This is a genomic window from Exiguobacterium sp. s64, assembly GCF_018618035.1.
Taxonomy (GTDB): Bacteria; Bacillota; Bacilli; order Exiguobacteriales; family Exiguobacteriaceae; genus Exiguobacterium; species Exiguobacterium mexicanum_A.
In genome coordinates, this window is the sequence record NZ_JACSLH010000001.1 from 576,717 (window position 1) to 690,130 (window position 113,414).

General features: G+C 51.5%; 115 protein-coding genes and 1 tRNA gene (1 of these 116 only partly in view). 79 read left to right on the top strand and 37 right to left on the bottom strand.

Annotation, left to right across the window (positions count from 1 at the left end):
• The 7 genes from KNP64_RS02985 to nhaC form a co-directional block, all read left to right on the top strand.
• A protein-coding gene (locus tag KNP64_RS02985) for an anaerobic ribonucleoside triphosphate reductase (protein WP_214791442.1) crosses the window boundary here: on the top strand, nucleotides 1-1,325 show its 3' portion. 520 nt of this gene lie to the left of the window's left edge; 1,325 of the gene's 1,845 nt are visible here — the last part of the coding sequence; the start codon falls outside the window, past its left edge; the stop codon is at nucleotides 1,323-1,325.
• Nucleotides 1,303-1,758 (top strand): anaerobic ribonucleoside-triphosphate reductase activating protein, encoded by a 456-nt coding sequence (gene nrdG, locus KNP64_RS02990; protein ID WP_214763954.1) that lies wholly within the window; start codon nucleotides 1,303-1,305, stop codon nucleotides 1,756-1,758. Before KNP64_RS02985 ends, nrdG begins: the two co-directional genes overlap by 23 nt.
• Nucleotides 1,759-1,812: 54 nt before the next feature.
• Complete coding sequence (locus tag KNP64_RS02995; RefSeq protein ID WP_214791439.1) at nucleotides 1,813-2,631, top strand: fumarylacetoacetate hydrolase family protein; 819 nt, start codon at nucleotides 1,813-1,815, stop codon at nucleotides 2,629-2,631.
• A gap of 121 nt (nucleotides 2,632-2,752) precedes the next feature.
• Complete coding sequence (locus KNP64_RS03000) at nucleotides 2,753-4,015, top strand: S1C family serine protease (RefSeq protein ID WP_214763956.1); 1,263 nt, start codon at nucleotides 2,753-2,755, stop codon at nucleotides 4,013-4,015.
• A 55-nt stretch (nucleotides 4,016-4,070) separates the two neighbouring features.
• On the top strand, nucleotides 4,071-4,415 hold the full coding sequence (locus KNP64_RS03005) for a DoxX family protein (RefSeq protein ID WP_034777412.1): 345 nt from the start codon (nucleotides 4,071-4,073) through the stop codon (nucleotides 4,413-4,415).
• A 21-nt stretch (nucleotides 4,416-4,436) separates the two neighbouring features.
• Complete coding sequence (locus KNP64_RS03010) at nucleotides 4,437-5,534, top strand: amidohydrolase (protein ID WP_214711005.1); 1,098 nt, start codon at nucleotides 4,437-4,439, stop codon at nucleotides 5,532-5,534.
• A gap of 164 nt (nucleotides 5,535-5,698) precedes the next feature.
• Nucleotides 5,699-7,099, top strand: a complete 1,401-nt coding sequence (gene nhaC / locus KNP64_RS03015; RefSeq protein ID WP_214764025.1) for a Na+/H+ antiporter NhaC — start codon at nucleotides 5,699-5,701, stop codon at nucleotides 7,097-7,099.
• A 17-nt stretch (nucleotides 7,100-7,116) separates the two neighbouring features.
• Here the strand turns inward: nhaC and KNP64_RS03020 are convergent, their stop codons facing one another.
• The gene (locus tag KNP64_RS03020) at nucleotides 7,117-8,307 is read right to left on the bottom strand and encodes an HTH domain-containing protein (RefSeq protein WP_214763957.1); all 1,191 of its coding nucleotides are present in this window, start codon (nucleotides 8,305-8,307) and stop codon (nucleotides 7,117-7,119) included.
• Between the two features lie 78 nt (nucleotides 8,308-8,385).
• Here KNP64_RS03020 and KNP64_RS03025 point away from each other — a divergent pair, with 78 nt between their 5' ends.
• Nucleotides 8,386-9,516: a mandelate racemase/muconate lactonizing enzyme family protein gene (locus KNP64_RS03025; RefSeq protein ID WP_214763958.1), complete on the top strand. Its 1,131-nt coding sequence runs from the start codon at nucleotides 8,386-8,388 to the stop codon at nucleotides 9,514-9,516.
• Nucleotides 9,503-10,174 (top strand): GNAT family N-acetyltransferase, encoded by a 672-nt coding sequence (locus tag KNP64_RS03030; protein ID WP_214763959.1) that lies wholly within the window; start codon nucleotides 9,503-9,505, stop codon nucleotides 10,172-10,174. The genes KNP64_RS03025 and KNP64_RS03030 overlap by 14 nt, the downstream gene beginning before the upstream one ends.
• Nucleotides 10,175-10,210: 36 nt before the next feature.
• Here KNP64_RS03030 and KNP64_RS03035 read toward each other — a convergent pair whose 3' ends face one another.
• Nucleotides 10,211-10,960 (bottom strand): GDSL-type esterase/lipase family protein, encoded by a 750-nt coding sequence (locus KNP64_RS03035; RefSeq protein ID WP_214763960.1) that lies wholly within the window; start codon nucleotides 10,958-10,960, stop codon nucleotides 10,211-10,213.
• 117 nt (nucleotides 10,961-11,077) lie between these two features.
• On the opposite strand from KNP64_RS03035, the gene KNP64_RS03040 reads away from it, so the two are divergent.
• From KNP64_RS03040 to hfq, 7 genes are all read left to right on the top strand, one after another.
• On the top strand, nucleotides 11,078-11,998 hold the full coding sequence (locus tag KNP64_RS03040; protein WP_214791790.1) for an ABC transporter ATP-binding protein: 921 nt from the start codon (nucleotides 11,078-11,080) through the stop codon (nucleotides 11,996-11,998).
• A complete protein-coding gene (locus KNP64_RS03045) occupies nucleotides 11,991-12,989 on the top strand; it encodes an ABC transporter permease (RefSeq protein ID WP_214763961.1) in 999 nt (332 codons plus the stop codon). The genes KNP64_RS03040 and KNP64_RS03045 overlap by 8 nt, the downstream gene beginning before the upstream one ends.
• A 179-nt stretch (nucleotides 12,990-13,168) precedes the next feature.
• Complete coding sequence (locus KNP64_RS03050) at nucleotides 13,169-14,698, top strand: M4 family metallopeptidase (RefSeq protein WP_214791437.1); 1,530 nt, start codon at nucleotides 13,169-13,171, stop codon at nucleotides 14,696-14,698.
• Between the two features lie 118 nt (nucleotides 14,699-14,816).
• Nucleotides 14,817-15,677, top strand: coding sequence for a PPK2 family polyphosphate kinase (locus KNP64_RS03055; protein ID WP_214791435.1), 861 nt, complete (start codon nucleotides 14,817-14,819; stop codon nucleotides 15,675-15,677).
• A 111-nt stretch (nucleotides 15,678-15,788) separates the two neighbouring features.
• Nucleotides 15,789-16,382, top strand: coding sequence for an AmiS/UreI family transporter (locus KNP64_RS03060; protein ID WP_214791433.1), 594 nt, complete (start codon nucleotides 15,789-15,791; stop codon nucleotides 16,380-16,382).
• 237 nt (nucleotides 16,383-16,619) lie between these two features.
• On the top strand, nucleotides 16,620-17,570 hold the full coding sequence (gene miaA / locus KNP64_RS03065) for a tRNA (adenosine(37)-N6)-dimethylallyltransferase MiaA (protein WP_214791431.1): 951 nt from the start codon (nucleotides 16,620-16,622) through the stop codon (nucleotides 17,568-17,570).
• A 12-nt stretch (nucleotides 17,571-17,582) separates the two neighbouring features.
• Entirely contained in the window at nucleotides 17,583-17,831 is a 249-nt protein-coding gene (gene hfq, locus KNP64_RS03070; protein WP_021067304.1) for an RNA chaperone Hfq, read from the top strand.
• A 42-nt stretch (nucleotides 17,832-17,873) separates the two neighbouring features.
• On the opposite strand, the gene KNP64_RS03075 is transcribed toward hfq, so the two are convergent.
• A complete protein-coding gene (locus tag KNP64_RS03075; protein WP_138859499.1) occupies nucleotides 17,874-18,386 on the bottom strand; it encodes a hypothetical protein in 513 nt (170 codons plus the stop codon).
• Between the two features lie 156 nt (nucleotides 18,387-18,542).
• Here KNP64_RS03075 and KNP64_RS03080 point away from each other — a divergent pair, with 156 nt between their 5' ends.
• The 6 genes from KNP64_RS03080 to KNP64_RS03105 all read left to right on the top strand — a co-directional run bounded on the left by KNP64_RS03080 (nucleotide 18,543) and on the right by KNP64_RS03105 (nucleotide 24,985).
• On the top strand, nucleotides 18,543-19,721 hold the full coding sequence (locus tag KNP64_RS03080) for a DNA-binding protein (RefSeq protein WP_214791429.1): 1,179 nt from the start codon (nucleotides 18,543-18,545) through the stop codon (nucleotides 19,719-19,721).
• A 15-nt stretch (nucleotides 19,722-19,736) separates the two neighbouring features.
• Nucleotides 19,737-20,666, top strand: coding sequence for a CobW family GTP-binding protein (locus tag KNP64_RS03085; RefSeq protein ID WP_214791427.1), 930 nt, complete (start codon nucleotides 19,737-19,739; stop codon nucleotides 20,664-20,666).
• Entirely contained in the window at nucleotides 20,666-21,448 is a 783-nt protein-coding gene (locus tag KNP64_RS03090; RefSeq protein ID WP_214791425.1) for a 5'-3' exonuclease, read from the top strand. The genes KNP64_RS03085 and KNP64_RS03090 overlap by 1 nt, the downstream gene beginning before the upstream one ends.
• Nucleotides 21,429-21,818 carry a reverse transcriptase-like protein gene (locus tag KNP64_RS03095; RefSeq protein WP_214763966.1) on the top strand — a complete coding sequence of 130 codons (390 nt, stop codon included), beginning with the start codon at nucleotides 21,429-21,431 and terminating at the stop codon, nucleotides 21,816-21,818. The genes KNP64_RS03090 and KNP64_RS03095 overlap by 20 nt, the downstream gene beginning before the upstream one ends.
• Nucleotides 21,819-21,924: 106 nt before the next feature.
• On the top strand, nucleotides 21,925-23,325 hold the full coding sequence (gene fumC / locus KNP64_RS03100; protein WP_034777433.1) for a class II fumarate hydratase: 1,401 nt from the start codon (nucleotides 21,925-21,927) through the stop codon (nucleotides 23,323-23,325).
• 169 nt (nucleotides 23,326-23,494) lie between these two features.
• On the top strand, nucleotides 23,495-24,985 hold the full coding sequence (locus KNP64_RS03105; protein WP_214791423.1) for a GGDEF domain-containing protein: 1,491 nt from the start codon (nucleotides 23,495-23,497) through the stop codon (nucleotides 24,983-24,985).
• 15 nt (nucleotides 24,986-25,000) lie between these two features.
• Here the strand turns inward: KNP64_RS03105 and KNP64_RS03110 are convergent, their stop codons facing one another.
• From KNP64_RS03110 to KNP64_RS03120, 3 genes are all read right to left on the bottom strand, one after another.
• A complete protein-coding gene (locus KNP64_RS03110; protein WP_214791421.1) occupies nucleotides 25,001-25,480 on the bottom strand; it encodes a dihydrofolate reductase in 480 nt (159 codons plus the stop codon).
• Nucleotides 25,477-26,271 carry a thymidylate synthase gene (locus tag KNP64_RS03115; protein WP_034777438.1) on the bottom strand — a complete coding sequence of 265 codons (795 nt, stop codon included), beginning with the start codon at nucleotides 26,269-26,271 and terminating at the stop codon, nucleotides 25,477-25,479. Before KNP64_RS03115 ends, KNP64_RS03110 begins: the two co-directional genes overlap by 4 nt.
• 154 nt (nucleotides 26,272-26,425) lie before the next feature.
• Nucleotides 26,426-27,097, bottom strand: a complete 672-nt coding sequence (locus tag KNP64_RS03120; RefSeq protein ID WP_214791419.1) for a Type 1 glutamine amidotransferase-like domain-containing protein — start codon at nucleotides 27,095-27,097, stop codon at nucleotides 26,426-26,428.
• Between the two features lie 172 nt (nucleotides 27,098-27,269).
• On the opposite strand from KNP64_RS03120, the gene KNP64_RS03125 reads away from it, so the two are divergent.
• From KNP64_RS03125 to KNP64_RS03145, 5 genes are all read left to right on the top strand, one after another.
• Nucleotides 27,270-27,551 carry a hypothetical protein gene (locus tag KNP64_RS03125; RefSeq protein WP_138859493.1) on the top strand — a complete coding sequence of 94 codons (282 nt, stop codon included), beginning with the start codon at nucleotides 27,270-27,272 and terminating at the stop codon, nucleotides 27,549-27,551.
• Nucleotides 27,552-27,655: 104 nt separating this feature from the next.
• Nucleotides 27,656-28,567: an NAD(P)-dependent alcohol dehydrogenase gene (locus tag KNP64_RS03130; RefSeq protein ID WP_214791417.1), complete on the top strand. Its 912-nt coding sequence runs from the start codon at nucleotides 27,656-27,658 to the stop codon at nucleotides 28,565-28,567.
• Nucleotides 28,568-28,672: 105 nt separating this feature from the next.
• On the top strand, nucleotides 28,673-29,197 hold the full coding sequence (locus KNP64_RS03135) for a type 1 glutamine amidotransferase domain-containing protein (protein ID WP_214763969.1): 525 nt from the start codon (nucleotides 28,673-28,675) through the stop codon (nucleotides 29,195-29,197).
• 26 nt (nucleotides 29,198-29,223) lie between these two features.
• Complete coding sequence (locus KNP64_RS03140) at nucleotides 29,224-29,958, top strand: Bax inhibitor-1/YccA family protein (RefSeq protein ID WP_214752847.1); 735 nt, start codon at nucleotides 29,224-29,226, stop codon at nucleotides 29,956-29,958.
• An 80-nt stretch (nucleotides 29,959-30,038) separates the two neighbouring features.
• Entirely contained in the window at nucleotides 30,039-31,148 is a 1,110-nt protein-coding gene (locus KNP64_RS03145; RefSeq protein ID WP_214791415.1) for an NAD(P)/FAD-dependent oxidoreductase, read from the top strand.
• Nucleotides 31,149-31,190: 42 nt separating this feature from the next.
• Here the strand turns inward: KNP64_RS03145 and KNP64_RS03150 are convergent, their stop codons facing one another.
• Nucleotides 31,191-31,754, bottom strand: a complete 564-nt coding sequence (locus KNP64_RS03150; protein WP_214708614.1) for a TetR/AcrR family transcriptional regulator — start codon at nucleotides 31,752-31,754, stop codon at nucleotides 31,191-31,193.
• 121 nt (nucleotides 31,755-31,875) lie between these two features.
• Between KNP64_RS03150 and KNP64_RS03155 the strand changes: the two genes are divergently transcribed.
• From KNP64_RS03155 to KNP64_RS03180, 6 genes are all read left to right on the top strand, one after another.
• Complete coding sequence (locus KNP64_RS03155) at nucleotides 31,876-32,748, top strand: ABC transporter ATP-binding protein (protein WP_214791413.1); 873 nt, start codon at nucleotides 31,876-31,878, stop codon at nucleotides 32,746-32,748.
• On the top strand, nucleotides 32,749-33,546 hold the full coding sequence (locus tag KNP64_RS03160) for an ABC transporter permease subunit (protein WP_214791411.1): 798 nt from the start codon (nucleotides 32,749-32,751) through the stop codon (nucleotides 33,544-33,546).
• A gap of 66 nt (nucleotides 33,547-33,612) precedes the next feature.
• Nucleotides 33,613-34,425 (top strand): aldo/keto reductase, encoded by an 813-nt coding sequence (locus tag KNP64_RS03165; RefSeq protein WP_214791409.1) that lies wholly within the window; start codon nucleotides 33,613-33,615, stop codon nucleotides 34,423-34,425.
• Nucleotides 34,426-34,642: 217 nt separating this feature from the next.
• Nucleotides 34,643-35,392, top strand: coding sequence for a TspO/MBR family protein (locus KNP64_RS03170; RefSeq protein ID WP_138859487.1), 750 nt, complete (start codon nucleotides 34,643-34,645; stop codon nucleotides 35,390-35,392).
• A 278-nt stretch (nucleotides 35,393-35,670) separates the two neighbouring features.
• On the top strand, nucleotides 35,671-40,110 hold the full coding sequence (gene gltB / locus KNP64_RS03175) for a glutamate synthase large subunit (protein WP_214791407.1): 4,440 nt from the start codon (nucleotides 35,671-35,673) through the stop codon (nucleotides 40,108-40,110).
• Nucleotides 40,107-41,558, top strand: coding sequence for a glutamate synthase subunit beta (locus tag KNP64_RS03180; protein WP_138859485.1), 1,452 nt, complete (start codon nucleotides 40,107-40,109; stop codon nucleotides 41,556-41,558). The genes gltB and KNP64_RS03180 overlap by 4 nt, the downstream gene beginning before the upstream one ends.
• Before the next feature lie 148 nt (nucleotides 41,559-41,706).
• Here KNP64_RS03180 and KNP64_RS03185 read toward each other — a convergent pair whose 3' ends face one another.
• The 3 genes from KNP64_RS03185 to KNP64_RS03195 form a co-directional block, all read right to left on the bottom strand.
• The gene (locus KNP64_RS03185; RefSeq protein ID WP_214791404.1) at nucleotides 41,707-43,026 is read right to left on the bottom strand and encodes a Na+/H+ antiporter family protein; all 1,320 of its coding nucleotides are present in this window, start codon (nucleotides 43,024-43,026) and stop codon (nucleotides 41,707-41,709) included.
• A 145-nt stretch (nucleotides 43,027-43,171) separates the two neighbouring features.
• Nucleotides 43,172-43,885, bottom strand: coding sequence for a YebC/PmpR family DNA-binding transcriptional regulator (locus KNP64_RS03190; protein WP_138859483.1), 714 nt, complete (start codon nucleotides 43,883-43,885; stop codon nucleotides 43,172-43,174).
• A gap of 79 nt (nucleotides 43,886-43,964) precedes the next feature.
• Nucleotides 43,965-44,411 (bottom strand): MarR family winged helix-turn-helix transcriptional regulator, encoded by a 447-nt coding sequence (locus KNP64_RS03195; protein ID WP_214791402.1) that lies wholly within the window; start codon nucleotides 44,409-44,411, stop codon nucleotides 43,965-43,967.
• A gap of 386 nt (nucleotides 44,412-44,797) precedes the next feature.
• On the opposite strand from KNP64_RS03195, the gene adhE reads away from it, so the two are divergent.
• The 7 genes from adhE to KNP64_RS03230 all read left to right on the top strand — a co-directional run bounded on the left by adhE (nucleotide 44,798) and on the right by KNP64_RS03230 (nucleotide 54,100).
• Nucleotides 44,798-47,389, top strand: a complete 2,592-nt coding sequence (gene adhE, locus KNP64_RS03200) for a bifunctional acetaldehyde-CoA/alcohol dehydrogenase (protein ID WP_214791400.1) — start codon at nucleotides 44,798-44,800, stop codon at nucleotides 47,387-47,389.
• Between the two features lie 139 nt (nucleotides 47,390-47,528).
• Nucleotides 47,529-48,731 carry a zinc-binding metallopeptidase family protein gene (locus KNP64_RS03205; RefSeq protein WP_034777462.1) on the top strand — a complete coding sequence of 401 codons (1,203 nt, stop codon included), beginning with the start codon at nucleotides 47,529-47,531 and terminating at the stop codon, nucleotides 48,729-48,731.
• Nucleotides 48,732-48,818: 87 nt separating this feature from the next.
• Entirely contained in the window at nucleotides 48,819-49,730 is a 912-nt protein-coding gene (locus KNP64_RS03210) for an alpha/beta hydrolase (protein ID WP_214791398.1), read from the top strand.
• Nucleotides 49,731-49,868: 138 nt separating this feature from the next.
• Nucleotides 49,869-50,615 carry a DeoR/GlpR family DNA-binding transcription regulator gene (locus KNP64_RS03215; RefSeq protein ID WP_214791396.1) on the top strand — a complete coding sequence of 249 codons (747 nt, stop codon included), beginning with the start codon at nucleotides 49,869-49,871 and terminating at the stop codon, nucleotides 50,613-50,615.
• On the top strand, nucleotides 50,612-51,541 hold the full coding sequence (gene pfkB, locus KNP64_RS03220; RefSeq protein WP_214791395.1) for a 1-phosphofructokinase: 930 nt from the start codon (nucleotides 50,612-50,614) through the stop codon (nucleotides 51,539-51,541). The genes KNP64_RS03215 and pfkB overlap by 4 nt, the downstream gene beginning before the upstream one ends.
• Nucleotides 51,538-53,445 (top strand): PTS fructose transporter subunit IIABC, encoded by a 1,908-nt coding sequence (locus tag KNP64_RS03225; RefSeq protein WP_214791393.1) that lies wholly within the window; start codon nucleotides 51,538-51,540, stop codon nucleotides 53,443-53,445. Before pfkB ends, KNP64_RS03225 begins: the two co-directional genes overlap by 4 nt.
• Nucleotides 53,446-53,578: 133 nt before the next feature.
• A complete protein-coding gene (locus KNP64_RS03230; protein WP_114167413.1) occupies nucleotides 53,579-54,100 on the top strand; it encodes a GNAT family N-acetyltransferase in 522 nt (173 codons plus the stop codon).
• Nucleotides 54,101-54,519: 419 nt separating this feature from the next.
• On the opposite strand, the gene KNP64_RS03235 is transcribed toward KNP64_RS03230, so the two are convergent.
• A complete protein-coding gene (locus KNP64_RS03235; protein WP_214791391.1) occupies nucleotides 54,520-55,425 on the bottom strand; it encodes a sensor domain-containing diguanylate cyclase in 906 nt (301 codons plus the stop codon).
• Nucleotides 55,426-55,658: 233 nt separating this feature from the next.
• Entirely contained in the window at nucleotides 55,659-57,116 is a 1,458-nt protein-coding gene (gene cls, locus KNP64_RS03240; RefSeq protein ID WP_214791389.1) for a cardiolipin synthase, read from the bottom strand.
• A 94-nt stretch (nucleotides 57,117-57,210) separates the two neighbouring features.
• Between cls and KNP64_RS03245 the strand changes: the two genes are divergently transcribed.
• From KNP64_RS03245 to KNP64_RS03260, 4 genes are all read left to right on the top strand, one after another.
• Nucleotides 57,211-57,636 carry an OsmC family protein gene (locus KNP64_RS03245; protein ID WP_034777472.1) on the top strand — a complete coding sequence of 142 codons (426 nt, stop codon included), beginning with the start codon at nucleotides 57,211-57,213 and terminating at the stop codon, nucleotides 57,634-57,636.
• A 79-nt stretch (nucleotides 57,637-57,715) separates the two neighbouring features.
• Nucleotides 57,716-58,204, top strand: a complete 489-nt coding sequence (locus tag KNP64_RS03250; protein WP_214791387.1) for a GNAT family N-acetyltransferase — start codon at nucleotides 57,716-57,718, stop codon at nucleotides 58,202-58,204.
• A gap of 60 nt (nucleotides 58,205-58,264) precedes the next feature.
• The gene (locus tag KNP64_RS03255; protein ID WP_214791385.1) at nucleotides 58,265-59,263 is read left to right on the top strand and encodes a Gfo/Idh/MocA family oxidoreductase; all 999 of its coding nucleotides are present in this window, start codon (nucleotides 58,265-58,267) and stop codon (nucleotides 59,261-59,263) included.
• A gap of 231 nt (nucleotides 59,264-59,494) precedes the next feature.
• Nucleotides 59,495-60,538, top strand: coding sequence for a lipid II:glycine glycyltransferase FemX (locus KNP64_RS03260; RefSeq protein ID WP_214791383.1), 1,044 nt, complete (start codon nucleotides 59,495-59,497; stop codon nucleotides 60,536-60,538).
• A gap of 40 nt (nucleotides 60,539-60,578) precedes the next feature.
• Here KNP64_RS03260 and KNP64_RS03265 read toward each other — a convergent pair whose 3' ends face one another.
• Nucleotides 60,579-61,613, bottom strand: coding sequence for a PTS sugar transporter subunit IIC (locus KNP64_RS03265; protein ID WP_214791381.1), 1,035 nt, complete (start codon nucleotides 61,611-61,613; stop codon nucleotides 60,579-60,581).
• Nucleotides 61,614-61,864: 251 nt separating this feature from the next.
• Here KNP64_RS03265 and KNP64_RS03270 point away from each other — a divergent pair, with 251 nt between their 5' ends.
• Nucleotides 61,865-64,528, top strand: coding sequence for a cation-transporting P-type ATPase (locus KNP64_RS03270; protein ID WP_214791380.1), 2,664 nt, complete (start codon nucleotides 61,865-61,867; stop codon nucleotides 64,526-64,528).
• Nucleotides 64,529-64,584: 56 nt separating this feature from the next.
• Entirely contained in the window at nucleotides 64,585-64,719 is a 135-nt protein-coding gene (locus tag KNP64_RS14900; RefSeq protein ID WP_034777478.1) for a hypothetical protein, read from the top strand.
• Between the two features lie 70 nt (nucleotides 64,720-64,789).
• Here KNP64_RS14900 and KNP64_RS03275 read toward each other — a convergent pair whose 3' ends face one another.
• The 3 genes from KNP64_RS03275 to KNP64_RS03285 form a co-directional block, all read right to left on the bottom strand.
• Nucleotides 64,790-65,062 carry a hypothetical protein gene (locus KNP64_RS03275; protein ID WP_240731233.1) on the bottom strand — a complete coding sequence of 91 codons (273 nt, stop codon included), beginning with the start codon at nucleotides 65,060-65,062 and terminating at the stop codon, nucleotides 64,790-64,792.
• Nucleotides 65,063-65,182: 120 nt separating this feature from the next.
• A complete protein-coding gene (locus KNP64_RS03280; RefSeq protein WP_138859467.1) occupies nucleotides 65,183-65,815 on the bottom strand; it encodes a hypothetical protein in 633 nt (210 codons plus the stop codon).
• A gap of 87 nt (nucleotides 65,816-65,902) precedes the next feature.
• Nucleotides 65,903-66,259 carry a PilZ domain-containing protein gene (locus KNP64_RS03285; protein ID WP_034777480.1) on the bottom strand — a complete coding sequence of 119 codons (357 nt, stop codon included), beginning with the start codon at nucleotides 66,257-66,259 and terminating at the stop codon, nucleotides 65,903-65,905.
• Between the two features lie 146 nt (nucleotides 66,260-66,405).
• Between KNP64_RS03285 and KNP64_RS03290 the strand changes: the two genes are divergently transcribed.
• Nucleotides 66,406-66,654 (top strand): hypothetical protein, encoded by a 249-nt coding sequence (locus KNP64_RS03290; RefSeq protein WP_034777481.1) that lies wholly within the window; start codon nucleotides 66,406-66,408, stop codon nucleotides 66,652-66,654.
• A gap of 31 nt (nucleotides 66,655-66,685) precedes the next feature.
• On the opposite strand, the gene KNP64_RS03295 is transcribed toward KNP64_RS03290, so the two are convergent.
• The 6 genes from KNP64_RS03295 to KNP64_RS03320 form a co-directional block, all read right to left on the bottom strand.
• Nucleotides 66,686-67,381: a queuosine precursor transporter gene (locus KNP64_RS03295; protein ID WP_034777482.1), complete on the bottom strand. Its 696-nt coding sequence runs from the start codon at nucleotides 67,379-67,381 to the stop codon at nucleotides 66,686-66,688.
• Between the two features lie 148 nt (nucleotides 67,382-67,529).
• On the bottom strand, nucleotides 67,530-68,090 hold the full coding sequence (locus KNP64_RS03300) for a hypothetical protein (protein WP_214791378.1): 561 nt from the start codon (nucleotides 68,088-68,090) through the stop codon (nucleotides 67,530-67,532).
• A gap of 138 nt (nucleotides 68,091-68,228) precedes the next feature.
• Nucleotides 68,229-68,299 (bottom strand) — tRNA-Thr (locus tag KNP64_RS03305).
• Between the two features lie 110 nt (nucleotides 68,300-68,409).
• Entirely contained in the window at nucleotides 68,410-70,788 is a 2,379-nt protein-coding gene (locus KNP64_RS03310) for an immune inhibitor A domain-containing protein (RefSeq protein WP_214791376.1), read from the bottom strand.
• Nucleotides 70,789-70,932: 144 nt separating this feature from the next.
• On the bottom strand, nucleotides 70,933-71,718 hold the full coding sequence (locus tag KNP64_RS03315; RefSeq protein ID WP_214791374.1) for a class I SAM-dependent methyltransferase: 786 nt from the start codon (nucleotides 71,716-71,718) through the stop codon (nucleotides 70,933-70,935).
• 38 nt (nucleotides 71,719-71,756) lie between these two features.
• The gene (locus KNP64_RS03320; RefSeq protein ID WP_021067357.1) at nucleotides 71,757-72,068 is read right to left on the bottom strand and encodes a hypothetical protein; all 312 of its coding nucleotides are present in this window, start codon (nucleotides 72,066-72,068) and stop codon (nucleotides 71,757-71,759) included.
• Nucleotides 72,069-72,249: 181 nt separating this feature from the next.
• On the opposite strand from KNP64_RS03320, the gene KNP64_RS03325 reads away from it, so the two are divergent.
• From KNP64_RS03325 to KNP64_RS03365, 9 genes are all read left to right on the top strand, one after another.
• The gene (locus tag KNP64_RS03325; RefSeq protein WP_214763998.1) at nucleotides 72,250-73,113 is read left to right on the top strand and encodes a cation diffusion facilitator family transporter; all 864 of its coding nucleotides are present in this window, start codon (nucleotides 72,250-72,252) and stop codon (nucleotides 73,111-73,113) included.
• Nucleotides 73,114-73,199: 86 nt separating this feature from the next.
• Complete coding sequence (locus tag KNP64_RS03330) at nucleotides 73,200-73,676, top strand: GNAT family N-acetyltransferase (protein WP_138859460.1); 477 nt, start codon at nucleotides 73,200-73,202, stop codon at nucleotides 73,674-73,676.
• Between the two features lie 47 nt (nucleotides 73,677-73,723).
• Nucleotides 73,724-74,713, top strand: coding sequence for a LacI family DNA-binding transcriptional regulator (locus KNP64_RS03335; RefSeq protein ID WP_214791372.1), 990 nt, complete (start codon nucleotides 73,724-73,726; stop codon nucleotides 74,711-74,713).
• Between the two features lie 110 nt (nucleotides 74,714-74,823).
• Nucleotides 74,824-75,768: a carbohydrate kinase family protein gene (locus KNP64_RS03340; protein WP_214791370.1), complete on the top strand. Its 945-nt coding sequence runs from the start codon at nucleotides 74,824-74,826 to the stop codon at nucleotides 75,766-75,768.
• A complete protein-coding gene (locus KNP64_RS03345; protein ID WP_214791368.1) occupies nucleotides 75,765-77,195 on the top strand; it encodes a sucrose-specific PTS transporter subunit IIBC in 1,431 nt (476 codons plus the stop codon). The genes KNP64_RS03340 and KNP64_RS03345 overlap by 4 nt, the downstream gene beginning before the upstream one ends.
• Nucleotides 77,196-77,213: 18 nt before the next feature.
• Nucleotides 77,214-78,632 carry a sucrose-6-phosphate hydrolase gene (locus KNP64_RS03350; RefSeq protein WP_214791367.1) on the top strand — a complete coding sequence of 473 codons (1,419 nt, stop codon included), beginning with the start codon at nucleotides 77,214-77,216 and terminating at the stop codon, nucleotides 78,630-78,632.
• 107 nt (nucleotides 78,633-78,739) lie between these two features.
• Nucleotides 78,740-79,027 (top strand): hypothetical protein, encoded by a 288-nt coding sequence (locus KNP64_RS03355; protein WP_138859455.1) that lies wholly within the window; start codon nucleotides 78,740-78,742, stop codon nucleotides 79,025-79,027.
• Between the two features lie 81 nt (nucleotides 79,028-79,108).
• Nucleotides 79,109-79,525, top strand: a complete 417-nt coding sequence (locus tag KNP64_RS03360; RefSeq protein ID WP_138859454.1) for a YhfM domain-containing protein — start codon at nucleotides 79,109-79,111, stop codon at nucleotides 79,523-79,525.
• 73 nt (nucleotides 79,526-79,598) lie between these two features.
• Nucleotides 79,599-80,018, top strand: a complete 420-nt coding sequence (locus tag KNP64_RS03365; protein ID WP_138859453.1) for a YhfM domain-containing protein — start codon at nucleotides 79,599-79,601, stop codon at nucleotides 80,016-80,018.
• Between the two features lie 22 nt (nucleotides 80,019-80,040).
• Here the strand turns inward: KNP64_RS03365 and KNP64_RS03370 are convergent, their stop codons facing one another.
• A complete protein-coding gene (locus KNP64_RS03370; RefSeq protein ID WP_138859452.1) occupies nucleotides 80,041-80,886 on the bottom strand; it encodes an alpha/beta fold hydrolase in 846 nt (281 codons plus the stop codon).
• A 115-nt stretch (nucleotides 80,887-81,001) separates the two neighbouring features.
• On the opposite strand from KNP64_RS03370, the gene KNP64_RS03375 reads away from it, so the two are divergent.
• The 3 genes from KNP64_RS03375 (at nucleotide 81,002) to KNP64_RS03385 (ending at nucleotide 83,845) form a co-directional block, all read left to right on the top strand.
• Nucleotides 81,002-81,997, top strand: a complete 996-nt coding sequence (locus KNP64_RS03375) for a helix-turn-helix transcriptional regulator (protein WP_034777546.1) — start codon at nucleotides 81,002-81,004, stop codon at nucleotides 81,995-81,997.
• Nucleotides 81,998-82,216: 219 nt separating this feature from the next.
• On the top strand, nucleotides 82,217-83,077 hold the full coding sequence (locus KNP64_RS03380; protein WP_214791365.1) for a metal-dependent hydrolase: 861 nt from the start codon (nucleotides 82,217-82,219) through the stop codon (nucleotides 83,075-83,077).
• Nucleotides 83,078-83,086: 9 nt separating this feature from the next.
• Nucleotides 83,087-83,845 carry a DUF817 domain-containing protein gene (locus KNP64_RS03385; RefSeq protein WP_138859450.1) on the top strand — a complete coding sequence of 253 codons (759 nt, stop codon included), beginning with the start codon at nucleotides 83,087-83,089 and terminating at the stop codon, nucleotides 83,843-83,845.
• Nucleotides 83,846-83,886: 41 nt separating this feature from the next.
• Here KNP64_RS03385 and KNP64_RS03390 read toward each other — a convergent pair whose 3' ends face one another.
• On the bottom strand, nucleotides 83,887-84,294 hold the full coding sequence (locus KNP64_RS03390; RefSeq protein ID WP_214791363.1) for a hypothetical protein: 408 nt from the start codon (nucleotides 84,292-84,294) through the stop codon (nucleotides 83,887-83,889).
• 75 nt (nucleotides 84,295-84,369) lie between these two features.
• Here KNP64_RS03390 and KNP64_RS03395 point away from each other — a divergent pair, with 75 nt between their 5' ends.
• The 4 genes from KNP64_RS03395 to KNP64_RS03410 all read left to right on the top strand — a co-directional run bounded on the left by KNP64_RS03395 (nucleotide 84,370) and on the right by KNP64_RS03410 (nucleotide 87,383).
• Entirely contained in the window at nucleotides 84,370-84,786 is a 417-nt protein-coding gene (locus KNP64_RS03395) for a hypothetical protein (RefSeq protein WP_214791361.1), read from the top strand.
• Nucleotides 84,787-85,155: 369 nt separating this feature from the next.
• On the top strand, nucleotides 85,156-86,016 hold the full coding sequence (locus KNP64_RS03400; protein WP_034777554.1) for an ABC transporter permease subunit: 861 nt from the start codon (nucleotides 85,156-85,158) through the stop codon (nucleotides 86,014-86,016).
• Nucleotides 86,016-87,053, top strand: a complete 1,038-nt coding sequence (locus tag KNP64_RS03405) for an ABC transporter permease (protein WP_214791359.1) — start codon at nucleotides 86,016-86,018, stop codon at nucleotides 87,051-87,053. The genes KNP64_RS03400 and KNP64_RS03405 overlap by 1 nt, the downstream gene beginning before the upstream one ends.
• A gap of 87 nt (nucleotides 87,054-87,140) precedes the next feature.
• The gene (locus KNP64_RS03410; protein ID WP_214791357.1) at nucleotides 87,141-87,383 is read left to right on the top strand and encodes a hypothetical protein; all 243 of its coding nucleotides are present in this window, start codon (nucleotides 87,141-87,143) and stop codon (nucleotides 87,381-87,383) included.
• A 149-nt stretch (nucleotides 87,384-87,532) separates the two neighbouring features.
• On the opposite strand, the gene arr is transcribed toward KNP64_RS03410, so the two are convergent.
• A complete protein-coding gene (gene arr, locus KNP64_RS03415; RefSeq protein ID WP_214791349.1) occupies nucleotides 87,533-87,949 on the bottom strand; it encodes an NAD(+)--rifampin ADP-ribosyltransferase in 417 nt (138 codons plus the stop codon).
• Between the two features lie 140 nt (nucleotides 87,950-88,089).
• On the bottom strand, nucleotides 88,090-88,536 hold the full coding sequence (locus KNP64_RS03420) for a GNAT family N-acetyltransferase (RefSeq protein WP_251126256.1): 447 nt from the start codon (nucleotides 88,534-88,536) through the stop codon (nucleotides 88,090-88,092).
• A 92-nt stretch (nucleotides 88,537-88,628) separates the two neighbouring features.
• On the opposite strand from KNP64_RS03420, the gene KNP64_RS03425 reads away from it, so the two are divergent.
• Nucleotides 88,629-89,147 carry a Rossmann-fold NAD(P)-binding domain-containing protein gene (locus tag KNP64_RS03425; protein ID WP_214791347.1) on the top strand — a complete coding sequence of 173 codons (519 nt, stop codon included), beginning with the start codon at nucleotides 88,629-88,631 and terminating at the stop codon, nucleotides 89,145-89,147.
• Nucleotides 89,148-89,194: 47 nt separating this feature from the next.
• Nucleotides 89,195-89,863, top strand: coding sequence for a hypothetical protein (locus KNP64_RS03430; protein ID WP_138859447.1), 669 nt, complete (start codon nucleotides 89,195-89,197; stop codon nucleotides 89,861-89,863).
• 86 nt (nucleotides 89,864-89,949) lie between these two features.
• Here KNP64_RS03430 and KNP64_RS03435 read toward each other — a convergent pair whose 3' ends face one another.
• From KNP64_RS03435 to KNP64_RS03455, 5 genes are all read right to left on the bottom strand, one after another.
• The gene (locus KNP64_RS03435; RefSeq protein ID WP_214791345.1) at nucleotides 89,950-90,774 is read right to left on the bottom strand and encodes a GGDEF domain-containing protein; all 825 of its coding nucleotides are present in this window, start codon (nucleotides 90,772-90,774) and stop codon (nucleotides 89,950-89,952) included.
• Between the two features lie 211 nt (nucleotides 90,775-90,985).
• A complete protein-coding gene (gene pyrH, locus KNP64_RS03440) occupies nucleotides 90,986-91,723 on the bottom strand; it encodes a UMP kinase (RefSeq protein ID WP_138859445.1) in 738 nt (245 codons plus the stop codon).
• Between the two features lie 319 nt (nucleotides 91,724-92,042).
• Nucleotides 92,043-93,266 (bottom strand): MFS transporter, encoded by a 1,224-nt coding sequence (locus KNP64_RS03445; RefSeq protein ID WP_214791343.1) that lies wholly within the window; start codon nucleotides 93,264-93,266, stop codon nucleotides 92,043-92,045.
• Nucleotides 93,267-93,471: 205 nt separating this feature from the next.
• Nucleotides 93,472-93,873 (bottom strand): group-specific protein, encoded by a 402-nt coding sequence (locus KNP64_RS03450; RefSeq protein ID WP_214710154.1) that lies wholly within the window; start codon nucleotides 93,871-93,873, stop codon nucleotides 93,472-93,474.
• Nucleotides 93,874-94,195: 322 nt separating this feature from the next.
• Nucleotides 94,196-94,645 (bottom strand): hypothetical protein, encoded by a 450-nt coding sequence (locus tag KNP64_RS03455; RefSeq protein ID WP_214710156.1) that lies wholly within the window; start codon nucleotides 94,643-94,645, stop codon nucleotides 94,196-94,198.
• 124 nt (nucleotides 94,646-94,769) lie between these two features.
• On the opposite strand from KNP64_RS03455, the gene KNP64_RS03460 reads away from it, so the two are divergent.
• Nucleotides 94,770-95,072 (top strand): hypothetical protein, encoded by a 303-nt coding sequence (locus tag KNP64_RS03460; protein WP_214710158.1) that lies wholly within the window; start codon nucleotides 94,770-94,772, stop codon nucleotides 95,070-95,072.
• Between the two features lie 13 nt (nucleotides 95,073-95,085).
• Nucleotides 95,086-95,712, top strand: a complete 627-nt coding sequence (locus tag KNP64_RS03465; RefSeq protein ID WP_214711054.1) for a hypothetical protein — start codon at nucleotides 95,086-95,088, stop codon at nucleotides 95,710-95,712.
• Here the strand turns inward: KNP64_RS03465 and KNP64_RS03470 are convergent.
• Complete coding sequence (locus tag KNP64_RS03470) at nucleotides 95,709-96,035, bottom strand: hypothetical protein (RefSeq protein ID WP_214710163.1); 327 nt, start codon at nucleotides 96,033-96,035, stop codon at nucleotides 95,709-95,711. The genes KNP64_RS03465 and KNP64_RS03470 overlap by 4 nt on opposite strands.
• A 565-nt stretch (nucleotides 96,036-96,600) precedes the next feature.
• On the opposite strand from KNP64_RS03470, the gene istB reads away from it, so the two are divergent.
• On the top strand, nucleotides 96,601-97,362 hold the full coding sequence (gene istB / locus KNP64_RS03475; RefSeq protein WP_034782046.1) for an IS21-like element helper ATPase IstB: 762 nt from the start codon (nucleotides 96,601-96,603) through the stop codon (nucleotides 97,360-97,362).
• 101 nt (nucleotides 97,363-97,463) lie between these two features.
• On the opposite strand, the gene KNP64_RS03480 is transcribed toward istB, so the two are convergent.
• The 3 genes from KNP64_RS03480 to KNP64_RS03490 all read right to left on the bottom strand — a co-directional run bounded on the left by KNP64_RS03480 (nucleotide 97,464) and on the right by KNP64_RS03490 (nucleotide 100,946).
• Nucleotides 97,464-99,878 (bottom strand): heavy metal translocating P-type ATPase, encoded by a 2,415-nt coding sequence (locus KNP64_RS03480; RefSeq protein WP_214710165.1) that lies wholly within the window; start codon nucleotides 99,876-99,878, stop codon nucleotides 97,464-97,466.
• Nucleotides 99,871-100,236, bottom strand: a complete 366-nt coding sequence (locus tag KNP64_RS03485; RefSeq protein WP_029595499.1) for an ArsR/SmtB family transcription factor — start codon at nucleotides 100,234-100,236, stop codon at nucleotides 99,871-99,873. The genes KNP64_RS03480 and KNP64_RS03485 overlap by 8 nt, the downstream gene beginning before the upstream one ends.
• Before the next feature lie 95 nt (nucleotides 100,237-100,331).
• Nucleotides 100,332-100,946: a CadD family cadmium resistance transporter gene (locus KNP64_RS03490; RefSeq protein ID WP_214710171.1), complete on the bottom strand. Its 615-nt coding sequence runs from the start codon at nucleotides 100,944-100,946 to the stop codon at nucleotides 100,332-100,334.
• A gap of 317 nt (nucleotides 100,947-101,263) precedes the next feature.
• On the opposite strand from KNP64_RS03490, the gene KNP64_RS03495 reads away from it, so the two are divergent.
• The 7 genes from KNP64_RS03495 to KNP64_RS03525 all read left to right on the top strand — a co-directional run bounded on the left by KNP64_RS03495 (nucleotide 101,264) and on the right by KNP64_RS03525 (nucleotide 107,179).
• The gene (locus tag KNP64_RS03495) at nucleotides 101,264-101,950 is read left to right on the top strand and encodes a DsbA family protein (RefSeq protein ID WP_128124347.1); all 687 of its coding nucleotides are present in this window, start codon (nucleotides 101,264-101,266) and stop codon (nucleotides 101,948-101,950) included.
• On the top strand, nucleotides 101,950-102,390 hold the full coding sequence (locus tag KNP64_RS03500) for a disulfide oxidoreductase (protein ID WP_114167382.1): 441 nt from the start codon (nucleotides 101,950-101,952) through the stop codon (nucleotides 102,388-102,390). The genes KNP64_RS03495 and KNP64_RS03500 overlap by 1 nt, the downstream gene beginning before the upstream one ends.
• 104 nt (nucleotides 102,391-102,494) lie before the next feature.
• The gene (locus tag KNP64_RS03505) at nucleotides 102,495-103,202 is read left to right on the top strand and encodes a cytochrome c biogenesis CcdA family protein (protein ID WP_114167383.1); all 708 of its coding nucleotides are present in this window, start codon (nucleotides 102,495-102,497) and stop codon (nucleotides 103,200-103,202) included.
• Between the two features lie 39 nt (nucleotides 103,203-103,241).
• Nucleotides 103,242-103,787: a thiol-disulfide oxidoreductase ResA gene (gene resA / locus KNP64_RS03510; protein ID WP_214710167.1), complete on the top strand. Its 546-nt coding sequence runs from the start codon at nucleotides 103,242-103,244 to the stop codon at nucleotides 103,785-103,787.
• A 325-nt stretch (nucleotides 103,788-104,112) separates the two neighbouring features.
• Nucleotides 104,113-105,021, top strand: a complete 909-nt coding sequence (locus KNP64_RS03515; RefSeq protein WP_114167384.1) for a F510_1955 family glycosylhydrolase — start codon at nucleotides 104,113-104,115, stop codon at nucleotides 105,019-105,021.
• Between the two features lie 99 nt (nucleotides 105,022-105,120).
• A complete protein-coding gene (locus KNP64_RS03520; protein ID WP_214791340.1) occupies nucleotides 105,121-106,524 on the top strand; it encodes a sensor histidine kinase in 1,404 nt (467 codons plus the stop codon).
• A complete protein-coding gene (locus KNP64_RS03525) occupies nucleotides 106,502-107,179 on the top strand; it encodes a response regulator transcription factor (RefSeq protein ID WP_029595517.1) in 678 nt (225 codons plus the stop codon). The genes KNP64_RS03520 and KNP64_RS03525 overlap by 23 nt, the downstream gene beginning before the upstream one ends.
• A gap of 59 nt (nucleotides 107,180-107,238) precedes the next feature.
• Here KNP64_RS03525 and KNP64_RS03530 read toward each other — a convergent pair whose 3' ends face one another.
• On the bottom strand, nucleotides 107,239-107,571 hold the full coding sequence (locus KNP64_RS03530; RefSeq protein ID WP_084158420.1) for a four-helix bundle copper-binding protein: 333 nt from the start codon (nucleotides 107,569-107,571) through the stop codon (nucleotides 107,239-107,241).
• A gap of 272 nt (nucleotides 107,572-107,843) precedes the next feature.
• Between KNP64_RS03530 and copZ the strand changes: the two genes are divergently transcribed.
• From copZ to KNP64_RS03545, 3 genes are all read left to right on the top strand, one after another.
• A complete protein-coding gene (gene copZ / locus KNP64_RS03535; RefSeq protein ID WP_029336157.1) occupies nucleotides 107,844-108,047 on the top strand; it encodes a copper chaperone CopZ in 204 nt (67 codons plus the stop codon).
• A 137-nt stretch (nucleotides 108,048-108,184) separates the two neighbouring features.
• Complete coding sequence (locus tag KNP64_RS03540) at nucleotides 108,185-110,323, top strand: heavy metal translocating P-type ATPase (protein WP_029595516.1); 2,139 nt, start codon at nucleotides 108,185-108,187, stop codon at nucleotides 110,321-110,323.
• Nucleotides 110,324-110,671: 348 nt separating this feature from the next.
• Complete coding sequence (locus KNP64_RS03545; RefSeq protein WP_114167461.1) at nucleotides 110,672-111,631, top strand: IS30 family transposase; 960 nt, start codon at nucleotides 110,672-110,674, stop codon at nucleotides 111,629-111,631.
• A gap of 96 nt (nucleotides 111,632-111,727) precedes the next feature.
• Here KNP64_RS03545 and KNP64_RS03550 read toward each other — a convergent pair whose 3' ends face one another.
• On the bottom strand, nucleotides 111,728-112,069 hold the full coding sequence (locus KNP64_RS03550) for a YolD-like family protein (RefSeq protein WP_029595514.1): 342 nt from the start codon (nucleotides 112,067-112,069) through the stop codon (nucleotides 111,728-111,730).
• Between the two features lie 371 nt (nucleotides 112,070-112,440).
• Here KNP64_RS03550 and KNP64_RS03555 point away from each other — a divergent pair, with 371 nt between their 5' ends.
• Nucleotides 112,441-112,896: a JAB domain-containing protein gene (locus KNP64_RS03555; protein WP_035385670.1), complete on the top strand. Its 456-nt coding sequence runs from the start codon at nucleotides 112,441-112,443 to the stop codon at nucleotides 112,894-112,896.
• The last annotated feature ends 518 nt before the right edge of the window (nucleotides 112,897-113,414 follow it).

Below are 113,414 nucleotides of genomic sequence, written 5' to 3' on the forward strand. Positions count from 1 at the left end.
ATCAAGCGTGTGAGGCGTTCATCCACAACGCCAACTCGATGCACTCACGTGGTGGCGGACAAGTACCGTTCGTTTCCATCAATTACGGCACCGACACGAGCCGGTGGGGACGCATATTCATTCGAGAGTTGCTGCGCGCGACCGAGCGAGGGCTCGGTAACGGGGAGACGCCGATTTTCCCGATTCAAATCTTTAAAGTGAAAGAAGGGGTCAACTTCCATGAGGACGATCCGAACGTCGACTTGTTCCGTCTCGCCTGTCGTGTGACGGGCAAGCGGTTATTCCCGAACTTCTCGTTCGTCGATGCTCCGTTCAACCTTCAATACTACGACGGGACGCACGGCTCGGAAGTCGCCTACATGGGTTGTCGGACAAGGGTGATGGGGAATCGGCATGGTGCCGAGACGTCGATTGGACGCGGCAACTTATCGTTCTCGACGTTAAATTTGGTCAAGATGGCGCTTGTCGCTTCGAACATCCATTCGTTTTATGAGACGCTCGACGCCTATGTCGACGTCGCCATCGATCAATTGCTCGAACGATTCGACTATCAAGCGAAGCGGCACGCCGACGAATTTCGGTTTCTCTATGCCCAACACGTCTGGCGGGGTGGAGAGAGACTCGGTCCAGAAGACAATCTTCGCGAGGTACTGAAGCAAGGGACGCTCTCGGTTGGATTTATCGGTCTCGCCGAAGCGCTTCGTGTGCTCACAGGTGGCACGCATGCCGAGTCGCGAGAGGCGGAACGGCTTGGGCTCGATATCGTCACTCATTTACGTGATCGAATGAAGCAGGCATCGGAACGATACGATTTGAACTTTTCTCTTTTGGCGACCCCGGCCGAAGGATTGTCGGGTAAATTTGTGACGAGAGATCAGCAATCGTTTGGGATGATCGAAGGTGTGACCGACCGCGCCTTTTATACGAACTCGTTTCATGTGCCCGTGTATCAATCGGTCTCGATTCGCGATAAAGTCCGTCTCGAAGCGCCTTACCACGCGCTCTGTGATGCGGGTCATATCACGTATGTCGAAGTCGACGGATCGCTCGCCCATAATGCGGAAGCGGTCGAAGAGATCGTCCGGCTCATGCGGACCGAGAACGTTGGCTACGGGTCGATCAACCATCCGGTCGACCGTTGTGGCAACTGCGGCCTTGAAGGGATTATCGACGAAGCGTGCCCGACATGTGGCGAACATGAACGAATTGAACGGATTCGTCGCATTACCGGCTACTTGGTCGGGACGATGGACCGGTGGAATTCGGCAAAACGAGAAGAAGAACGAGCGAGGGTGAAGCATCATGCGCGTCCTATCCGTACTTGAAGAATCGGTCGTCGACGGTCCAGGCATTCGCACGGTCATCTTTACGGCGGGCTGCCCGCACCGTTGCCCTGGGTGTCATAATCCAGAATCTTGGAATCCACGTGGAGGACAAGACGTCTCGGTCGCGGACTTACTCGCTCAAATCGAACAATCAGGCTGGGACGGGGTGACGATTTCAGGCGGGGAACCATTTCTTCAACCGGAAGAATTGGCCCGGCTCGTCGACGGATGTAAGGCCCTTCAGAAAAACGTTTGGGTGTATACGGGCTATACGCTCGAACAGTTGCAAGCCATGAACGACGAATTCGTCACAAGCGTGCTCGACCGTGCCGATGTGCTCGTCGATGGGCGTTTCGAACAGCCGCTCATGGACCGGTCGCTCCGGTTTCGAGGATCGAGCAACCAGCGGATTATTTTCTTGAACAAAGCGTAATCGGGGCCGTCGTGTCCCGATTTTTTGTATACTAGCAAAAAAGGGGGAATTTTGATGAAATGGTGTAGTTTTCAAGTTGACGGAGAGCAAAGGGTCGGTGTCGTGGCAGGAGAGTTCGTCTATGACGTCAGTGACCAATTACATACGACTTCGCTGTTAGAAGTCATCGCGCGTGAGTTTGAACCGGATGTCGATCTAGATGTCGCGCCAAGGCTGGCGCTTCAAGACGTCACGTTCGTCGCACCGTATCGTCCGCTCAAAAATGTCATCTGTATCGGGAAAAATTACGAAGAGCATGTGAAAGAGATGGATACGGCGGGGGCCGGTAAGCTCGTCATCTTCACGAAAGCGCCAACCTCGGTCGTCGGCCCAGAGGCTGTCGTCGAACGTCACCCCGAATTGACCGACCAGCTCGACTATGAAGGCGAACTCGCCGTCATTATCGGGAAATCAGGGCGGGATATTGACGACGTCGATGCCCATATTTTTGGCTATACGATTTTGAACGATATCACGGCCAGGGATGTGCAAAAACAACACGTCCAGTTTTTCCGCGGCAAATCGTTCGATACGTTCTGTCCGATGGGGCCATATATCGTCACACCGGATGAGCTCTCGTTCCCACTCACGATTCAAACGGTCGTCAATGGCGAGACACGTCAAGATGGGTCGACGGCGGATATGATTTGCCCGATCGAAGAGTTAATTCGGACTTTGTCAAAGGGCATGACACTTGAAGCGGGAGACATCATCGCGACCGGCACACCGGCCGGCGTCGGCCACGGCATGAAGCCGCCCGTCTATCTCCAATCAGGAGACACGGTCGAAGTGAGCATCACGGGACTCGGGACGCTCCGTAACGTCATCGTCTGACCCAATTGACGCAAATTGTGAAGAATCTTGTAATCGATGCTTCATTTCCGCAAAACGATGACTATGCCTCTTATACTAAGGGTAGAACAAAGAGGAAACATCATATAGGAGATGATTACACATGGAACGCAATGATCGTCCAACAGAATCAAATGAACAGAATCACCGCGAGGATTGGCTCGATACCGAGCTCGGCTCGTCAGAACAACGACAAGAACCGTCGAGCGCAGAGCAACCGGCCCGACCATCGTTCGTCGGCCGGATGTTCCCTGGGTTTGTCGGCGGCGTGATTGGTGCCGTCTTGACTGGCGCCATCGCTTTTCCGTTCATCGATCAAGTGCCGACAAATGTGTCTGATACGAACGTGACGTCGGAAGGGTCGCCGATCCAGACGACGTCTACGACAACGGACAGCTCGGTCACCGATGCGGTCGCGACCGCACAGCCTGCTGTCGTGACGGTGAACAATTTCGCGTCAAACGGTTTTTCAAGTGAAGCTGTCGAAGCCGGGGTCGGCTCGGGTGTCATCTATAAGAAAGACGGCGACTCGGCTTACATCGTCACGAACCATCACGTCGTCAACGGTGCTGACCGTTTGACCGTGACATTCAATGACGGATCGACAGCGGACGCCAAATTGATGGGTAGCGACGCCACGTATGACTTGGCCGTGCTCGAAGTCGATGCGGACAAAGTCTCGTCCGTCATCTCGATTGGAAAGTCGAGCGAGTTGAAACCGGGGCAAACCGTCGTCGCCATCGGGAACCCGCTCGGCCAGTTTGAGAACTCGGTCACACGCGGCGTCGTCTCGTCGACGTCACGTCTCGTCCCGGTCGATACGGATGAGAACGGACAAGCCGACTTCAACGCCGAAGTCATTCAGACGGACGCGGCCATCAACCCTGGTAACTCCGGTGGCGCGTTAATCAACGAATCAGGACAATTGATTGGGATCAACTCGATGAAAATCGCGACCGACTCGGTCGAAGGGGTCGGCTTCTCCATCCCGGTCGATATCGCTTTGCCGCTCATCAATCAAATCGAGCAGACGGGCGAAGTGAATCATCCATCGCTCGGCGTCTCGCTTCGGGACGTGTCGGAGTTCCCACCGGGGTACTTGACCGAGCAAATCAATTTGCCGGAGTCGGTGACGTCGGGCACGATCATCGTTGAAGTGCAAGCGAACAGTTCGGCTGCACGGGCAGGACTTGAGGCACGCGATGTCATCGTGAAAATCAACGATCAGGCTGTCTCATCGTTCATCGACCTGCGGAGTGAACTGATTCGAGACGCGGACGGGACCGTGACAATCGAATACGTTCGTGACGGTAAGACCGAAACGGTCGATGTCGAGATTCAAAACGCAAATGGAGACGCACTGTAAAGATGGGCACGCAGCCCATCTTTATTGTTATGCTTAGAAAAAAGGAGGGGTTCAGTTGATTCGTAAACTATACGGGATTTTATTTCTAGGGGCCGGCATCATGCACTTCATTCAGGAACGGGCGTTCATGTCGATTATTCCGAAATCATGGCCGTTCAAACGATTCATGGTCCAGGCAAGCGGGGTCATCGAGGTCGTCTATGGTGTGTTGTTGCTCATGAACAAAGGGACGCGCTTCGTGAAAGGGACATTACCCGCTTTCTTAATCGCGGTGTTCCCAGCCAATATCAACATGGCGCTCAAACCGTCGAAACTAGGCAAGATACCGCTCCCAAAATGGGTCACGTGGGCCCGATTGCCACTGCAGTGGCTCTTAATCAAAGGGGTCAAAAAAATATAAGTACATATGGGGGAATTGATCATGACGACGAACGTATTGAACTGGTTTGAGCATTTTCATGCTCATCCGGAAGTGAGCTGGAAAGAGGTTGAGACGACGAAGACGATTGCCGACATCTTGACGTCATGGCAAGTCCGTCACGAGACGTTTGCGGACGTGACCGGGGTCATCGCAGAGATTGGGCAAGGTGATGACGTCATCGCTGTCCGGGCCGATATCGATGCCTTATGGCAACAAGTCGACGGGACGTTTCAAGCCAATCACTCATGCGGGCACGACGCCAACATCAGCATGGTGCTCGGCGCGCTCGACCTGTTGAAACATGAGATGCTATCGAAGCGGATTCGCTTCATTTTCCAACCGGCTGAAGAACAAGGGAACGGCTCGCTCGCGATGATTCAAAAAGGGGCACTCGAAGGAGTGAGTCAGCTGTATGGCATCCACTTGCGACCGCTCGAGGAATTGCAGCGCGGACAATATGCGGCTGCGATTCAACACGGAGCCGCATTCTTTCTAAGAGGAAGCGTTATCGGGGACGATGCCCATGGCGCGCGACCGCATCAAGGTCAAAACGCGTTAGATGTCATCTTTACGATTCAACAGATGCTCAAAAGCATCTACTTGTCGCCGTTCGAGCCCCATTCGATCAAGTTGACGGGCGTCCAGGCCGGTAGCGATAATTTGAATATCATCCCAGGGAACGCGACGTTCTCACTCGACGTCCGGGCTCAACAGAACAAGGAGCTGCTGGCGTTACGTGACCGCGTCGAGACGCTGTTGCAGCAAATCGCCGTCCTTCATGATGTCACCATCCACTGGGACTGGCAAGACTTCACACCGGGTGCGGAGATCGGCGAACGCTCGAGCCGACATGCGGCCGAAGCGATTGTCGACCGATTCGGGAAAAACGCGCTCGTCGACCGGATCATTACATCAGGTAGTGACGACTTTCATTTCTATACGGTCGAACAGCCGGGACTCGATGCGACGATGATTGGAATCGGCGCGAACTTGACACCGGGGCTCCATCATCCTCATATGTCGTTCGATCGGGACGTCTTACCAGAAGCGGCTGCCTTACTCGCCGATACGTTGCGCAGGGCCGCAAACGATAATTGAAGCGATTGACTAGATGGACGGGCGGGATGAGCTCGTTCATTTTTTTATTGCCAACTTTAAATGTAAGCGTTATCATCTACTTATTAGCGACAATATAACGACAATTCTGAATTTTTCGCTATCGGGGAGGAAGACACATGGAACAACAGGGGAACAAGGTAGACATGAAGCTTCGCTGGGCGGTATTGCCGCTACTTGTCATGATCGGGATCATGCTCGTAGCCATCGTCAAATTGGAACAAGGGCCGCACATCCCACTCATCGTCGGGACAGCGGTCGCGTCGCTCGTCGCATGGCGACACGGGTACAAGTGGAAAGAGATCGAGGAGATGATGTACAAAGGGATTCGGCTCGCACTACCGGCCGTCGTCATCATCATCTTGGTCGGTTTAACGATTGGTGCCTGGATCGGGGGAGGCGTCGTCGCTACGATGATTTATTACGGATTGACGATTATTTCACCGGCCTATTTTACGGTGACGATTTGTATCATCTGCTCGGTCGTCGCGCTCTCGATTGGCAGCTCATGGTCGACGATGGGAACGATTGGCGTCGCCGGGATGGGCATCGGGCTGAGTATGGGGATACCAGCACCGATGGTCGCCGGAGCTGTCATCTCAGGGGCATACTTCGGGGATAAGATGTCCCCGTTGTCGGATACGACGAACCTCGCGGCAGGTTTGACGCACACGAACTTGTTCGAACATATTCGGCATATGCTCTACACGACGATTCCAGGGCTCGTCATCGCGCTCGGCGCCTATTGGTGGCTTGGCAGACGGTTCAGTGAGACGACGACGGACTCTTCAGAAATCGTCCAAACACTCGGTATTTTACAGGACAGCTTCGTCATCTCGCCGTGGCTCCTATTGATTCCACTTGCTGTCATCGTCCTTGTCGCGAGGAAAGTACCGGCCATTCCGGCACTCGTCGTCGGGATTGCGCTCGGCTTTCTCGCCCAAGTCATCGTCCAAGGCGGTTCGCTCGCAGACAGCGTCGGGGCGTTGCAGAGCGGGTATGTGATCGACACCGGTAATGAACTCGTCGACAGCTTGTTCAGTCGGGGCGGTCTCGACGCGATGATGTACACCGTCTCGATGACGATCGTCGCGATGACGTTCGGAGGGATTTTAGAATACTCGGGGATGCTGCAATCGATTATGAATCAAATCGTCAAACTAGCGAAGACGGCCGGTTCGATGATTGCGTCGACGATTCTCGCCGGGGTAGCAACGAACGCCACGTGTTCCGAACAATACATCTCGATCGTCGTTCCATCTCGTATGTTTGCAGGTGCTTATGAGAAAATGGGGCTTCAGTCGAAAAACTTGTCCCGGGCACTCGAGGACGGCGGGACACTGACGTCGGTCTTCATCCCATGGAACACGTGCGGTGTGTTCATTCTCGGGACGCTCGGCGTCGGGGCGTTCGAATATGCGCCATACGCGATCTTGAACTTCATCGTTCCGGTCATCTCGATTATCTATGCGTTCACAGGCTTCACGATTGCACGGATTGCTGTGCAGAGTGTGGAACCGCCACTCGAAAAACAAGCAGCACAATGAAAAATTTCCCGGCCTATTCAGGTCGGGAAATTAAATTTATAGACGGCACGAGGTCGTCCTTGGTTGTAACTCATCTCTTCACCAATCACTTCGATCAGTTGCGCGTCATGTAATTTTTTGATGAGTCGCTCCGTCGTCCGTCTTGAGACGGCGAGATGGTCGGTCAACTCTTTTGCCGTGAATTCGAGATGGTGCTTTGAGAACTGCATAATTTTACCGATGTTGACCGGACTGATCCCGGCTTGCTTGATGACGTCAAAGACCGCTACTTCGGTCACTCGATAGGGGATGCGGTCCTCACGGTTCGGGAAGGACAAGCGTTTTGAATCGTCGACGATTCGAATGCGCTCCTTGCTCGCGGCCGATAGTGCGATTTCAGCATGTTCGTATGCTTGTTGATATTGTGTGCCATAGCCGATTCCGATTCGATAATCACCTGTTGGGCTGAGCGTACTTGTATCGAGGGCGTTGTTCGTCTCGCCTCGTGTCGTAAGTAGCGTGATACGACCATCGTCGGTCGATTCGATGTGTCCGCCAAGGTAGCGGACCACTTTCAAATGTTCGAGTAATGCCTTGTCGTCGGTCTCGAAACGAATGATGGCGAACTGGGCATCGTCCGCGAACTGGCGTCGAATTCGTTGAATTAACATATCGAGATGGCGCTCGACCGTGGTCCGCGGCTCGATCATCAATAGACTATGATACCCATCACGGACGAGTTGACGATGAACTTGTTCGATGCTCGTCACGGCCAGTTTCGCCTGCTTGGCCCGGTGCTCCGTGTGAAAAGTAATCACGTCTTCGAAAGCGATATTCGGTTCGATTTTCATAACGGAAGGAGTCGAGGCATGATTCGGGAACGACTCGAGGATTGACGTCAAGCGCTCCGGCTCGACCAAATCGATGGACAGTTGATCAAGAGGGACTGAATGGGTGAGCGTCGCATAGAGAAGTGTCGTTAATAGGACAGTCTCGTCTTGGACGACGTGATGGGTCGCCACGTTTTGAAGGTAGGGGGCCGCATAAGTGAACGGGAACGACCCGGAAAAAAAGACACCATCGAACGAGCCGAGCGTTTTGGCAATAACGGCTGCTTCATGGGGATGCTCGTAAGGGTGATACGCGAACCGAACACCTTCTGGGGCACCGAGGGTACGGATAGTCGCCACAAATTCGTGCGACCCGACGATGGCGATATGGATGGACATCAAAACTCCTCCTTGCAATTTAACGACTATTTAACGACAATATAGCTAATGATATATAAAAAGTAAAGGGGAATAAATATGAGAATAAAGAAAATCGAGCTGTTTGCGATACGTCTACCACTGAAAGTACCGTTCATCGTCAGTTATCACCGCTACGACGACATGCCGTCGGTGATCGTGAAACTGACGACCGAGTGTGGACATGTCGGTTACGGCGAGGCCGTCGCTGATGAGCACGTCACGGGCGAATCGCTCGACAGTACAATTAGCGTCATCCGACATGTGCTAGGACCACTTTTGATCGGGCAAAACCCGATGCATATGGAACGAATCCATGACGTGATGGACCGAGCCATCCGGGACGTGCCGGCGGCGAAGGCGGCGCTTGATATTGCCTGCCACGACGTTGTTGGTAAAAAACTTGGCTTGCCTGTGTATGAGTTGCTTGGCGGCCGTTATCACGATGCCTTCCCGGTCACGCACGTGTTAAGCATCGGAGATCCGGAAGCGATGGCGGCCGAGGCGCGCGAACAAATCGAACAAGGCTATACAGCCGTCAAGATGAAAGTCGGCGTCGATGCCACCTCGGACGTACGACGTGTCGAGGCGGTTCGTCGAGCCGTCGGAGCGGAGGTTCCGATTCGGGTCGATGTCAATCAAGGTTGGGTCAATGCTGCCAAGACGCTCCAGGCGATGAAGTTGCTCGAACCATTCAATATCGATTGGATCGAACAGCCGGTCAAAGCCGACGATTTTGAAGGCATGGTAGAAGTAAAAGGGAAAATCTCGGTCCCGCTCATGATTGATGAAGGCGTGCGGGGTGTAACCGAAATGCGTCGTCTGACGATGACGCAGGCCGCCCACAAAGTGAACATTAAACTGATGAAGTGCGGCGGCATCTACCCGGCGAAAAAACTTGTCCATATGGCCGAGATGTCAGGTATTGAGTGCCAAATCGGGTCGATGGTCGAGTCGTCGGTCGCCTCGAGTGCAGGTTTCCACGTCGCGTTCTCGAGCAAAATCGTCCAATCGGTCGAATTGACAGGGCCGCTCCGTTTCGCAGAAGACATCGGCAATTTGACGTACGACCTTCCGTTCATTCGATTGTCTGAACGACCAGGTCTCGGTGTCGACGTCGATGAATCTGTCTTATTACGTCTGACGACCGCGACGTACGTCGTCGGAGGGACCGATCATGTGGCGCAGTGATTGTAACGGCCTCGACATCGAGGTCACCTATTTGGCGATGACCGACCTGGAACAAATCGAGGCGGTGCAACAGGATGTCATGGATACACTGACGGAAGGGAGCCAGTATCAGTCCTTGTCGACGGAGGAGTTTGTGAAGTTGTTGACGGACCGGACGCTCATCGGGGCATATCACAAGGGAACGTTGATCGCGTTCCGCGCGCTCCTCATCCCACCGCTCGATGACGAGCATCTCGGCTATGATATCGGTTATCCATCAGAGGGACTGGAACGCATCATTTATCAAGAAGTGACGAACGTCCATCCGGACTACCGCGGCTACGGCCTGCAACAGCATCTCGGCAGGCTTCTGATGAAAGAGCTGGAACATGGTAGCCAATTCGACCTCGTCTGTGCGACCGTGGCACCATTCAACATCCCGAGCTTGAAAGACAAGTTTGCCCTCGGGCTTCGCATCGGTGCCCTTAAACCGAAGTATGGCGGGAAGTTGCGCTACATCTTTATGAAGGAACTGCACAGCGACTGGCGACCGGCCGGAGAAGCGACATGGCTCGAGATGGGCGAGACGGAGCAACAGGGCGCCTTGTTGAAGGAGGGTTGGTACGGAACGTCCATGACGCGCGACGGGGAGAGCTGGCTCGTCAAATATGAACGATGAGAAAATGGCCTGATCGCGATGATCAGGCCATCTTACTTATTCGAGGATGAACAGGACGTCCTCGGCTAACTTTTCGTACGTCCGGTCGCTCGGATGGAACTGGTCGGTCGCGAGGTCACGTGAGACGTCAGAGACGTATGCGAACGGGTCGATTACGTCGATGCGTTGTGCGTTTCCGAAACTGGCCGCCGAGGCGTTCCAATCGAGAATCAGTTGATTGAACGCCTCACCGTTTTCGTTCTCTTGGAATGGATTATAGAGCGCGATATAAACGATTTGTGCCGTATCGTTCAATCCGCGAACTTGTTCAAAGATGTCATTCAAATTCGTCTTGGCATCGGTCACGACTTGTTCGATATCGACCGATTCAAAGTTATCGACATTCTCGCCGCGATTGAACAGGTCGTTGCCGCCAATCGTGAGTGTGATGTAGCGGGCGTTCTCAATTGTTCGCCGTACTTCCGGTTGTTCGAGTTGGGCCAACAAATCCTCAGTCCGGGCACCAGAGACGGCCAAGTTCTGCGTACGAATGCCGTCTTCGTCGAGCGTTTCACCGACCGGCTGAACGTAGCCAGCACCTGACGTCGACCCGACGCCGCGTGTCAGGGAGTCACCTAAAGCGACGTAAACGTCACCGACCGGTTCGGGTCTCGAATCTTCACTAATCGAGAGTGTGCGTTCCGGTGGGTTGACGATATCTTGATAGCCGATCCATAAACCGTATAAGGCGATGCCCGTCAAGAAGACCGAACCGATTAAAAACGAATACCATTTCCCATTTTTCATGTGATTCCCTCACTTTCTATAGAACTATCATATCAAATAAGTTTTAACCTGCCCTATGTGAATGTTCGAATAGGACAGATGCGGTCGAGTCCGATAGAATGTAGGAGAGGTGAGATGATGCAACCAACATTGAAAATAGACCATTTGACAAAAGTAATTGGTAAGAAAACAATCATCGATGACATCTCGTTCGATGTGTTTCCCGGTGAAGTGTTCGGCTTCTTAGGACCGAACGGGGCCGGCAAAACGACGACGATTCGGATGATTGTCGGTTTGATTAAGCCGACGAACGGGACCGTCTCGATTTGTGGGTTCAGCGTCGAACGTCAATTCGTTCAGGCGATGAATCAAATCGGCGCCATCGTTGAGAATCCGGAACTGTACAAGTTCATGAGCGGGCGTGAGAACTTGAACGCCTTCGCGCGGATGTTGCCCGGGGTAGATGAGGCCCGGATTCAAGAAGTGATCGATCTCGTCGACTTGACGGCACGAATCGATGATAAAGTGAAGACCTACTCGCTCGGGATGCGGCAACGGCTCGGCATCGCCCAGGCCATGTTGAACAACCCCCGTGTCTTGATTCTCGATGAGCCGACGAACGGGCTGGACCCGATGGGGATTCGTGACCTTCGACTCTTCATCCGCCGTCTCGTCGAAGAAACAGGACTGAGCGTCCTCGTCTCGAGCCACATCTTGGCCGAGATTGAACTGCTCGCGGACCGCGTCGCCATCATGTCGCGCGGGAAAATCGTGAAAGTCGGAACGGTCGAGGAACTGATTCATGAGTTGGCGTCTACCGTCGATGTCCATGTGGCCGACAGTTTTGAAGTCTTGCCAATCATCCGCGGATTCGAATCGATCGATCATGCCGACGTCGTCGACGAGCGCACGATTCGCGTCTCGATGAATCTTGAAGAGACGGCCCGCTTGAACCGCTATTTGCTTGACCGGGGAGTCGACTTATTCGGGCTTGAACGACGCGTCCAGACACTCGAAGAATTGTTTATCTCATTGACCGGGGGTGACCATATTGTCTAATCCGTCAATACTTGGCCTTATTCGGAACGAAGTTTTAAAGATCCATAAGAAGCGACGACTCCTCGTCGTCTCAATCATCTTGACTGTGCTCGTTTCGATGTTCACGTATGCCAACTACCGGCAAATCGAGAAGCAGCGGGAAGAACAAGGGACGATCGACTGGCGTGTCGATTTACAGCAAGAGATCGTCGATACGCAAAACCGGCTCGCCTCGGCGAACGTTCAGGACGAGTTCCGTCAAATTTTGGAGTTCCAGGTCCAACAGAATCAATACTACTTAGATAATGATATTAATCCGAACTACCCGGGCGCGCCAACGTTCATGCGTGTCTTCTTCTCGCAAGGGACGACGCTCGTGCTGCCGCTCTTTATCATCGTCTTGATGGCGGATATCGTCAGCGGTGAGCATAATGACGGGACGATTAAGACGCTGTTGTCCCGTCCGGTCCGACGCTTCAAGATTTTGCTCGCCAAATGGATGACGACGCTCCTATATACGTCGATTCTCATCTTCATCACCGCACTCGTCAGTTATGCCATCTCCGGCATCGTGCTCGGCTGGGACGGATGGACCGCCCCGATTTTGACAGGGTTCCAAGCCTCGGCGACCGGGACGTTCTCGACCGACTTCGTCCATACGCTGCCGATGTGGCAATACTTGCTCATGTCGGTCGGACTATCCTGGTTCGTCGTCGCGGCCGTCGGGACGATTGCGCTCATGATCTCGGTCATCGTCAAAAACACGGCGACAGGGATTGGGATCATGATGGCCGTCCTGATTTCAGGACCGCTCCTCACGTCGCTCGGGTCGAATTGGGACAGCTCGAAATATTTGGTCAACGTCAATTTCGGTCTTCATACCTATCTCGAGGGGCAAGCCCCACCAATCGAGGGGATGACGTTGCCGTTCTCGCTCATCGTCATATTCGTCTGGTCGCTAGCGGCTCTCGCGTATGCGTTCTACCATTTTACACAAAAAGATGTCTATTGATGACTGGCGTCACCTTCCGTGGTGACGCTTTTTTTGTCATGGTTGAAATGACTAGATAAGTAGTGGGAATAGGGCGAATGCCTTAATAATTTGAATTGTCAAAATAATTAGATAGTTGGATACCTTCATTGTGGGAAACTATGTAAAGTAGGAGACACCACATAAGGAGGGAAACACACATGAAAAAAGTTTTATCTACATCACTCATCGCAGGCGTCTTGCTCGTGCCACAACTCGTCGGCGCGGCGGAGCTCAAGTCGGGCACGTTGACGAAACCATCGAACGAAGCCCCGACGACGATCGTCAAAGAGTATGCGAAAGCGAAAGGCGAATTCAAAACGCTCGAATCGAAGCGTGACAAAGTCGGACAAGTTGTCAAATTACAACAGACGGTCGACGGAGTGCCAGTCTTCGGCGGAGTCGTCGTCGGTGTCGTCGATAACGATGGCCAATTGAAAACGGTCGTCGATGATACGAAACAACTTAAAGGATTACATAAATCGATCAAGCTGAATGAGCAAAAAGCGGTCGCTCGTTATAAAGAGCTTGTCGGCCACAAAGGCGCATACGAGCTTGAGCCGGCAGCGGAACTCGTCGTCTATCCGAATGGTGAAGAGGCGGTCTATGTGTATGAAGTGACCGGGACGATCCTTGATGCGGATGAGCCGTCACGCTGGACGTACTTCATCGATGCGGCAAGCGGGAAAGTATTGAACAAGTACAACCAATTGGCACACGCCAAACCGACGAACGGCGTCACGGGTACGACGTATACGGGCACGGGAATCGACGTCCTTGGCCAGAGCCAAACGTTCAAGACGACGAAGAGCGGTTCATATTACTATCTCCAGGACTCGACACGCGGTAAAGGCATCTATACGTATGACGCCGGAAACCGGACGCGCCTTCCTGGATCGCTCTGGGCCGACGCTGACAACGTCTTGAACACGACGTACGACCGGGCCGCGGTCAGTGCCCATGTCAACGCGACGAAGACGTATGACTTCTTCAAGAACACTTATGGACGCAACAGTTACGATAACAACGGTGCGGCCCTCAACTCGACGGTCCACTATAGCCGTAGCTACAACAATGCGTTCTGGGATGGCAGCAAGATGGTGTACGGTGACGGGGACGGCCAAACGTTCACGTACCTCTCTGGTGCACTCGACGTTGTCGCTCACGAATTGTCACACGCCGTTACAGAATACACGGCCGGTTTGATCTATCAAAATGAATCGGGTGCGATCAACGAGGCGGTATCGGATATCTTCGGTACGGTCGCGGAATATAGTGTCGGCTCGAACTTCGACTGGTTGGTCGGGGAAGACATCTATACGCCTGGCGTGGCTGGGGACGGTCTCCGTTCGATGTCGAACCCAGCGGCCAACGGTGACCCGGACCACTACTCGGTCCGCTACACAGGGACTCAAGACAACGGTGGCGTCCATATCAACTCAGGTATCGTCAACAAGGCGGCCTACTTGTTCGCGAGCGGTGGCTCACACTACGGCGTATCGGTTCAAGGCATCGGCGTCAAGCAAATGGGTGATGTCTACTACCGCGCGCTCACTGTCTACTTGACACCGACATCGAACTTCTCGAACCTTCGTCAAGCAGTCGTACAGTCAGCTAAAGACTTGTACGGTCCAACGAGTACACAAGCGGTCGCGGCAGCGAAATCGTTCGACGCGGTCGGAATCTACTAAGCCGAGTCCATTCAAACATCCTTTCCGTTTCGGCGGAAAGGATTTTTTGTCGCTATTATTCGAGAGAATCGGGTAAATACGGATTGTACGTAAATTTTGTCGCAATTAAGGAGGAACTATGGACATTCAATCGTTTCGCATTGACCATAAAAATGGGATTCGTCTCAGCGATTTCCCGACCACGATACAAGATCGCCCATCTGACGAGACGTTACAAAACGAGTTGATTCCAAAGAGCGTGGAGCGATTGAAAGAGTTGCATTGGAAGCTGTACGCCGAATCGAAGAAAGGGATCGTTGTCGTCTTGCAGGCGCTCGATGCCGGCGGCAAAGATGAGGCGATCAGTTATATCTTTTCGAACTTGAACGCGCAAGGGTTGAAGACGAACGCGTTCCAAAAACCATCGGACACGGAAAAGAAACACGATTACTTGTGGCGAATGCACGACCTCATGCCAGAGCGGGGGCAGGTAGGCATCTTGAACCGGTCGCATTATGAAGAAGTGATCGCTCCGCGCGTCCATGACCTGCTCGGGGAAGAGGTCATCCCTGATGAAGAGGACAAAGAGTCGGTATGGAAGGTCCGTTATCGCCAAATCAATGACTTTGAACAATATTTAGATGAGAACGGATTCAAAGTCATCAAATTTTTCTTTAACGTGTCAAAAGAAGTCCAGCGTGACCGCTTGCTTGAACGACTGAAAGATCCAAGTAAGAACTGGGAGTTTTCATTTAATGACGTCGAAGAGCGAAAGCATTGGGATGATTATCAGGATATCTTTGAGGATATGTTATCGAACACGGCGTCGAAACATGCACCCTGGTTTGTGCTCCCGGCAGATGATGACTGGTACGCCAGATATATCGTCTCCACGATTATGATTGACGTCCTTGAAGACATCGATCCTAAATTCCCGACATTTACGGAGGACGAACAGGACCGGATTGATGAAGCGATTGAAACGCTCGAGAATGAGTGACCTTTGTCGACTCCGTGAACATCCATTTCCCCACTTGCACTGAAAACGAATTCACGTTACAGTGGACGTATAAAATAAGACGTCAGACATCTGTACGAAGGAGCAATGAGAGTGGGGAATATTAGTTTATTATTTGGTGGCGTGGCACTGTTCATTAACAGCCTCGTCTTATTCGGGAAAGTGGACGTCAAGAGTGCGGGTGTATTCAGTCTCTTCACAGGACTGTTGCAGACGTTCATCGCGACGTGGCTCGTCATCGGGGCGAGTTCGGCGGAAGTGTTCGGATATGCGAGCGTCTATTTGTTCGCTTTCACCTATTTGTACGTCGGTGTGACATTTTTGTTCGACCTCGACGGACGTGGCGTCGGTTGGTTCTCGCTATTTGTTTCGATTTCAGCCGTTTTTTATGCCACCATCTCGTTCACGATGGGCGATGTGATGGGCGCCGTAACCTGGTTGTTCTGGTCGTTCCTGTGGGGACTGTTCTATGTAGGGATGGGTCTTGGGCGCCAAATTGATGGGTTGACGGCCCGAGTCGCATTCGTGCTCGCTTGGTTGACACTGATCGTCCCGGCGCTGTTTGGACTGGCCAACTTGATGACACCGCTCTATGACGTGATCTGGTGGGCAGCGAGCGGCACGACGGTTCTCTACATTGGGTTCACGATGTGGCGAGGCCGCCGAGTTCTTGAAGTGACACAATGAATGACGCTCTTCGTGAGCGTCTTTTTTTTACGTATTCAATTGTGTCTAAAGTGTGAAAAGTGGGAATGAGGTACGTAAAGGAGGCGACCACGGCTGAGTGATGGCTTAATTTTATTGATGGGACTATTATTATGCGGATGGATGCTGTTTGCGGTCGTGTTTGATGATACAATTAAAAGAAGAATTTAACGGACCGTTTCCTTTTTGGAACGGTCTTTCGTTTGAGGAGTGACAAGTATGGAACAAACACCAGTCATCGTCCTCGTCGGACCGACCGCTGTCGGGAAGACGAAGACAGGAATCGAGCTCGCGAAAGCGTTCAACGGTGAAATCGTATCGGGCGACTCGGTCCAAGTGTATCGCGGGATGGATATCGGTTCGGCAAAAGTGACGGTCGAGGAGGCGGAAGGGGTTCCGCATCATTTAATCGATATCTGTGACCCGGACGAGGCGATGAGCGTCGCCACATTCCAGACGTTGGCCCGGGCGGCGATCGATGACATCTACGCGCGCGGGAAATTGCCGATTTTAGTCGGTGGGACCGGTCTCTACATTAGAGCAATCTTATATGACTATGAGTTCACGGAGCGACCGGTCGACCATGCATTGCGCGAATCGCTCGAGTTAGAGGCGGAGACAAATGGTTCTGAAGCGCTGCACGCCCGCCTGCAGTCGCTCGACCCAAAACGGGCCGAGAGCATTCATCCAAATAACGTCCGCCGCGTCATCCGTGCTCTTGAAGTCGCACTGCAAGGGGATGCTCAAGCGATGGATAGCCTCCCCTCCCAGCATTACGCCTACAAATTGTTTGTGCTCCACGCCGACCGGGACGTACTCTATGAGCGTATCAACCTTCGTGTCGATTTGATGCTCGAAGCGGGTCTCATCGAAGAAGTCGAACGCTTGCTCGCAGCCGGTTATCGGGACACGCAGGCAATGCGGGCCATCGGTTACAAGGAAGTCGTATCGTATCTTGATGGATTGATGACCCGAGAGCAGATGACCGAGACGCTCAAACAGCACACGCGCAAATTCGCGAAGCGTCAATTAACATGGTTCCGTCATCAATTTGATGGGATTTGGGTTGATATGGGAAGAAAATCATTTGAACTATCGTATCAAAATATTTATGATGAAGTTGAGGAGTTTTTTCGAAAATTCCGATTATTTGAAAGAGACATAGACTAGGGGGAATGCAACATGAAGGCTAGCTATAACATCCAAGACCATTTTTTGAATCAATTACGTAAAGAAATGGTGCCGACGACCGTCTTTTTAGTCAGCGGATTTCAAATTCGGGGAGTCATCAAATCGTTTGACAACTTCACGGTCATCGTCGAATCAGAAGGGCGCCAACAGTTGATCTATAAACATGCGATTTCAACGTTCTCACCAGCGCGGAACGTCACGTTGTTCGAACCGGAAGCGGTCGAAGTGACAGAAGGATAATTCAAGGCATAAAAAAAGGGCGGCCCGGGGACCGCTCTTTTTTTATGCCGTTTTGACGTTCGGGTCGAGATCGAGTGCTTCAATTACACGATGGACGGCGCAACCGCCGAGCAGTGAGTCGAGCTGGTCACAGAGCTGTGTCGGTGCCGACCGATACAAGTGGGTATATGTCCGCTTCCAAGATCGTTCTGCCGATTGAATCCGCACGAGCAAGTCAGCATGACCGAGTTCTTTCAGTTTCTCGATGTTCATCCGGTTCGTGCGTGCGAACGCCGATAAGACGACGGCTTTTGCGAGCGGTGTTTGGATCGGATAACCGGCGACGAGCAGGACGGCCATCGCCCCTTTCATTTCATGCTCGATGACCGAGTCGACGAGTTGGTCTGGCGTATATGGGTTACCGGCATGCCCCGAGACCGCCGTGACGAGCTCTTGATGCGAGACCGGGCAAGTCGATGCCTGTAAAATGCTTGCGATTGTCGAATGCGTAGTGGCGTAACGTGTCGCTTCCCCTGTTGCGATCAACCGTTCATACGTATCTACCAATGAAATCATGTGAGTTCCCCCTTTATCTAACTGCCTTTATCGTAACAATTATAGTAAGCGCTTTCAATATAATTCAGGAAACTTCTGGACCTATAACGAAAGTATGTTCGCCTCGAAGCGGAAAACACGATACAATGGGCAAAGAGAAGAAGGAGGGCATTGCACATGAACTATTACCAACAGATTGATCCAATTGCAGGGGGCGGATTCGACCGAACACGGTTCCAACTTCCGACCGTAGAGAAGTCGGCGACACGGCTATCGGACCTGACAGACGGAACACCGGTTCAGACGAAAGCGCTCGTCAGTACGGTCGAAGTTCGAGAAGGCAAATCCGGGGCGAAATGGTTACAGCTCAATTTGACGACCTCGAGCGGACTCATCCGTGCCAAGCAGTGGTTGCGCGGCAATGAAGATCAATTGTTGCCGATTTACGAGTCAGGCGTCATCGAGCTCGAAGGGAAAATCGACGTCTACCCAAAACCGGACGGCGCCAAATCGATTACGATCGACCGGGCCAAACCGATTGCCCGGGACGAAGCGGTATCGTTGTTGCCAGGTCTTCCTGGAGACGAGACGATGGAACAATACGCCGACGAGCTGTTCGCGATTCTGTCGACGCTCTCGCCAGACTATCAAGCGATCGCGATGTCACTGCTCGACCGCTATTGGGACGATTTCGTTCTCGCACCGGCCGCACTGTATCATCATCATAACTATGTCGGCGGCCTCTTGAAGCACACGGTCTGTATGCTTCGACTTGGTTATCGGTTCCAAGAACAAGACGACCATTTGGCGATGGCGTTCCGGGTCATCAAAGAAGCCGAGCAGTTGCACAAAGTAGACGTTTGGAATACGATGAACGGTGTAAAAGTTGAACAGGCGTTCCGCGGCACGTTCGAGTCGCTTTACGCGGCCTGTGAGGCCATCGCCGAGTTGAAAGAGCCACTCCGTTGGGACGAGCTCGCGCTCGGGATTTTGTTCCATGATATCGGTAAGTTGTTCGAGTACAGTCACTTGCTATCGTCCCCGAACCGGTTTGAGCAACTGTTCTCGGTCAGCGGCACGAGTGGGACGACCGGGATCTCCATCAACCCGATGGGAAGCTTGATCGGACACATGCCGTACGGCGGACTGTTGTTCGAGAAGAGTCAACAAGCTGCCGGCGTCACACTTCCGCTCGACGTCCATCACCGGATTTGGCATATGATTTTGTCCCACCACGGCAAGCGCGAGTGGGGCTCGAGCGTGTTACCGGTCACGACGGAAGGATGGATGCTCCATCTGATCGACTTGTTGGATGCCCGTTATGAGAAGTGGGCGCGGGTCCACGAAAATTTATAAGGTGAGGTGCAGTACATGATTCCCGTGCAATTGGTGACCGGTTTTTTAGGCGCCGGAAAAACGACCTATATGAATCGCTTGCTAGAAGCGACGGACGAGCGATTGCTCGTCATCGTCAACGAGCTTGGCTCAGTCAATATCGACGAACAGTTGATCGTCAAGATGGACCAAGAACAGATCGAGTTATCGAACGGTTGCATCTGTTGCTCGATTCAAAGCGATTTGAGTAAGACGTTCTATCAGCTTGCGTCCAAAGATACATTTGACCGCATCGTCATCGAGACAACTGGTGTCGCCGATCCGGCACCGATCATCCAGACGATCTATTACGATGATTACTTACGGACACGGTTCAAGCTGACGGCGATTTTGACGGTCGTCGACGCTAGTCAAATGGACCGCGAATTGTTTATAGAAGGAATCCATCAAATCGCCTATGCAGATGTGATTCTGATGAACAAAATCGACCTCGTCGATGACGTCACGCTCGAACAAGCGCATGAACGGATTAAAGCACTAAATCCGACCGTTCGGGTCATTGAGACGGTCCAAACGCTAGGGGACTATGACTTGACGGAAAATACGTTCCAGCTTTCACGAGTCGACGAACAACTCCTCGGTCGACTGACAGCAGGGCACACGTCCGTCTCTTCACTACGGGCCGTGACGCTCACGACCGACGTCCCACTACGTCGGGAACGTGTCACGCAATACGTACGCGAGGTGCTCATGCACTATGAGGACGATGTCTATCGCTTGAAGGCGATTGTCCGTTTAGACGGAGAAACATCAAAATTCGTCGTCCAAGCGACAAATCAACTGATGGGGGCGACGTTCGCCAACGAACCGAGCGACGACTCGCGTTCCGTCTTCGTCTGGATCGGGAAGAATCTCGATCGAGACGCGCTAGCGCGCGGATTACAAGCTTGTGAGGTGGATGAATGATGAAATTGATGTTAATCGATGGGTTTAACCTCCTGTCGCGTTATTATTTTGCCACAGAGCGTCGTCGGGCGCTCGATCCCGATGTGACGTTGAAAGGACTGCTCCGTAAAGTTGACGGGTGGACGAACGACTTCACACATATCGCCTTCTTTTGGGACGGACCACGCGAGACGACGCATCGTTACGCCCTGTTTTCGGACTATAAAGCGACTCGTACCGGCTTACCGGAACCGTTGTTCCACGATTACGTCAAGTTGCGGGCAGCGTTGAGCGAGCGCGGCATTTTTCAGTCCGAGCTCGCCGGATATGAGGCCGACGATTTGATCGGAGCCGTCGCGACCGCGTTCCCGGGTGAATCGTATATGTATTCGTCAGACCGTGATTTGCATCAGCTGCTTTCCCCGAACGTGTTTCAAATCGTCCCGAAAAAGGGGGAAGAGATGATGATGAACCAGGACATATTCGAGACGACTTATGGAATACGGCCCGGACAGTTCGTCGATGTGAAAGCGCTCCAAGGTGATGCCTCGGACAATATTCCAGGCGTCCGCGGCATCGGACCAAAGACGGCGACGATTCTTGTCCAGTCATACGACACGGTTGAAGCGCTGTATGACATCTTGAGACAAGAAGCACTCCAAGAGGCGCATCGGAAGTTTGCGAAGAAGCTCGACGGGCAAGAAGAAGTGGCGCTCTTGTCGAAACGTCTCTCGCTCATCGATATCCATGCACCGATCGAAACGGATTGGGAGGCGTATCGCTTTGGTTCACATTTATTTTGATGCGGCGACGAACCAAGAGGCGGGTGAGAACGGTCTTGGTGTCTGGATTAAGACAACGGACGGCACCGTATCCACGTACATCGCCAAACGTGTCGGGCTGACGAGCGTTCAGGCCGAACTCGCAGCGCTCGCGTTCGCCCTCGAACAAGCGCATACGCTCACGGACGAATCGACGTTCATGTTCTATTCGGACGCCGAGACGGTCGTGCGGGCGCTCGAGCAGAGGTTCTTAAAAGACCAAGCGGTGCGTCCTTTGTTCGTCAAGGCGCTGACGCTGTATGACGAATTGCCAAACAAGTTCATCAAATGGATCCCGCGGGCAGAGAACCGGGCCCATGACGTGGCGAAACAGGCATTGTTGATCGGATGAGAGTCGGGCTTTTGCCCGACTTTTTGTCAATTGCAGGGGAATGATTTCTTTTTTGCAAAAGTTTCGATAAAATGAAAGCGTAGTCAAAAAAAGAGGGGGAATTTTCATGGAATATCGGATCGAACGGGACACGATGGGGGAAATCAACGTTCCGGCTTCAGCCAAATGGGGAGCCCAAACACAGCGCAGTCTAGAGAACTTTAAAATCGGCACGGAAAAGATGCCGCTCGAGGTCGTGCATGCCTTCGCGATTTTGAAAAAAGGTGCCGCACTCGCCAACGCCGAGCTCGGTGTGTTGGAGCAAGCGAAAGCCGACGTCATCGCCGAAGTCGCCGATGAGATCGTCGCCGGGAAACATGACGCCGAGTTTCCACTCGTCGTCTGGCAAACGGGTTCAGGGACACAGTCGAACATGAACGTCAACGAAGTCATCGCCCATTTGGCGAATGATAAGTTGAAAGAGCGTGGTCAAACGCTCACGATTCATCCGAACGACGACGTCAACAAGTCGCAGAGCTCGAACGACACATATCCGACGGCGATGCACATCGCCGCCATCCTCGCGGTTGAGGACCATGTGTTGCCGTCAATCGAGGCGCTCCACGCGACGCTCGCGAAGAAGGCCGAGTCATTCATGGACATCGTCAAGATCGGTCGGACGCACTTGCAAGACGCGACGCCAGTCACGCTCGGTCAAGAGATCAGTGGTTGGGTCCGGATGCTCGAGCTGTCGAAACAGATGATTGAGCGTACGCTCGAACCGTTGACAGAGCTCGCCCTCGGCGGGACGGCAGTCGGGACGGGGATCAATGCTCATCCACGGTTCGGAGAAGTCGTGGCCGAGAAGATCTCGCAAGAGACCGGAAAACGTTTTATCACGGCCGTCAACAAGTTCCATGCGCTCACGAGCCACGATCAGCTCGTGTTCACACACGGTGCCTTGAAAGCGCTCGCCATGGATGCGATGAAGATTGCCAACGACGTCCGTTGGCTCGCTTCTGGCCCGCGTGCCGGTATCGGTGAGATCTTGATTCCGGAGAACGAACCGGGCAGCTCGATCATGCCTGGTAAAGTGAACCCGACTCAGAGTGAGGCGTTGACGATGGTCGCGGCCCAAGTGCTCGGCAATGATGCGACGATTGGATTCGGGGCGAGCCAAGGAAACTTCGAGTTAAACGTGTTCAAACCCGTCATCATGTACAACTTCCTCCAGACGTGCCGCTTATTGACGGACAGTCTTCATTCGTTCGACGTGCATTGCGCCGTCGGCATCGAACCAGACTTGGACGTCATCGCGCACAACGTTGATCGTTCGCTCATGCTCGTGACAGCGCTCAACCCGCATATCGGCTACGAGAATGCGGCTAAAATCGCAAAACTAGCACATAAGAATGGGACCTCTTTAAAAGAAGCGGCGCTAGAGACAGGACTATTGACAGAAGAGCAGTTTGACGAATGGATTCGTCCAGAAGAGATGACATCTCCTAACCTAAAAGTTGGAAAATAAGAAAAGAGCGGTCGATGACCGCTCTTTTTCATGATGTAATGGGTCATAAGCACTATCTTACTGTCAAACAATGGGCAGAAAATAAGTAAATAGTTGTATTTTCGTGGATAAAGTCGCATAATCATAGACAGAAGAACATATCGGGGAGAACGAAACTGGGGGGTCGGGAATGAAGCAGCAGCAACTCACAGATCGTATACATACTATTTTGACGCAAATCACGAGCGCGAGACAGATTCAAACATCAGAGATCGAGTTTTTATTAGATTGGATGAAGCAAGAAGTGAAGCGTCGCCGCTTGATGCACTTGCTTGAGATTTTCAGTCGTGTCGAGTCTGATGTTCGTGAATTGCCACCGGTCTTGACGCAAGCGGAGGCGATGGCTTTGATTGCCCCAGTGAAACGTTATATCCATACCGTCTTAGGCATCGAGCAGGAAGACGAGGATCTCGTCCTTGTTTTAGCTAACAGTTTTTCTACGTATAGCCGGTATAAACCGCGCGTCGAAAAGCTCGGGGCGCGTCCTGTCTTCTTGCAGACGTTAGAAGAGGCCGTCGAATATGACTATGAAGATGTCCCGAAAGCCATCATCATGGACGTCGAGTTGTGGGCCCGCTTCCCGGAGCGGTCGATTCAATCGTTCGTCAGCAAGATGAAGAAGCTGTATGTCCCGCTCATCGTGATCGGCACGAATGAACATTATCGCCTCGCCGCCTATTCTTACGGCTTCGATGACTATTGGGAGGAATGGGTACCGATGGAAGAACGGCTCGTTCGTCTCGGACATCATATCGAGAAGGCTCGTCTCGTCTCGAACGCGCTCCTCGTCGATGAATTGACAGGCGCGTTCAACCGAAAATATTTGAAAGCAACGTTTAGCCGTTTCATGTCCCGACTTGAGCGCTCCGGTGAGAGCTTCACGCTCGCCCTGCTCGACATCGATCATTTCAAACAGTTGAACGATACGTTCGGTCATGCTTACGGGGACGAGGTGTTGCATCGCGTCGCCGAGGAAGTCCGTCTCGCCATCCGCTCGAGTGACGAGTTGATTCGTTACGGCGGGGAAGAGTTCCTCATCATCTTGAACGTGTCCGAGCGCCACGTCGTCGATGCGGTGCTCGAACGGGTCCGCAGCCGCATTGAGGAGATGACGTTCACATACGAACATCACGTGACGGTGTCCATCGGCTATACGCGCGTCTGTCAGACCGGAATGACGCTCGGCGAGTGGTGTGCGTACGCCGATGAGGCGCTCTATAAAGCGAAACGTGACGGGCGCAATCGAATCATCCGTTATTCGACGGCGGTCCGGGAGGAGAAGCGGCTCGCTTACGTGACGATGAGCCCGGAGAAGTACGCCATGCTCGCCGAACAGTTGCCGAAACAACATCGACGTTACGAGGTCATCTATCGCCCATACGATCGTTACGCCTGTAACGATCATATGGAAATGTTTATTCTCGATGACTCGGGCACGAACGAGACGAGAGGGACCTTATCAGCCGTCAAAGAGCAACGCGGCAAGTACAGCCATATCTTGGCCGTATCGAAACGAACCGCGCTCGAGCTCGGGGCGCTGTATGATGACTTGGCCGAGCAGGACCATCAGGACACGATCACTGAAAAAATCGAGCAATGGCTCGAAAAATTACCCGATTAAAAAAGGGACGTCGACTCAGTCGATGTCCCTTTTGTCATATTGACGGAATGTGAAGCTATAGGCATGCCGTTCGTCGGCCGGATGAAACTGTTCGTTCGTCACGATCAGACCGTCCGGAAGGGACGGATAAAACGTGTCCGCCTCGAACGTGCCATCGACCTCGGTGACGAAGAACCGGTCCGTTATCGAAAGCGTCTGCTCATAGAGCGTCGCGCCACCGATGATATAAAGGTCTGTCGTCTCGTCTTTAAGCGACTCGAGGTCGTGCCACACATCGACACCTTCAGCCGAGAAGGTGCGGTCCGACGTGACGACGAAATTGCGTCGATTCGGCAGCGGCCGACCAATCGATTCAAACGTCTTTCGTCCCATGACGACCGTTTGACCCGTCGTGATGGCTTTGAATTGCTTCAAGTCATCGGGCAGACGCCACAACAAGGCGTTATCTTTCCCGATTTCCCGATTGCTCCCGATGGCGACGACATGGATGATCATACGCTCACTTCTCCTTTAATGTGTGGATGAGGGTCATAGCCGACAATCTCGAAGTCTTCAAACCGGAAGTCCTCGATGGATGACACGTCACGCAGGATGTTCAATGTCGGGAGCGGTCGGGTCTCACGCGTCAATTGCAGCTTCACTTGTTCGAGGTGGTTATGGTAAATGTGGGCGTCGCCGAGCGTATGGACGAAGTCTCCGACTTCAAGCCCGGTCACATGGGCGACCATATGCGTGAGCAAAGCGTAAGACGCGATATTGAACGGGACACCGAGGAACGTGTCAGCGCTTCGTTGATAGAGCTGGCACGACAATTTTCCGTCCGCGACGTAAAACTGGAACATGAGATGGCACGGCGGCAACGCCATGTCTTCAAGTTGCCCTGGATTCCAGGCCGAGACGATGAGTCGGCGCGAGTCAGGGTTCGTTTTGATTTGCTCGATTACTTGCGCGAGCTGGTCGACAGTCGTGCCGTCTGGTTTCGGAAACGAGCGCCACTGCGCCCCGTAGACAGGACCGAGATTACCGTCCTCATCGGCCCACTCGTTCCAAATACGAACCCCATTGTCTTGAAGGTATTTGACGTTCGTGTCGCCGGTGATGAACCAGAGCAGTTCATGGATGATGGAGCGCGTATGTAATTTCTTCGTCGTGATCAGGGGGAACCCGTCCTGAAGGTTGAAACGCATCTGGTAGCCGAACACGCTCGTCGTCCCGGTCCCGGTGCGGTCTTCTTTGACGACCCCGTTCTCGAGGATATGGGTGCATAAATCATGGTATTGTTTCATGTGGGAAGTCCCCTTTCTCGTTCAAAAATTTACAAAAAGTCGCACTCATTATAACACAATATATTGACGACATAACGTTTCGATTTCTACATACAGATTTTGCAAGCGATAATTATCTCGGATTTAACATGAAACCATATCGTAATGGGAGGGACTAATCTGTATGGAAAGATGTGGTCTCAGGTAGCTTCGTTATGTTTCGATTCGCGTACAAATAAACGTCTCCGAAGATATCGACTTGATCACCTTGAACACGAAGTGCACAATCTTTGTTCGACAAATAGATTGGTAATTCTTCGGATAAGAGGGCGAGCTCTTGCTTGACGATGTGCATGTGATGTTCGAGATCGAAGTGGGAGAGCACCGAAAAATCGTTGAGGGCCACGCCCTGGAAAATCGTTGGGGTTGAAACCTCATAACCCATGTATGGCGGGCATAACCAAGACAAAGACATATTGATTGCGCCTGCACTAGCGCCTATGACGATGGCCTCGCTTTGTTGAATCGATTGGATTAGGTCATATTCATGTATGAACTGATTTTGCTTGACGGTGTCCCCATCTAACAAGAAGATCATCGAAGCTACTTTAAGAAGATGTTTTGCATTAGTTCGGCCCGTTTCATAATTGATTACGTGATAGTCGTTGAACAAGATGCCGGCTTCCTGTAACCACGATAGCTCGATAACACCATTTTCCGCAGTTGAGGCAGGGTCCGAGCTGATCATTACGAGGGAATGCCGATTTGTCACGTCTCGTGACAAGGCATCTGCCAAATGAGTTGGGAAAAAATCGTTGAACCATCCAAGATAGTAGCACGTCTTCATAGTGAGCCTCCTTCGTATGAAAGTTCTTTCAATAAATTGATTAGAATCAATCTCATTGTAACCGAACTGGTTGAAATTTTTTCCATAAATAATATGTGATTGTTTATAATGAAGAAGACAAACGAGTCTACCTTGTCATGTTGATTGATGTACGTTCAAAAGGAGGATTATCGTGAAGAAGCAATCATTAATTTTCTTATTATCCGTATGCTTACTGAGCCTTGGCCTAATCGGAAATCTTGTTTTTGAAACGATGGGCTTTTTCTTAAATCCAACCATTCAGGTGATCAGCATCCCAATCGCATCCACTGAAGGGTACTTCATCCATGGACTTATCGCCCTTGCCATTACTTTTCTTGGGTTATTCCTGCTTCCTTTCGCATTGAATCGTAACAAAGTAAAAATCACTTCCGTTTTTCTGTTGGCGGTCATTCTTATTCCTCAGCTTGTTTGATGAAAAACTCATTCCAGGAACCAGATGACTTTTCCATCTAGTTTTGTTTTATTGAGACGGTGAATTCATTAGTAACTACTGCACGTCTTAAGAGGAGGGTTACGATGAGAGCAGTGATTTGTACCGGATATGGGCCACCTGACGTGTTGCAGCTCCGAGAGGTCGACAAGCCTGTGCCAAAATCGGATGAGTTGTTAATCAAAGTTCACACCTCTGCCGTCCATTCCGGCGACCTTCGATTACGGGCTCTTGATGTACCGGCTCTAGGTAAGCTCCCGATGCGAGTCATCGTCGGTTTCAAGGCGCCGCGCCAACCGATTCTTGGTGTCGTCTTGGCAGGGGAGATCGTCGAGACGGGTAGTCGCGTTGAAGACTTCAAGGTCGGTGACCGTGTCTATGCGCTGACCGGGGTGCGGTTCGGCGGCTACGCTGAATATGCGTGTGTCAAAGCGAATAAATGTGTCGAACGCATGCCGAACAACGCTAGTTTTGTCGAAGCAGCCAGCTTGCCGTTTGGCGGAACGACGACTCTTCACTTTTTGCGTAAAGTGAACATCGAACAAGCGAAGATCGTATTGATTTATGGGGCTGCCGGGGCAGTCGGTTCGATGGCCGTTCAAATCGCGAACTATTACGGGGCTCGCGTAACGGCAGTCTGTCGAGAACGGAACTTCGAACTCGTCAGAAGTCTCGGCGCGGACGTCGTGGTCGATTACACGAAGCCTAACTACGACGAGAAACTGACCACATACGACGCTGTGTTCGAAGCGGCCGGGAAAATCGATAAGCGGTTGGCCCGGAAGCATGTCGCCGAACACGGGAAATTCAGTTCTGTCGCCGGACAAGGACCTGCGAGTGAACGGAAAGAGGATTTGACTTTCCTGAACGATCTGTTTGAACCCGGCCGGTTAAAGGCCGTCATCGATTCGGTTTATCCGCTCGAGGACATCGTCGCGGTGCACCGATACGTTGATGCCGGAGGAAAGGCTGGAAATGTGATTGTGACCGTGACATAAGCAAATTGATTCAAGTTAAGCGACGTGCGTTTCGTCAATCGTCCCTGTTTTCGCCACGTGTCTTATAGGGTATACTTGTGAAAGACAAATAAAGGGAGGGATTCGATGCAATTACAAGGTAAGAATGTCCTGCAAATCGTCAGTGACGACTTTGAAGACTTAGAATTATGGTATCCGGTCCATCGGTTACGCGAGGAAGGCGCAAACGTCACCCTCGCCGGCGAGAAGGCGGATCACGCCTATATCGGTAAGTACGGCGTTCCAGCCAAATCGGACATCGCGTTCGATGACGTCGACATCTCATCATACGACGCTATCCTCGTCCCAGGTGGCTGGTCACCCGACTTGTTGCGCCGCTTCGATTCGGTGAAAGGGTTCGTCCGCTATATGCATGACGAGAAACGGCCAATCGGTCAAATCTGTCACGCTGGCTGGGTATTGATTTCAGCGAAGATTCTTGATGGTGTCAACGTCACGAGCACACCGGGTATTAAAGATGATATGGAAAACGCGGGTGCGATTTGGCACGATGAGCCGGTCGTCGTCGACGGTCATATCGTCTCGAGCCGCCGTCCGCCTGACCTGCCTGACTATATGCGGGAATTCATTAAAGTCATGGCCAAGAACTGAAAATAGAATAAAGGGGTTAACGACAGTTGAGACTTAAATCGAATCCAGTTCTCCGTAAATCAATGGAGACAACAGCTTATAGCGCCACGCCGATGACGAAAGCCGGTACGTGGTCGAAAGTGTTCACGCTGCTCTTGCTCGTCACGGCAGCCGCCGGGACGACGTGGATGCTCGTGCCGACAATCGGTGAGGCGTTATTGTTCCCGCTCATGATCGGCTCGCTCATCCTCGGCTTGGTCTTAGCACTCGTCATCACGTTCAAACCGAGAACGGCACCTGTCGTCGCGCCATTGTATGGTATTGTCGAAGGGGTGTTCGTCGGGTTGATCTCGTACTTCTTCGAAGCGATGCTTCCGGGCATCGTCGGCCGTGCCGTCTTGACGACGTTCATCGTCGCGTTCGCGATGTGGTTCGTCTACTCGACGGGTCTCGTCAAAGTGACGCAAAAGTTCCGCGCCGGTGTCACGGCCGCGATCTTTACGGTCATGTTGCTTTATCTCGTTCAAATCGGGATGAGCTTCTTTGGTTCAGGACTCCCGTTCATGACGGGCTCGTCACCGCTTGCCATCGGCGTGCAATTTGTAATTGTCATCATCGCCTCACTCGCGCTCGTGCTTGATTTCGACTATATCGCTCGTCAAGTCGAGAGCCGGGCTCCGAAAGAGCTCGAATGGGTCGCGGCGTTCGGGTTGATTGTGACGCTCATCTGGCTCTATATTGAAATTCTTGATTTACTGTATCGCCTCGCCATGCGCGACTGATCATCGGCCTTCGGGCCGGTGATTTTTTATGAAAGGAAAGGATGTGAAGCCGTCATCAAACCGATGATGGCGCTACTGTTATGAAAAAAGTGATTGTGATTGGATCAGGAATCGTCGGCATCTCGACCGCGTACCATCTGGCCGGGAAAGCCGACGTCACCGTCATCGACCGTAAAGAGAAGGGCCGTGCGACTGACGCGGCAGCAGGCATCGTCTGCCCGTGGATCGCCCAGCGCCGGAACAAGGCGTGGTACGCGCTCGCCAAAGGGGGCGCTCACTACTACGCGACCGTCGTGGACGATTTGAAGCGAGAAGGTGAGACGGAGACCGGCTATAAACGCGTCGGGACGCTCGCCTTGCACGAAGACAAAAAATTGAACGAGATGCAAGAGCGGACGGCGCTACGCCGTGAAGAAGCCCCGGAAATCGGCGATTTGACCCGGATGACGGCAGAAGAAGCGAGAGCGCTGTTCCCGCCGCTCTCGGACGAATATGACGCCCTTCTCGTCGAAGGAGGGGCACGCGTCGATGGGGAGAAGTTAAGAGCGGCGCTCGAACGGGTCGCCGTAAAACGCGGCGTGACCTTGGTTGACGGTTCGGCCGTGCTCGTTGAAGCGGACGGCTATCATGTCGAATGTGATGGTATCCGCTTTGAGGCGGATGAAATCGTACTCGCCTGCGGGGCGTGGTTGCCCGAGTTGATGGAACCGATCGGGTACACGGCCCGTGTCGCCGGGGAAAAGGCGCAAATCGTGCACGTGCAACTGCCGGATACGGACGCGTCCGACTGGCCGGTCGTCATGCCGCCGCGGCGCCGCTATTTGCTCGGATTTGAAGAAGGACGAATCGTCATCGGCTCGACGCACGAACGGGACAAGGCGTTCGACGCACGGCCGACGGCGATCGGGATTCATGAAGTGCTTTCGAAAGGGCTAGAATCGGCCCCAGGACTAGCTGAGGCCGAACTGATTGAGACGCGTGTCGGCTTCCGTCCGGTCACGCCGAACTCGATCCCGATTCTTGGCCGCGTGCCGGGAGCGGAGCAGTTGCTCGTCGCGAACGGTCTCGGCTCGTCCGGTTTGACGGTCGGCCCGTTCATCGGGAAAGTGCTCGCCGATCTCGTTCTGACAGGGGACTGCGAGCTCGATATGTCGCTTTATCCGATTGAAGATTTCATCTATCTGACATGAGAAAACAAGCGACCATCCTCTTCGGTGGTCGCTTGTTTGTCGTCAACGGCTCATGATTCCGTTCAAGAAGAAATGAAAATAGTCTTGCATCAACGAGCTCATGTCACCTGACGGGAAGGACGGGTCGGACAAAATCGCCTGCTGCACGAGTTGGACGTAGCGTAAGTACGAATCGGTCGACAGCTCCGGGTCGATGGCCCCGCTCGTCTTCCCGTACTCAATCAATTGCCGGAATGCGGCGTAGCCTCGTCCTGCCAACTGTTGCCACGAGGCGTCCGCTTGAATCATCGAAGTGATCGTCTCGTCGAACAGCCCGGCCGTCTCGATTTTACGAGATAAAATCTCGATCAGCAATTGATCGAACGGGACGGTGTCAGCGATTTGTGACTCGATCCATCCCATCTGTTCCTCCGTCATTTCGGTCAAGACGGCGACAATCACTTGTTCTTTGGAGCCGAAGTAATTATAAATCGATACCGGTGAGACCGAGGCGGCGCGAGCAAGCTCACTCACCGTGAAACGGGACTGCTTCTCGTTCATTAGTCGAAAGGCGGCGTCTAAGATTGCTCGTCGTTTCGTTTCAGTTCGTTTTGTGAATCCATCCATGATGACCCTCGCTTCTCTAATGTTTTGTAATCAATATACCATTTCCATTTCAAAAAATAACGTGATATACTAGTTTTGTAATCATGTATATAATAAATTTCAAAACTAAGGAGTGAGAGCGGTGATTCAAATTAAAGGACTGACGAAGCGTTTCGATGCGTCACACGGCATCTTCGACGTGTCGTTGACGGTCGAGCCGGGAACCGTGTTCGGATTTATCGGACCGAACGGGGCGGGGAAATCGACGACGATTCGTCACTTGATGGGGTTGCTCCACGCTGAATCGGGTGTCGCCACCGTCATGGGACATGATTGCTGGAACGAGAGTGAGACGGTGAAGGCGCTTGTCGGCTATTTGCCTGGCGAAATCAATTATCCACAGGACATGACTGGGGAAGATGTCATCCGACTGACTCGGAAACTTCATGTGACGAGCGCGGAGCGCGAACGGACGTTGCGTGACGTGTTCGCCTTCGATACGTCACTCAAAGTGCGCAAGATGTCGAAAGGAATGAAACAAAAACTTGCCATCGTCACCTGCTTCATGAAAGATGTGCCGGTTTATATTCTCGATGAACCGACGAGCGGGCTCGACCCGCTCATGCAGGAACGGCTCGTCGATTGGGTCATCGCTGAGAAAACAGCGGGTAAGGCGGTCTTGATGAGTTCCCACCACTTCCCGGAGATGGAGAAGACGTGTGACCGGGCCGCACTCATCCGTGATGGTCGGATGATCATCGAAGCGGAGATGACCGAGTTAAAACGGCATAGTCAGAAGACGTATCGGATCGAATTGAAGGACGAGGCGGCAGCAATGCGGTTGAGCGAAGAAGTCGGTTCGCGTGACGGTGTGGTCGTCACCGTCACTTTATCGAAGGTCGAAGAGTTGAATGACTTGATTCATCGACTCGCCCGTCACGAAGTCCAATCGTTGTCGAGCGGCACGGACGAACTCGAGCATCTGTTCATGCAATATTATGGGGAGGCGAAATAAATGGTTCTCATCTCGGCACTGTTTAAACAAAATCGTAGCTGGATTCTTGGGTACTCGCTCGGGACGAGCCTCTACTTGTTCTTTTTGGCGGCGGTGTTCCCATCCATCCAAGAGACGGGGCTGATTGAAGGAAAGTTGGATTCGTTGCCACCCGAGTTGCTAGAAGTGTTTAAAATCGACCCGAACTTGGCGATGGACAACGTCATCAATCTGCTCGCGGGCAATTACTATGGGCTCATCTTTTACGTATTGGCCATCCTGTTCGCGCTCACGTTCGCCTCACGGCTCATGGCTAAACCGGTCGATTCGGGTGAGGTCATGCTTTATTTGGCCGCACCGATTTCACGTGGCGGTTACGTGACGGCTAGTATGGTGTTGCTTGTGATCGCGAGTGGTATGCTCGTCGGGTTGAACGGGCTCAGTCTGATGCTCGCCAACGTGTTGTTTGATTTACAGATCGACATCGGCTTACTGTGGACGCTTCAGTTGAACGCAGGACTGATTCTAGTCGTCCTCGGTGCGCTCGCCTATGTTCTCGCAAGCCTGTTCGACGACAGCACACGGTCATATATGGTCACAGGTGGGATTTTCGCGCTCTTCTTGATGGCGAACGTCTTCTCGGGATTTAGTGACCAGCTCGACTGGTTGAATACGTTATCGATTTTCTCGTTGTTTGACGCCAACGCTCAAATCCAAGGGGAATCAGCGTTTCGTTCTTTCATCTGGTTGGGGGGACTTCTCATCGTCGCAATGCTGTTGTCTTATGGACGTTTTACCCGAAAAGATTTGACGATTTAGTTTTTCGAAATAGAATGACGGGTATGATACAATCAGCTCGAACAGTTTTGAAAGGGGAATGATTGTATGCAACTCGCAACGTTACGCAACGGTGTCAAAATTCCAATGATCGGCTTTGGGGTATGGCAAGTCGACAACGAGACGGAGGCGCCACAGGCTGTCGCCGAGGCACTGAAAGTCGGATATCGCCATATCGATACGGCAGCTGTTTATAAGAATGAAGAAGGCGTCGCCAAAGGGATTCAAACATCTGGCGTCGCTCGTGAAGATATCTTTTTGACGTCGAAGATTTGGAACGAAGATATCCGCCAGCGCCGGACGAAAGAAGCGTTTAACGAATCACTCGCTCGACTCGATACGGACTATTTGGACCTCTGCCTCCTCCACTGGCCAGTCGACGGGTTCGTCGAGGCATGGAAAGATTTGATTGACCTCTATGAGGCCGGTAAAATCAAGGCGATCGGGGTGTCGAACTTCAAAGAACATCATCTCGAAACGTTGAAAGAAGCGGGTCTCATGACGCCCCTCATCAATCAAATCGAGTTGCACCCGCAACTGCCGCAACCGGACCTCGTCGAGTATTGCCAAGACGAGGGCATTCAAGTTGAGGCTTGGAGCCCGCTCATGCAAGGGAAGTTCCTCGACATCCCGACTTTCGCTGAGATCGCGGAGAAACACGGCAAGACGCCGGCGCAAGTCGTGCTTCGCTGGCATTTGGACACGGGGAATGTCGCGCTTCCGAAATCCGTCACACCGCACCGCATTCAAGAGAACTTCGAAGTGTTCGACTTTGCGCTCGATGCGGACGACTTGGCGAAAATCGATGCCTTGGCGACGCATGACCGTCTCGGTCCCGACCCGGACGAGATCGACTTCTAAACAATTGATGTTGTCGCCCACCTACTTAGGTGGACGATCCCGAATGCGGTGACACTGCCGCTTCTTCGACACGACTCCGGTTAAGGCCGGAGTCGTTTTATTATGTGTCCAGCGAGTTATTCAGGAGCTAGTCCGGATGTGTATGAGCGTTGGCACATGGGTATAGAAAACTATGCTAATAAAGGAGGTGTCAGGTCTTCTTCGGAGGATCGTACTCATGGACTTATCAAAATGGCCTTTAATCAACTGGCTGGCGTTTTTGGCGACGGTCGTCATCAACTACTTCGCGAGCGGTGAAAATGCGGCCGTGTCGGACCGAATCGATATTTACTTCAAACCGGCGGGCTACGCGTTCTCGATTTGGGGCGTGATTTATATCGCGCTCGCCGTCTGGCTCGTCTTGCAACTGAAGAAAGGGTCGGTTGCGAACCGGCAGGCGAATCGGATGAAAGCGGGCTTTCTCGTCTCGTGTATCTTGAACGGCCTCTGGTTGCTCACGTTCACGAACGAATGGTTCATCGCTTCGCTCGTCGTCATGGTCGCATTTCTCGCGACGCTCGCCTGGCTCTATTACATCGCCTTCCGGACGTCGACAAGTTGGCTCGACCGGTTCCCGTTCTCGATTTATATCGGCTGGGTGTCTGTCGCGACGATTGTCAACGTGTTCGTCGTCATGAACCGAGAAAATGTCACCACGTTGCTCGGGCTCGACGAACTGGCTTGGACATCGCTCATGCTCATGGTCGGTGTTGTCCTGGCGCTCGTCTTCATGTGGTGGCATCGTGACTTCATCTATCCGCTCGTCTTCGTCTGGGCCTACATCGCCATCTTTGCACGAATTGACAATGCGACGCTTTACGTCGTCCTCGTCAGTGCCTTGATTTTGCTCACTCTCGGATATGTCGGCTTGATCATTTGGAAAAAACCCCGGGCATTCTTGCATCACTCACGAAAAACGGTTGAATAAGGTCGAAAGCAGAAGCGGTAGCTCGTAGGACTACCGCTTTTTTTGTGAGTTTATTTGAGTTCTTATGAACCTATACATCAATATATTTTATGGATAATTATTCTTTATGCATTATAACATGTTTTCAAAAATTGCTTGATAACGCTAATGAATACGCTTACATCGATATGGTGATGGACGTGAATTATGCAGAATGGTATACAAGCCCCTTGATTTATCAGAATATTTAGAACAAAATAAAATTTACGAAACAAGATCGAGAGAGAGGGGTTGATTCGATGAAGCGAACAGGCTTGTACGATTCACGATTCGAAAAAGACGCATGTGGCATTGGGCTATATGTCAACCTAAACGGAGAGAAGAAACACGACATTGTCAGTAAATCATTATCGATGCTCTGTAAGCTGGAGCACCGGGGCGGGCAAGGCGTCATCGATGCCGGAGACGGCGCGGGGATCATGACCGAGCTACCGCACGAACTGTTCCTCGAGACGATGAATTTGCCGACACCAGGTCGCTACGCGGTCGGGATGGTCTTTTTCCAACCTGACGAATCACGGCTGCAAGAAAAGCAACGGCAGATGGAAGCGATTGCCGATGAGTTTGACTATGCGACCATCGCCTGGCGTGAGGTCCCGGTCGATAGTTTGGCCATTGGGGAACACGCCCGGGTGACACAGCCGACGATTTATCAATGGTTCGTTTCTTGCCCATTCGCAGACTACGACTCGAACGAGCGGACACTCTACCAACTCAGACGAACGATTGAGAAGACCGAAGACTTGAATCTATACATGCCGAGTTTATCGACGAAGACGATCGTCTATAAAGGGATGCTGACGCCTGAACAGATTGAGCGATTTTATCTCGATTTGCAGGCGCCGGCCTATAAGAGCACGTTCGGTATCGTCCATTCTCGCTTCTCGACGAACACGTTCCCATCATGGGAGCGGGCCCATCCGAACCGCATGATTGTGCACAACGGAGAAATTAACACACTCCGCGGCAATATCGACGCGATGCGAGCGCGCGAAGGCGTGACATCGACCGATTTGTTCGAGGACGTGAATCAGCTGTTCCCAGTCCTTCAAGAGACGGGCAGCGATTCGTCGATGCTCGATAACGCCTTCGAGTTCTTCACACGGACCGGACGTTCCATCGCTCATACGGCGATGATGCTCATCCCTGAGCCGTTCGCAGAAGTAAAAATAGATCCGTTCAAAAAAGACTTCTACCAATATCATTCATCGATCATGGAGCCTTGGGATGGACCGACTGGTGTCGTCTTCACGGACGGCCGTCAAATCGGCGCCATCTTGGATCGGAACGGACTACGGCCGATGCGTTACATCGAGACGCTTGATGGCGAACTCATCTTGTCGTCTGAGAGCGGCGTCATTCCCGTACAAGCCGAGAACGTGAAGTCGAAACAGCGACTTCGTCCAGGCCAGCTCCTATTGATCGACTTAGAGTCGAAACGCCTCATCCCTGACGCGGAAATCAAACAGACGATCGCGCGCGCCGAGCCGTACGGTAAATGGTTGAAACAGATGACTAAGCTTGAAGAGTCTCCGGTCGAAGAGCCGTTCGTCGCCGACCTGCACCGGAAACAGCGGGCGTTCGGTTACACGAAAGAAGATATCGAACAATATCTCGTCCCACTCATCCTTGAGAAGAAAGACCCGATTGGTTCGATGGGTCATGACCAACCGGTCGCGGTCTTGTCTGAACGACCACGTTCGTTGTTCCATTACTTCAAACAGCACTTCGCCCAAGTCACGAACCCACCAATCGATGCATTGCGTGAGAAGATCGTCACGGCCACGTTCACGTGGCTCGGACCACTCGCAAACCCGGTCCACACCGGCCGCGGTCATGCGCGTCGCGTCTGGCTCAAACATCCGTTCCTTGATGCGGCCGCGGTCGAACAAGTGAACGAGACGCTTCGCGTCGAACGGGTCGAGACGACATACGAACACGACCTCGAGGCTGCTCTTGAGACGTTGTTCGAACGTGTCGAAGGGCTCGTCCGCGACGGTGCTGAAGTCATCATCTTGTCAGACCGAAGCATGAACGAAAACCTGTTGGCGATGCCGTCGCTCCTCGTCTTGAGCGCCGTCCACCAACATTTGATTCGCGTCAACCTTCGCGCGTCGTGCAGTCTCGTCGCTGAGAGTGGCGAAGTGCGTGAAGTGCACCAAGCGGCCGCCTTGATTGGGTACGGCGCTGACGCCGTCTATCCGTATCTCGCCTATGCGACGATTGCCGAGGCGGTCGAGGCCGGTCAACTGCCATACTCGTTCACAGAAGCCGTTCGCCGCTATCAGACGGCATCGGTCGATGGCATCGTCAAGATCATGTCGAAGATGGGGATCTCGACCGTACAAAGTTACCGTGGGGCCCAAATCTTTGAGGCGGTCGGGATTGACCGTGCCTTGATCGAACGCCATTTCCGCGGGACGACATCACAGTTGTCCGGTGTCGGTTTCACCGAACTCGAAGAAGAGTCGCGCCGGCAGCATGAATCTGCCTATAAGCGCGAACGACCGCTCGAGGCCGGAGCCGACTTCCAATGGCGCGCTGATGGGGAAGAGCACGCCTTTAACCCGAAGACGATTCATTTGCTCCAGCGTGCCTGCCGTGAGAACGAGCGCCGGTATTATGACGCCTACGTCAAACTCCACGAATCGTCAGGCCAATTCTTGCGTCAATTGTTCGCATTTAAACAGCAGGATGCCGTCCCGCTCGACGAAGTCGAATCGGTCGCCTCGATTGTCAGCCGCTTCAAGACGGGGGCGATGTCATTCGGTTCCCTTTCGAAAGAAGCCCACGAGACGCTCGCCATCGCCATGAACCAAATCGGCGGCAAGAGCAACTCAGGAGAAGGCGGGGAGGACCGGAATCGGTTCACGCCTGATGAGGACGGCAGTGAACGCGTCAGTCGCATCAAGCAAGTCGCGAGTGGTCGTTTCGGTGTGACGGCCGAATATTTGTATCACGCCGATGAGATTCAAATCAAGATGGCGCAAGGTGCGAAGCCGGGTGAGGGTGGACAATTGCCAGGGAACAAAGTATATCCATGGGTCGCCGAAGTGCGCGGCTCAGTCCCAGGTGTCGGACTCATCTCGCCACCGCCGCACCACGACATCTATTCGATTGAAGATTTGGCTCAGCTGATCTTCGACTTGAAGCACGTCAACCCGAACGCGAAAATCAGCGTCAAACTAGTCTCGAAGTCAGGCGTCGGGACGATCGCGGCCGGTGTCGCCAAAGCGAACGCCGACACGATTGTCATCAGTGGCTATGACGGAGGAACCGGGGCGTCACCACGGACATCAATCAAGCATACGGGACTCCCGTGGGAGCTCGGTCTGCTCGAGACGCATCAGACGCTCGCGTTGAACGGACTCCGGGGCCGCGTCACGCTCGAGACCGACGGTAAGCTCATGACCGGGCGTGATATCGTCCTCGCCGCCATCTTCGGCGCCGAAGAATACGCGTTCGCGACGGCGCCGCTCGTCGTGCTCGGTTGTATCATGATGCGGGCGTGTCACCTCGACACGTGTCCGGTCGGTGTCGCCACACAAGACCCGGACTTGCGCGCAAAGTTCATGGGCAAACCCGAACACGTCGTCAACTTGATGACGTTCCTCGCCGAAGACGTGCGAGAGATTTTAGCCTCGCTCGGTGCGAAATCGCTCCGTGACGTCATCGGCCGGACCGACTTGTTAGAGGAAAGCGTCTGGAAACAAGAACATCCGAAAGCGAGAACACTTGATTTGGCACCGATGCTATCGATTCCGACAGCGTTGCCGGAAAAAGAAGAGTTGCCACATCCGGCCTATCAGTCGTATGACCACCGAAAATTGATCCCGGCCGTATCGCGCTCGATCAAGTCGCTCCAACCGACGTTCTTCGTCGGCCGCGTCTGCAACACGGACCGCGCCGTCGGGACGATGCTCGGGCATGAAGTGACGAAAGTGCATGGCAACGTCGGTCTCGCCGAGGATACGATTTCACTTCGCCTCAGCGGATCGGCCGGCCAAAGTTTAGGGGCGTTCCTGCCGAGCGGGATCACGATCTCGGTCATCGGTGACGCGAACGATTACGTCGGGAAAGGCTTGAGTGGTGGAAAACTCGCCGTCATCGCCGAGAAACATGCCCCGTTTGAAGAGAGCGAACAAGTCATCGCTGGGAACGTCTGTCTCTACGGCGCGACGTCTGGGATGGCGTTCTTCAACGGTCATGTCGGAGAACGATTTGCCGTCCGTAACTCGGGTGCGGTCGCTGTGACAGAAGGCGTCGGCGATCACGGCTGTGAGTACATGACTGGTGGGACGGTCGTCGTCCTCGGTACGGTCGGTCGTAACTTTGGGGCCGGGATGTCGGGCGGAGTCGCCTACCTTTACGGGGACCAGGCGTACGAACAACTTGTCAACGAAGAGCTCGTCTCGATTGATCGAGAGTTGACCGATGAAGATGCCGAACAGATTTACGCGTTGCTCGAGATGCACCAGTTCCATACTGACAGTGTGAAAGCGAGAGCCGTACTTGAGGCGTTTGAGCAAGAACGAAAACGCTTCGTCAAAGTCGTACCGCGTGATTATGCGAACGTACTTGACGTCATGCGTCACATCGAGGCGACGCGGCCGGAATTGAGTGACGCCGACCGCTCCCTCGAACTATTCCGCGTCGTGACTGAAGGAGGGGGAGCATGAGACATAAATTTATTGATATCCCACGGGAGACATTGCCAGAACGTTCCGTCCTCGAACGGATTCATGATTACAGTGAATACGCTTCACGGATGGAAGACGGACCGATCGTCAAACAAGCCGAGCGTTGCATGGATTGCGGCACCCCGTTCTGTCACGTCGGGGACATGATCGGACAAGAGACGATCGGCTGTCCGATTCACAACTTGATTCCCGAGTGGAACAAACTCGTGACGGATCAGGACTGGTATCGGGCCTATGAGCGCTTGATGGAGACGAACAACTTCCCGGAGTTCACGGGTCGTGTCTGTCCGGCTCCGTGTGAAGGCTCGTGTACGCTCGGCATCAGTGAGGACCCGGTCGCCATCAAATCGATTGAGCGGACGATTATCGATCGCGCCTTCGAGGAAGGCTGGGTCAAACCTCGTCACATTATGAAGCGGACCGGCCGCCGTGTCGCCATCATCGGCAGCGGGCCGGCCGGGCTCGCGGCGGCCGATCAGTTGAACCAGCTCGGCCATGCGGTCACGATTTATGAGAAAGCGGATGAGGCGGGCGGCCTGTTGTTCTATGGCATCCCGAACATGAAGCTCGAGAAAGATGTCGTCCGGCGTCGTGTCCGTCTGCTTGAGGCGGAGGGGATCCGCTTCAAGACGGGCGTCAACGTCGGGACCGATGTGACCATCGAGTCACTCCGTCACACATACGATGCCGTCATTCTAGCGACAGGGGCTCAAAAACAACGGACGCTCGGCATCGATGGAGATGATGCGACAGGCGTCGAGCCGGCGATGGATTATTTGACGGAATCGACGCGGGTACTCGGCGGGAAATCGCTCGACGCCCGATACGACGCGAACGGGAAAGACGTCATCGTCATCGGTGGCGGGGACACGGGCGCGGACTGTGTGGCGACGGCAATCCGTCAAGGCGCCAAGTCAGTGACACAGTTCGGGAAACACCCGGAGAAAGGTATGTTCCGGGCACCGGAGAAGCCATGGCCGCTCCAGCCGGACACGTTGTCGACCGATTACGCCTATGCGGAAGCAATCGAACACTTCGACCGTGACCCGCGCACATATTTGATTCGTTCGAACCGGGTCATTAAACAAGGGGACCGGGTCGTCGGAATTGAGACGGAACGGATGGAGAAAATCGTCAAACCGGACGGACAGGCGACGTTCTTCGTCGTCGACGGTTCGGTCGAGACGTATCCAGCTGATCTCGTCCTTGTCGCCATCGGGTTCGAACGACCGGAGCGTGAACTTCGGAAAGTCGGCATCGAGGCGAACCATGACTATACGTCGAACATCGAGGGTGTGTTTGTCGCAGGGGATGCGAGACGGGGACAAAGTTTGATCGTTTGGGCGATCCGGGAAGGCCGCGAAGTCGCGGAGACCGTCGACGGATACTTGAACACTTGTCAACAACAGCTAAAAACTTCATCATAAAAAGGAGCGACGCGATGTCGCTCCTTTTTACATGGACATTTAGGAGGAGTCAGAAATGATTATCGAAATCCTCATGTACACCGGGGTTTGGTTTTTACTCGTGCTCGTCTTGCTCGGCACGATTTACGCTCGGCGCAATCGGAAGTGATTACAACACCATGGCGGCGATCAAACCGAAGACGATGAGCGGAATATTGTAGTGGAGGAACGTCGGCCACACCGTCTCACGCAAGTGGTCGTGTTGACCGTCGGCGTTCAAGCCGCTCGTCGGTCCGAGTGTCGAGTCACTTGCCGGGCTACCAGCATCACCGAGTGCACCGGCCGTCCCGATGATGGCGATTGTCGCCTCGACCGAGAAACCGTATTGGATGCAAAGCGGGACGAAGATGGCCGCGATGATTGGAATCGTCGAGAAACTCGAACCGATACCGAGCGTGATCACGAGTCCGACGAGGAGCATGACGAGCGCGGCGACAAATTGTGAGTCGCCCATGATGCCGCTTGCACCACTGACGAGCGGATCGATGGCACCGGTCGCGCGGATGACGGCGGCAAAACCGCTTGCTGCGATCATGACGAAGCCGATGAAAGCCATCATGCGCATCCCGCTCGTGAAGATGTCGTCTGCCTCTGACCAAGGGATGAGACGAAGCAGCGTCAACAGGATGAGTCCTGAGACGGCCGATGCGATCATCGATTCGGTCTGAAGCTGTACGACGAGCACGACGAGGATAACGGCAGCTGTGAGCCAGATTTTGAGCGGGCTCAACGTCCGAATCTCGTAATCAGTAGGCCCGAGTTGAATCGTATCGTACGTCCGCGGCTTCCGGTAGTGGAAGAAGGCGGTGACGAGACCGACGAGCATACCGAGGGCTGGGATGGCCATGATGCTGACAATATTGACATCACCGACGGCCATGCCGTTCGTTTCCACGTTTGGCAGCAAAATCTCATTCAAGTAAATGCCACCGAATCCGACCGGAAGTAACATATACGGCGTGACGAGACCGAACGTGAGGATCGTCGCCACGAGCCGGCGGTCGAGCTTCAACTCGTTAAAGAGCACGAGGAGCGGTGGGATGACGATCGGGATGAACGCGATGTGAATCGGTAAAGCGTTCTGCGAACTGATTGCTAGTAATAAGAGGAACGATAGCAACAACGCCTTGACGCGCGCCACGCTCTTACCGGTGACGTCGCGTCCTGACATGCTGATTAACTTTTCAGCCAGGATGTCTGGGAGTCCAGTTTTTGATAGACCGACGGCGAAGGCGCCGAGCAACGCGTAACTGAGGGCGATTGTCGCACCTCCGCCGAGCCCGTCACTGAAGGCGGTCAACGTCTCATTGAACCCGAGACCTCCGACGAGACCACCGACGACGGCGGCGAGGATGAGCGACAAGACGATGTGAACTCGACTGATCGCGAGAGCGAATAATACGATAACAGCTAATAAGACAGCATTCATCAATTCCAACACCTTTCTTTCAAAACTCTTTCTCTTGTTATCACTTTAATATGATAAAGACTTTTGAAATTTAACATACGTGTTTCGGGTTGTCAAATCGATTGTTCAAAAAAAGCGATAACTCCGAAAAGTTATCGCTCGTTCGTCATCCTTCAACGTTATGGTATACCTGGCGCACGTCTTCGAGGTCTTCGAGGACGTCGAGTAGTTTTTCAAACTGTTCTTTCGACTCGTCGTCGAGGGTAATCTCGTTTTGGGGCAGCATCGTCAACTCCGCGACTTCAAACGTCTCGATGCCTGCTGCTTTGAAGGCAGTCTGGACGGCATGGAACGCTTCTGGTTCCGCATAGACGATCACCGTCTCATCTTCTTCGATGACATCACGGACGTCGAGGTCGTGCTCCATCATGAGTTCGAGTACATCGTCGGCAGACATGCCGTTGACACCGATGACAGCCGTCGCGTCGAACATGTAAGCGACCGACCCGCTGACACCCATGTTGCCGCCGTTTTTACCGAAAGCGGCGCGGACTTCAGACGCCGTCCGGTTGACGTTGTTCGTGAGCGTGTCGACGATGAGCATCGAGCCGTTCGGTCCGAATCCTTCATAGCGGAGCTCGTCGAAGTTCTCTTCGTCGCCGCCCTTCGCTTTGTCGATGGCACGGTCGATGATTGCGCGCGGGACGTTGTACGTCTTCGCCCGTTCGACAACGAACTTGAGTGCTTGGTTTGATTCTGGATCTGGTTCCCCTTGACGGGCGACTACGTAGATTTCACGGCCGAACTTCGCATAGATGCGACTCGTATTGGCGTCTTTTGACGCCTTTTTCTCTTTAATGTTGTTCCATTTACGACCCATTACATGTCATCTCTCTTTCCATTGTTCGATTGATTCATCCTCGATTATATAAGAAGACGTGGATGTTGACGAGCAAAAATCATCCCTCGCTCTTATCCATCTTCTCGACGATCTCCGTCAGCGTCTTCAAACTGTCAAACAGGCGGTCCGTCTCTTCCTCGTTCAGAAACGCAAGACGGTCCTCGAACAGCCGGCGAAATGAATCGCGACGCTCGCGGAGGACGAGTTCGCCATTTTCGGTCAGTTGGTTCCAGATGACCCGGCGATCGCGTTCGTCCGGCACGCGGGTGATATAGCCTTCCTCGACGAGCTTCGTGATGAGCGGCGTCACGTTCGGCGGGGCAATCGATAACGTCTCACTGATGTGTCCGTTCGTGACCGCGCCTTCATCTTCAATCAACATGAGGAGATGAAAGTGGGAAAAGTTTAAGTTTGGGATTTGCGGAAGGTCGGAACGACGTAACAACTTCCGGCGAATTAATGGAATCAGTTTCACGAACTGATCGGCTGCGTCTTGTCTTGGCATAATCATGTCACTTCCTAATTAAGTTCTTTCTTCATTATACACGACCGAGCGCGGGGTGGACGACCAATCCTCATCCCATGATATTTTGCACAGCGCATTCGCCTCATCATGTACACAATCAATGTAAGCGTTTACATATAGGTTGTGCTTTATTTTCATGAAAACGCATTCGATTTTACTGAGCGTCACCCTAAAAAGCAAGACCTATCCTCATTCTCTTAAAGAATATTGTGAAAGAGTTCACATTGTTGTCACGCACAAACTATGAGAAACGTTGTATTCTATGAATGTGAAGGAAAGCACAAACTCTTCTCAAACCAACTGATTGCCCCGTGCTTTCCATCAAGTCAACAGTATAAGCTCTCATTCATGAGGAGGAAACCAACATGGCAGTTAAAGAGAAAGCAGTAGTAGAAACATCAGCAGAACAGATGGTCGACACGCTCGTCACCCGAGCTCACACAGCGCTCGAGACGTTGATGACGTTCGACCAAGAGAAAATCGATGCGATCGTTCAGGCAATGGCGTTAGCCGGTCTCGAACAACACGTCGCCCTCGCGAAACATGCATATGAAGAAACAGGTCGCGGTGTGTTTGAAGATAAAATGATCAAAAACATCTTTGCGACAGAATATATTTATAACTCACTCCGTGGCGAGAAGACGGTCGGCGTCATCGAAGACGACGAGCAAAACGGCATTACGTACATCGCCGAACCAGTCGGCGTCGTCGCTGGGGTCACACCGGTCACGAACCCGACGTCAACGACGATGTTCAAAGCGATCATCGCCATCAAAACACGTAACCCGATCATCTTCGGTTTCCACCCATCGGCTCAACAGTGTTCAAGTGAAGCGGCACGCATCCTTCGTGACGCAGCCATCGAAGCAGGCGCTCCGGAGCATTTGATTCAATGGGTTGAAAAACCGTCACTCGACGCGACGAAAGCGCTCATGAACCACCCAGGCGTTGCCATGGTCCTCGCGACTGGTGGAGCGGCGATGGTCAAATCAGCCTACTCGACTGGTAAACCTGCCCTCGGTGTCGGTCCTGGTAACGTTCCGGCCTACATCGACAAAACAGCAAAAGTAAAACGTGCCATCTCGGACGTCATCTTGTCGAAAACGTTCGATAACGGGATGATCTGTGCATCTGAACAAGCGATTATCGTCGACCAAGAAGTGTACGAAGAAGTGAAAGCCGAAATGACGGCGCTCGGTTGCTACTTCTGCTCACCAGAAGAGAAAGCAAAACTCGAGACACTCGTTATTAAAACAGACTCTTGTGCGGTCAACCCTGAAATCGTCGGGAAGCCTGCAGCCTGGATCGCCGAGAAAGCTGGACTTAGTGTTCCGGCCGACACGAAAATCTTGATTGCCGAACTCGAGACGGTCGGCGCGACAGAATTGCTCTCACACGAGAAACTTAGCCCAGTACTCGGAGCGTACAAAGTCCAATCGCGTGAAGAAGGTTTCGCCATCGCTGAGAAGATGCTTGAAATCGGTGGTCTCGGTCATACGGCAGCCATCCACTCGACAGACGACGACGCCATCCTCGCATTCGGACTCCGGATGAAAGCTTGCCGCATCATCGTCAACTCGCCAACGGCACACGGCGGGATCGGTGACCTCTATAACGAAATGACACCATCACTCACACTCGGTTGTGGGTCGTACGGTAAAAACTCCGTCTCTGAGAACGTGACGGCGAAACATCTACTCAACGTGAAAAAGGTGGCGAGACGTCGCGTGAACATGCAATGGTTTAAAGTCCCTGAAAAGATTTACTTTGAGAAAAATTCGGTCCAATACCTTCAATCGCTCACATCGAAAAAACGGGCGATGATCGTTACAGATGAAATGATGGTCAAACTCGGATTTGCCGATAAAGTCGTCAAAAACTTGCCGGCTGGTGTCGAGTATCGCATCTTCGACCAAGTCGAGCCAGACCCATCGGTCGAGACGGTCATGCGTGGTGCCGAAGCGATGCGTCACTTCCAACCAGACATGATTATCGCACTCGGTGGTGGATCACCGATGGATGCCGCGAAAGGCATGTGGCTCTTCTACGAACGCCCTGAAGAGAAGTTCTCGAACCTTCGCCAAAAATTCATGGATATCCGCAAGCGGACGTACAAGTTCCCGACGCTCGGCAACAAGTCGATGTTCGTCGCCATCCCGACAACATCAGGTACGGGTTCTGAAGTGACACCGTTCACGGTCATCACAGATAAGAAACGCAACGTCAAATACCCGATCGCTGACTATGCGATCACACCGGACGTCGCCATCGTCGACCCTGAGTTCGTCATGACGGTCCCAGCTTCAATCACGGCGGATACAGGAATGGACGTGTTGACACACGCCATCGAAGCGTACGTTTCGGTCATGGCAAATGACTATACGGATGGACTCGCGCTTCGTTCGATGAAGATGATTTTTGATTACCTCCCGAAAGCGTATGAAAACGGCAGTGACGCCGAAGCACGTCAGAAAGTCCACAACGCATCAACAATGGCTGGTATGGCTTTCGCGAATGCGTTCCTCGGTATCAACCACTCGATCGCACACAAAATCGGCGGCGAGTTCCATGTCCCGCACGGACGGACGAACGCGATCCTTATGCCGCACGTCATCCGCTATAACGCGACACGCCCATCGAAACTCGCGGCGTTCCCGAAATATGAGTCATTCATCGCCGACGAGCGTTACGCTGAAATCGCGCGCTATCTCGGACTTCCAGCAAGCACGACGGAAGAAGGCGTCGAGTCGCTCATCCAAGCGATCATTGAGCTCGGTCAGCGCTTGAACATCAAGCTCTCGTTCAAAGCCCAAGGCATCAAGAAAGCGGACCTCGACGCGAAAATCGACAAGATGGCAGTCGACGCGTTCGAAGACCAATGTACGACGGCTAACCCGAAAATGCCGCTCGTCGAAGAATTGAAAGAAATCATGTACGCTGCTTTCGAAGGCGTATAAGTCTTACAATATCTAAACGGTTTCCCTCCTAAGAGGGAGGCCGTTTTTTCTTGAAAAATAAATATACAATTGTCAGATCACTTAATATAATAGGATAATACAACCATTTATTGGTGAGTTTTTTTATGGAGATAGGTAGATGACCATTATGTACAGCCTACTGTCGGCCCTATTTACTATTTTTCTTTATTTCAATCCGGCCTCGGCAACAAGTCCTTATGAGACGGCTGAATATTTTGCTTCATACGATCGGGTCGCAGAAAGCCATGAAAATGTCGAACTGTTCGAGTCGTTAGGTATCGGTGTTTCTGACGAGACTTCAGTCGATATGAAACGTGAGATTCATTACGCTCCGCTCAACACGAATTGGCCGACAATAACGATTGATGATGAATTTTACGATGGGTACGCGACAATTCCATTTGAAGAGACAATTGAAGGGGAACTGCTTCATTTGGAATGGGATGCCCCGATACCTGATGTGGCTGGAAGAGTCATCGTCCTACCGACGACCGACGTATCTTATGAAGCAATGGAAGATGCGTATGAAATCGATTATTACGGAGAAGTCCTTAATGACGAGGCGGCGAATCGCTATCTTACAAAATTAGCCGAAGCGAATGCGGCAGGTTATCTCATTACGCCACACCCGGATGCTCCGGAAGAATATGGATTCGCTTACGTTTCAGCTGCACTTCGCTTGAATGGGGCCGGGGTCGACCGAATAACAGCCGAGTCTTTCCAAGACGGTCAAACGGTTGCGATTGAGCCGTTCACAGACGAAATTCCTTACGTAGAGTTTACGCAACCTGGCACGACTGACAAAGAAGTGATTGTCATGGCCCGACTTGAGGGAAGCTGGTATGGCGATCACGCTCTCACTGGGTTAGGTGGTGCATCCGTGCTCTACCATACGCTTCAAGCGATGGATGACGTAGAGACGGATGCAACGGTCCGCTACGTTTTCTTGAATGGAACTGGGGATGGATACGAATCAAGTACGCACTATTTGCAGATGCTTCAAGATCGAGGTACGACGCCGCGTGTCATCATGTTACTTGATATACTTGGTACAGGGGAGACGAATCGATTCTTCAAAACAAGTGGGATGACGACATATCCGTTTATGGAGGGGATTGGTTTTGGCCCTGTCGAAGTGAAGAGTCTAGGCGTATCAATCTTAGATGAGTACAAGCAAGCCGGGTTCCCAGTCATCTCCGTCAATGATTCTGTCACAGCCCATAACGACGTTTATACAGATAAAGACACAATTAGTCGTCTTTCTGACGAAGCGATGCGTGATCACGTTAAATGGCTCAGCGAGTGGTTAACTCTCCAATAAGAAGTAAGACCGTCACATATGGGGCGGTCTATTCTTTTACTCGAAACGGATCCATTACTTCGGTATGATGAAAGGGGAGGCGATACGATGGAACGACAACTGAATGTGACAACGAATTATGGACAACTGGCCGGTACGTGGATGACCCACGGCGAACCCCGTAAGACGGTCGTCCTGCTCAGCGGGAGCGGGCCGAGCGACCGGGACGGCAATCTTGGGCCATCCCAATTCGGCACGTATAAAAAACTGGCCGAGGCGCTCTTTAAGATGGGTGTCAACGTCTACCGGTATGACAAACAAGGCATCGGTGAATCGGACGGTGATTTCAATAAAGTCGGGCTGCACGACCTGGTGACAGATGCGATCACCGTCGTCAACGCCATCAAACAGGAGCCGGACGCAGGGGACATGTATGTGCTCGGCCACAGCGAAGGGGCCGTCATCGCCCCGGCGGTCCAGCTCGAGACGAACGCGGCCGGACTGATTCTTCTAGCCGGATTCAACGATTCCTCAAAGAAGATGTTTTTGCTGCAAGCCGACGCACTTGCAACTGAAGTCGGTTCGGTGAAAGGACTCAAGGGCGTGTTCTATCGATTGACCGGCGTCCCGAAGAAGATTCGTCAGCGCCAAGACGATTTGCTCGAACGGTCACTGCGGACGAATGTCGCCGCTTTCAAGTACCGCGGCCAAGTCGTCAACGCCAAGTGGATTCGCGAGCATGCATCCTATGACGTCCGGGAGCGGCTCGAACATGTGCGTGTTCCCGTGCTCGCCCTGACCGGCGACCGCGACGTCCAAGTCCCACCGGAGCACGTCCATTCGATTCGGACGAAAGAGGACGTCGACAGCCACATCATCCATAACATGAACCACTTGCTCGTCGAACGGACGAGTCCGCACGCGCTCCTCACGTTGCATAAGGAATATCGGGACGCCATTGAGGCACCGCTTCATCCCGAACTCATCCGCCGATTGAACGATTGGTTGATGAAACGATAATTAACTGTAAAAAACGGTCACTAAGTGACCGTTTTTTATGTTATAATTGTGACAAATTAAAAAAGATGAGTGTTTTTGAATGTTTATGATTGTTTTTTAAATGAAAACGCTTTATATTAGAGCTACGGAGGGAATATGATGTTAACGAAGCAACGACATCAACTGATTTTGCAACATCTGTCGGAGCAAAAGATTGTCAAATTGAAAGAATTGGTTGAGTTGACGGCATCGTCGGAGTCGACGATTCGCCGGGATTTGACCGACCTCGAAGCAGAAGGTTATCTCGAACGGGTACACGGCGGCGCAACGCTCGTGGCCCGCTACGAAGAAGAGCCGACGTTCGAGGAGAAACGAGATCAACACGTCGATGAAAAAGTCGCGATCGCACGGAAGGCCGCGACATTCATCGAAGACGGGATGTCCGTCTATCTCGATGCCGGGACGACGACGCAAGCGATGGTTCCTTTCTTAGATGGAAAAGACGTCATCGTCGTGACGAATAGTTTACCGATCGCCAACGACTTGTTCGACCTCGATATTAAGACGTTCGTGATCGGCGGTGAGTTGAAACGGTCGACACAGGCACTCATCGGTTATAACGCTCGAGAGAGCATGATGAACTATCGGGTCGACCTCGCTTTTCTTGGCATCAATGGCGTCGACCTAGAGGCCGGGTACACGACCCCAGACCCGGAAGAGGCACTCGTCAAAAAAACAGCAATCGAACTGGCTCGCGAGGCGTACATTTTGGCGGACGATTCAAAATTCGGGAAACGTTCGTTCAGTCGGGTGGCACCGCTCGAAGCGGCCACACTCGTCACATGGAGCGACTCGACAAGCGTCAGTTCAATTCAATCAATCACAAAGGTGGTGAACGCCCAATGATTTACACGTTAACACTGAACCCCTCAATCGATTATTATGTGACGCTCCCTGAAGTCGTCCTCGGTGAAGTCAACCGGATTCAAGAGACGACGCAGCGGGCCGGAGGAAAAGGCATCAACGTCGCGTTCGTCTTACGTGAATATGACGTCGACACAGTCGCGTTAGGATTCGTCGGCGGCACGACGGGAGACTTCATCAAGAAGGCGCTGACCGACAAGGGCGTCCAAACCGATTTCGTCGAAGTCGATGGTCAGACGCGCATCAACGTCAAGATTCGAGCGCAAGAAGAGACGGAATTGAACGCGAGCGGCCCGGTCATCTCGGACACGGAACTTGAACGGTTGACGCGTCAGTTCGATCACGTTCAACCGGGCGACATCGTCGTCCTCGCCGGAAGCATTCCGGGCAATCTGCCGGATACACTCTACCGCACGCTCGCTGAGACGGTGCGGGCAAACGGTGCCGAGTTCGTCGTCGATACGACGAAGGAAGCGATGCTCGAAGTCCTCTCACTCAATCCGCTCATGATTAAACCGAACCACCATGAACTTGGTGAACTGTTCGATACAGACATCGAGACGTTCGAACAGGCGCTCCCGTATGCGGAGCAGTTGGTCGAACGCGGTGCCCAAAACGTCATCGTCTCATTCGCCGGTGACGGTGCGATGCTCGTCAACAGTTCAGGCGCCTATACGGCGAACACACCGAGCGGCAAACTCGTCAACTCGGTCGGCGCAGGCGATTCACTCGTCGCCGGATTTGTCGCCAACATTCTCGACCACGACGCAACCGAAGCGTTCCGCTATGCGGTCACGACCGGCAGCGCGTCTGCATATACGTTCGGGCTGTGCACAAAAGAAGACGTGGACCGCTTGGTCGGCGAAGTCAGCGTCATCCCACTATCTCGATTGGAGGAAACAACATGAATATCACGGACCTTCTTAAAAAGGACACGATTCAACTGAATCTCCGCAGCCGTTCGAAAGCCGAAGTCATCGAAGAACTCGTCGACGTGCTCGACCGCGCTGGCAAACTATCGGACCGTAACGGCTACCGCGACGCGATTCTCGCACGTGAAGCACAAAGTACGACCGGACTCGGTGAAGGGATCGCCATCCCGCACGCGAAGACGAAGGCCGTCAAACAACCGGCCATCGCCTTCGGGCGCTCGGAAGGCGTCGATTACGAAGCACTCGACGGCCAAGACAGCCGCTTGTTCTTCATGATCGCCGCCGGAGAGCACGCCAATAACGAACACTTGGAAACACTCTCGAAATTATCTGTCTTCCTTATGGATCCAGCGTTCCAAGAACGTCTCTATGCAGCCACGTCAGAAGATGACGTCATCCGGGCCATCGAAGAAAAAGAAGCGGCTGAGGCGGCTCCTGTTGCTTCGAAACCGGTTCAAGCGGACGCGCCTTACATCCTTGCTGTCACGGCTTGTCCAACGGGTATCGCGCACACGTACATGGCTGCCGATAGCTTGAAGCAAAAAGCAGAGGCGATGGGAGTTGACATCAAAGTCGAGACGAACGGTTCGACCGGTGTCAAGAATGAATTGACAGCGGCCGATATCGCGAAAGCGACTGCCATCATCGTCGCGGCTGATAAAGCCGTCGAGATGGACCGGTTCGCCGGAAAACATGTCATCGAAGTCCCGGTCGCCCAAGGCATCCGGAAGCCAGAAGAGTTGATCAACCGGGCCGTCAAACAAGACGCACCAGTGTATCGGGGAACCGGTTCGTCAGGTGGTACGAAAGAACAGCGCACAGGCATCTACAAGCACTTGATGAGCGGTGTATCCGCGATGCTCCCACTCGTCGTCGCTGGTGGTCTCTTGATCGCCATCAGCTTCTTCTGGGGCATCAACTCGGCAAATCCGGATGACCCGTCATTCAATGAATTTGCGGCGCAACTCAACACAATCGGTGGGGCAGCCTTTAGCTTCCTCGTCCCGATTCTTGCGGGTTTCATCGCGATGTCAATCGCCGATCGTCCAGGTCTCGCACCAGGTCTTGTCGCTGGTTTATTAGCCAGCCAAGGTGGCGCCGGATTCCTCGGCGGACTCATCGCTGGTTTCCTTGCCGGATATGTCGTCCTCTTCTTGGTTAAAGCACTTTCTAAACTACCGGCCTCGCTTGAAGGAATTAAACCGGTATTGCTCTATCCGTTACTTGGGTCATTTATTTCCGGTATGATCATGTTACTTGTTGTCAATAAACCAATCGCAGCCTTCATGACATGGTTGATGGATGTCATGAACAGCCTGAGCGGCGCCAACGCCATCTTGCTTGGTATCATCGTCGGTGGCATGATGGCCGTCGATATGGGTGGTCCGATTAACAAGACAGCCTACGTCTTTGGTACAGCTGCACTCACTGCCGGTAACCAAGAAATCATGGCAGCTGTCATGGCCGGTGGGATGGTACCACCGCTTCTCGTCGCATTCGCTTCGACTGTGTTCGCCCGTCAAAAGTTCTCGAAACAAGAACGTGAAGCCGGGAAGACAGCATATATCATGGGTGCCTCGTTCATCACGGAAGCGGCCATCCCGTTTGCAGCGGCCGACCCGATTCGGGTATTGCCGTCAGCGATTCTCGGATCAGCCATCGCTGGTGGATTGTCAGCCTTCTTCGCGATCCAATTGCCAGCGCCACACGGTGGAGTCTTCGTCTTCCCACTTCTTGAAGGGGCTGGAAACGTCGTCATGAGCATGGGACTTTACGCCCTCGCGATTCTCGCCGGAGCCTTGATTGGAGCACTGCTCTTGTCATTCTTGAAAAAACCATTGACGGAGACGCAAGCTACAACAACGCGTAACGTCGCTTGACCAGTACGGCCGTAGGATTTCCTACGGTCGTTTTTTGTCAAATGATTGTCAGTCAAATCTGGAAGAAGTCTGATTTCGATTGGGTGATTTGTGGTAAAATACTTGTAAAACTTACGCTAAGGAGGGGGTACGGATGCTCATACGGAAAGCCGAGCCAAAAGATGCTTACGGGATTGCGCGGGTGAGGGTGAACGGATGGCGCACAACCTATCGGGGAATTGTGCCGACCGACTTTCTCTTGCAGCTCGGTTCGAACGCGATCGAGTGGTCTGAAAAGGTCCGCAGCGCCCTCGCGAAACGAGAAGTCGAAGGGTTTGTCGCCATCGTCGAAGAGGAAATCGTCGGGTTCGTTCTTTACGGGGAAGAACGGACGGGCGAATATCCGGACCATCCGAATGAGATTTATGCGATTTACATTCTAGAGGACCATCAGCGTAACGGGATTGGTTCGCTATTGCTGGAGCGTGCGATCCAAGCGATGTCGAATCACGGGCTCATCATTTGGGCGCTCGAATTGAACCCTTACCGCACGTTCTATGAGCAACGTGACGGGCAAGTCATCGATGCGAAAGAGCGTTTATTCGGGGAACTCGCTCTGCGCGAAGTCGCCTACGGGTGGACGAAAGGGAATCACGACGCCATCGTCGGCGCATGAACGGACGCGGCCAGAGCGGATCGCGTCCGTTTTTATGGATAAGGGGGATGACCGTGCAAGGACAGCAAGCAAGTTGACCTATCGCCAACGAGAACTCAGTAGCCTCGAAGCAAGTGGCGACGACGGAGAACCAACTCGGTTCGATGGAAGAGATTGCGCAATCTGCGAACTCACTTGCGCATATGGCAGAAGAGTTGAAGGAGTTCGTATCACGCTTTAACATACGAATGAGAAAAAGGGATGAGAATCTGTTCGAGGCAGACGATCATCCCTTTTTGTTTTTTTCACAAATATGTTTCACTGACTGATGACCGATTGAATGCTCTGGCATCATCTACCTCAAGTTTGTAAAGGCAAGCCAACTTGACGGAATCGTCTGTCCACAAAAAAAGGATGCACGAACGCATCCTTTTTCAAAACTATCGCTTACTCGATACTTGATTCCGGCCGCGGTTCTTGGCAATATACAGTGCCTCATCGGCATCTTGAAGCGCCTGTTCGACCGTCTTCCCATCTTCAAGGGCGCTGACGCCGAACGAACAAGTGACGCGCGGGACGGGACCGAACGGCTCGGCGTTAATCTTTTGTCGGAGCTTATCGGCGAGTTGCACACCGTCAGCAAGCGTTGACTGTGGGGCGACGATTAAAAATTCCTCACCACCCCAGCGGCCAATCGAGTCCGACTTGCGGATGTTGCGCCTGAGCAATTGGGCAATCGAACGTAAGACGAGGTCTCCGGTCGGATGGCCGAACGTATCGTTGACAAGTTTGAAATAGTCGATATCGAGCATGATGACAGCGGCGGGCGCCCTTGTGTCGACCGTCTCCTGAGCCGTCGACGAGAGAACGTCCCCGACTTTCTTCCGGTTATACAGCTCTGTCAGCGGATCGAGCGAGGACAGGTGTTCCATGCGTTCTTCATAGCGACGTTGCTCGGTCGCGTCTTCTAAAATGCCGACGCCGCCGTCGAGTTGTCCGTCCGCGGAAAAACTCGGAGACATCGTCGTTCGGATGAAGCGAGCCTGCCGTTCTGGTGCTTTATACCAGCCGGCCATGCGAATCGTCTCCCCGTTCAAGACGTTCCGAATGGCGCCTGAGAAGTCGAACGAAGAAGAACTACATCGCTCGAACATCACAATCGAGGTAGGAAGCATCCCGAGTAAATGAACGAATGATTCGTTATAGCTGACGATCTGCCCGTCACGATTGAATGCGAACAGGCCGATCGGGAGCTGGTCCCATGAGGAAGGATCGGGTTTCGTGGTGTAAGTGTCATGATGAGTCCGTTCTTGATCAGCCATTGTATGACATATGCGTGAACGCATACTTCCTCCTTTCCTAGCCGAAGCGGTAGTGTAGGACGTTCGTACTGATACTTTATACCCTAATTCGGGAAGAAACTAGCGAGTATTCTTTTAAATGCTAGCAAATTTTAGAATATGACGAGAAATCGTCACAGCTTGGTGTGAGTACATAGCTCTCGACTTACGAACATAAAGATACCCCATCGCGTTGGCATACTTGGCCGATACGATGGGGTAGTTAGCGTGATCAGAACTTATAAGATTGGACTGAGCAATCGTGACACGCCTTCGCGCATCCGGACGGTCCATTTCCGGGCTGCATAGTCGTCGACCGTGTATTTGCGGCTGACGGCGACGTCTGACTCGAACAGTGATGCGAGTTCGAGCGCGACCCGCTGATCATAAATGACGGCGTTCACTTCAAAGTTCAATCGGAAACTGCGGGCATCCAAGTTCGTCGTCCCGACGGTCGAAATCTCATCATCGACGACGAGCGTCTTGGCGTGTAGGAAACCTTGCCCGTACATATAGACGTTTGCCCCGTAGTCGAGCAGTTCGCCGAGGAACGATAGCGACGCCCACATGACGAACGGGTGGTCGGGCTTCCCTGGAATCATGATGTCCATCTTGACGCCGGACAAAAGTGCCATCTTACAGGCGTCCATGAAGCTCGTGTCAGGGATGAAGTAAGGCGTCTGGATGATGACGCGATGTTTCGCCGACATGATCATCTTGATCATCATGTTTTTCAAATGTTCCGTGTCGGAGTTCGGTCCGCTCGTCACGATTTGCATCGGCGACTTGTCCTTGATGTCGTGGCGTGCGAAACAGAACGAGTTCTCCGGGTCATGATGTTTGCTGCCAGAATAGTTCCAATCGAGAATGAATCGATGTTGCAAATGGTAGACGACGTCCCCTTCGACGCGGAGGTGTGTGTCACGCCAGTATCCGAACTTCTCGACCAGGCCGAGATACTCGGTGCCGACGTTGAAGCCACCGACATAACCAATCTTGCCGTCGATAATGACGACTTTACGGTGATTGCGGTTGTTTAACTTGAAGTTGATCAATCCGAGCGTCGGCGGGAAGAAGACGCGGACCTCGCCATCGTGTGCGATCAATTCTTTAAAATCGGAGTCACGGAGGCTGCGCGAACCGACCGCATCATATAACAGCCGGACTTTGACGCCCGCCTTGGCGCGTTCGATTAGTTCGTGGATCAGCGCCTTCCCGAGCGCGTCGCGTTGAATGATGTAGTACTGGATGTTGATCTCGGTTTCGGCGCTGCGGATATCGTCCATGAGCGCTTTGAACTTCTGTTCGCCATCATGCATGATGGCAGATTTGTTATGGACGCTGATGAGTGACTTCGACGATCGCAAGTTCATCTCGAGCAGTTGCTCGTACTTTTCGAACACCGGTTGAGCCAAAGCGGTCTCTTTCCGGCGAATCTGTTCGATTTGACTGTCGACTTGAAGGGCGTGGAACGAGCGCTCTTCGACGCTCAAGTTGAAGAAGTTGTCCTTCTTCAACTGTCGGCCGAGGAAGAGATAGATGATGAACCCGATAATTGGCAAGAAGAACAAGACGAGAAGCCACGCCCACGTCGCCCCGACATCGCGACGCTCCGCGAAGATGACGGCTAACGCGAACAATAAATTCAATCCGAGGACGATATACAGCCCCCAACTAATAATGACCGACCATTCCATGCGACCAACTCCTAAACGACAATTTCCTTACATAGATTAATAATACCTTATTCAAGGGAATAGTAAGCTATCGAAACATAAGGAGGAGACAAAGATGCATTTACAAGTGAATTGGAAACAAGGGATGGCGTTTCAGACGACGACACCTTCGGGTCATGATGTGACGCTTGACGCCGGAGAAGACGTCGGTGGTCTCAATACGGGTCCGCGTCCGACCGAGATGCTCCTGCAGGCGACGGCCGCTTGTACGGGGATCGATATCGTCTCGATTCTTCATAAGATGCGGTTGCCGCTCGAGCGGTTCGAGATGGAAGTCGACGGGGTCAGGGCGACAGAACATCCGAAGAAATTCACGGCCATCCACATCTTATACGTCCTCGAAGGGGATATGCCCGAAGAACGGGTCCGCCGTGCCATCGAGTTGTCCGTCGATCGCTACTGTTCGGTGTCGCACAGTCTGAACGCGACGATGACGTACAGCTATCGTTTGAACGGCGGCGAGGTCGTCCCATTTACGTAATGTGAGCAGGATGGTTGAAAAGAGTCGAAACGGTCCGTTATATTTGTATTTCAAATACTGTAATACAAAGGAGGACGTTATGATTCGACTCGCGACGAAACGCGATGCCAAACACATCGCGGACCTTATCGAACAACGAGCCGTAGCGCTAAAACAACAAGGTAGCGATCAATGGGCGGAATATTTGGAGAAAGACCTCATAGATCGGGTGCAGACAGACATCACCTCGGGATATGTATATGTGTACGAGCAAGATGGATCGGTATTGGCCTCGATCGCCTTACTTCCGGCAGATGACTGGGACCATAGCTTATGGGAAGATGGCGAGCGCGGTCAATACATCCATCGAATCGTTGTCAGTGAACGGCTGAAAGGGCGGGGCGTCGGTCAACAACTGATGGAGCACGTCTTACGTGAAGCCGACACACAGGAGCCGGTCCGGCTTGATTGTGTGGCTGATAATGATTTCTTGAACAGTTATTATCCACGGTTTGGCTTCGTCTTCGTGGACTCACGGGACGGGTATAACACGTTTGAATACAGCATGGATGAGAGTGTCAGTGCATAAGGGGTCGATTGACTCCTTTTTTTGATATACTGGGAAGCGAATGGATAGGAGGAGAACGGTATGATTCAAACGATTCTTGTCGGCTTCGGTTTTTCCGCGACGACATTTCATTTACCATTTTTACAGGAGCTGGATGACTTCCAGATCGCCGGTATCGTCTCATCAAGACCTGAGGACGTACAAGCCGTACTTGGCGATGTCGCGGTATATGCGACGCTAGACGAGGCTCTCGCGACTGAGGCGACCTTGTTCATCGTCACGACGCCGTCCCATTTACATAAGGACATGGTGGAACGTTGTTTACAGGAAGGGAAGGATGTTCTCGTCGAGAAGCCTGCGTTCTTGACGACAGAGGAAGGAGAGGCGTTGATTGCAAGCGAACAGGCCAGTGCCGGAATCGTCAACGTCTTCCATAATCGACGGACGGACGGAGACTTCATGACGGTCAAACGACTGCTCGAGGAAAAACGACTCGGCGATTGGAAAGTGATCGAGTCACGGTTCGACCGGTTCCGTCCGGTCGTCCGGGATCGGTGGCGCGAGAATGCGGGGCCGGGAGCAGGGATATTGTTTGACCTCGGTAGCCATTTGATCGATCAAGCGCTCGTCTTGTTCGGTGCACCCGACAAAGTGTCGGCAGATGTTATGATTCAACGTAAAGGAGGTCAGTCTGACGACGGCTTCCATCTGACCCTGTATTATGGAGAAAAACGGGTATATCTGCGTTCGAACCCGTTCATAGCCGTCGAGGCGCCGCGGTTCGAAGTGCACGGGACGGAAGGCAGTTTCTTGAAGTTTGGACTCGATCCGCAAGAGGCGTGTCTCCGGAACGGGGAAGTGCGATGTCCCGACCGTGAGAGTGGAACGGTCGTCACAGACGTTGAATCGACAATCGACATCGAAGCAGGTGAGTATTTGTCCTTCTACCGGGCGCTGGCGGATAGTTATATGACACGTCATCCGCTCGTGCCGCTTCGGGAAGCGCTCTTGACGACGAGAGTCATCGAAACGGCTCGTGAAGCATCACGGCTTCAACGTGTCCTCGACTTCAAGTCATAATCATGAAGGACGACCTGATGCCATTGGCGAGGTCGTCCTTTTTAAAATCTCAAAGAAATCGCTATGATTTTATTGTGAATGAACAAACTCGCTTCATGTTTGTTAACAACAAAAAGCTATTCCCCTCCTTCAAATAGTCAGCTTTGAATGGGAACAGGACATAGGAAACGACTCCAGACTGTCCTGTCACACTTCAAACAATGACGACTTATAGGAAGAGGGGAACGGATGATGTTCAATCAGATTGTGAAAAATCGATGGGAGTGGGAGAACTGGTTACGGGAGGTCAGTTGTGACTCGTACGATCATTACGATTATGTATTGGCCAACTGTGAACCAGGCGAGCAGCCTGAGTTGTATATCGCGGCCAAAGAGGACGGCATCTTGCTGTATCCGTACATCCGTCGTCCAATTGCACATCGTCATGATGATCTCGTGACGGCGTATGGCTATGGCGGTCCGTTCCGTGAAGGCAACTTTTCGAACGAAGACGTCGCAGAGGCTAGACGTCTCTTTTTAAAACGCCCTGAGAATCAAGCCACGGTTACTGAGACGATTCGATATCATCCTTGCCGCTTCGACCATGATTTGATGCGTGCCTTCGGCCAAGCCGTCCCGATTCGTCAAACGGTGCACGTCCGGCTCGATGACCCGTTCGACCAACTTGAGCAACGCTTCAGTAAAATGACGAAACGAAACGTGAAGCGGGCTATCCGTGAACAAGTGACGGCGGTACAAGGGCAGGCCCATGAACTATGTGAATTCATCCGCCTTTATCGGGCGACGATGGACCGTCGAGCAGCGAACGAGGCGTACTATTTCTCGGACCGATACTTCGAGGACCTGTGGAACAGCGATACATGCGAAACGGAGCTGTTATTCGCTGTCCATGAGGGCGTCATCGTGGCAGGCGTGTTCATGTTGTTCGGGGACGATGGAGCGCATTATCATCTCGGAGGTTCGGATGCGAACTACTTGGCGCTGCGACCGAACCATTTCTTGTTCCGCGAGATGATCCGCCGCGCGGCCGAGAAAGAGAAAGCATACGTACATCTCGGTGGCGGAGCGACCGGGGAAGATGCGCTCTATGACTTCAAGCAGAGCTTCTCAGGGGATGAGCCGCTCACATACTATATCGGACAGTCCGTGCTCGATGAGGCGGTTTACCATCGGTTGAATCAAGACCATTTGCTCCGCTACGGACCATCTGATTTCTTTCCACTTTATCGGACACCGGTCGCAGAGACGGTCGCCGAGGTGCAAGCAGAACGATAACAAAAGGTTCTCACTCGAGATGGAGTGAGAACCTTTTGTATCAAGCGGCCTCATCGTCGGAAGCGGCCATTTTTTCGGTTTGGCGAGTGATAGGGAAATTACTGAACAGTTTACTGCCGACGAGTCCGGCCACGATGCCGACGCCGAACAAGATGAGCGCCGTCACGGTCACGGTCTGCCAATCATTGAAGCCGTACATGACGAGCAATCCCGGAATCCCGGCAGCAGAACCTGGCGCGTCGTTCACCATGCCGGTCATCGCGACGATGAGTCCGGCAATCGCACCGCCGACAAAGTTGACGCTGTAGATCGGAATCGGGTTCGCCGAGATGAGGTCGGCTTGCGTGAGCGGTTCGATCGCGACCGATAGTTGGTCTTTCTTCGTTCCTATGTCCAATCGTTTGAACAGCAAGAAGTTCATCGAGATCGACGCCGTCAAGGCGAGGGCAGCGATGGCCATCGGTACGCCTGTCAAACCGAGCATCGCCGTGAGTGCCATCGAGCTAAGTGGCGACGTCGAGACGACCGTGACGATGCCACCAAGGACAAGTCCCATCACGACGGGGTTTTGCGTCGCGGCAAGTTCGATGACCGCACCGATTTGCGACAATGTGTTCGAGACGAGCGGATCGACTCCTGTCGCCACGAGGCGAGCGAGGGGAGCCATGACGATCACGTAGAAAATCATGTCGACACCGGCCGGTAAATGCCGGTCTAGTTTACGACCGACAAGGGCAAGAATGTATCCGGCGAAAAAGCCAGGAAGAATGCCGAAGCCGGCGACCGATAGACCGAGCATGAGCGCGTAGACCGGATTGATCCCGAGTGCGATCGATACGAGCGCCGCTGCGGCCGGACCTGATAATGAACCGGCCGCTTGTCCGACTTCCTCATATAAAGGGAGCGGGAGCAAACCGCCGATGGCGTAAGCGTTGAACGCCTCGACCAAGAAACTGGCGATGGCGGCGCCGGCCAAGGCGCCCATCGCTTTCATTCCAAACGGGGCTTTGTAACTGAATAACGTGAATAAGGCAAGAATCAACAGTAAAAGTGCGATACCTTGAATAATGATCATACGGTGTACCTCTTTCTCTCTGTTCTATATTTCCTCTATAGTTAACCATCCGAACGGTTCTGTAAAGCCATTTCATCCATCTGACACGACTTTTCTTGATGGTAGCGTTTCCAACTGGCGAATTGGAAAATTGTGAACGAATTCAGCTGTAAAATTAGCGAAAAAACAAGCTCAAATGTGTCAGTCCGGCCCGGAGTGGGAAGAGAAAGGGGAAAGACTTTCCATATAGGAATGACCAAGGAGGAGTAGAGATGCAGATGGAGACAAAAAACTGGCACGCACTCGAACCGGATGCGGTAAAGAGTTCGCTCGAGACGGACACATCTAGTGGTCTGTCGAAAGGGGAAGTGTCAAGTCGGCAGGAACAGTACGGGAAAAACGTGCTGCCCGAGAAAGAGAAGACACCTGAAATCATAAAATTTTTGCGTCAATTCAATGATATTCTCGTCTTCGTCTTGCTCGGTGCCGCTGTCGTCACCGGCTTTCTAGGAGAGTACATCGATACGATCGTCATCGTGCTCGTTGTGACGGTTATCGCCGTCGTCGGATATCTCCAAGAGAACAAGGCCGAGCAGGCGTTAGAAGGAATCAAAAAATTACTCGAGACGAAGGCGAGCGTCATCCGTGACGGCAAGCAAATCCAAGTCGACTCGAGCGACCTCGTCGTCGGGGACATCTTGGTCCTTGCCGCCGGTGATAAAGTGCCGGCTGACGCCCGTGTCATTCAAGCCGAGAAATTCAAAGTCGAGGAATCGGCGTTGACAGGTGAAGCGACGACGGTCGAGAAGAAAATTCAAGTCGTACCGGAAGACGCCGTCCTCGGTGATCGCAAGAACATGATTTATTCGGGTACGAGCGTGGCGACGGGAAGTGCGAAAGCAATCGTCACGTCCATCGGAGAAGGCACGGAGCTCGGCCAAATCAACGCCTCGATTGCTGAAGTCGAGACGGTGAAGACGCCGCTCATTCGCCAGACGACGAAGTTTGGTCAGACGGTATCCATCGCCATCCTCGTCATCTCGGTCGTCATTTACGCGTTCGGTTACTTCGTCCGCGATTTCGACCCAATCGAGTTGATGCTGACGACGATTGGTCTTGCCGTCGCCGCGATTCCAGAAGGATTACCGGCCGTCATCTCGATTATCCTCGCGCTCGGTGTCCGGAACATGGCCGAGAAGAAAGCCATCGTCCGCAGCTTGCCGTCGGTCGAGACGCTCGGCGCCGTATCGGTCATCTGTACCGATAAGACCGGGACGTTGACGAAAAACGAGATGACCGTCAAACAAGTCGTCACGGCCAAACACGACATCGAAGTGTCAGGGAGTGGATACGCCCCGGACGGTGATTTAGAACTGAACGGTCAACCGTTCGATTTAGATGATGATGAGTCGATGATCGACCTTCTCACGGTCGGGAAAACATGTAACGACGCCCAGCTGTATGAAGAGGGCGGCGAATGGGTCGTCAATGGTGACCCGACGGAAGCATGTTTGCTCACGCTCGCTGAAAAAGCGGAGCGGCCGATCGAACGTTTGGACGTCATCTCGAAGATTCCATTCGATTCGGAGTACAAATATATGGCGACGCTCGTCGACTATAAAGGAGAGCGGATGATCTTCATCAAAGGGGCACCGGACCGCCTGTTCGATATGGCGGAAGACACGGAGTTCGACCGTGCCTATTGGGATGAAAAACGAAAAGAAATTGCCGACCGCGGACAACGCGTGCTCGGGGGCGGTTTCAAACGCGTCGACGCCTCGAAAGAGACGGTCGACCATGAAGACGTCGAGGACGGCATCACGTTCCTCGGTCTTTATGGAATTGTCGACCCGCCACGTCAAGAAGCGATCGAAGCAGTCGCCGCTTGCCGTGACGCGGGGATCCGCATCAAGATGATCACCGGCGACCATAAAGACACGGCCGTCGCCATCGCCCGAGAACTCGGTATGGAAGTCGAGGGCGCCCTCGAAGGGAAAGAATTGACGAACATGTCCGACGAAGAAATCAAAGAGGCGTCGGTCCATAATGACGTCTTCGCCCGGACGAGTCCGAACGATAAACTTCGTCTCGTCAAAGGATTGCAACAAAACGGCTTAATCACATCGATGACCGGTGATGGCGTCAATGACGCCCCGGCCTTGAAACGGGCCGATATCGGGGTCGCGATGGGGATTAAAGGAACGGAAGTTGCGAAAGAGGCCTCACAGATGGTGCTCGTCGACGATAACTTCAAGACGATCTACAACGCCGTCCGTGAAGGTCGTCGCGTCTATGACAACTTGAAGAAGACGATTTTGTTCTTGCTCCCGACAAACGGGGGACAAGCACTCCTTGTCGCAATGAGTATCTTATTGGGCGCTGCGGCACCACTCAGTCCGGTCCAAATCCTTTGGGTCAACATGGTCGTCGCCATCACGCTCTCGCTCGCCATCGCCTTCGAGCCGCTCGAAGAGAGCACGATGAAACGGCCGCCGCGTCCCGCTAACGTGCCGTTGCTGAGTCGCTACTACGTCTTCCGCATCACGTTCGTCTCGATTTTAATCGGGGGCGGTAGTCTAGTCATCAACTATATGCTCGGCGATTTCGATTTCTCGACCGACAAGTTGCAGACGATCACGCTTAATACGATTGTCATGGCGCAACTGTTCCACTTGTTCAACTGTCGGACCGAGCTCGCGCCGGCGTTCAACCGTCACTTCTTTGACAACAAGATCGCCTTCCTCGTTTCGGCACTCTTGATCGGGCTCCAGCTGTTCATTACGTACGTCCCGTTCATGCACACGCTGTTCGGTACGGCACCACTTGAACTGCAAGACTGGATTTATCCGGTCGCGTTCGGTCTCATCGTCTTTGTCATCGTCGAAATCGAGAAAGCCATCTCGCGTCGTGTGATCGGCAACAAAGACATACACTGATGTTTTGCACACTGCCTAATGTGGAATTAGTCCATTATGCAGAGGAGGGATGCTCAATGAAACGTGATGAATCACAACCAGGGGTTCACCCGGACCCAGTACCGGATGAGGAATCAAACCCGGCTACAAAACCGGCTCCGACGCAACATCCGGACCCGGCACCTGAAGAAGACGACAAAGAATCAAAATAAGGAGACTTCAATGAGGGAGTATCCACAAAAAAAGGCTTTCCGACAAAAATCGGAAAGCCTTTTTATGGCGTTATTTTTTCGGTGCCGGGCTGCGATACTCGGTCATCTTGTCGAACTCTTTCTCATTAAAATACTCGACGATGGTAAAATCGCCGACTGGGCATTCCCAACGGTCTTTGGCGACTTGACACTCTTTCAGTGTCACGTTCTGGTCGTACATATCAAGCTCGAGCGTGTCCTTCAAAAACTGATCGACTTGTTTGTCGATGATTTTGAAGTATTCGCTCAAGATGATGTCTTCGCCTCTATCGTTCGTAAGCGTCATCACTTTAAAAAATCTCATGGGTGTACCTTCTTTCGTCTGTAAGCTGAATTCTCAGTATATAGGAGCAGGCCCGATTTGGGAACCGTCATCCTGTTTTCCATCAGAATGCACCTGAGGCGAATGCGAAAGGGGCTCGGTTCATTTCATTTTTTGTCGGCTTGGCGGTGCCTCGTTGAACGGTTGCTTATGACGAATGATCAGCCAGAACAACAAACCGAACAATGGGATGTAAGGCAGCGGCCACAAGCTCATTTTATAGCGCTTTGCATCTCGGTTCATCAACGTGATTTGGATGAAAGCGAGCAAGAAGAAATCGACTGTCATCGTCCGGACGAACTGGTTCTGTTCGACGTACGACCAATACTCGGCCACATTCCCGGTCGTCGATGCGGCGATGAACAAACCGATCGTGACGAGCAAGAGCAACACCCCGAGCAATCGTGTCGGGAGCGGTTTGATCGGTGTCGGATAAGGCGACTGCCGCGCGAACGCCAAATACGGGGCGATGATGAAGCCGCCGACGACGAAACCGGTCGCTGCCGGTAAGAGCGGGTTCGGGCGCAACTGGTTCACCTCGGACCAAAGAAGCGGGAACAAGGCGAGCGGATAAACGCCTAGGATGCTGAAAAGGGAAAGCGAATACCCTTCATAGGCGTCCGTATTATACGTGATGAAATCGAGCAAAAACCGGCTCGAGAACGGTTCGTTCGGGCCGAGGAGCGCGATGGCGATCGCAGCGGCCCACGGAATGAGTAAAAACTTTCTAGTCATGCCCTACACCTCGAGTCTGTCTCTGTTTCTTTTAGTATACCCCGGAATCAAGCGAACAAAAAATGAGAAGTGTCAATCGACACGTTCTCATTGGTTTTCGCGCGCATACGCTTTAATCATCGTCACGAGTTGCTGGGTCTCGTCAGAGTTCGAATCGAGTCGAATCCCGTAATCATACAGGCTCCCCATTTGTCCACGGTGCCGTACGTGACCCGTCAGGTCGAGCGGTTGAATCAACGGGACGAGGTCGAGTTTGACTTGGACTTTCAATCCTTCAGAAAGTGGAAATAAGTAATCGCACCGCATCTTCAGACCGTGGGCGCTGATATTGAGCAGTTGTGCTTCCCCGTCATGAAGTTCTTTGTCTTCCCAGATGAGGCGATATGGGATGAAGCGGGGGTTCGGTAAAATATAACGAAACGTTTCTTGTCGTCGATAGCGCATCGGTTCACCTCATTTCTCTACCTTGATTATCGGCTATTTTTGGCGAATCGTGAAGCGTTGAATGCACCAAAATTTAGGAAGCGCGGTTTACAGAAATGCAATCGCTTTCTATAATGAGAAGACAGAGTGGATAGAGGAGGGATCGTATGAACGTCAAGGACTTACTCCGACGCTATTCGATCGACGAACCAATCATCTACGCGAAAAATCTACACGGGCAGTGGGTCAAGTTGGAGCAACTGCCGCCCTACACCATACTAGAGGTCGAGGCGACGGACGAGGCCATCGAGGCGCTCGCCATCGACGCGTACGTGGCGCTCACCGTTTGTCGGGAGAAATCGTCGCTTGAAGATGCACGCCCTTATGCGGTGCGGCTTCATATCAAAGGTAAGTAAAAACCGCGAGCCGATGGGCTCGCGGTTTTGTTTAGGCTGCTTTTTCTGTCTCGTCTTCCTGTGGGACGGTCCGTTTTGCGTAATACATGAACGGCGTCGCCATCCAAGCGATGATGAACTTGGCGACGTATGTCGTGATGAAGATATTCCACCAGATGTCCCATTCCATGCCCCAGAAGGCAATCGTACAGAACGTGAGCGTGTCGATGAACTGTGAGACGACGGTCGAACCGGTCGTCCGGAGCCACAGTTTCTTCTCACCGGTCTTGGCACGAATCTTCGAATAGATGAAGACGTCGAACAGCTGTGAGACGAGGTACGCCGCGAGACTACCGAGCGTGATGAGCGGTAGCATCGAGAACAGCGCCTCGAAACTCTCATGCATGAACAGCGCCTCTTCGAACGGCTCATAGAGCAGTGCGAATTGCATGAGCACCGTCGAGACGATCAAGATGAAGAAGCCGAGCCAGACGCCTTTACGGGCGGTGTGACGACCATATTTTTCATTCAAGATGTCAGTAGCTAAATAAAGGGAACCGTAGACGATATTCCCGAGAGTAAAGATGAAACCACCGATTACAATCTGCTGCGTCACTTGGATGTTGGCGACGACGGAGGCCATCGCGATCCAGGCGAACAGTCCGACACGTCCGAACAGCTTATAACTGAGGACGAGCAGACCGAGCGTGAGCAAGGCAGAAGGAATCCATAACCATTCATTGAGCATGGGGATCGTACTCCTTCCAAATCATTCATTCTGTCAACTTTACAAGTTTATAGAGGAACGGAAACCGTGTCAAGACAGTTTCCATGACTAGACGGAAAAAGCTCTCATCCGGGGTTGGATGAGAGCGATATATCTAGTTGATATGTTGTCATACACCACTTAGGTTAATGGCGATGCCTTTCATCATCGATGACAGATGATTCAATTTGGTACGGGCATGTTCCCAAGATTCCCAATCGTCACCTTCTATAAATCGTGTCAACGTCTCACTAATGTAAGTGAGTTCGTTCAATACAGAGGTCAACCCCTCGCGGTCGATGCCTGAGGCGTCAGATGCGACAAGGTGATCGAGCGCCGGGAGAATCTCATCAATATCGGCACGGACGGATTCGAGTTCTTCCAGGTTACTGTCGATTTGCGTAGAGATTTCGTCGAGCGGACGGTCTTCACAAGACATCCCACAGGGGAAAATTGCCTGCTCTGATTCGCGCAACGCGCCGAGCGTATCACTGCTCAGAGACTCAAGATACCCTAAAAAGATTGTGACTTCTTCTTCGGTCGGGACGGGCTCGGAGAAAGGTTGTGTCTCGGATACATCGATTACGACATTTTTAGTTTTCGGGGGTGAGTCAGACGTACGATCTGTCGTCTGTTCGGTACAGGCGGCCAATAAGGCGACGGCAGCAAGTAGAATGATGAAACGTTTCATATCGAGTCTCCTTTATATAAGTATTTATCCATCATACCATTTATTGGAATATAAGAATGGACGATCGACTATAAAAAAGCACTTTCTCAATAGTTTGAGAAAGTGCTTGTGTTGGTCCGTGTCACGGAATCCATTTGATGCCTCCGACGAGAATCGAACTCGTGCTGCAGCATTACCATTGCTGAGGTCTGCCACTAACCTACAGAGGCGGTTACATCTAGTATGTTACACAGTCTGTCATGAAATTTCAAGCTTTTTTAGAATAATAAGACCCCCGTCCTCCTCATTGTGAGAAGGGCGGGGGTGCGTTGAATCAAGCTTACTTCGTCCGGACCCAAACTGCTCCAGCCGAGTTGTCTTTCGCTTCGCCGACGACGTCGACGACGAGACCGTATTGTGGAAGTTTACGGCCCGCATCTGGGATGAGCGAGTTGATGTACGTGTTGGCGTCGTTGAACTGTTCCACGCCTGGTTGAGCTTTGTAGTCATAGATGCCACGGCTCGGTGAATCGATGTACCAAGGGAGCGTCTTGTCTAAGCTGAACGCCGCGTCTGCGATCTGGTAACGCGTGCTGCCAGTGACTGTATCTTGACCGTTCAAGTTGCCGATAAGTGCCTCAGGGTGCGAGTCGACGACACCGAGGAAACCTTCACCCGGATGGATGCCGACCCAGTTGTCTGAGAACGAATCATCCGCATACCAGACAACGAGACCTGTGTTGTACTTGACGCCACGGCCGTTCAAGAGACCAGTGTCAGCCCCTTCATGGTTGCGCCATTCGAGGTAGTAGTAGTGCGGTTTCGTGTCATAGCCGTCCGACTTGACGAAGCCGTCGAGCGTGACTTTCTCTGCGCCTTCCGCATCGTCAGCGAGGAGCGATTGTCCGCTTGACGTAATCGACAAGTTGTCGAGGGCGAACCCTTCAAGGGCAAGACCACCGTCCGTCACGTATTCGAAGACGATTTGTACGTCTTGACCAGCGAACTGTGACAAGTCGTACGATTTGTTCACCCAAGCGCCGTTCGTCGATTCCGCACCGTTTCCAGTGTTGTCATCGCCGTAGACGTCAAGGACGACTTCTTTGCCGCCGCTAAGTGCTTTGACATAGAGGTAATCGTAGTCAGTCTCGACTTGGTAACGTGTATCGAAAGCAAGTGTACCGTCCGCTCCAAGTTTGACCGTCGGTGTCGAGAGTTCAGTATGCAAGTTATCGCCTTTTGTCGAGTAGTAGTAATACTCGCCGTATTCTGGTTCGATGCCTTTTACTTTCTTGTCTGGAAGGTTCACTTTCAACAATCCAGGGTTGGTTGATTTCGTCACCGATTGATCGAGTTTCGAAACAAAACCTTGTTGCGTGATGTCTTCAAGGTCGACTTCCGTGATGTTCGCCCAGTTGCCGCCCATCAATTTTTGGAAGTACTCTTTGTTTTGTGGCGAGAAGCTCGTTGGCTCTGTACCCGCCACTTTACCAGCCCAGCTGCCGCCGCTCATGATTGACCATGATTGGATCGGTTCGCCTTGACCTGTGTACTGTGTATCGTACTCATCTGGAAGACCGAGGTCGTGACCGTATTCGTGAGCGAAGACGCCGACTGCGCCGTCTTCAGGTTGGATTGTGTAATCGAATGCCGCCATTTGACCGCCCCAGTATGGGACGTCTGCTGTCGTTCCGGCTACGCGGTAAGGACTGTTGCCGACGACCCAACGGTGTGACCAGACTGCGTCATCACCGAGGACACCGCCCCCAGCTTCTTGGCCAGTACCAGCATGGATGATCATCAAGTGGTCGACCAAGCCGTCCGGCTCATTGAAGTCGCCGTCACCATCGAGGTCATAGAGATCGTATTCATCGTAATCTGCAAGGTTTAATCCTGACGCGACTGCCGCGTTCAACGTGTCTTTAACGAGTTGACGCGGACCTGGCCCGATGTTGTCATTCCCGCCGGCCGGATTGTCACCGCCGTAATCTTTCGCTGTGCCCGGGACGGTCAACCAGTCTGAGACAGTGCCGTCGACCGTGTAACTGCCGCCCGACTGCTCTTCATAATACTGTTTGAACGTTTGGACTTTTTCACCGTTGAACAGTTCGAACGACTCGTCGCCGAACATATACTGCTCGTAGTGTTCTTTACTGAAGTTGTCGCTATAAAGATAACCTTCTTCTTGGACGACGTTGTTATGTTTGAAGTCGCTATACTCGACGAGAAGGACGAGGACTTTGTCTTCACGGACGGCGCCGTTATAGCCTGCCGGTTTAGCCGGATCGACTTTGACTTGGCCGTTCGGCTTGCCTTTCCGATAGTTCGCTTGTCCTTTTTTCGCTTTGTCGAGGAGACGTTTCGATTCTTTCTCGAATTGGTTATGTATCTTCTCTTTTGCTTTGGCTGCTTTTTTGTCTAACTTATCGTCGTGCTTATGGACGTCTTTCGCACCGCCTTGTTTCTTCTCGATATAGGCATCGACGGCTTTTTGGCGCTCGGTGGCCGAAAGCCCTTTTTTGATGACGCCTCGTTTCTCGAGCGCTTTAGCGAGCCGATCCTCATCGATGATGTTGTGATCGAATGGAGCATTCGTGCTTGGGGTTGGCAACGGTGAGGCGGCGAGTGGAGCGGCACCGACGGCCGGGATCGCACTGACGCTCATGACCGATGTCAATGCGACGGCGAGCGTCGTACGACGGATGGAACGATTTTTCATTTGTACTAACCTCCTGTGAAAATAATGGGATATTGTGTGAGCTTGAATCCAACGTTAAACTTGTGTCTGATTAATGTCAATATTCAGAAAATAATAACTTAAAAAAGAGACTTTCGTCCCGAATGGTCCTAAAGACCTAAGGGGTCAAGTCTCTACATCGATGATGCCGTAATGAAATTTGGATGTTTTACGAACAATCCTTTTAAAACCAAACGTTTCAAACGTCGCACTCTCAAAGTGAGCCTTTAGGACAATTCGTCTGGATGCAACACGACGGGCCTCCATCATGAGTTCAAGAGACAGCGGATTCGTGTTGGCGAGGGATCGTAATGGGTTCAAGTGAACCGATTCTGAAATCGTCTTTTCGAACATTGGGTCGAAGTAGACGACATCGAATGAATCGTCCGGGCATGTCTTCAAATAGGTGAGGGCATCCGTCCAAACGACCTCGAGCCGACGCATCGCCTCATTGACGGCGGGCTCTTTTTCTTCCCAAACGGTTAGCCCTTCCTTGACGAGCATCGCTGTGACAAATTCGCTCTCGATCCCGACGGCGCGACCCGACGGACCGACGGCATGACTGAGGACGATACTGTCGGAGCCGAGCCCGAGCGTACAGTCGAGGACCCGGTCACCCGGTTTGATTGCGGCGGCATCGACGAGCGGATCGTTCCCGCCACGCGCAAGCTGCTTCACACGGAACACCGAGCTCGATGGGTGGAAAAAGAACGGTTCATCTCCGGCGAGAGGGGTGTATTCGACGCGACGTTTATCAAATACGAGCACGCCGGCATGGTGACGTTGTTTTAACGTGTCGATGGAATGTTTGCGACGGGTGACGAAATGGGCGCCATAAGTCGCCGCATGGGCCTCGGCCCGTTCGATGGTTGCCTCAGTCGGGCGTAAACAAGTTGTAACGATATAAGTCATAGTTTCTCCTTACTGAAAAAATGAGACGCAGAAGCGTCTCATTTTTTCTTGCTGAGTAAATCCGATAACTCGTCGATGAGTGCCTTGTGGGAGGCAAGTTCTTTCTTCTTCTCGTCGTTCGGGTTAATCGGGCGTTTCGAGCGGCTCTGGAGCGCCTCGAGCGTTTCGTCGATTGACGATTTGAGCGTGTCACGATCTTCCGGCTTGAGGGTGACCTCATGCGGGTTTTCACCGCTTGCGTCGAGTTCGCGTAGACGAGCCATCAATTGTTTTGCTTCTCGGTTCAAATCAGCGAGCAATCTGTCAATTTGTTCCAACCGAAGCTTGATTCCATCACGTTCCGTAAACATTTGTTTCACCTCTTTTATGGGGATAACCCTGTTGTCTCTTCCCATTTACTTTACCATAATTTTCGAACAACGAAACCACCGGGAATATATTCCATTTTTATTGGCTGTGGGAAACACTGTTTCTCTATGCCCACATGAATCTCAACTGGTATACTGACTTAGCTAAAAAGGAGGTGGTCGGATGCAGTCGACAACTCATCCACCAAAAGCGCTTAAAGGCGCCATTTTATCGATCACGACGTATTTGGTCTTATCTGTATTAAAAGTCGTCTTCGGTTTGGTGTACAATTCGGAGGCCGTCCTCGCCGACGGATTCAATAATACGACCGACATCATCGCATCAATCGCCGTCTATATCGGCATTCGCATCGCCGCACTGCCCCGAGACGCCGAACATAAATACGGTCACGCCAAAATGGAGACACTCGCCGCGCTCGTCGCATCGCTGATCATGGTCGCCGTCGGGGTGTTCGTTCTATTGAACAGCATCGCCACTCTAATCGGTGGTGAATACGTCGAACCGAACCCGCTTGCTGCTGTCGTCGCGTTCTTAAGTGCACTTGTCATGTTCGGCGTGTATGCGTACAATTCGAACTTGGCCAAGAAAACCCGGTCGCTCGCCTTGAAAGCGGCCGCGAAAGATAATTTGGCCGATGCCATGATCTCGATCGGGGCTACGCTCGGCGTTCTCTTCGCTTACTTTAAATTGCCTTGGATGGATACGGTTCTCGCCGTCTTGATTGCGGGAATGATCATCCGGACCGCGATTCAAATCTTTCTCGATGCGACACATCAGCTCTCTGACGGATTCCCGCCGGATCTCGTCGATTCCTACGAAGAGACGATTCAGCATTTCGATGCCGTCAAGGAAGTGCGTGAAATCAAAGGACGTCACCTCGGTAACCATGTCATGCTCGATGTGACGATTGCCGTTGAAGGAAGTCTCACCGTCGAGGAGGCGCACGATTTGTGTGATGACATCGAACGGGAGCTCGACGAACATCATGCTGTCGATTCGGTCCATATTCACATTGAACCGGTCTGATTTCGGTTATCTTTTGCGCTTCACGCCGCCGTTCGTATATAATGAGTTTGGAAAGACTATGAGATAACTGTTAAGGAGGGCACGGGATGGAAATCGTGCGTCAACCTATTCGTCAGATTGATGAGATCGAATATGAGCATTTTAAAAAATATGGTCAAAGTTCTTACGGCATCTCAGCCGAAGAGTTAAAAGGCATCTTTGTCGAGATGGGGGCAGAGCAGGTATACTCGGCCGATGAGCATAGTTATGGGGAGGACTTCTATTATGATCTCCTCGTTGACGGGCAAATCGTCGGAAAAGTGTTGCTCTTGAAACTCGCTCGCGTCTATCAGCTCGATTTGATGGTGTTCGACGCCTTCAAGGGCAATGGCTATGCGACAGAAGGCTTGCGCCTCGCGCTCGAACAATCCGACTTAAGAGAAGGACATACCGTCCGCGCTGGCATCCCGCCGACGAGTCCACATCAGGAAGCGGTACGCCGTGTCCTTGAGAAGAACGGCTTCGAGAAACGGAACGGCCTTTACTATTTAAACTTTAAAAAGCGATATGTAATCAACCACTGAACTGACGGCGTCTGACGCGTCAGTTTTTTCGTATGGAGGTTTTACCGATGAAACAAGTGACAATCAACGACATCGCCAAACTGGCCGGGGTCGCCAAAAGTACCGTCTCTCGTTATTTGAACGGGGGTTCGGTCGGACAAGCGACACGCGAGAAAATCGAGCGGGTCATTCAAGAGACGAACTATGAACCGAACCAGTTTGCGCAAAGCTTAAAGTCGAAACAGACGAAAATGATTGGTGTCATCGTCCCTCGTCTTGATTCCTATGCGGCTTCGCGTACGATGATGGGCATCGACGAGCGGTTGACCGAGCGCGGTTATCAAATGCTCGTCGTCAACACGGCCCAACAGACCGAACGCGAGATCGAGCAATTATATAACTTGGCAAAACAGAAAGTGGCCGGCATCATCTGGCTCGGGACGACCGTGACGCCGCGGCACTTGAAGGCGATCAACGATATCCAAATTCCGGTCCTATTGATCGGTCAAGAGCATGAACAGGTCCATAGCCTCGTCTATCCCGACTACGATGCGGCGTTCGCCCTCGGTAAGCAGTTCATGGAATGGGGTCACCGTGACGTCCTATATGTCGGTGTCGGTCCATACGACATCGCCGTCGGACAGGCGCGGCGTGACGGTTTTCTGCATGCGTTCAAAGAAGCAGGCGCGAACGTAACGACGTATACGACGACGTTCAAAATTGACGACGCGATCCCGATTGGGGAACGGATCGCCGAGGCGACCGATGACGCGACGCTCATCGTCTGTGCGACCGACAACATCGCCTTCGGTGTCTTGAAAGGGCTCGCCAATGGTGGGAAATCGGTGCCGGTGGATATCTCGGTGAGCGGATTCGGCGGCTATGATTTCACCGAAGTGCTCCATCCAGCGATCACGACGGTGCATCTTCCATACCGTCGGACAGGGTCTCGTGCGGCTAACATGATTCTCCAATTGTTAACAGGCGAAACCATCCCGATGAAAACGTTCACAACTTTTGAATTAAAACTGCGAGAAAGCGTTGACATTTTAAATTAAATCGATTACATTTGTGTTGCGGAACCGGTTCCGCAATATTTTTTTATTCGATTTTGGAACCGGTTCGATAAGTGATACGAAGCACGACATTCAGACATGGAGGTGGACGGATGAACACCGTACATTGCATTGGCGAACTATTGATTGATTGGGTTTGCGAGGACGCATCGAGCGACCTCGTCAACGGGACGACATTCGTAAAGAAAGCAGGGGGCGCACCGGCAAACGTCGCGGCAGTCGTCAGTAAACACGGAGGAAATTCGAGTTTCCTCGGTCAAGTCGGGGCAGACCCGTTTGGACGATTTTTAAAACAGACGCTCGTCGACAACGGCGTCGGCGTCGAGAATCTAGTTGAGGAAGGTGACACGACGTTCGCGTTCGTGTCGATTCAAGAAGACGGGGAACGGGACTTCACGTTCCGCCGCGGTAGCGACGGCGATTATACGTTCGAGTCGATTGATTTGTCGGCCTTCAAGCCTGGGGACATCGTCCATTTCGGATCGGCGACGGCACTCCTCGACGGTGAGTTAAAGAACGCTTATTTCAAACTGCTCCAGTTCGCCAAGCGTGACGGCCTGTTCGTCTCGTTCGATCCGAACTACCGTGACGCGCTTGTGACCGACCTCGAGGCGTTCAAACAAGATTCGCTCCACTTCATCGCCGAAGCAGACTTCGTCAAGTTGAGCGAGGAGGAAGCGCATTTATTGTCCGGGCTTGACGATTTAGACGAAGCGATCGCGTCGCTTCTCGAAACGGGTGCGAAACGAATCGCCATCACACTCGGCTCGCGCGGGACGCTGATTGCGACGAAAGATGTCAAAGACGTCATCGCTTCAGTGAAAATTGAAAGCGTCGATTCGACGGGAGCGGGTGATGCCTTTGTCGGCGCCTACTTGTATCGCTTAGCGACTCTAGGCATCGATGACGACCGTTTACTAAAGGATATTGAATACGCGAACGTGACCGGCGCATTGACGTGCACGGCATACGGCGCGATTCCAGCCATACCAACACAACAACGCGTACTTGAAACGCTAGGAGGGAAACCAGCATGAACTACAGACAAGAAGCAGAAGCGATTTTAGAGGCTCTCGGCGGGAAAGACAACGTCGCCGCCGCGGCCCACTGTGCGACCCGGCTCCGCCTCGTCTTGAACGACGAATCGAAAGTCGACGAGAAGAAACTTGACGCCCTCGACGTCGTCAAAGGAACGTTCTCGACCGGTGGCCAGTATCAAATCATCATCGGTGCAGGTACGGTTAACAAGGTGTACGCTGAGTTCGCTGAATTGACAGGCCTCGGCGATATGTCGACAAGCGACGTCAAGTCGGCCGGCGCGAAGAAAGGCAACCCGCTCCAACAGTTCGTCAAAATGTTGTCTGATATCTTCGTCCCAATCATCCCGGCCATCGTCGCCGGCGGTCTCTTGATGGGGATCAACAACTTGCTCACGGCACCTGATTTGTTCTTCGAAGGAAGCTCACTCATCGATCAGTACCCAGGCATCGCCGATCTCGCCGCGATGATCAACACGTTCGCGAACGCCGCCTTCGTCTTCCTGCCCGTCTTGATCGGGTTCTCCGCCGCCAAGCGGTTTGGGGGTAATCCGTACCTCGGCGCCGCGCTCGGGATGATCATGGTTCACCCGGATCTCGTCAACGCCTATGCGCAAGCAACGGTCGGTGATATCCCGGTTTGGAACATTCTCGGCTTTGAAATCGAGAAACTCGGTTACCAAGGACAAGTGTTACCGGTCCTCGTATCCGCTTATATCTTGTCGAAACTTGAAATCAATATTCGCAAATTCATGCCAGCATCACTCGATATCTTGCTCACACCGCTCCTCTCGCTCCTCATTACGGCGTTCGTCACGTTCGCCTTCGTCGGACCGATCACACGCGAAGCGGGTAACTTGATCATCGACGGTCTCGTTTGGACGTACGACTCACTCGGCTTCTTCGGCGGTCTCGTCATGGGTCTCTTGTACGCACCGATCGTCATCACAGGGATGCACCACAGTTTCATCGCCATCGAGACACAACTTCTTGCCGATATCGCACGTACGGGTGGATCATTCATCTTCCCAATCGCAGCCATGTCGAACATCGCGCAAGGTGCGGCCACACTCGCTGTCTTCTTCTTGACACGTGACCAAAAGATGAAAGGTATCGCTTCAGCATCTGGGATCTCGGCACTCCTCGGCATCACGGAACCGGCAATGTTCGGGGTCAACTTGAAACTTCGTTATCCGTTCATCGCGGCCATCATCGGTTCAGGCGTCGCCTCGGCGTTCATCGTCGGACGTGAAGTCCTCGCCGTTGCCCTCGGTGCGGCAGGTCTTCCAGGGATCATCTCAATCGCACCAGCGTCAATCGTCTCGTATATCATCGGTATGGCTATCGCCTTCGCGGTTGCCTTCGGATTGACGTTCGTGCTCGCGAAACGCCAAGCGAAAAAAGAAGCAGTCAAACAAGCAGCATAATGAAAAGGAAGTGATGTTATGAGTTGGACGAAGGCAGAGCGTTACCGCTCGTTACGTGACGTGAGTGCCCTCGAGATGGAGACGCTCCGCACGAAGACGGCAGCTTCCCCGTGGCGGTTCGGATACCATATCCAACCGCCGACGGGACTCCTGAACGACCCGAACGGATTCACGTATTACAACGGGGAATATCACATGTTCTATCAGTGGTTCCCGCTCGGACCGGTACACGGTCTCAAACACTGGTATCATGTCACATCACCCGACCTCGTCACGTGGACGGACCGCGGGGTGGCGTTAGTCCCGGAGACGACCGAAGATTCACACGGTGCCTATTCAGGCAGCGGGTTCGTGAAAGACGGGGAACTCCACGTCATGTACACGGGCAATCACCGGACGGATGACTGGACGCGTCACGCCTCGCAAGTAATCGGCGTGTTGCGGGATGGCAAAATCGAACGTCGCAATGTCGCGATTCCGGACGTGCCGGCCGGGTACACGGAACATTTCCGTGACCCGAAAGTGTGGCTCGAGGACGGCGCCTATTACGCCGTCGTCGGCGCACAACGTACGGACGAGACGGGTTGCGTCGTCTTGTATCACTCGGTCGACTTGGATGACTGGACGTTCCTCGGTGAAATCAAGACGGGACTCGATTCGTTCGGCTACATGTGGGAATGTCCCGACGTGTTCGAACTGAACGGGCAGCACGTCCTCGTCTTCTCGCCGCAAGGGATTGAACCGGACGGGCATCGCTATCACAACATCTATCAGTCTGGGTTCTTGATCGGCAAGCTCGACGTTGAGACGTTAACATTCACCCACGGAGCGTTCGAGGAGCTCGACTTCGGGTTTGATTTTTACGCCCCACAGACGACAGAACAGGACGGACGACGCGTTCTCGTCGGTTGGATGGGACTCCCTGAAATCGAGTATCCGACAGACCGCTTCGGTTGGGCCCACGCCTTGACGTTACCGCGTGTGCTCACAATTGAGGAAGGGATGCTCAAGCAGCGTCCGGTGGCGGAGATGACAACGCTTCGCCAAGACACATTCCTCGACGCGTCCGGCACATCAATCAGCGTCGCGACACCGGACCGGTATGAGCTTGAGGTGAAAACGGATGGGTCAGACTTCACGCTCGACCTGCTTCAGGTCGAGAATGAGTCACTCGTCATTCGTTACGACGCGACGGCAGGCGAATTGACGATCGACCGGACGAATGCCGGAGAGCCGTTCGCGACCGAGTTTGGCACGACACGGACGAAAACGATTCATGTGACGTCGCTTCACGTGTTCGTCGACTCGTCAAGTGTCGAATGCTTCGTCAATGACGGTGAGGCGGTCGCCACGCTCCGTGTCTTCCCGAGCGAGCTCGAGAAACAGTTGCGTTACGAAGGCGCGACTGCGAGCCTGACCGGTTGGACGTATCAATAAGGAAGAGCTGAGCTTCGGCTTGGCTTTTTTGTTTACCTACAGAATGAACTCTATATGCTATTCTAGAAATAGGGAATAAATTACATATGGTATAGGGGATGGTTTACATGTGGATGGTTTTAGGATTGCTCGCGATTGGGGCGACACTGGTCAATTTGTATACGTTCAGCGTCGGGAAAGACTATAAGCTACCGATGGCGATTGCGTTGTCCTTGACCGCATTGACGGTGTGTGCAGATTACAGCTATTTATCAGTCTGGGTCGAAGCGGAGGATTGGAGTGCGTTGGCGGATGTCATACCAGGTATGGGACGAGCGTGGTGGGTCTTAACGAGCATCTCGATTCTATTGAACATATTGCCGATTTTCTTGGAGCGAATGCGAAAACAGGCCTGAATGATCCGATGTCAAAATTTGTGAAACCTTTCGTCCGGATTTTCGTAAAAGATAACGATCAACATGAATGGGGTGATGGACATGAAACTAGATCGGGCAATCTTCACAGGGGCTTCGGCGATGTTCAAAGCATTTATGAACTCAGAGGAGAATGAGTTGAATAGAGAAGAGATGATTCAAGCGAGAGTTGCTGAGTCGTCAGGAATTGGTTCGTTCAATGAGACAGATTTCATCATGTTCAATGGAATCGAAAAAGTGAGATCGTTCGCGGACATGCTGCGTAATGCAGATGATGCGCTCGAAGATTCCATTCACGGGGAACCGGACTTTGACTTGGAGCTTCATTGGAAGGGCGGGATGATGGCACAGTATCATCTTTGGCTCGGACAGAAACATCAACCGAGCTTTTTGATGGATGTGACGCATCCGCATCTCATCTATCGCGTGTCGAGAGATATGACGAATCAGTTGATTCAAGTGCTCGGGGTGGACGAGTAAGTGATTGACGTGTGATGTGTAACTTTTTTTGAATTACGTATAGCTACCAAACACAGTTAAAGGAGCCCCTTTTATGAAACGAAGACATATGTCAGTCTTTGCTCTTTTCACGTTAGCCCTTACGTTGACCGGTTGTGGCTCGAACGATTTTCGGACGGATGGGATTGAAGAAGTCCGCGTCTCGGAATCGGACGGATTCAGCAGTTTTCAAGAGCGCGATATCGTCACGTTCGACGAACCGGAATCGATTCGAGTGTTCGAAGACATGCTGCGTGAGGCAGACGAAATTCCAGGTGTCGCCAATGTGGTTGGGCCGGAATACGATATCGAAATCCGCTTCGAGGACGGGGAGACGGACCGCTATTACCTTTGGCTCAACGATGATGCGAAGTCGGTAAGCAGTCTTTATGACGCGGACGACACAAATATCGGCTACCGCCTTCCGGCTGACGTGACGGAAAAATTGATCAATCTGCTCGAACCAGGCGACTAAAAAAGACGCCTAGAATGGCGTCTTATGAGTTGAAGCGGATAAAGCGTTCAATCTGTTGCTCGCTCTTCCGTGCTTGACGACCAATCCAAATCAAATGGCCGGGGCTGTTCAAGATGGTGAGCTGGGCGTGCGGGATGAGCCGTTTCGCGTGATGCGCGTGGCGGACCGGCACGGCCTTGTCATTTTTGGAGTGGACGATATACGTCGGGCACGTCACCCCGAGCAGCGCTTCATCGGTCACTTGTTGCCGCAGGTCGAACTGGGCACCGAGACCGAACGCCATTTGGCTAGCGACTCGTTTCAATAGGAAGATATCGTACGGGGTCACTTCGTCGCGGATGACATCGAGTGCGAGCAGGCTCGTCGATTGAATCATGCGGGCCGTCGCCTCGAAAGGTTGTTTTTGAATGGCGCGGGCGACGAACTGTTTCATCGCAAATTGCAGCGCGATGAACGCAGGCTGGGCGACGTTACGGCTGATGTATTGCCGATAGGGGAAGTCGACGACGCTCGTCACAGCGGCAGCGAGCGTAAGGCTGAGCGCGTGGTCGTTCTGCGATGCGAGCTCGATTGCCGTCGGGCCACCGGCCGAAATGCCGTACACGTGATACCGATCGATTGCCATGATTTCCATCAAACGACGTAGGTTGGTGGCGAACGCTTGCGGTGAAGCCGAAAATGAGTACGGAGTCTCACCGTAGCCGGGACGGGATGGGACTATGACCCGAAAACCGGACACGACGAGCCGGTCCACATGGTACGGTTCGAGGCTCGATGATTGGGTCCCATGAATCAGAACGATGACCGGACCGTGACCGCGGTCCATATATTCGATTTTCGTGCCGTTGACGTGCGCGTAATGTTTCACTGCGGAAGGGCCTCCTTAAACGATTTGTAATGGAAAATACCTTTATTTCATGGAAATAACATGCTACTGTCTGTTTATACATATTTTACATAGAGAAGTGAAAGGGGATTAAACCGTGAACAACCGAGAAAGGTTACTCGAGGTGAGACGGTTTTTCGAACGCCACACAGATGATAATCATCCAAAGACGTTAGAAGACTTGCTCGAATATTTATCTACGATCGGAGATACTTCTAAGTTAGCAAAAAAATCAGTGAAAGACGACATCCAAGCATTGACCGATTCGGGGTTCGAGGTGCAGGATGAGCTCGAGAAGAACGGCCTCGCCAAAAAATATTGGCATTCGGCCCGTTTGTTTGAAATCCATGAGCTCCGGATGATGGTCGACGCCATCGTCGCGGCGAAGTTCATCTCGGAGGACGTGACAGAGCGGATCGTCGAAAAACTTCAAAAACTGACGAGTATTCCGGAAGCGGAAACGCTCCAGTCGATCATCAAGACACCGAAGAAGAAACACGGACAGATTCCTTACCATATCGATCGCATCCAGCGCGCGATCCAAGAACAAAAGGCAATCTCGTTCCAATATACGGACGTCGTCGGCTTTGACGCCACGAAGCGAACGTTCCCGCTTCGCCGTGACGGCGAGCGTTATGTCGTCAATCCGATTGACCTGCACTGGAACCATGAGCAATATTATTTGATTGGCATCGATGAGTCGATCGGGGAAATCCGAAACTATCGCGTCGACCGCATCGTCAACTCAGAGATTGTCGAGGATGATACGCCGCGCATGAAACATCATTTGCCGGATGACTACTTCCAAAAGTCGTTCAATATGTACAACGGGCTCGACGAGGAAATCGTCCTTGCCGTCGACGAGCGCGTCCTCCCGGTCATCTTCGACAAGCTCGGCGAAGACGTCTCGATTACTCAAGACGGAGAACGCTTCCTCATCCGCTTCGATGCGGCCGTATCCGACGGGTTCGTCTTCTGGCTCTTGTCGCTCGGCACGCAAGTCGAGGTGCTCGAACCGATCACGCTCCGCGACCATTTGCGCGAGACGATCGAGGCGATGGCCGAACGATATGCGAAGGCGAGCATTCACTGAAACGATTGAAATGAAGGTATGATATACTGCTTGCGACACTTGTAGAAGGGGGACAGGCGGATGTTAGATTGGATGCCATTAATCATTCCGATTGTCGCTGTCATTTTTGTCGCTGTCGTCGCAAGACGCGCCATGAAAATGGACCAAGAGAAATAAGCTAGGACGGACATCCTTCTCGTCATGAGGGGGATGTCTTTTCCGTCCAAAAGGAGGAGACCGGTGGACACCATCACACATACGCTGTTCGGTCTGACGCTCTACGGGGCGGCCGACAAGCGAGAGCTTCAGAAAAACGAAAAACGTGCTTTGTTCGTCACGACGCTCGTCGGGAGCCAAATTCCAGATAGTGACGTCATCTCGCGGTTATGGGACACGGAAGGGATGTATCAGATGTGGCACCGCGGCATCACTCATTCGATTTTCCTCGTCCCGTTGTTCGCGCTACTCATTTACATACTCGTGCGCCTCTTGTTCAAGGTGACCGATATCCGTTACTTCTGGTGGGCGCTCTTGTCCGTGTTCATCCATAACACGGCAGACTTGTTCAACGCCTGGGGGACGGGTTACTTCGAACCGTTATCGGATGTCCGGGTCACGTTCGGTGTCATCCCGATCGTTGATTTCGTCTATTGGGGCATTTTCCTCGTCGCCTGGCTGATCGCACGGCGAACTGACATCAGTCATACGGTGTATCGCTACGCCTGGGCAGTGATCGTCGTGCACGTCTTGATTCAAAGTGCGCAAGGGGCGTACTTGTATCAGTCGTATGCCGCCGATCACGATGAAGTGGCGCTGTCGGCCTCGTTCATCCCGACCCAGTTCACGGTCGTCACAAAGACCGATGAGTCGGTGTCGATTTACAGTGACTCGGTCTATCAAGAACCCGAGGTCCAATACGAGTTGACGAGTGCGGACGATGCCGATTTGAATCCGCTCTTCGCCGAAAATAAAGAAGCGATCACGCTCAAACAGTGGTCCCCGTTCGTTGTCGTCGTCGAGGATGATGAGCGGCTCGGCCTCTACGATCCGCGCTTCTTTGACGGTGAGTCGTCATTCCTTTACGAATACATCGAATTGTAGGTGATTACGATGCGGCGCATCCGTTATTTGTTCATCTTCGGTTACGAACAGGCACTCAGTTGCATCTTCCCGGTCGCCATCTTCGGGGCGCTCGCGTTGACGAAATGGTTCGACTTTCCGATTCCGCGTTACGACGTCCTCCTCATTTGGTGCCTATTCGTCCAAGTCGTGCTCGTCAAGACCGGGCTCGAGACGATGGAAGAAGTGAAGGTCATCAGTTGGTTCCACGTTATCGGGCTCGGCCTCGAGCTGTTCAAAGTCCAGATGGGGTCATGGAGCTATCCCGACGAGGCGTTGACGAAATGGTTCGGCGTCCCGCTCTATGCGGGGTTCATGTATGCGAGCGTCGGCAGCTACGTCGTCCAGTCGTGGCGCCGCCTTGATTTGGAGTTTCTCAAGATGCCTCCACCGCTCATCGCGTTCGGCCTGGGAATCGCCATCTATTTCAACTTCTTTTGGCATCACATTTGGCTCGATTTGCGCTGGGTGTTGATTGGTCTCGTCTTTCTCGTCTTCGGCCGTGCCATCGTCACGTACCGGCTCGACGACCGCCGTTTCACGATGCCCGTCGTCGTCGCCTTCTTTTTGATTGCCTGCTTCATCTGGTTCGCGGAAAATATCGTCACGTTCTACAACGGTTGGGCATATCCGAACCAGTTGAGCGGTTGGGCGCTCGTTGACCTCGGCAAGCTGTCGTCGTGGTTCCTGCTCGTCATCATCAGCATCTTGCTCGTGGCGTGGCAGAAACGAAGACAGGAGCTCTCATGAAAAAACGTGTGCACCCGCTTCGGGTTGCACACGTTTTTTGGTTACGTCGTTCGTTGTTTGGAGCAGGCGACCATATGGACGATGAACACATAGAGCGGGAACGTGAATGTGAGCGCGATAATCAATAGCCCGACGGCCGGACCTGGCCATGCCGCTTCACCAGGGGCGGGGACGATTTGTGTCCAGACATAGGTGAACAGCGCCAAATAAGGGAGCCATAACACGTATAGGGATAGGTTCCATGGTGAAGGTGCGAGTTCCCTGACACGTTTGATGATGAGCCGCGTGAACAAGATGAGTGAAACAAGACCGAACATAGTGATGGCTAGCATATAAGCATCACCCATCAACAAATAAAGCCGTCCGCTGTTGGCGAGCAGTTGAATGTTCACTAATAGCAGGACCGCGAGCAAAATGGAGATAGATTGTAACTTGAGGAAGTGGGCCATATAGGACTCCTTAATCTGATAGGATGATGAAACATTATTCAGTAACGCTCGTATAATATGAAAGAGGTGATCAGGTTGGCACAATTAATTGCGTTTTGGTTTGTCGGATTCATCTGTGTGCTTTCGACATTTGTATATATGTCACAATGGCGGAGCGAGCGCAAATTGATGAAATTGCTGGGAGCCATATTTAGTGTCTTCATAGCTATCGTTTGTTTTATGATTGCCGTACCTGATACATATGATCGCGCGCTTGGCCGTTATGAGACGGAAACTGGGAGTTGCTATGTCGTTGACAATCAGTCGAAACAAGGCGGCGTGACGCTCTGGTTTGAAGAGGAGTCTTACGATTTTCCGGACATACCGGAGGACGTCACATATGGACCGGGCACGTTGTTTGATTGTACCGTCACGTTGACGAAAGTGAATTCGACTGGAGTTGACTATGTGTTGAAGTCCAAAGACGGCGATACGCTCTTTTCAACATACTAAAGTATTCTTCTAATTAGAAGGATACTTTTTTAATGATTTTTCTGCCATTCATCCTCTGAATTCAATTATCATTTGAAATCTACTTTTTCGATAAAGCAATAGGGTGAATGCAATGGATATCGTTGAGTTGTAAAGAACGCCGATTTCCATGTGGAAACTGTCGAAGCAAATGACTATTTAAATTTCTGAAATTTTCGGAATATTGTTTTTATTCATAAATGATTATGATAAAATCATAACAGTGTAAATGGGGAAATTTTACTTTGGGATGAAGGATATGCTTTATTTTGGATTCTATAGTTTATGGTCTATAAGCAAGCTCGAAACGGTTATAAGAATGTATTTGTTTTTTGAAAGGGGGAGAACTTAATGAACTTGATTGCTCAAAAATCGGCTCAGTTTTTCATCACCATTTTTGTATTGATTGCAATCAGTGCTTTGCCGTCGCTCGTCGTGCAACTCGAGTTCGTGCCATCGAATTACTGGTACGGGATTCAACAACAATTCAGTCAGTTGGCGAAACTCGATGAGATTACATACTTCAACGTCACAGCGCAACGAGAGTTACCGTTATTGCCAGATCTCGGTCCGCTCATGAAAGAGACGCTTATTATCTTTACGACATCACTTGTTGTCTCAGTTGTGTTCGCCCTTATGTACGCCTATTTCTTTTATCGGAGCGGGAAGCGTGTGCGCACGGTGCTCCAACAAACGAGCCAGACGCTCGAGATGATTCCAGATTTATTTTGGCTCATTTTTTCACAATATCTTGCGATCACGATTCATAAGACGACCGGATTTGATCGAATTGAAGTCGCTGGCGGATTTGCCGAATACATACGTTTTCTACCGATTTTGACGTTGACGCTAACCATTCTATTCTTCTTCCTAAAATGGTTGACGAAACATATCCTCGAGGAGGAAGCGACACCGTTTCTCGAGTTGGCGCGGGCCAAAGGCGTCCGGCCGGCAGGGTTGTTCTGGAAACACTTGCTTCCGAATTTGGTGTATCGCTTCTATCTCTTTTTCCGCTCGAATTTGATCACGGTGCTATCGAGTCTCCTGATCATCGAATATTTGTTCAACGTACAAGGGATTTTCCGTTTTGTCGTCTATAATCCTGTGATGCCAATCCTACTCGTGATCTTGCTGGTCGTCTATATCCCGATCTTCATATTGGATTTACTGGCGGAGTGGCTTATCCCGAAATCATGGAAAGGGGAGATTTGATGCGTCGTACGCTGCTACGTGACCCAGTTTTCTTAATCGTCTTTACGATTTTGATGGGCTTGCTATTGTTAAGCATCGGAAATACGATTTTTCGAGATGGTCAAGTCGATCAATTCCTGAACCGTTACTCCGATGAGGGACGGTTGATTGGCATTCCACCGCTCGAACCGTCCAAAGATCAGTGGCTCGGAACCGACCGCGCTGGGAATGATTTGTTTCAAATGATGATCGAAGGGTTCAAATGGACGGTCGGTATTTGTGCGACCGTGGCGCTCGGACGGATGGCGCTTGGATTAGTAGTCGGGATTCCGCTCGCCTTTCGCGGGGCCCGGTTGAACCGAATTTTCAAAATGCTGTTAGATGGGTTTTTGATTCTACCGATTTCCCTTCTTGCCATGATGATGCTGTTTTCGTCCCTGTTGTTCGCAGACTCGACGATGGTGCCACCGCTAGTTGATCGCGTGACACTTCAATTGACGGTCTTCGTGTTGCTCGGTCTACCTGCCGTCACGCTGTACCTGATTACAGAAATCCGGCAGTTGCTCCAACAAGAGTTTATGATTGTCGCCGAGACGTTAGGCGGCAGCGTCTGGCATCGAGTGAGGCGACACCTGTGGCCGCACCTCGTCCCGACGATGGTGATCGTCTTCATGCAACAGTTTGTGCAAACATTGATGTTACTCATTCATCTGTCCTTGTTCGGCGTCTTTTTCGGAGGGACCATTTACTTATTCGAAGGTGTGATGCCGACACTGTTTGAATGGTCGTCGATGTTCGGCTATTATTTCAAGCAGTTCACGGCGACGACCTGGATGACGAGTCACATGTTCCTCGTCCCTGCGATTGGATTGTCGATGCTCGTCTTCCTCAGTAACTTGCTGACGAGTCGCCTCGAGCGGGCGTTTCGGTTACGGCGACAAGAAGCGGTCATCACGGAAAAGACGATGTCTCAAGCCGAGGCAGCGGCCGCGTCGCTCGCGGAGCCGTTCACACTTGTGCATGCGGATGGCTCATTTCAAAAGATGAATCAAACATGAATCCAAAGAGAACGGATGACATCACACTCTGATGCCATCCGCTTTCTTATAGTATTTGATTGTCGTAAAAGTAAGGAGGTAAGGGTGGTGAACACGAAGTCAATTATGCTCGTTTTTGTCTCGGTGTACTTGTTAATGAGTCTCCCTGCAATGTTAGGAATCGGTTATGTGATTGATTGGATTCCGGAAGCCACGTTATTGCAAAAGCTGAAGGGATATGTGATTGATGGTTTTACTCACAACTCTCTTTTTAAAATTGTGTTCTCAGCCATCGCGAGTGGGATTTTTACTTTCTTTTCATCAAGATGGTCAGCCAGTCATAGTGATTGAATTCGCTCAATATTATGAGAAACCCATGATAAATTAATCTTCAGATTGTGATTTGACTCGATTAATCCATGCATCAAGCTTGTTATAATCGATTTCTCCTGAATATCAGCGCTTCCTGTACGATTTATTCAAGGTGTATCTACTTCGTGTCAGTCGTCAATCACATCTTCTCCGGCTTGCCGCAGGTTCTCAAGTGAGTCGCGCATATGCGCGATCACATCGTCAAGGTGGCGTTCCCACGCCCCGAGTTCGGCTACGACTTTGAGCGGGGCGCTCGACCGGTACGACCGGGTCGGGTTGCCGGGGAAGCGCTTGTCCGTCAAATTCGGGTCGTTCTCGAAGTCACCCGTCGGTTCGACGAGATAGATGCGCTCACGCGCATTTCCGCTCGCCAGTTCGGCTCCCCATTTGGCGGCGTCGAGAGTGGCCGTGAAATAGATGTAGTTCGACTGCTTGTCTTGATAGTTCGAGCGTCGCTTCGGTTCAAGCAAGTCCCCAAGTTTCAGTTCGGCTTTCGTTCCGTGGAAAAACGGCCCGGGGTCGAGCGGTTTCATGTCATCGGTCATGCTTTATCTCTCCTTCAGTCAGGCTGTCTTCAAAGTATAGTGGATGGATTTAGGAGAACACAGTCTGTTTTTGGTTCGAGAATCGCGATATAATAAAGACGGGAAGAGCGTTCGGCTCTTCCTTTTTTGTTACATAGAATTCAAAGCTGTTTTCGGAACGAATAGCTCGTGATGGCGTAGTCCATCTTGTCTTTATAAAAGCGATGCGCCTCGGTCCGGGCCAGTCCGGACTCGAGGGCGACATATTTGGCACCACTGTCGCGTGCGTATTTATGGACGAAGTGAAGCAACATCTCGCCATATCCCTTCGAGCGATGGTTCACGCACGTCACGAGGTCGTAAATGAAGACGTGTTTCTCGAGATATAGATTGACGCGGAGCTCGATCCCCGCAAGCGAGACGATGGCATCGTCGGCGTATAACGCATATAGTTCATACCCTTGTGGTCGCATGGCGGCGACGAGCTCGCGATAGGCGTCGAGCGTCAGGTCGGTGCGCAGTTGGTTCATGACTGGGAACGATTCATCGAGTTCGTGTGGCGACTCGATTGGTTTGATGGAATAGATGGTCGATGGAATGGGAATCATGCCTCCTTGTGGGGATGTTGTATGTAGATTTCGCTTTCGTAAGTCAGGATTCCTTTCCTTACTTATAAACGGACAGAAGGGACAGATATATCGTGAAACATGCGTTAGTGATCGGCGGGAGCGGGATGCTGGCGGGGACGGTCCTTTGGTTGGAAGAGGTTGGCTATCACGTGTCCATCATCGGGCGGGATGCCGAGAAAATGAGCCGATTGACCGAACAAGCACCCGACCGACTGTCTGCCGTATTGGTCGACTATCGGGACGACTTGCGTCTCAAGGAAGCGCTGCGAAGTTCGATTGCGGATCACGGAGATTTCGACTTGGTCGTTGCCTGGGTTCATTCGGACGCAGCTGACGCCTTAACGTGTGTGTTGTCAGCACTACGAGGGGGAACGGACGTGTTCCATGTTCTCGGTAGTCGCGCCAACTCGAGCGGTGTGAGAAACGGGCTGACGATCACTGAAGACGTCCGTTATCACCAAGTGCAACTCGATTTTCAAGTCGTGAAGGGGGAACGCCGCTGGTTGACGAATGAAGAGATTGCCGGAGGCGTGATTGAGGCGATTCAAGAGAAGAAAACTCATTATGTAGTAGGCTTTGCAACGAAGTGAGGATATTGATTCTAAAAAAATAAATGTGAGAAAGGTGTGCTGTATATATGAAGATTCTGATTGGCCAACCCAAAATGGAGCAACACCTAGAGCAATTCATTCAAGACATCAACGCGAACCCTACAATCGACTTGATTCTGTATCCAGAGGGCTATTGTCAGGTCACGCATCTGGACAAGGTCAAGGAGCTCGCGAAGCGATTCCAGACAGCGGTCGTGATGGGCTATCGGAACGAGCAGAACGTGGACCGGGCCCTCATCATCGACAAGCGTGGGGAGACACTGTTGGACCGTGGCAAGACACCGGAGGCGATGCCGCTGTTCATGCCGTCAACCGTCGTTGACGACGGTCTCCGATACGGATATGTGCTCTGTCGAGAAATCTTCATGGGGCTGGAAGGACTTAAATCGGAAGAACCCATCCAAATCATCTTTAATCCGATCGGAGTCGGCATGTTCAGCGAAGAGCAATACGCGGACTGGTCTGGTGAAGCGAAGAAAATCGCGATGCAACAACGCTCAATCATTCTCGGGACGAGCCATGCCGATGGGTCGTATCGAAACTGTGGCCATTCAATCCCGATCGCGTATTGCTTTGATGAGACGGGCGAGGCGATATTGCTCTCGAAAAACGATATCCGAACTCGAATAGTCGATACGGTTTTAAAGACGATCGAAGTGCTAGATTCGCCTGTCGAAACGGTTCAAAGAGTATGATGAGTTGATTTGAGCACACAAAAAAACCTTGAATGCACACTTCTATCAAGTGTGGATCATTCAAGGTTTTTTTCATCGGATGTATTTTAACTAGTGAACGAAATTTTCGCATTGATTTCATCAACGACCGCTTTTCCATTTTCTCGATTCACATCATAAAACGTATGTTCATGCGTCAACGACATGTGTTCACCGCTTTGGAGTTCGTACTGTTCGAGTAACGGGCGAATCCGGTCATGTACGACGCGGGCGGCCTCAGGGGACGTGTGAGGATAGATGATGGCGAACGTGTCTAGGGCGACGCGGTACTTATGATCCGTTCGTCTCGTGGCCAGATGGAGCTCGTCGCTGAAGTAGTTCAAGAACCATTCATACTCGGTCCGTCCAAACCGTCCCTCGAACCGTCTCAGCTCATGGATTTGAATGAACGAGACCGTGAAGGCGTCACCGTGGCGAATGAGACGATCTCGTTCTGCATTCAAGTCCATTCGAAACCGTTCGGCGTTATCGAGCCACGTCTCAGGATCGACGGCTACGAGCTGTCTGGCCTCGAGCCGTGACAGTTGGGCGTGCTTCACGAGTTGATGAACGAGACCAGACAGAATGGACATGACGAGAAGCAGAATCGTAAAACTGATGCCTCTGGCGTTAAAAAACTGAACGTTTCCTGCTTCGTAAATGGACGCGAACCATCGGAAATAGATGAATAAAAAGAGGAGGAGCGTGACGGACAGAGTCAGCCCAGCTCGCATCCCGAAGATGAGAGAAGAGAGTATGATGGTGGGTAAAATCAAGTAGCCGAGAAGACCGGTGTTACTTTCAGACAAAAGGACGGTATAAGCCATCGTACCGACAATCATACAAGCGATGAGACCGAACAAATAAATCGATTCATTTGTCCATTGCTTCATGTTCACCCCTCCGTCTGTCTTGAATCGGCTCACGATGAGCCACCTCTTCAATTACCCGCTATATATGCGGAATAACCAATCAAAGATGTCCGTCACCTTCATTATAAAACATTAAACTGGAACGACGAGATCGTTTTTCGAATCGGAGCGAGTGCGTTCTTCGGGATTAAGTAAACGACACCACCGACACAGATGCCGGTGGTGTCGTCAGTTATGTAGCAAGGGTGGTCTGGCCATCGTGAATCAACGTGCCGATTGATTCGCCCGAACAGATACGCTTCATCGCGCCCGTCTCTTCAAAGTCGAACACATGGACCGGGAGCTGATTGTCCCGCGCGAGCAGCAGTGCCGATTGATCCATCACCTTCAAGTCGTGGCGCAACACATCGTTATAGTGGAGCGACGTATATTGTCTTGCCGTGCTCGAACGATTCGGGTCGTCCGTATAGACGCCGGAGATTCCGTTCTTGGCGACGAACAGGGCGTCGCAGTGCATCTCGACCGCGCGTTGAACCGCCGGATAATCGGTCGAGACGAACGGCTGACCGTTACCGCCTGCGAAGATGAGGACGTACCCTTTATTCAGATGGGTGAGTGCCTTCAGTCGGATGTACGGCTCGGCCATACTTGGAATCGGCATGGCCGTCATGACCCGAACTTCGCGGTCGGTCTTGCTTTTCAGCACACCGCGTAGCATCAAGCTGTTGATGACGGTGCCGAGCGTGCCGATGTTGTCGGCCTCGACGCGATCGATGCCCCATGCGTCGGCCATGTTGCCTCGGAAGATGTTCCCTCCGCCGATCATCAGGGAGACGTTGATGCCCATGTCGATCAATGACAGGATTTCAGCCGCAATTTGATCGAGATTGTATGCATCGAAATTTGAGTTGTCCTCGCCGGCGATGGCCGCTCCGCTTAATTTGATGAGCACGTTTTGATAATTGTTCAACGCTACACTCCCTTTCGGATTCCAAATCTCCAAAATTATATAGGTTTTCTAATTAATTAGCAATGGTTTTAATAGGCCAATTGTAAATGAAAGGGGACCAATGGACCGTGACATTTTTGAAATGGACTGAATCTTACTTGATACTTTGGAGGATGTAGAACATTTGTAGTTGGAAGAGGTCGAGCTCATTCTCGAAACTTATGAGATGGTTTAGAAAGTCATCTATCAAATAGGTGTCGAGACTCATTAAGTTTTTTGATTATACAAGTAGCCAATCGTGAAGGCCTTCACGATTGGCTACTTGTTATATCCTAAAGCTTCATGACACCTTTTCTTCAACGACGACCGCCTCATACAGTCCTCGTTTCGAACGTTCTAGCACGACCCGAACCGTGACCAAGCCGACGAGTAAGAAGGTGAGCGAGAAGGCGACATACGTCGAGCGAATCCCGACATATTCAGCGAGGAGACCGATGCCGAACGTCAACCCGATAATCAAGACGGACTCCGCTACGTTGATCACCCCGGAGAAGCGGCCCATCAGGTCGGTCGGGACATTGTTTTGATAGAACGACAAGAAGCCGGTGTTCGCGAACGACAAGGCGAACGTGAGCAGGAAGAATCCGACCGCTGCGACCACGAATGACTCGGAGAAGGCGAAGACGAGATAGCCGACAGGTGTTAGGATGGCACCGAAACTGATTAGGAACGGTAACGTCAGCCGGGCACTGAACGTCGCGTTGATGATGGAACCAGCGATAATCCCGGCTCCGGCAACACTGACGAGAAAACCGTAGCGACTCTCAGAAAAGTTGAGCACTTGCGTCGCGAACGACGCCTCGAGCGAGTCGAGCCCCGACATGAAAATCGTCATGACGCAGAATAGGCCATAGACGAGTGTCACGTAACGCATGGTCGATGCGAATCGGACGACCGTTTTCCAATCATCGAGAATCATGCGCAGGTTGAACACTTCGACTTCGTCGCGGGCCGTGAACAACTTCGGTAGTAGGGAGAGGATTCCGACAGACACGAGCAACGCCAGCGCGTTCAATTGTATCGCGAGCGCGGGTGTACCGATCATGAACAACAATCCCGCGATGGCCGGGCCTAAGATGAATCCGGCCGATTGGACGAAATTTTTCATGGCGTTGAACCGTTGACGGTCACCGCTTGGGACGAGCTTGGTCATGTAGACGAGGGAGGCCGATTCGAAGACGGAACTCGCGATGTTCAATAGAAACACGAGCAAGTAGATGAGCGCGAGTGAGTCGATGAAAGCGAGACTGAAGACGACGACGGCGCGGAGCGCATCAAGCCACATCATCAAGCGGCGTGTATCGGTACGGTCGATGACCGAGCCTGACCAAACGTTCGCGCATAGTGCCGCGAGCGGGACCAGAATGTAGAGGACCGAGACGGTGAACGGCGATTGCGTCATCTCGAGAACAATCAAGTTGAGGGCGATGAAATACACCCAGGCGCCGAGGTTCGAGATGCCGACGCCAGTTAGTAAGAGTAAAGTGTGTTTCCAAGTATTCATCGCAATCGTCCCCGTTCAAAGTAGATTTTGAACAGTATGTCACAAAAATGATTGATATACCAGATAAATCCAATCCACTTCAATTTTTTATGAATTTGATTATCCGGCTTGCTCGCTTTCCATAGATTGGACAAAGAGGCTGCGATATACTTTTTGACAGAGCCAGATGGCTCTAGAAATGATTGTTGCAAGCCGAGCAGGTGACTTAACGCGCTGTACCAGCGAAGTAGACTGTGATGGCCTTAGGCACATCCTCGAGCGGTCCTGTCAATTGGACGACATGATTTAGATGATAGAACGTGCTCGTCGTCTCGACATCGTCGAAGCGATTCGTGGCGTCATGGACGAACACGGGAACACCAGCACCGAGGGCAATCCCGAGCTCGATATGGCTGCTGTTGCCGGCCGGCAGTAAAATGATGACGAAGTCCGAAGCCTTGATCGTCTCGAACTCACTCGTGCCGATGGCTCGCAAGTTTTCAAGTGTCGTGGCACGGTCGTTCGTCGTCCAGTCATATGTATGCGCGTGACCTTGCGAGAGTAGGCGATCACGCAGCGCTCTCACTCGTTCGATGTTGGCAAAGCTTGAGCCGATATAGAAGTTCATATGAGTCCTCCTAGCATATGTCATGTCGAGTGATTCATGTTGATGGCAATAACTTACCACAAGATATACAGGGAAATGAGTCCAAGCATCAAGAGTATGCCGATACCAACGAAAATGGACTTGGATCGATGCCATCCTCGATATTTGGAAAGATGCACTGTTAATCCGATTGAAGAGGTTATCAACAATATCATCGTTCCAAGTATCCACACGAATCCTGGCCCAATCCAATTCGGGGAGAACAAAACGTAAACGATGGATATGAAAAGGCTCGTGCCGCTAATCATCACCGCTTGAAAACGACGCGTCACATGACTTCCGTTCATTGTTTGACTCGATCGAATCGTGTCACCGCTACTTCATGAACGATAAGCAACAAAATCGCGATGAAAAAGATGAGCAATGCGACGTATTCCGGATTGACGTTCAGGAAGTAATTGAGCCCGAACAGTGGCGTCACGAATATGATATAGAGCGGATACTGAATCGCAAACAAGGCGTCCAACACCACGATGTCATACATATATGTTTCGAAGCTATTTAATGTGAAGACAGTGACACTTGCGAACAAAATAGCCATGATGAACAGTTTGGCGGCACGGTTTCGAAGTAAACACGTCCCAAGCATGCAAACGAGCAGTAAGCCGGATGCGAAAGCATGAATTGGGTGAATCTCTGCATCAGGAAACATGAAGGATGGAATCAGGTTCACGATGAACGCGAGTATATAGACCGATGACAAGATGACAAGGCATTTCTTTGAATTAGCCATTTCTGAACCCCTTTCTTGATGAGGGTTATATTTACATTTACTTACAAGTGTAATTTTACACTAAAGGGATAGTGTGTCAAGATGAACAGGTGGAGTTAGACCAAAAAAGAAAGGTGGAACAACAATGACAAAAGAGGAATTGAAAGCACTATTGCCGATAGAAGAGGTCGAAATCAAACTCGAAGATGTGGAAGGATTGCCGCGCTTCGCATTCGTTAACGAGCGTGAACGTTTCGAGGAAGTACAGGAGGAGTATCAGGACGACGAGGAGCCATGGCCGGACGGGCTTTATATCATCGGGTATGAGGACTTTTTAGGGGACCCAATTTGTGTGAACATCGAGTCGAATCACGCCATCATCGTCAGTCATGAGACGTTCGAAGTGGATGAGATGTTGTCGACTTCCGTCAAGGATTGGTTACGGTAAGGTGGGCGAGCCATTGTTTGAGCAACAAGTCATCATTTCATCCTTAGGTGAGGAGGAAATGAAGCGTCAGATGTTCACGATAGTCGGTGCTTCAAAAAAAGCAACGCTGTTAACGAGGGCCGACGCTGCACAACTTCGTGCTTTACAAGAAACCGATTTGCGGTTCATCCGCGTTGGTTACGACAGCGTTGGGAGTTGGTTAGCGATCGATTTAGGCAATGGGGAGCTATTTTTTTGTAACGACGAATACAGACCGAGTGATGTGATTCGCACACCGATTGAAACGGTTATGAACTGGGCCCCGACGACAGAGCGACTATTGCTCTTGACGCAACGTTTAAAGCGCGGAGAGTTGTCTGAACAAGAACTTCCTCGAAAACGTTATACCCCGACGTTCGAAGAGATGATCAAATGGGTTTTGTATGTGAAGGAGGGCTTAGTGACGCGGGAAGACGTATCCGATTGGGCCGGACGTGTGCTTCAGCAGTCAGATGACGACCTCATTGTGGGCATGACGACTGATTCACTTGTCTGGTTAAACGGGATCGATTTACCCGACGGAGACAGCGGTTACTTACATGATGAATCGGATCTGGATGAATGGGTCTTGCAACTTGAAAGGAAGATTGATGAGCTTTAGTAAGTTGGAGTCGTAAAAAACGTCCAAACCACACACATCATATGAATCGTCGCAAGTGTATAAAGGACAGCGAGTAAACCGAATAGGCGCGGGTTGTCACGATTCTTGAAATAGCGAATCGTGTATTCTGAAATGATTGCGCTAGTGAGTGGAATCACGGAGAACATCATGAGGAAGGGCAAATACATGAAAGTCTCGAGGTCGATGAGCGCAACGATGAAATGGTCTTGATCGATCAGGACAGTCTCTATATACAAATACTGACGAATGAGGATATAAATCCATGCCACAAACGATAAAATGCCTAGCAGATGAATGCGCAAATTACATTCTCCTTCTTGTTATAAATTGGATATTGATTGAAATGATTAGGCTCATCAGCATAAAGTGTGGTTGACGCATAAAATCCATCAGATTTTGAATTGAACATAGAAAAAAAGCGAAAACCCCGGTATCGTAATTGTTGCCTAGACAAACCACGATTGGAGTTTTCGCTTTGTCCCAACAGTTTATCAAATTACTTCTTCCACTTCCAGACCTTTTTCAGATCCAGATGTCTTCAGACGAAGAACCGAACGTTTTCCCGGTCATCCCGGATCGACACGACATCCCTTGCCCGCTTTGCCAGAGAAAGACAGTCCTGCATTCGAAAAGGCGACGTCGCTTCCGACACGGTCACGCATGGAACGTCGGTATACTCTGGATTGAGCTGGATGTCCCACGTCAAAGATGCTTCTCTTGTGATTTGACGTTCGTGTATGACTACGGTCTCGGGCTCGTCCGCACCTCCACCGAGGTGTTCCGGAAAGGCATCGCAGAACGTTGCCACGGTAGGACGATCTCAGATGTAGCGCGTGAATAGGGATTACCTTACACGACGGTGGAACGATGGTTTTATCGGTACGCCTCAGTAGAGACAGAGAAGCTCGGCAGCTTCGTCTCGCCGAGACGGCTGACGCCCTCCCACAGATTTTGAGAGAGGCCGAAATGGCCTCCTGGACGTATATCGAATTTCTAAGTGCCATCACGAACCATGAACGCGCCAAACGAGACGCTAAAAGTTTGGAGAGACGAATGAAGTGGGCCCGATTCCCGTTCATCAAACCCCTCTCGGAGTTCAATTTGGAGGAACAGACCGCACTAACCGCCCGACAGCTGAAGCAGTTGAAACAGCTCAACTGGCTCGAACAACAGTACAACCTAATCCTCTTGGGCCCTCCGGGCGTTGGAAAGACGTTTTTGGCTGTGGGGCTAGGGATCGAGGCGGTCAACCACGGGTTCAAGGTATACTTCGTCACGATGGGCGAGCTCGTCCAACTGTTAAAAAGTGAAGAGTTTTCAAGCAAGTCGAAGATCCAGTTAAAAAGGTTGCGAGATTCGGATTTGGTCATCATCGATGACTTGATGTACATGGCGATGGACCAACGAGAAGCCAATCTCTTCTTCCATCTTGTCAATCACCTTTATGAGCGCAGCTCGATCATCCTGACCTCGAACAAAAGCCCCGATCAATGGGGCGAATTGATCGGGGACCAGGGCATCACGACTGCGATACTGGACCGCTTACTCCATCGCGTCGAAATCATACATAGTGATGACGACAGTCATCGGATGAGGAACCGGAAATCATTGTTTTCGGCAGAAGTGTAAAAGGCAAACGAGCAAAAAGTGTCAAATTCAACTTGACGTCTACAGTGCCCTACTATGTATTTCAGAAAAGAGCTTTCCAGTTGGCTGGAAAGCTCTTTTCGTTACTCTTTTACGCGCATCAGCCGCAAGCTGTTGAGTGCAACCAGAAGGGTAGCGCCCATATCCGACATGATGGCGATCCACAGGGTCAGCCAACCCGGAATGACCAATAGCAGCGCAATCACTTTGATGCCGATGGCGAACGTAATGTTCGCTTTGATGATATTCAGGGATTTCCGGCTCAATTTCACCGTGAATGGCAGCTTGCTCAAATCGTCGCCCATCAAAGCGACATCCGCCGTTTCCAAAGCGGTATCCGTTCCGGCTCCGCCCATGGCAATCCCGACCGTAGAAGCGGCGAGTGCCGGCGCGTCGTTCACGCCGTCTCCAATCATCGCCACCTTGCCGTACTCGGCCCGTAAGCGTTTGATGACATTCAATTTGTCCTCCGGCATCAGCTCGGCCTGGATTTCGGTGACGCCGACCTCTCGGCCGATGGCCTGACCGGTCGCTTTGTTGTCACCCGTCAGCATGATCGTCTTCTTGATGCCCATGTCGTGCAGCTTCTGGATGACTTCCTTGCTGGAGTCCCGGACTTCATCGGCCACGGCGATGACCGCCAGGATGTTTTGTTCCGTTCCGATGATCATGGCCGTCTTGCCCTGATTTTGAAGAGCTGTGACATTTTGTTCCAAGTTCTTATCCGCACTTGCGGCGCCCAGCTCGTTGAAGAGGATCGGGCTGCCGATATAGTACGTGGTTCCTTCGACGGTTCCTTTAATCCCTTTGCCGGTAATGGATGAGAAGTCCTCGACCAAGACCGAAGAATAAGAAATATTTTCTGCATCCGCTTTTTTCATGATGGCCGAAGCAAGGGGATGCTGTGAGCGGTACTCCAGTGCTGTGACGATAGAAAGCAGCTCTTTTTCACTGATTCCCTTGTTCAGCACTTCAAAGTCCGTGACAACCGGAACCCCTTTGGTCAAGGTGCCGGTCTTGTCAAACGCGATGGCTTTCAGCGCGCCCATTTCTTCCAAATACACGCCGCCTTTTACCAAAACGCCTTTTTTCGCTGCGTTCCCGATAGCAGATACAATCGAAATCGGAGTCGAAATGACCAAAGCACACGGGCATCCTACGACTAGCACAGCCAATCCTTGGTAGACCCAGGTTTCCCAGCTGGCATCAAACAGAAGGGGAGGAACGATGGCTACAAGCGCAGCAACGACCATGATAATCGGTGTATAATATTTGGCAAATTTATCGACAAACGCCTGCGAAGGAGCCCGTTCGCCTTGTGCTTCCTCAACCAGGTGGATGATTTTCGCAATGGTTGTGTCTTCAACCAACTTCGTGACTTTGACTTCGAGCAAGCCTTCTTCATTCAGCGTGCCCGCGAAGACGTCATCGTTCACCGTTTTGGCGACCGGCACGGATTCCCCGGTGATCGCCGCCTGATTGACCGCCGAATACCCGTTGGTCACCGTGCCGTCCATCGCAATCTTCTGTCCCGGTCTGACAATCATGGTGTCGCCCACCACAATGTCGTCTACCGAAATTAACTGTTCTTGGCCATTCCGCCGGACCAGTGCCTCTTTCGGAGCGATGTCCATCAACGAACGGATGGATTGTCTCGCCCGGTCCATGGAATAGCGTTCCAGTGCTTCACTGATCGCAAAGAGGATGACCACGATGGCCGCTTCCGCCCATTCCCCGATAAAGGCTGCCCCGATGACCGCAACGGTCATGAGGGTCTTCATGTCGAAATCCAGGCGAATCAGGTTCTGGAAGCCGACTTTGAAGAGCGAGTACCCGCCAATGACAATCGCCGCCACAAACAGGAGCGACGTCATCAGGTTGTCTTCGCCATTGACGAACTGGGAAATGTAGCCGAACACGATCAAGAGGGTGGAGTAGAGCAAGGTGCTGTGCTTTTGGTAGAACGGCACTTTCTTCTCTGTTCGAGCTGGCGCTGTTTCGGTTCCGGTATTCGTGATAGCTGGACGTCCTGTAATTTCAGGCGCCACCTTCAAGTTTTCAAACGCACCGGCTTTCTCCAATTCGTCGATGGTCGCTGCCCCGTAAACGGAAATTTTTGAAGCCCCGAAGTTCACTTTGGCATCCTGGACACCGGGGATCTGCTTGACGTTGTTCTCAAACTTCCCGGCGCAGTTCGCGCATGTAAAGCCTTCGACCCGGAAGACATTTTTGTCTTCGACGGTCACTTCAGGAGCCGCCTGGCGTTTCGGTTTTTCCGGTGCGACCTTCAAATTCTCGAAAGCGCCGGCTTTTTCCAGTTCCTCGACCGTCGCCTCGCCGTAGACCGCAATTTTCGAAGCCCCAAAGTTCACTTTGGCATCCTGGACACCGGGAATCTGTTTGACGTTCTTCTCGAATTTCCCGGCGCAATTCGCACACGAAAAGCCCTCAACCCGGTAGACCGTTTTGTCTTCTGTTTCCTTCGTTTTTTCAACCAACGGAAACAACCTCCTTCTGATGGATGAAGGCCACTTGCACCAAGTGTTTCACATGCGCGTCATCCAGTGAGTAGTAGACCAACTTGCCTTCCTTGCTGTATTTCGCCAGCCCCATATTATTCAGTAGTCGCAGGTGGTAGGAGGCGGTTGCGGTAGATGAACCGATGATATTCGCAACGTCACACACACACAGTTTGTCCTCCAGCGATAAGGCGTAGGCGATCTTGATACGCGTATCGTCCGACAACGCCTTGAAGATCTTCGCCACTTCCAATGGATTTTGTTCAGACAGTTGCTGCTGGACTCTTTCCACCTTTTCTTCATCTACACAGACCACATCACAAATCTCTTTTGCCATTTTCATTCACTCCTTTTTCTCACTTCTGTTTACTCATTCGTTTTTTCAAGTAAGTGATTTTCTTCTATATAAAACAAAGAGTGCAAAGAATGACTTCAACTCACCAATCCCCAAAGGAATCGGAAAGTCCCATTCTCCGCCATAATCAAGATGCCGAGCCCGATGAAGACAGTCGGCACAATCCACCGTTCCCAATTTTCTATCGTTTCAGAAATCGTTTTAACGGCTGCCAACCGGTAACTGAGGTAACACAAGACGGCGACCAGGATGGCAAAGACAACCAGCATCACCACAGTTTCACTTGGATTCAAGGTTGAAAAGTAGGGTATGTAGACGCCAATGTTGTCGCCGCCAGCCGCCAGGGTAATGACTGTAATGGTGACAAACAAGCGATTGGGGTTTCCGGAAGACAAACGGGACAGGAGATTCTCTTCGTCGTCCTCGTCTTCTTCTCGCTTCCAGACCCGGATGCCCAGGTAAATCGGAATGAGCCCTAGCAAGCCCACCCAGTGGGACGGCACAAGCGTCAGGCTGTACGCAGCCAACAGGCTGACGCCCACCAAGATGGCTGTTCCTAGGTATTGTCCGATGACAATGGATTTTAACTGGCCTTTTTTCATCGTTTGTGAAAACAGGATCAGCAAAATAATGACGTAATCAATGCTGGTCGCCACATAAGCGGCAACCGCGGTAAAAATCGTGGTTAACAGCACCCTCATCTCCTTTACGGATATCCTAGTGTGAAGTGATACCCTCTGATAGTTATAAATTCAAACAAACGTTTGATTAATGCAAGTGTACAAAGATTTCGCTAGATTGTCAATTATATATTCAAATGATTGTTTTAATGTTTGGGCATGCTTGTTAGATTGAACAGGGAGCGACAAGTGGCAAGGCAAATTGAAATTTAGTATGGCCAATGCCTGCATGTCTTGTTAAGCATTCTATCTTTAGAAGAGCTGAAAATGGTATAGAAGAACAATGTGGAGTAGTTGATTGATAAATCATGATAGGAAAGAGGGATAATATGGATAAAAACAATAAGAAGAAACAGTCCGGAATGAAGTTCGCAGTTCTCCTGACACTATTGGCGGTTGGCATTTTAGCAGCAATCGTCGTGCTCACAAACCAGCAATCTGCTTCACCCGTGGAAACAGGAGAAGTAGATATTACGGGCCAGCCAACGCTTGGTGAAAGTGATGCACCGGTCACGGTCGTGGAATTCGGGGATTTCAAATGCCCGTCCTGTAAAGCTTGGGGAGAAATGGTATATCCGCAGCTGGTGGCGGACTATGTCGAGACGGGGGATGTGAAGTTCTCCTACATCAATGTCCTGTTCCATGGCAATGAATCGATGATCGGCTCTTTGGCGTCGGAAGCAGTCTATGAACAAAGTCCGAACGATTACTGGGATTTCCACAAAGCTCTATTTGCGGAACAGCCGGCAGTTGAAAATCACGATGCCCCTTGGCTGACACAGGAAAAAACGGTGGAAGTGGCTTCCCAATTCCCGGCCATTGACCTGGAACAGCTGAAGGAAGACATGGAAAAGCAAACGGCCATGGACAAAGTCAAAACAGATGAAGCGTTGGTGGAAGAACACGGGGTAGCGATGACACCAACGATCGTGGTCAATGGACAGACGCTGGAAGATCCGTTTGATTACGATGCCATCAAAGCATTGATCGATGAAGCGTTAGCGGAGGAAAACTAATGAACGAAACCCATAAAGTATCGGATAAAAGGGGCTTCTTGCTGTACGGAGCTTGGTTCGTCTCGTTGATTGCAACGCTCGGCAGCCTGTACTTCAGTGAAATCAAGGGGTTTATCCCGTGTGACCTGTGCTGGTTTCAGCGGATTTTCATGTATCCGCTTGTGTTGATTTTAGGGATCGCGACGTTCCAGAACGATTGGAAGGTTGTCCGCTATGCCCTGCCCTTATCAGTTATCGGGGGAAGCATCTCGGTCCTGCATTACATGGAACAAAAGATTCCGGGGTTCGGTGGTCTCCGGCCATGTGTAAGCAGCGTTCCCTGTAGCGCAGAGTATATCAATTGGTTTGGGTTCATCACCATCCCCTTCCTCGCATTTATCGCTTTCCTCTTAATCAGTGTGGCGATGGTAATTCTAGTAATGAAGAATAGAGCGAACTGACGGATCGCCCCTAACAATCTATCACGGACTGTCATTTTTACAGAAAGCGGCGATAGGGCAGTTAAGGAACTATACACGTCAATCATCTAAAAGGAGACTGTTCTATGGCTGAAGTAAGTTTATTGCTGGCGTTCGGCGCCGGATTGTTATCGTTCCTCTCGCCTTGCGCGCTTCCACTGTACCCGGCTTTTTTGTCCTACATCACTGGTGTTTCGGTCAATGAGCTGAAAACCGGAAAAGGGGCGATGAAAAAGAGCGCGTTGATCCATACGGTGCTTTTTTTGGTCGGGTTTTCCATCATCTTTCTGGCGCTCGGGTTGTCCACTTCGTTCATCGGCTCTTTCTTTTTTGAGAACGCCGACCTGCTGCGCCAGCTGGGTGCCATCTTGATGGTGTTTTTCGGCTTGGTGCTGACCGGTGTCCTGAAATTCGACTTCCTGCTTTCGGATAAGAAAGTCCATTTTCAAAAACGGCCATCGGGCTATACCGGCTCCGTGGTAATTGGGCTGGGCTTCGCCGCCGGATGGACGCCGTGTACCGGCCCCATCCTGGCCGCGGTGATAGCGATGGGGATCGCCGATCCGAGCCGCGGGCTCTTGTATATGCTGTTTTACGTCCTCGGCTTTGCCATTCCGTTCCTCTTGATGTCGTTCTTCATCGAGAAGATGACTTTCCTAAAGAAACGGAGTGCGCAGTTCATGTCGATCGGCGGAGGCTTGATGGTCATCATGGGTCTCATGTTGTATTTCGATATGATGACGGACGTCATCGCTTACCTGTCGCAGTTCACGGGTGGGTTCACTGGATTTTAATAGACCGGACTTATAATATTTAGAAAGGCGTGACGCTATATGACTGCGAAAAAGAATAAAAAGAAGAACCGTTTGATAATGAGGACAAGCATTTTGCTTGTCCTGGCAGGGGCTATAATCTTTACCATCTACAACGGATTAACAAAAGAGAAAAACGAATTGCTGCAAGTTGGAGATTGGGCACCCGATTTTGCTTTGACGGATTTGAATGGGGAACGGCATCAGCTGTCTGAGTACAAAGGGCAGGGGGTGTTCGTGAACTTTTGGGGTACTTGGTGCAAACCGTGCGAAAAAGAGTTCCCGCTGATGGAAAAGCAGTACCAAGTATACAAGGACCAAGGTGTAGAGATACTCGCTGTCAATATTGCGCAATCCGATTTTGAAGTGAGACAATTTGCTGAACAGCGAAATTTAACGTTCCCGATTGTTATCGATAAGGACAAAAGTGTTATGGAAGCCTATAATATTCGTCCATTGCCCACTACATTGTTGGTCAATCAAGAGGGGAAAATCGAGAAAATCATTACGGGTGAAATGTCCGAAGAGGATATTGCGAGTTATATGGAACAGATCAAACCGAGCTGATACAACTGAGTTCCCCAGAATAGTGCGAGCCACGTATTTTGAAAATTGATGCAAGGAAAAAACGAGAAAAAGACATTTCTTTAAAGTTGACTAAACCACAAGAAAAGCAATGTCAGGTGTAGAAAATTTATAAATAAAAATCAGGCAAAGATCCTCCACCGGACCGATTGGAAGGATTATTCCTTTTGGGTCAATTGTAGAGGGAATGGATTACCTGTTTTGAAATCAAGATATCTGCACAAAAAGTCGAAACTTTTTCGTTAAGCTATAAGAGGTTGATACTTATGGAAAGTATAGAAAATTGACATATTCGGAGGGCATCTACATGAAAAAAAAGAGAATGGGCATAGCGGTACTGTCGGCTTTGCTTTTGCTGGCAGGATGCAGCAACGATACAGCGGATTCATTTGAAGTTCCATTTGAAGGAGAACTGAGACACGTCCACGGTATGGGCTATGCAGGAGGTGGGAACGATTTGTATTTTGCATCACACAGCGGTCCAAAAATTTATCGCGATGGCGAATGGTTTGAAACAGCGGATAATTTTTTCGATTATATGGGCTTTAACGCTGTAGATGAAGGCTTTTATTCTTCGGGACACCCGAGCGCAGATTCGGATTTGCCCAATCCGCTTGGGATTCAGCGGAGTACAGATGGCGGAGAAACCTTGGAAGAGATTGCATTTCAAGGAGAAACGGACTTTCATGCGATGGCTGTAGGGTACACCAGCCATGATATTTTCCTGCTCAATCCAGCAAAAAACTCCTTGCTCGAAGCAGGGTTCTACAAAAGTAACGATATAGGAGAATCGTGGGAGCCGGTCAAAGCTTCAGGATTAGAAGGAGAAGTGATGGCGCTCGCCCTTCATCCGACAGATTCGAACTTCGTTGCTGCAGCTACTTCTACAGGTGTGTATTTCTCACGTGATGGCGGCGAAAATTTTGAGGCGATTACATCGGAAAATGAAACAGGCACAGCGGTGCATTTCACCGAAGACCAGTTGTATTTCGGAAGCTACGGGACAGCGGCGGCTTTGGTGAAGTATACTATGGAAAATGAAGAACTGAAGACGGTGAACATACCGGATCTTCCGCAAGATGCCATCGCTTTTATTGCACAAAATCCGACTGATGAAAGGGAACTGGCGATCTACTCACTCCAGGGCAATGCTTACTTGTCGGAAGACGGATCACAGACCTGGAAAACGCTGCTGGAAGAGGGAAAAACCAAGTAGAAACCAGCTAGCCGTTTGAAAGACGAACCGAATCCAACAGCTTTCGGCAGCAGTCTTTGTCTTGATTGCTGCTAACCAATCGACTTAAAGAGGGATGCCATGTTAAACAGGCTTGCATTGAAAATAGGTTTGCTGTTTTTTGTGTTTATTATCATCATTGAATCGGTTTTGTTTCTAACCCTGTACGTTACTTTTGTCAATGAACGGGTGGATGAAGTCATGACCAACCTGCTTGCAAGAGGGAACACCCACAGCGAAGTATTGGAAGACAGTTTTGAACCGGCGACATTGAACCATGTGGCGTTGATGGAATCGGCCTCCGATTTCATCGTCATCATCACGGATGCAGATGGCAACGAATTGACCCATTCCGATCTGATTGAACCTGAAATGAGGGAAGTGTTGGAACACACCGATTTTGATGAGGTTCTGCAGGGAGGGAAGGTCGTGGAAGAGCGATGGGACAAAAAAGAGTTTATTGCGACGGACAGCCCAATCACCATTGAAGGAGAACATAGAGGCCACGTGTTCATGTTTGCGGAAACCAATCATATCAAAGGGATGGTCAGTCATTTGCGAAACCAATTCCTGATTGTTGGCCTGATTGCTGTCGGGTTGACCGTCATCACAATTTTTCTGCTATCCCGATTGATTACGTTGCCGTTGATTCGGATGAAAGAAGCGACGGAACAGTTAAGCGAAGGGCACCACGAGGTCAGCCTGAATATTGGCCGAAACGATGAGTTGGGAGAGCTGGCGAACGCCATCACTGCTCTATCCAGTGACTTGGAACATTTAAAAAATGAGCGGAATGAATTTTTGGCGAGTATTTCGCACGAGTTGCGGACGCCGTTGACCTATATCAAAGGATATGCCGATATCGCGAGCCGGCCGGATGCATCCGAGGAAGAGAAAAAGGAATACATTGGCATCATCCGGGAAGAGACGGCCCATTTGACGGAATTGATCCGGCAGCTGTTTGAGCTGGCTCAGATGGATCATAACCAGTTCGCCATTCAAAAAGAGGAATTTTCACTGGAGATGCTTTTTGCATCCGTCGTTGCCTTGGTTCGGCCAGCTTTTGACGAGAAACAGATTTCATTGGCTGTCCATTGTGAACATGAGATTGTCGCCTTCATTGATCCCGAACGTTTTCAGCAGGTATTGCTGAATGTCTTGGACAACGCCCGCAAGCATTCTCCTGAAGGAACACAAGTGGTATTACAGGGAGTCCAAGATAAAGGTACCATCACCATAAGCATCCGTGATGAAGGAGAGGGCATACCGGAAAAAAATCTTCCTTTTGTCTTTGAACGATTGTATCGGGTCGATAAATCCAGATCCAGACAGTACGGAGGAAGCGGTCTTGGCCTGGCGATTGCGAAAGAAATCGTCGAATCGCACGGTGGTCTCATGACGCTTCAAAGTGAGTACGGACAAGGGACAACCGTCCTGATAGAATTGAAAAGGGGGGATTCGCTTGCAGAAAGTGCTGTTGGTTGATGATGAACAACGAATGCTGGATTTAGTGGCTTTATATTTGAAGCCGCATCAGTACCTCTGTAAAAAAGCACTGGGAGCTCATGAAGCCCTCGACTATTTGGAATCGGAACCTTTCGATCTCGTCTTACTGGATATCATGATGCCGGAAATGGATGGCTGGGAACTGTGCCGCGAAATCCGGAAATTTTCGGATGTGCCAATCATTATGCTGACGGCGCGGGAACAACAGGAGGATATTGTTAAGGGATTGAATATCGGGGCGGATGATTACATCACAAAGCCGTTTAATGAAGATGAGTTGCTGGCCCGGATGGGGGCGCTGCTTCGCAGGAGAACTCCGAAAAATACCATTGAAGTGGACGGTTTGGTGTGGGACGAAGACCGGTTTGAACTTACGTACGGCAAACATATCATCAAATTGACGCCAAAAGAATTTCTGATGGTGGGCCATCTGATGAAGAATGCCGACAAAGTGTTTACGAGGGAGCAGCTGATCCAGTTAATTTGGGGATTCGACTCAGAGACGGAAGGGCGGACCATCGATTCGCATGTGCGAAATGTTCGGGAAAAAATCCGCCAGTCCGGTTTTCCGGTCGATGATCATTTTCTCACGGTTTGGGGAATCGGCTACAAATGGATCCATGAAGCAGAATGATGCTTGATAAAAGAAAAGGTCCGTCGGAAAATATTTCCGACGGGCCTTTTTGAGTAAGGTTATGCGGCGTTACGGCAAGCTTCTGCACATCTACGGCAAGCTTCCGCACAGCGTCTGCAATGTTCATGATGATCGGCGTGCTTCTCACATTCCTCTGCGCAAGCTTCGCAAATGGTTGCGCAAACGGCTGCCAGTTCGGAAACGAACGGTGAATTGTGAGTAATGGCATGTTCCAAAAATGCACACATGTCCGCGCATTCCCGGTCTAATCGAATGCACTGTGCTAGCATCTTCACATCATCTTCCTGCAGACAAGCGTCAAAACAATGGTTACATTCCGCTGCACAATCATGTAATGCCCGAATCAATTCCTGATGTTGTTCATGAGCCATGTTAAAACCTCCATTTCTTATTTTTGTTTCATTTACTTGATTTCCCTCTCCTTTCCAAACTAAACAGAAATACCGAAACTCCATAGAAACTGCACATTTTATAGACAAGTAATCAAATATTAAAATCAATGGTGCGGTTTTTTTGGGGGGTCATTGTGAACTTCTAAATTAGAGTCATGGAAACAGCGATAAAGTAAAATGATACTAAACACTTGATATACCCTATCGGGGTATGTTAAGTTTAAGGAAATATTACTTTAGGAGGAATAATAATGATTGAAACATTAAAAGTACAAGGTATGTCCTGCGGCCACTGTGCAAACTCGGTTGAAACGGGCGTCGGTGAACTCGAAGGGATTTCATCTGTGACAGTTGATCTTAAAAAAGGCGAAGTGGCAGTAGACTATGATACTGCCAAGACATCATTAAACGAAATTCAGAAAGCGATTGAAGAACAAGGGTATGACGTCGTGTAAGGGTGCTTTCACAGCACACTTTACTTTTAAATGAAATATACCCTCGCGTGGTATATTCGGCAAGAACTTTGTGAATGTTAAGAATGTAAATAGGGTTAAATAGGATAAGAACCACTAGTTTGGAGGAGGCGCACTGAATGGCTAAAAATGATAAAGACCATCACCACCATCAAGACGAACAGGTAGATCACAGTAAAATGGATCATTCCAAACATGTTGGGCATTCGTACCATGAAGACCAAGTGAAAGAAGGCATTCAAGACGACAGCAATCCTGCCAAAATTCATGATGATCATGCCCATCACAATCATGGTGGCCACGATCATAGTGACCATGGACATCACCATCATGGGAATTTCAAAGAAATTTTCCTGAAGTCGCTGCCCTTGGGCATTGTCATTCTATTATTGTCGCCGATGATGGACGTTCGGCTTCCTTTCCAATTTACTTTTCCATACTCGGATATTGTGGTCGCTGTATTAGCAACTATCTTATTGGTTTATGGCGGAAAACCCTTCTATCAAGGTGCAATCGCTGAATTTAAGGAAAAAGCACCGGGCATGATGGCCCTTATTTCATTAGGGATATCCGTTTCCTATTTGTACAGCATTTACGCCGTGCTGGCACGCTACGTAACCGGCGATCACATCATGGATTTCTTCTTTGAATTCGCGTCCTTGCTGTTGATCATGCTCCTTGGACACTGGATCGAAATGAAGGCTATCGGAGAAGCAGGAGACGCGCAAAAATCGCTCGCCGAATTGGTGCCGAAAGATGCACATGTGGTATTGGAAGATGATTCGATCGAGACGCGTCCCGTAAATGAGCTGAAAGTCGGAGACCTTGTACGGGTTCAGGCCGGAGAAAACGTCCCTGCCGATGGCATCATCAAAAGAGGCACCTCGCGGATCAATGAAGCTTTGCTGACGGGGGAATCTAAACCCATTGAAAAAGGAGCCGGAGACAAAGTGATCGGCGGTTCCACGAACGGTGCAGGCATCATATATCTTGAAGTACAGGAAACCGGCGACCAATCGTTCATTTCCCAAGTACAAACCCTGATAAGCCAGGCGCAGGATCAACCTTCAAGAGCTGAAAATCTGGCTCAAAAAGTAGCCGGCTGGCTGTTTTATATCGCCATTGCGGCGGCTTTCCTCGCTTTTGTCGTTTGGCTGTACATTGCTGACATTCAAACCGCTGTTCTTTTTACGGTTACGACATTAGTCATTGCATGTCCACACGCTCTCGGCCTTGCCATTCCGCTGGTTATTGCACGAAGCACCAGTTTAGGTGCAAGCCGCGGGCTGTTGGTGAAAGACCGCGAAGCATTGGAGCTGGCAACTAAGGCTGATGTAATGATACTGGATAAAACGGGTACATTGACTACTGGCGAATTTAAAGTTTTGAACATGGAAACACTGGATGGTCAACATACCGAAGCCGAAATCGCGGCGTTAATGGCAGGGATTGAAGGCGGGTCCAGCCACCCAATCGCCCAGTCAATCGTCCAATACGCTGAGAAACAAGGGATTCAGCCTGTCCACTTTGATTCGATTGATGTTGTGTCGGGTGCGGGTATAGAAGGAAACGCCAATGGCCGCAAATACGAATTGATCAGCCAAAAGGCACTTGGAAGAGATGTAGCGGTGGATGTTCCCAAAGGGGCAACATTAAGTATACTAGTTGAGGACGGGAATCCGATCGGTACGGTCGCATTAGGCGATGAATTGAAAGAAACGAGCAGAACGCTGATACAGGCATTGAAGCATTACAATATAAAACCGATTATGGCTACAGGTGACAATGAAACGGCGGCCCAAGGAGTAGCAGAGGAACTGGGCATTGAATACAGAGCCAATCAATCACCGCAAGATAAATATGGTTTAGTGGAATCACTGAAAAATAATGGACAAACGGTTATCATGGTCGGCGATGGCGTCAACGATGCACCATCCCTTGCAATAGCAGACGTTGGGATAGCAGTCGGTGCCGGAACTCAAGTCGCCATCGATTCCGCTGATGTGATTTTGACTCAGTCGGATCCAGGCGATATTGAATCCTTTATCGAATTGGCCAATAAAACAACCAGTAAAATGAAACAGAACCTCGTGTGGGGAGCCGGTTATAACTTTATTGCCATTCCCATAGCGGCGGGTGTTCTAGCCTCCATTGGGATTACGTTGGCTCCTGCCGCAGGAGCAGTTCTGATGTCCGTGTCCACGGTTATCGTGGCTATCAATGCGATGACATTGAAACTAAGAAATAGAGCTGTTTAACACCGTGTTTAATTGTCGTACACGAAAAGTGCTGCCTCCCAAAAGTTGAATTTTCTTTAACCTTGGGGGCACAGTTTTGTATTAGGTTAAAGTCAAACGGAGGTTTGAAGACTTTGGATAATTAAATATATTTTTATAGTTAACATATGAGATATTATCGGAAGAGAGGAAGCCCAAAAGCTTCTTCTCTTTTCTACTTAAATTCAATTAACACAAAAAAGTTTTCAAAAATTGATCATTCATTCATTAATCGCCGATTGTAAAATTAAGCTAGACAATTGAAAAAGCCATTCGTGGTACACTCACAATGTATTTTCCGACCAAAGAAAAACATAGGAGTGATCACGAATGACCTACACCCATCTTACCACGGATGAACTGGTGATGATAGAATCCTACCACCGCCAAAATATACCTGTAGCGATCATTGCTAAGTTGATGAACCGTTCCAGGCAGCCAATCTACAACGTCATCAATTTCCTGAAATCAGGACATACAGCGCTCGACTTCTACACGCAATACAAGAAAAATAAGAAACGCTGCGGCCGGCGGAAGATTGTCCTGCCGAAGAAACAAGTGGCCTATGTTCAAGACAAGGTGGCGCAGGGCTGGACGCCGGATGTCATTGTCGGCCGGGCAGAAACGGCCATCGATTGTTCCGCGCGCACCATCTATCGCATGTTCAAAAATCAGGTCTTTGACGCCGCCACGCTGCCGATGAAAGGAAAACGGAAACCCAATGGACACCAGGAACGCCGGGGAAAACAGGCGTTCAAACGCCATATTTCCGAACGGGAAGCCGACAACCCGTCGTTCAAAAAAGAGTTCGGGCATATCGAAGGCGACACCATTGTGGGTGCCCGCCACAAAAGTGCGGTGATCACGCTGGTCGAACGGCTGACGAAAGTCATCATCGCCCTGAAGCCTGCAGGACGCAAGGCTTGCGATATTGAAACTGCGTTGAACCAGTGGTTCCAAGGGGTCCCGAGAAATCTGTTCAAATCCATCACGTTTGATTGCGGCAAGGAATTCTCCAATTGGAAACCGTTGTGCAACCGGCACGACGTCTCGATTTACTTTGCGGATCCCGGCACGCCTTCTCAGCGCGCCTTGAATGAAAACTCCAACGGGCTCCTGCGGAAAGACGGCTTGGCAAAGGAAATGGACTTCAACCAGGTGGATCAAACATTCATTTCGTCGGTGGCCGACAAGCGGAATAACATCCCAAGAAAGTCACTGAATTACCGCACACCGTTGGAGGCATTTTTGAGTCACCTGAATGGAGTCGATCTGTCTAGCTTAAATTGACAAACGGAATGATTTAAAGATATCAGTGTACTGCAACTTTTAACTGATACATCTATAAAAGCAGCAAAGGATTTTTCGTCAGCAACCGCCAGGGCGTTAGTCTATCGATTGTTCGACGTGAATGATTGCCTCGAACGGCACATGGATGATCCCTTCCCTTTGATTGGCCAGCTCGACGGTCCGCTCCATGTAGTTCGTCCGGTGCACGAATCCTCTGAATCGTTTCATCTCCCGCTTCTCCACATATTTTACCTCTACCAAATCTCCGCTGAAGATCGCGTCGTTCAGCACATTCTCATAGACCGATAGGACCTGTTCATCGATATCTGGCATCTCAATTTTTTGAATCTCTTTATAGTATTTCGTCAGTAGCGCCTTGTGCTCGGGCATGAGGAATGGGATCCATTTCAATTCGCCCCGATCGCGATACATCGTCATAATAATTACCCCTCTCAATAAAACGAACGTTTGTTCTTATTTTATACCCGATTTGTCCCGTTTGAACAGCCTTTTTCGTGATTGGTAATCCGTGCGTCCTGTTTCCGTACTCTAGCTCGCTGGTCTTCGGTGCAAGGGACGTCAAAAAAATGACGCGCCCTCCGGCCCGTCTTCCTTCGCTTTAGGCTCAAAGCGAGGCTTTTCGCTCGTTGGCTACGGAAGCCTGTCCCTCCGTTTGCTCTACGCATTTTTTTGAGGCTCTCCCTGCGGTCGCCCTTGCACCGTCTCCCGACGCTCGCTTCGTTCCCGTCAACAGGACGCACAACGGTGTTCGTTCTGAGCTCGGCTTATCCGAAAGGGGACAAACCATCATGGAACTTACATCCATCATCGAGGTCATTCGTATCAAACAAGAGATTCGCGAGGAGATGGTCGCTCTCGAGCACGCCATCATCCAATCACCGGACAGTGCCCGACAAATCGGTTCCTCGTTCATCGGGGACGACGACCGTGAAGTGTTCCTCGTCATCATGCTCAACACAAAGAACCGGGTCATCGGCGTCCACCGGGCACACGTCGGGAGCGTCAACTCGAGTGTCGTCCACCCACGGGAGGTCTTCAAATGCGCCATCTTGAACAACGCCTCGTGCCTCATCGTCTGTCATCAGCACCCGAGCGGGGACCCGACGCCGAGCCGGGAGGACATCCTCGTCTCCGAACGGTTACATGAGGCGGGGGACCTCATCGGCATCCCGGTGCTCGACCATCTCATCCTCGGAGCGGACGAGTCGTACGTCAGCATGAAACAGCGAGGTTACATGGGTTGAACGGAATGGAGTGGGGCCGGGGGACCGGTCCCGGTCCGTCCGGTAAGGACAAGGAAGAAAAACGTACGTTTTTCTTTGACTGGATGGGCGACTCGCGTTGCTCTCGCCTGGATCCATAGAGCGGGATCCGGAAAAGGGTCGTTTTCGCATGACGAAAACGCGATGGTTCGTGTGTGAAGGTTGGACGTTGTTTTGGTCTGTCTCGTAAGAAGACTATTTGATGAAATGACAGAAGTGAAAACACGGTTTGTTTATTGAAAATGAGCATGTTTTCTAAACAAGCCCTAGGGCTTACGTGAAATTAGGCGAGATGTTGTCTGCTTGGATGCGAGGTATCATGAGGCTATCAACAGGAGAGGAAGATTCAGATGGACAGTTACCAACTAGATCAACAGACGATGGACGAGATGACGGAGGTATTGCTTCGACTGTATTTTGCAATACAAATGTGGTTCTTACGCAATGTTGGTGAATGATGATGAGCAATCGCCCGAAGGTGGTCGCTCATTTTTTTGGAA

Bases quoted from the DNA above. Each gene is read 5' to 3' on its own strand.
- KNP64_RS03245 (WP_034777472.1), top strand. From the start codon at position 57,211: ATGCATTTACAAGTGAATTGGAAACAAGGGATGGCGTTTCAGACGACG.
- resA (WP_214710167.1), top strand. From the start codon at position 103,242: ATGACTGCGAAAAAGAATAAAAAGAAGAACCGTTTGATAATGAGGACA.
- KNP64_RS03030 (WP_214763959.1), top strand. From the start codon at position 9,503: ATGTGGCGCAGTGATTGTAACGGCCTCGACATCGAGGTCACCTATTTG.
- KNP64_RS03145 (WP_214791415.1), top strand. From the start codon at position 30,039: ATGAAAAAAGTGATTGTGATTGGATCAGGAATCGTCGGCATCTCGACC.
- KNP64_RS03310 (WP_214791376.1), bottom strand. From the start codon at position 70,788: ATGAAAAATCGTTCCATCCGTCGTACGACGCTCGCCGTCGCATTGACA.
- KNP64_RS03555 (WP_035385670.1), top strand. From the start codon at position 112,441: ATGGAACTTACATCCATCATCGAGGTCATTCGTATCAAACAAGAGATT.
- KNP64_RS03135 (WP_214763969.1), top strand. From the start codon at position 28,673: ATGCAATTACAAGGTAAGAATGTCCTGCAAATCGTCAGTGACGACTTT.
- KNP64_RS03360 (WP_138859454.1), top strand. From the start codon at position 79,109: ATGAAACTAGATCGGGCAATCTTCACAGGGGCTTCGGCGATGTTCAAA.
- KNP64_RS03275 (WP_240731233.1), bottom strand. From the start codon at position 65,062: ATGAGATTTTTTAAAGTGATGACGCTTACGAACGATAGAGGCGAAGAC.
- KNP64_RS03320 (WP_021067357.1), bottom strand. From the start codon at position 72,068: ATGTTTACGGAACGTGATGGAATCAAGCTTCGGTTGGAACAAATTGAC.
- KNP64_RS03190 (WP_138859483.1), bottom strand. From the start codon at position 43,885: ATGGGTCGTAAATGGAACAACATTAAAGAGAAAAAGGCGTCAAAAGAC.
- KNP64_RS03110 (WP_214791421.1), bottom strand. From the start codon at position 25,480: ATGATCATCCATGTCGTCGCCATCGGGAGCAATCGGGAAATCGGGAAA.
- KNP64_RS03400 (WP_034777554.1), top strand. From the start codon at position 85,156: ATGAACTTGATTGCTCAAAAATCGGCTCAGTTTTTCATCACCATTTTT.
- KNP64_RS03040 (WP_214791790.1), top strand. From the start codon at position 11,078: ATGCAACCAACATTGAAAATAGACCATTTGACAAAAGTAATTGGTAAG.
- KNP64_RS03055 (WP_214791435.1), top strand. From the start codon at position 14,817: ATGGACATTCAATCGTTTCGCATTGACCATAAAAATGGGATTCGTCTC.
- KNP64_RS03025 (WP_214763958.1), top strand. From the start codon at position 8,386: ATGAGAATAAAGAAAATCGAGCTGTTTGCGATACGTCTACCACTGAAA.
- KNP64_RS03520 (WP_214791340.1), top strand. From the start codon at position 105,121: ATGTTAAACAGGCTTGCATTGAAAATAGGTTTGCTGTTTTTTGTGTTT.
- KNP64_RS03035 (WP_214763960.1), bottom strand. From the start codon at position 10,960: ATGAAAAATGGGAAATGGTATTCGTTTTTAATCGGTTCGGTCTTCTTG.
- KNP64_RS03355 (WP_138859455.1), top strand. From the start codon at position 78,740: ATGTGGATGGTTTTAGGATTGCTCGCGATTGGGGCGACACTGGTCAAT.
- adhE (WP_214791400.1), top strand. From the start codon at position 44,798: ATGGCAGTTAAAGAGAAAGCAGTAGTAGAAACATCAGCAGAACAGATG.
- KNP64_RS03300 (WP_214791378.1), bottom strand. From the start codon at position 68,090: ATGAAACGTTTCATCATTCTACTTGCTGCCGTCGCCTTATTGGCCGCC.
- KNP64_RS03210 (WP_214791398.1), top strand. From the start codon at position 48,819: ATGGAACGACAACTGAATGTGACAACGAATTATGGACAACTGGCCGGT.
- KNP64_RS03260 (WP_214791383.1), top strand. From the start codon at position 59,495: ATGTTCAATCAGATTGTGAAAAATCGATGGGAGTGGGAGAACTGGTTA.
- cls (WP_214791389.1), bottom strand. From the start codon at position 57,116: ATGGAATGGTCGGTCATTATTAGTTGGGGGCTGTATATCGTCCTCGGA.
- KNP64_RS03120 (WP_214791419.1), bottom strand. From the start codon at position 27,097: ATGAAGACGTGCTACTATCTTGGATGGTTCAACGATTTTTTCCCAACT.
- KNP64_RS03550 (WP_029595514.1), bottom strand. From the start codon at position 112,069: ATGACGATGTATCGCGATCGGGGCGAATTGAAATGGATCCCATTCCTC.
- KNP64_RS03150 (WP_214708614.1), bottom strand. From the start codon at position 31,754: ATGGATGGATTCACAAAACGAACTGAAACGAAACGACGAGCAATCTTA.
- KNP64_RS03435 (WP_214791345.1), bottom strand. From the start codon at position 90,774: ATGAAGCAATGGACAAATGAATCGATTTATTTGTTCGGTCTCATCGCT.
- KNP64_RS03485 (WP_029595499.1), bottom strand. From the start codon at position 100,236: ATGGCAAAAGAGATTTGTGATGTGGTCTGTGTAGATGAAGAAAAGGTG.
- KNP64_RS03230 (WP_114167413.1), top strand. From the start codon at position 53,579: ATGCTCATACGGAAAGCCGAGCCAAAAGATGCTTACGGGATTGCGCGG.
- KNP64_RS03420 (WP_251126256.1), bottom strand. From the start codon at position 88,536: ATGATTCCCATTCCATCGACCATCTATTCCATCAAACCAATCGAGTCG.
- KNP64_RS03050 (WP_214791437.1), top strand. From the start codon at position 13,169: ATGAAAAAAGTTTTATCTACATCACTCATCGCAGGCGTCTTGCTCGTG.
- fumC (WP_034777433.1), top strand. From the start codon at position 21,925: ATGGAATATCGGATCGAACGGGACACGATGGGGGAAATCAACGTTCCG.
- gltB (WP_214791407.1), top strand. From the start codon at position 35,671: ATGAAGCGAACAGGCTTGTACGATTCACGATTCGAAAAAGACGCATGT.
- KNP64_RS14900 (WP_034777478.1), top strand. From the start codon at position 64,585: ATGAAACGTGATGAATCACAACCAGGGGTTCACCCGGACCCAGTACCG.
- KNP64_RS03515 (WP_114167384.1), top strand. From the start codon at position 104,113: ATGAAAAAAAAGAGAATGGGCATAGCGGTACTGTCGGCTTTGCTTTTG.
- KNP64_RS03505 (WP_114167383.1), top strand. From the start codon at position 102,495: ATGGCTGAAGTAAGTTTATTGCTGGCGTTCGGCGCCGGATTGTTATCG.
- KNP64_RS03280 (WP_138859467.1), bottom strand. From the start codon at position 65,815: ATGACTAGAAAGTTTTTACTCATTCCGTGGGCCGCTGCGATCGCCATC.
- KNP64_RS03000 (WP_214763956.1), top strand. From the start codon at position 2,753: ATGGAACGCAATGATCGTCCAACAGAATCAAATGAACAGAATCACCGC.
- KNP64_RS03340 (WP_214791370.1), top strand. From the start codon at position 74,824: ATGAACACCGTACATTGCATTGGCGAACTATTGATTGATTGGGTTTGC.
- arr (WP_214791349.1), bottom strand. From the start codon at position 87,949: ATGACCGATGACATGAAACCGCTCGACCCCGGGCCGTTTTTCCACGGA.
- KNP64_RS03195 (WP_214791402.1), bottom strand. From the start codon at position 44,411: ATGCCAAGACAAGACGCAGCCGATCAGTTCGTGAAACTGATTCCATTA.
- KNP64_RS03290 (WP_034777481.1), top strand. From the start codon at position 66,406: ATGAACGTCAAGGACTTACTCCGACGCTATTCGATCGACGAACCAATC.
- KNP64_RS03130 (WP_214791417.1), top strand. From the start codon at position 27,656: ATGAGAGCAGTGATTTGTACCGGATATGGGCCACCTGACGTGTTGCAG.
- KNP64_RS03205 (WP_034777462.1), top strand. From the start codon at position 47,529: ATGACCATTATGTACAGCCTACTGTCGGCCCTATTTACTATTTTTCTT.
- KNP64_RS03185 (WP_214791404.1), bottom strand. From the start codon at position 43,026: ATGAATGCTGTCTTATTAGCTGTTATCGTATTATTCGCTCTCGCGATC.
- KNP64_RS03265 (WP_214791381.1), bottom strand. From the start codon at position 61,613: ATGATCATTATTCAAGGTATCGCACTTTTACTGTTGATTCTTGCCTTA.
- KNP64_RS03330 (WP_138859460.1), top strand. From the start codon at position 73,200: ATGGAAATCGTGCGTCAACCTATTCGTCAGATTGATGAGATCGAATAT.
- KNP64_RS03285 (WP_034777480.1), bottom strand. From the start codon at position 66,259: ATGCGCTATCGACGACAAGAAACGTTTCGTTATATTTTACCGAACCCC.
- KNP64_RS03460 (WP_214710158.1), top strand. From the start codon at position 94,770: ATGACAAAAGAGGAATTGAAAGCACTATTGCCGATAGAAGAGGTCGAA.
- KNP64_RS03430 (WP_138859447.1), top strand. From the start codon at position 89,195: ATGAAGATTCTGATTGGCCAACCCAAAATGGAGCAACACCTAGAGCAA.
- KNP64_RS03085 (WP_214791427.1), top strand. From the start codon at position 19,737: ATGATTCCCGTGCAATTGGTGACCGGTTTTTTAGGCGCCGGAAAAACG.
- KNP64_RS03495 (WP_128124347.1), top strand. From the start codon at position 101,264: ATGGATAAAAACAATAAGAAGAAACAGTCCGGAATGAAGTTCGCAGTT.
- KNP64_RS03405 (WP_214791359.1), top strand. From the start codon at position 86,016: ATGCGTCGTACGCTGCTACGTGACCCAGTTTTCTTAATCGTCTTTACG.
- KNP64_RS03450 (WP_214710154.1), bottom strand. From the start codon at position 93,873: ATGAACTTCTATATCGGCTCAAGCTTTGCCAACATCGAACGAGTGAGA.
- nhaC (WP_214764025.1), top strand. From the start codon at position 5,699: ATGAAGCTTCGCTGGGCGGTATTGCCGCTACTTGTCATGATCGGGATC.
- KNP64_RS03215 (WP_214791396.1), top strand. From the start codon at position 49,869: ATGTTAACGAAGCAACGACATCAACTGATTTTGCAACATCTGTCGGAG.
- KNP64_RS03165 (WP_214791409.1), top strand. From the start codon at position 33,613: ATGCAACTCGCAACGTTACGCAACGGTGTCAAAATTCCAATGATCGGC.
- KNP64_RS03180 (WP_138859485.1), top strand. From the start codon at position 40,107: ATGAGACATAAATTTATTGATATCCCACGGGAGACATTGCCAGAACGT.
- KNP64_RS03225 (WP_214791393.1), top strand. From the start codon at position 51,538: ATGAATATCACGGACCTTCTTAAAAAGGACACGATTCAACTGAATCTC.
- KNP64_RS03235 (WP_214791391.1), bottom strand. From the start codon at position 55,425: ATGCGTTCACGCATATGTCATACAATGGCTGATCAAGAACGGACTCAT.
- KNP64_RS03350 (WP_214791367.1), top strand. From the start codon at position 77,214: ATGAGTTGGACGAAGGCAGAGCGTTACCGCTCGTTACGTGACGTGAGT.
- KNP64_RS03325 (WP_214763998.1), top strand. From the start codon at position 72,250: ATGCAGTCGACAACTCATCCACCAAAAGCGCTTAAAGGCGCCATTTTA.
- KNP64_RS03445 (WP_214791343.1), bottom strand. From the start codon at position 93,266: ATGAATACTTGGAAACACACTTTACTCTTACTAACTGGCGTCGGCATC.
- KNP64_RS02995 (WP_214791439.1), top strand. From the start codon at position 1,813: ATGAAATGGTGTAGTTTTCAAGTTGACGGAGAGCAAAGGGTCGGTGTC.
- KNP64_RS03390 (WP_214791363.1), bottom strand. From the start codon at position 84,294: ATGGCCCACTTCCTCAAGTTACAATCTATCTCCATTTTGCTCGCGGTC.
- KNP64_RS03315 (WP_214791374.1), bottom strand. From the start codon at position 71,718: ATGACTTATATCGTTACAACTTGTTTACGCCCGACTGAGGCAACCATC.
- miaA (WP_214791431.1), top strand. From the start codon at position 16,620: ATGGAACAAACACCAGTCATCGTCCTCGTCGGACCGACCGCTGTCGGG.
- KNP64_RS03335 (WP_214791372.1), top strand. From the start codon at position 73,724: ATGAAACAAGTGACAATCAACGACATCGCCAAACTGGCCGGGGTCGCC.
- KNP64_RS03010 (WP_214711005.1), top strand. From the start codon at position 4,437: ATGACGACGAACGTATTGAACTGGTTTGAGCATTTTCATGCTCATCCG.
- KNP64_RS03455 (WP_214710156.1), bottom strand. From the start codon at position 94,645: ATGGCTAATTCAAAGAAATGCCTTGTCATCTTGTCATCGGTCTATATA.
- KNP64_RS03105 (WP_214791423.1), top strand. From the start codon at position 23,495: ATGAAGCAGCAGCAACTCACAGATCGTATACATACTATTTTGACGCAA.
- KNP64_RS03020 (WP_214763957.1), bottom strand. From the start codon at position 8,307: ATGTCCATCCATATCGCCATCGTCGGGTCGCACGAATTTGTGGCGACT.
- KNP64_RS03345 (WP_214791368.1), top strand. From the start codon at position 75,765: ATGAACTACAGACAAGAAGCAGAAGCGATTTTAGAGGCTCTCGGCGGG.
- KNP64_RS03160 (WP_214791411.1), top strand. From the start codon at position 32,749: ATGGTTCTCATCTCGGCACTGTTTAAACAAAATCGTAGCTGGATTCTT.
- KNP64_RS03530 (WP_084158420.1), bottom strand. From the start codon at position 107,571: ATGGCTCATGAACAACATCAGGAATTGATTCGGGCATTACATGATTGT.
- KNP64_RS03250 (WP_214791387.1), top strand. From the start codon at position 57,716: ATGATTCGACTCGCGACGAAACGCGATGCCAAACACATCGCGGACCTT.
- hfq (WP_021067304.1), top strand. From the start codon at position 17,583: ATGAAGGCTAGCTATAACATCCAAGACCATTTTTTGAATCAATTACGT.
- KNP64_RS03115 (WP_034777438.1), bottom strand. From the start codon at position 26,271: ATGAAACAATACCATGATTTATGCACCCATATCCTCGAGAACGGGGTC.
- istB (WP_034782046.1), top strand. From the start codon at position 96,601: ATGGTTTTATCGGTACGCCTCAGTAGAGACAGAGAAGCTCGGCAGCTT.
- KNP64_RS03270 (WP_214791380.1), top strand. From the start codon at position 61,865: ATGCAGATGGAGACAAAAAACTGGCACGCACTCGAACCGGATGCGGTA.
- KNP64_RS03255 (WP_214791385.1), top strand. From the start codon at position 58,265: ATGATTCAAACGATTCTTGTCGGCTTCGGTTTTTCCGCGACGACATTT.
- nrdG (WP_214763954.1), top strand. From the start codon at position 1,303: ATGCGCGTCCTATCCGTACTTGAAGAATCGGTCGTCGACGGTCCAGGC.
- KNP64_RS03075 (WP_138859499.1), bottom strand. From the start codon at position 18,386: ATGATTTCATTGGTAGATACGTATGAACGGTTGATCGCAACAGGGGAA.
- KNP64_RS03385 (WP_138859450.1), top strand. From the start codon at position 83,087: ATGCGGCGCATCCGTTATTTGTTCATCTTCGGTTACGAACAGGCACTC.
- KNP64_RS03090 (WP_214791425.1), top strand. From the start codon at position 20,666: ATGAAATTGATGTTAATCGATGGGTTTAACCTCCTGTCGCGTTATTAT.
- copZ (WP_029336157.1), top strand. From the start codon at position 107,844: ATGATTGAAACATTAAAAGTACAAGGTATGTCCTGCGGCCACTGTGCA.
- pfkB (WP_214791395.1), top strand. From the start codon at position 50,612: ATGATTTACACGTTAACACTGAACCCCTCAATCGATTATTATGTGACG.
- KNP64_RS03500 (WP_114167382.1), top strand. From the start codon at position 101,950: ATGAACGAAACCCATAAAGTATCGGATAAAAGGGGCTTCTTGCTGTAC.
- KNP64_RS03545 (WP_114167461.1), top strand. From the start codon at position 110,672: ATGACCTACACCCATCTTACCACGGATGAACTGGTGATGATAGAATCC.
- KNP64_RS03365 (WP_138859453.1), top strand. From the start codon at position 79,599: ATGAAACGAAGACATATGTCAGTCTTTGCTCTTTTCACGTTAGCCCTT.
- KNP64_RS03080 (WP_214791429.1), top strand. From the start codon at position 18,543: ATGAACTATTACCAACAGATTGATCCAATTGCAGGGGGCGGATTCGAC.
- KNP64_RS03295 (WP_034777482.1), bottom strand. From the start codon at position 67,381: ATGCTCAATGAATGGTTATGGATTCCTTCTGCCTTGCTCACGCTCGGT.
- KNP64_RS03170 (WP_138859487.1), top strand. From the start codon at position 34,643: ATGGACTTATCAAAATGGCCTTTAATCAACTGGCTGGCGTTTTTGGCG.
- KNP64_RS03540 (WP_029595516.1), top strand. From the start codon at position 108,185: ATGGCTAAAAATGATAAAGACCATCACCACCATCAAGACGAACAGGTA.